At 39.7% G+C, this 83,377-nt stretch carries 73 protein-coding genes, 1 pseudogene, 1 riboswitch and 1 other annotated feature (1 of these 76 only partly in view); of the genes and pseudogenes, 69 read left to right on the forward strand and 5 right to left on the reverse strand.

What is annotated here, in order from left to right; all coding sequences use genetic code 11:
- The 17 genes from BMY14_RS06845 to BMY14_RS06925 form a co-directional block, all read left to right on the forward strand.
- Positions 1-172 carry the final stretch of a zinc-dependent alcohol dehydrogenase gene (locus BMY14_RS06845; protein ID WP_218144884.1) on the forward strand. 821 nt of this gene lie to the left of the window's left edge, so only the last 172 of its 993 coding nucleotides appear in the window; its start codon lies beyond the left edge, outside the window; it ends in the stop codon at positions 170-172.
- A 25-nt stretch (positions 173-197) separates the two neighbouring features.
- Positions 198-1,067: a transketolase gene (locus BMY14_RS06850; RefSeq protein ID WP_091830376.1), complete on the forward strand. Its 870-nt coding sequence runs from the start codon at positions 198-200 to the stop codon at positions 1,065-1,067.
- A gap of 2 nt (positions 1,068-1,069) precedes the next feature.
- Positions 1,070-2,050, forward strand: coding sequence for a transketolase family protein (locus BMY14_RS06855; RefSeq protein WP_091830378.1), 981 nt, complete (start codon positions 1,070-1,072; stop codon positions 2,048-2,050).
- A gap of 71 nt (positions 2,051-2,121) precedes the next feature.
- The gene (locus BMY14_RS06860; RefSeq protein WP_091830380.1) at positions 2,122-2,907 is read left to right on the forward strand and encodes an SDR family oxidoreductase; all 786 of its coding nucleotides are present in this window, start codon (positions 2,122-2,124) and stop codon (positions 2,905-2,907) included.
- 134 nt (positions 2,908-3,041) lie between these two features.
- A complete protein-coding gene (locus tag BMY14_RS06865; RefSeq protein WP_091830382.1) occupies positions 3,042-4,058 on the forward strand; it encodes a zinc-dependent alcohol dehydrogenase in 1,017 nt (338 codons plus the stop codon).
- A gap of 30 nt (positions 4,059-4,088) precedes the next feature.
- Positions 4,089-4,817: an MFS transporter gene (locus tag BMY14_RS21005; RefSeq protein ID WP_091830384.1), complete on the forward strand. Its 729-nt coding sequence runs from the start codon at positions 4,089-4,091 to the stop codon at positions 4,815-4,817.
- Positions 4,817-5,476 carry an MFS transporter gene (locus BMY14_RS21010; RefSeq protein WP_281246423.1) on the forward strand — a complete coding sequence of 220 codons (660 nt, stop codon included), beginning with the start codon at positions 4,817-4,819 and terminating at the stop codon, positions 5,474-5,476. Before BMY14_RS21005 ends, BMY14_RS21010 begins: the two co-directional genes overlap by 1 nt.
- 36 nt (positions 5,477-5,512) lie before the next feature.
- The gene (locus BMY14_RS06880; RefSeq protein ID WP_091830388.1) at positions 5,513-7,459 is read left to right on the forward strand and encodes an oxidoreductase; all 1,947 of its coding nucleotides are present in this window, start codon (positions 5,513-5,515) and stop codon (positions 7,457-7,459) included.
- 79 nt (positions 7,460-7,538) lie between these two features.
- On the forward strand, positions 7,539-8,633 hold the full coding sequence (locus BMY14_RS06885) for an NAD(P)-dependent alcohol dehydrogenase (RefSeq protein WP_091830390.1): 1,095 nt from the start codon (positions 7,539-7,541) through the stop codon (positions 8,631-8,633).
- 219 nt (positions 8,634-8,852) lie between these two features.
- Entirely contained in the window at positions 8,853-9,809 is a 957-nt protein-coding gene (locus tag BMY14_RS06890; RefSeq protein ID WP_091830392.1) for a phosphoglycerate dehydrogenase, read from the forward strand.
- 163 nt (positions 9,810-9,972) lie between these two features.
- Positions 9,973-10,635, forward strand: coding sequence for a bifunctional 4-hydroxy-2-oxoglutarate aldolase/2-dehydro-3-deoxy-phosphogluconate aldolase (locus BMY14_RS06895; RefSeq protein ID WP_091830394.1), 663 nt, complete (start codon positions 9,973-9,975; stop codon positions 10,633-10,635).
- A gap of 11 nt (positions 10,636-10,646) precedes the next feature.
- The gene (locus BMY14_RS06900) at positions 10,647-11,075 is read left to right on the forward strand and encodes a PTS sugar transporter subunit IIA (RefSeq protein ID WP_091830396.1); all 429 of its coding nucleotides are present in this window, start codon (positions 10,647-10,649) and stop codon (positions 11,073-11,075) included.
- A 21-nt stretch (positions 11,076-11,096) separates the two neighbouring features.
- Positions 11,097-11,585 carry a PTS sugar transporter subunit IIB gene (locus BMY14_RS06905; RefSeq protein WP_091830398.1) on the forward strand — a complete coding sequence of 163 codons (489 nt, stop codon included), beginning with the start codon at positions 11,097-11,099 and terminating at the stop codon, positions 11,583-11,585.
- 55 nt (positions 11,586-11,640) lie between these two features.
- On the forward strand, positions 11,641-12,444 hold the full coding sequence (locus tag BMY14_RS06910) for a PTS mannose/fructose/sorbose/N-acetylgalactosamine transporter subunit IIC (protein WP_091830399.1): 804 nt from the start codon (positions 11,641-11,643) through the stop codon (positions 12,442-12,444).
- Positions 12,444-13,274, forward strand: coding sequence for a PTS system mannose/fructose/sorbose family transporter subunit IID (locus BMY14_RS06915; RefSeq protein ID WP_091830401.1), 831 nt, complete (start codon positions 12,444-12,446; stop codon positions 13,272-13,274). Before BMY14_RS06910 ends, BMY14_RS06915 begins: the two co-directional genes overlap by 1 nt.
- A gap of 636 nt (positions 13,275-13,910) precedes the next feature.
- On the forward strand, positions 13,911-16,673 hold the full coding sequence (locus BMY14_RS06920; protein WP_143063147.1) for a sigma-54-dependent transcriptional regulator: 2,763 nt from the start codon (positions 13,911-13,913) through the stop codon (positions 16,671-16,673).
- 16 nt (positions 16,674-16,689) lie between these two features.
- The gene (locus tag BMY14_RS06925) at positions 16,690-17,505 is read left to right on the forward strand and encodes an HAD family hydrolase (protein WP_177177508.1); all 816 of its coding nucleotides are present in this window, start codon (positions 16,690-16,692) and stop codon (positions 17,503-17,505) included.
- Positions 17,506-17,833: 328 nt separating this feature from the next.
- On the opposite strand, the gene BMY14_RS06930 is transcribed toward BMY14_RS06925, so the two are convergent.
- Together BMY14_RS06930 and aiiA are read right to left on the reverse strand one after the other, a co-directional pair.
- Positions 17,834-19,153 (reverse strand): MFS transporter, encoded by a 1,320-nt coding sequence (locus tag BMY14_RS06930; RefSeq protein ID WP_091830405.1) that lies wholly within the window; start codon positions 19,151-19,153, stop codon positions 17,834-17,836.
- Positions 19,154-19,170: 17 nt separating this feature from the next.
- Positions 19,171-19,929, reverse strand: a complete 759-nt coding sequence (gene aiiA / locus BMY14_RS06935; protein WP_091830407.1) for a quorum-quenching N-acyl homoserine lactonase AiiA — start codon at positions 19,927-19,929, stop codon at positions 19,171-19,173.
- 153 nt (positions 19,930-20,082) lie between these two features.
- Here aiiA and BMY14_RS06940 point away from each other — a divergent pair, with 153 nt between their 5' ends.
- Positions 20,083-20,691, forward strand: coding sequence for a TetR/AcrR family transcriptional regulator (locus tag BMY14_RS06940; RefSeq protein ID WP_091830409.1), 609 nt, complete (start codon positions 20,083-20,085; stop codon positions 20,689-20,691).
- 398 nt (positions 20,692-21,089) lie between these two features.
- Here BMY14_RS06940 and BMY14_RS06945 read toward each other — a convergent pair whose 3' ends face one another.
- The gene (locus tag BMY14_RS06945) at positions 21,090-22,055 is read right to left on the reverse strand and encodes an NAD(P)-dependent oxidoreductase (RefSeq protein ID WP_245741294.1); all 966 of its coding nucleotides are present in this window, start codon (positions 22,053-22,055) and stop codon (positions 21,090-21,092) included.
- A 101-nt stretch (positions 22,056-22,156) separates the two neighbouring features.
- Positions 22,157-22,561: a FosX/FosE/FosI family fosfomycin resistance hydrolase gene (fosX, locus tag BMY14_RS06950; RefSeq protein ID WP_091830413.1), complete on the reverse strand. Its 405-nt coding sequence runs from the start codon at positions 22,559-22,561 to the stop codon at positions 22,157-22,159.
- Between the two features lie 136 nt (positions 22,562-22,697).
- Here fosX and BMY14_RS06955 point away from each other — a divergent pair, with 136 nt between their 5' ends.
- Entirely contained in the window at positions 22,698-23,579 is an 882-nt protein-coding gene (locus tag BMY14_RS06955) for a LysR family transcriptional regulator (protein WP_091830415.1), read from the forward strand.
- A gap of 103 nt (positions 23,580-23,682) precedes the next feature.
- Here BMY14_RS06955 and BMY14_RS06960 read toward each other — a convergent pair whose 3' ends face one another.
- The gene (locus tag BMY14_RS06960; protein WP_091830417.1) at positions 23,683-24,060 is read right to left on the reverse strand and encodes a pyridoxamine 5'-phosphate oxidase family protein; all 378 of its coding nucleotides are present in this window, start codon (positions 24,058-24,060) and stop codon (positions 23,683-23,685) included.
- A 268-nt stretch (positions 24,061-24,328) separates the two neighbouring features.
- Between BMY14_RS06960 and pdxR the strand changes: the two genes are divergently transcribed.
- From pdxR to BMY14_RS07210, 50 genes and pseudogenes are all read left to right on the forward strand, one after another.
- Positions 24,329-25,726: a MocR-like pyridoxine biosynthesis transcription factor PdxR gene (pdxR, locus tag BMY14_RS06965; RefSeq protein WP_091830419.1), complete on the forward strand. Its 1,398-nt coding sequence runs from the start codon at positions 24,329-24,331 to the stop codon at positions 25,724-25,726.
- A 182-nt stretch (positions 25,727-25,908) separates the two neighbouring features.
- Positions 25,909-26,637: an SDR family NAD(P)-dependent oxidoreductase gene (locus tag BMY14_RS06970; RefSeq protein WP_091830421.1), complete on the forward strand. Its 729-nt coding sequence runs from the start codon at positions 25,909-25,911 to the stop codon at positions 26,635-26,637.
- Between the two features lie 63 nt (positions 26,638-26,700).
- On the forward strand, positions 26,701-27,402 hold the full coding sequence (locus tag BMY14_RS06975; RefSeq protein WP_091830423.1) for a metallophosphoesterase family protein: 702 nt from the start codon (positions 26,701-26,703) through the stop codon (positions 27,400-27,402).
- An 89-nt stretch (positions 27,403-27,491) separates the two neighbouring features.
- Positions 27,492-27,733 (forward strand): annotated as a pseudogene (locus BMY14_RS06980) (hypothetical protein); the annotation flags it as partial.
- A gap of 132 nt (positions 27,734-27,865) precedes the next feature.
- Positions 27,866-28,975, forward strand: a complete 1,110-nt coding sequence (locus tag BMY14_RS06985) for an HNH endonuclease (RefSeq protein WP_091830429.1) — start codon at positions 27,866-27,868, stop codon at positions 28,973-28,975.
- Between the two features lie 105 nt (positions 28,976-29,080).
- The gene (locus tag BMY14_RS06990; RefSeq protein WP_091830431.1) at positions 29,081-30,562 is read left to right on the forward strand and encodes a caspase family protein; all 1,482 of its coding nucleotides are present in this window, start codon (positions 29,081-29,083) and stop codon (positions 30,560-30,562) included.
- A 204-nt stretch (positions 30,563-30,766) separates the two neighbouring features.
- Positions 30,767-31,015: a hypothetical protein gene (locus BMY14_RS06995; protein WP_091830432.1), complete on the forward strand. Its 249-nt coding sequence runs from the start codon at positions 30,767-30,769 to the stop codon at positions 31,013-31,015.
- Positions 31,016-31,607: 592 nt separating this feature from the next.
- Entirely contained in the window at positions 31,608-31,904 is a 297-nt protein-coding gene (locus tag BMY14_RS07000) for a hypothetical protein (RefSeq protein WP_177177509.1), read from the forward strand.
- Between the two features lie 213 nt (positions 31,905-32,117).
- A riboswitch (glycine riboswitch) is annotated at positions 32,118-32,205 on the forward strand.
- A gap of 157 nt (positions 32,206-32,362) precedes the next feature.
- The gene (gcvT, locus tag BMY14_RS07005) at positions 32,363-33,472 is read left to right on the forward strand and encodes a glycine cleavage system aminomethyltransferase GcvT (protein WP_091830434.1); all 1,110 of its coding nucleotides are present in this window, start codon (positions 32,363-32,365) and stop codon (positions 33,470-33,472) included.
- Positions 33,469-33,858, forward strand: a complete 390-nt coding sequence (gcvH, locus tag BMY14_RS07010) for a glycine cleavage system protein GcvH (protein ID WP_091830436.1) — start codon at positions 33,469-33,471, stop codon at positions 33,856-33,858. The genes gcvT and gcvH overlap by 4 nt, the downstream gene beginning before the upstream one ends.
- 1 nt (position 33,859) lies before the next feature.
- Positions 33,860-35,206 (forward strand): aminomethyl-transferring glycine dehydrogenase subunit GcvPA, encoded by a 1,347-nt coding sequence (gene gcvPA, locus BMY14_RS07015; RefSeq protein WP_091830438.1) that lies wholly within the window; start codon positions 33,860-33,862, stop codon positions 35,204-35,206.
- Positions 35,203-36,654: an aminomethyl-transferring glycine dehydrogenase subunit GcvPB gene (gene gcvPB / locus BMY14_RS07020; protein WP_091830440.1), complete on the forward strand. Its 1,452-nt coding sequence runs from the start codon at positions 35,203-35,205 to the stop codon at positions 36,652-36,654. Before gcvPA ends, gcvPB begins: the two co-directional genes overlap by 4 nt.
- A complete protein-coding gene (gene lipS1 / locus BMY14_RS07025; RefSeq protein ID WP_245741296.1) occupies positions 36,642-37,442 on the forward strand; it encodes a LipS1 family lipoyl synthase in 801 nt (266 codons plus the stop codon). Before gcvPB ends, lipS1 begins: the two co-directional genes overlap by 13 nt.
- Positions 37,439-38,422: a LipS2 family lipoyl synthase gene (gene lipS2, locus BMY14_RS07030; RefSeq protein WP_091830442.1), complete on the forward strand. Its 984-nt coding sequence runs from the start codon at positions 37,439-37,441 to the stop codon at positions 38,420-38,422. The genes lipS1 and lipS2 overlap by 4 nt, the downstream gene beginning before the upstream one ends.
- Complete coding sequence (locus BMY14_RS07035) at positions 38,400-39,227, forward strand: lipoate--protein ligase family protein (RefSeq protein ID WP_245741298.1); 828 nt, start codon at positions 38,400-38,402, stop codon at positions 39,225-39,227. Before lipS2 ends, BMY14_RS07035 begins: the two co-directional genes overlap by 23 nt.
- Positions 39,228-39,265: 38 nt before the next feature.
- Positions 39,266-40,666, forward strand: a complete 1,401-nt coding sequence (lpdA, locus tag BMY14_RS07040; protein ID WP_091830446.1) for a dihydrolipoyl dehydrogenase — start codon at positions 39,266-39,268, stop codon at positions 40,664-40,666.
- 520 nt (positions 40,667-41,186) lie between these two features.
- Positions 41,187-41,945, forward strand: a complete 759-nt coding sequence (locus BMY14_RS07045) for an NADPH-dependent oxidoreductase (protein ID WP_245741300.1) — start codon at positions 41,187-41,189, stop codon at positions 41,943-41,945.
- Between the two features lie 302 nt (positions 41,946-42,247).
- Positions 42,248-43,753, forward strand: a complete 1,506-nt coding sequence (locus tag BMY14_RS07050) for a hypothetical protein (RefSeq protein WP_091830451.1) — start codon at positions 42,248-42,250, stop codon at positions 43,751-43,753.
- A gap of 309 nt (positions 43,754-44,062) precedes the next feature.
- Complete coding sequence (fdnG, locus tag BMY14_RS07055) at positions 44,063-47,053, forward strand: formate dehydrogenase-N subunit alpha (RefSeq protein WP_091830453.1); 2,991 nt, start codon at positions 44,063-44,065, stop codon at positions 47,051-47,053.
- Between the two features lies 1 nt (position 47,054).
- A complete protein-coding gene (locus BMY14_RS07060) occupies positions 47,055-47,885 on the forward strand; it encodes a 4Fe-4S dicluster domain-containing protein (protein ID WP_091830455.1) in 831 nt (276 codons plus the stop codon).
- Entirely contained in the window at positions 47,885-48,556 is a 672-nt protein-coding gene (locus BMY14_RS07065) for a formate dehydrogenase subunit gamma (protein WP_245741301.1), read from the forward strand. Before BMY14_RS07060 ends, BMY14_RS07065 begins: the two co-directional genes overlap by 1 nt.
- 63 nt (positions 48,557-48,619) lie before the next feature.
- Positions 48,620-49,405 (forward strand): formate dehydrogenase accessory protein FdhE domain-containing protein, encoded by a 786-nt coding sequence (locus BMY14_RS07070; protein ID WP_091830457.1) that lies wholly within the window; start codon positions 48,620-48,622, stop codon positions 49,403-49,405.
- Positions 49,406-49,423: 18 nt separating this feature from the next.
- Entirely contained in the window at positions 49,424-50,227 is an 804-nt protein-coding gene (gene fdhD, locus BMY14_RS07075; RefSeq protein ID WP_091830459.1) for a formate dehydrogenase accessory sulfurtransferase FdhD, read from the forward strand.
- 20 nt (positions 50,228-50,247) lie between these two features.
- On the forward strand, positions 50,248-51,219 hold the full coding sequence (locus tag BMY14_RS07080) for an aldehyde ferredoxin oxidoreductase N-terminal domain-containing protein (RefSeq protein WP_091830461.1): 972 nt from the start codon (positions 50,248-50,250) through the stop codon (positions 51,217-51,219).
- 8 nt (positions 51,220-51,227) lie between these two features.
- Positions 51,228-52,475 (forward strand): molybdopterin molybdotransferase MoeA, encoded by a 1,248-nt coding sequence (locus BMY14_RS07085; protein WP_091830463.1) that lies wholly within the window; start codon positions 51,228-51,230, stop codon positions 52,473-52,475.
- A 3-nt stretch (positions 52,476-52,478) separates the two neighbouring features.
- Positions 52,479-54,410, forward strand: a complete 1,932-nt coding sequence (locus BMY14_RS07090; RefSeq protein ID WP_091830465.1) for a molybdopterin biosynthesis protein — start codon at positions 52,479-52,481, stop codon at positions 54,408-54,410.
- A 25-nt stretch (positions 54,411-54,435) separates the two neighbouring features.
- The gene (locus BMY14_RS07095) at positions 54,436-55,314 is read left to right on the forward strand and encodes an ABC transporter substrate-binding protein (RefSeq protein WP_091830467.1); all 879 of its coding nucleotides are present in this window, start codon (positions 54,436-54,438) and stop codon (positions 55,312-55,314) included.
- 9 nt (positions 55,315-55,323) lie between these two features.
- Entirely contained in the window at positions 55,324-56,022 is a 699-nt protein-coding gene (locus tag BMY14_RS07100) for an ABC transporter permease (RefSeq protein WP_245741303.1), read from the forward strand.
- Positions 56,019-57,086: an ABC transporter ATP-binding protein gene (locus tag BMY14_RS07105; RefSeq protein ID WP_091830471.1), complete on the forward strand. Its 1,068-nt coding sequence runs from the start codon at positions 56,019-56,021 to the stop codon at positions 57,084-57,086. The genes BMY14_RS07100 and BMY14_RS07105 overlap by 4 nt, the downstream gene beginning before the upstream one ends.
- Positions 57,087-57,158: 72 nt before the next feature.
- Complete coding sequence (locus tag BMY14_RS07110) at positions 57,159-58,244, forward strand: ABC transporter substrate-binding protein (protein ID WP_091830473.1); 1,086 nt, start codon at positions 57,159-57,161, stop codon at positions 58,242-58,244.
- 39 nt (positions 58,245-58,283) lie between these two features.
- Positions 58,284-59,312, forward strand: a complete 1,029-nt coding sequence (locus BMY14_RS07115; RefSeq protein ID WP_091830475.1) for a FecCD family ABC transporter permease — start codon at positions 58,284-58,286, stop codon at positions 59,310-59,312.
- Between the two features lie 12 nt (positions 59,313-59,324).
- Positions 59,325-60,140: an ABC transporter ATP-binding protein gene (locus tag BMY14_RS07120; protein ID WP_091830477.1), complete on the forward strand. Its 816-nt coding sequence runs from the start codon at positions 59,325-59,327 to the stop codon at positions 60,138-60,140.
- 17 nt (positions 60,141-60,157) lie between these two features.
- Positions 60,158-60,643, forward strand: a complete 486-nt coding sequence (moaC, locus tag BMY14_RS07125; RefSeq protein ID WP_091830479.1) for a cyclic pyranopterin monophosphate synthase MoaC — start codon at positions 60,158-60,160, stop codon at positions 60,641-60,643.
- An 18-nt stretch (positions 60,644-60,661) separates the two neighbouring features.
- Entirely contained in the window at positions 60,662-61,642 is a 981-nt protein-coding gene (moaA, locus tag BMY14_RS07130; protein ID WP_091830481.1) for a GTP 3',8-cyclase MoaA, read from the forward strand.
- A gap of 450 nt (positions 61,643-62,092) precedes the next feature.
- Entirely contained in the window at positions 62,093-63,130 is a 1,038-nt protein-coding gene (locus tag BMY14_RS07135) for a threonine aldolase family protein (RefSeq protein ID WP_091830483.1), read from the forward strand.
- 157 nt (positions 63,131-63,287) lie between these two features.
- Complete coding sequence (locus BMY14_RS07140; protein ID WP_091830485.1) at positions 63,288-64,076, forward strand: SDR family NAD(P)-dependent oxidoreductase; 789 nt, start codon at positions 63,288-63,290, stop codon at positions 64,074-64,076.
- Positions 64,077-64,148: 72 nt separating this feature from the next.
- The gene (locus BMY14_RS07145) at positions 64,149-65,588 is read left to right on the forward strand and encodes an NAD(P)/FAD-dependent oxidoreductase (RefSeq protein WP_091830487.1); all 1,440 of its coding nucleotides are present in this window, start codon (positions 64,149-64,151) and stop codon (positions 65,586-65,588) included.
- Positions 65,589-65,805: 217 nt separating this feature from the next.
- On the forward strand, positions 65,806-66,075 hold the full coding sequence (locus BMY14_RS07150; protein ID WP_091830489.1) for a LysM peptidoglycan-binding domain-containing protein: 270 nt from the start codon (positions 65,806-65,808) through the stop codon (positions 66,073-66,075).
- Between the two features lie 88 nt (positions 66,076-66,163).
- Positions 66,164-66,931, forward strand: coding sequence for a hypothetical protein (locus BMY14_RS07155; protein ID WP_091830490.1), 768 nt, complete (start codon positions 66,164-66,166; stop codon positions 66,929-66,931).
- 346 nt (positions 66,932-67,277) lie between these two features.
- Positions 67,278-69,188: a threonine--tRNA ligase gene (gene thrS / locus BMY14_RS07160; RefSeq protein WP_091830493.1), complete on the forward strand. Its 1,911-nt coding sequence runs from the start codon at positions 67,278-67,280 to the stop codon at positions 69,186-69,188.
- Positions 69,189-69,400: 212 nt separating this feature from the next.
- Positions 69,401-69,904, forward strand: a complete 504-nt coding sequence (infC, locus tag BMY14_RS07165; RefSeq protein ID WP_019555413.1) for a translation initiation factor IF-3 — start codon at positions 69,401-69,403, stop codon at positions 69,902-69,904.
- A gap of 14 nt (positions 69,905-69,918) precedes the next feature.
- Complete coding sequence (gene rpmI, locus BMY14_RS07170; RefSeq protein WP_091830495.1) at positions 69,919-70,116, forward strand: 50S ribosomal protein L35; 198 nt, start codon at positions 69,919-69,921, stop codon at positions 70,114-70,116.
- A gap of 29 nt (positions 70,117-70,145) precedes the next feature.
- Positions 70,146-70,499 carry a 50S ribosomal protein L20 gene (rplT, locus tag BMY14_RS07175; protein WP_091830496.1) on the forward strand — a complete coding sequence of 118 codons (354 nt, stop codon included), beginning with the start codon at positions 70,146-70,148 and terminating at the stop codon, positions 70,497-70,499.
- 185 nt (positions 70,500-70,684) lie between these two features.
- A complete protein-coding gene (locus BMY14_RS07180) occupies positions 70,685-71,494 on the forward strand; it encodes a TrmH family RNA methyltransferase (RefSeq protein WP_091830497.1) in 810 nt (269 codons plus the stop codon).
- A gap of 58 nt (positions 71,495-71,552) precedes the next feature.
- Positions 71,553-71,759, forward strand: a binding site (T-box leader).
- Between the two features lie 59 nt (positions 71,760-71,818).
- Positions 71,819-72,844, forward strand: coding sequence for a phenylalanine--tRNA ligase subunit alpha (gene pheS / locus BMY14_RS07185; protein WP_091830499.1), 1,026 nt, complete (start codon positions 71,819-71,821; stop codon positions 72,842-72,844).
- Between the two features lie 28 nt (positions 72,845-72,872).
- Positions 72,873-75,305 (forward strand): phenylalanine--tRNA ligase subunit beta, encoded by a 2,433-nt coding sequence (gene pheT, locus BMY14_RS07190; protein WP_091830501.1) that lies wholly within the window; start codon positions 72,873-72,875, stop codon positions 75,303-75,305.
- A 120-nt stretch (positions 75,306-75,425) separates the two neighbouring features.
- Positions 75,426-75,695 carry a cell division protein ZapA gene (locus tag BMY14_RS07195; RefSeq protein WP_091830520.1) on the forward strand — a complete coding sequence of 90 codons (270 nt, stop codon included), beginning with the start codon at positions 75,426-75,428 and terminating at the stop codon, positions 75,693-75,695.
- 237 nt (positions 75,696-75,932) lie between these two features.
- Positions 75,933-78,458 (forward strand): U32 family peptidase, encoded by a 2,526-nt coding sequence (locus BMY14_RS07200; RefSeq protein ID WP_245741305.1) that lies wholly within the window; start codon positions 75,933-75,935, stop codon positions 78,456-78,458.
- Positions 78,459-78,469: 11 nt separating this feature from the next.
- Positions 78,470-80,845, forward strand: a complete 2,376-nt coding sequence (locus BMY14_RS07205) for an endonuclease MutS2 (RefSeq protein ID WP_091830503.1) — start codon at positions 78,470-78,472, stop codon at positions 80,843-80,845.
- 64 nt (positions 80,846-80,909) lie between these two features.
- Entirely contained in the window at positions 80,910-83,033 is a 2,124-nt protein-coding gene (locus BMY14_RS07210; protein WP_091830505.1) for a transglycosylase domain-containing protein, read from the forward strand.
- Positions 83,034-83,377 lie beyond the last annotated feature (344 nt).

Raw genomic sequence — 83,377 nt, forward strand, 5'->3', positions numbered from 1 at the left:
TGTGGCGCCTTATGCGTTCCCAAGAGCATTGCAGTTACTGCCTAGAATGCAGCTTGAAGATTTTATTGCCAAAGTTTATCCGATTGATCAGGTAGAGGAAGCTTTTGCTATGCAAGTAGAAGGAAAATACCCGAAGATTCTGATCCAATGTAATTCATTTGAAAAAGAATAAATATACAGTAAAGGAGAAAAATCATATGTATCAATATAATATAGACATTGAAATGGTAAAACAACTGGAAGAAAAAGCATTTAAAATAAGAAAAGATCTGTTGAATTTCATTTACCGTATAGGCATGGGACATTTGGGAGGAGAACTTTCCATTGTGGATATGGCTGTAGCACTTTACTATAAATATATGAACTATGATCCGAAAAATCCAAAATGGGAAGACCGTGATCGATTGATACTCAGCAAAGGGCATTGCAGCGAAACCTTATATACCATTTTTTCGGATATGGGATGCTATACAATGGACTACATGGTAGAGCATTTTGAAACGCTGAGTACCGCAAAATTTGGCATGCATTCCAACAGAAAATACGTACCGCAAATTGAGGCTTCGGCAGGTTCGCTGGGGCATGGTCTCCCGATCGCGCTGGGACTGGCACTGGGAGCGAGAAAACAAAAGAAAAACTGGAGGACCTTTGTCATCGTGGGAGACGGCGAATTGGATGAGGGAAGCAATTGGGAAGCGATCATGGCCGCCGGACATTACGAACTTGGCAATTTGGTTGCAGTTGTGGACAAAAACAAACTGCAGATGACCGGGCTCACTGCACAGGTTATGAATATAAATCCGCTGGATCAAAAACTTAAGGCATTCGGTTGGGATGTCATCAGCATTGATGGGAATGATATGTATGCGGTCTGCGAAGCATTACAATCGCTTGCTCCGGCAGATCCGGTTTCGAGAAGAAAACCTATTTTTATTATCTCCAATACCATTAAAGGTAAGGGAGTTGATTTTATGGAAGGCAATGTAAAATGGCATGGCGGCGCTATTGCGAAAGAACAACTAGATGAAGCGCTGACCTCGGTGAACAAGAATAGGAAGGTGAGATAACCATGGCGGTAAAATCTACTTTTGATTTTGATCAGATGTTATCAAATGCAAGAGAAGCATATGGTGAAGAATTGATGAAAATGGCAAATGATGGGCTTGATTTTGTATTTACCTACAGTGATAATGTGGCACCATCATCCAGCGCAGGAAAGTTTATCCAAAAATACCCCGATCGCTGCTTTAATTTTGGAATTGCAGAACCCAATCAGGTTGGTGCTTCGGCCGGTCTCGCGCTGTCAGGACAGACTGTGTTCGCCCAAGTGTTTGGACCATTTCTTCCATTGAGAGCGGCTGATCAGGTTCATACGGATATCGCGTATAATGACGTCAACGTTCGTCTCATCGGCACCCATGCCGGCGTAACGGCGGGAGGTGGACCAACGCATAACTGTATTGCCGACCTTGCGCTATACCGTGCAATTCCAAACCTTACGATTGTTGTGCCTGCAGATGCAGGACAGTGCTGTAAGGTGATCCGACAATCTATGTCATTCAAAGGACCAATGGTCATTCGTATTGACCGTGGCGGCTCTCCGAATGTATATGCGGATACTAACTATGAATTTGAATTCGGCAAGGCAATTGAAACTGTACAGGGGACTGATTTAACTATTATTTCCGCGGGATCCAGTGTTTACTGGTCCATGATGGGGGCAAAATTGTTAAAAGAAAAACATGGAATTCATGCACGCGTCATTGATATGCATACAATCAAACCGCTAGATACTAATATGCTTTTAAAATGTGCAAAAGAAACTGGAAATATCGTAACAGTAGAAGAGCACTCTATTAATGGGGGACTTGGCGGTGCAGTTGCTGAATTTCTGCTGGAAGAAGGTTTCTGCGGTAAATTCAAGAGAATTGGTTTACCGGATGAATTTGCGGTACTTGGTGATCCGGATGAAGTATATAAGTACTATGGAATGAATCCAGAGGGCATTGCAAGACAAATAGTAAAATTAATGAAAAAGCAAAATAAATGATATTTGTACAGAAACCTTTCCTCTATAAATCTTCATTTATAAACCTATCATTAAAATTGGAGGTATGAATCATGAATGAACAATTAAGTCGGTTCTCTATGGATTATTTTAGTTTAAAGGGAAAAACCGCCATTGTGACAGGGGCAAACCAGGGATTAGGTATGGCCTATGCGGTTGCATTTGCTAAGGCAGGTGCTGATTTATATATTCCTCACTTTACTGATGATATTCGTGAAATTAAAGAATTGATTAACGCAGAGGGCAAAAAAGTTTCCTTTATTCAGGGCGATTTAACCGATCCAAATTACAGGAAGGAGGTAGTGGCTGGCTGTATCAGGGAATATGGAAAAATAGACGTGCTGGTAAATAACGCCGGGGTAAGTAAATTTGCGCATTTTACCGAATATCCGGATTCTGCATGGAAGCAATGCATTGATATAGATTTAAATTCTGTTTACTATCTTAGCCATGAGATTGCTAATGTAATGATAAAACAGAAAAACGGTAAAATTATCAATATCGGTTCTGCACTTTCTTTTACAGCGGACAAAAAATGCCCACCTTATACCGTAGCAAAACATGGTGTTATAGGGATGACCAGAGTTTTTGCCAACGAGCTGGGAGAGTATAATATTCAGACCAATGCAATCTGCCCCGGATTTTTGGCAACGGAAGTTAATAAAGATCTGCGTGCAGACCCCAGCTTCTATAATAAAATTACCAAACGCATACCGATGGAACGCTGGGGTGAACTCGATGATTTAATGGGTACAGCAGTATTTTTAGCGAGCAAGGCTTCTGATTATGTGAACGGATGGAATATCAGTATCGACGGCGGTTTTACCACCACTTTGTAAATGATAAACTAAAAATTCGTGTTGGTATTAATGATATGACTGATACTGGATTGAAGTTTGAAGATAATTTATAATCTAAAGAAAACGCACCCTATATTGATAATTATTCTATAATATTGAAAGGATGATATCCTATGTCAACAATGAAACAGTTATGGTTTACTGCTAAAAATAAAGTTGCATTACGCAATGTGGAAATTCCAAAAGTAGAACGTAATCAGGTCAGAGTTAAAATCGCATATACTGCTTTATGCGCAACGGATATTCATCAAGTTTCAATGGGGCTGTTAGGTGCCAAACCGCCAATGCCTTTGGGCCATGAAGCTTCCGGCGTGATTGAGGAACTTGGGGCAGGTACAGAAAAAAGTGGTTTAAAAATTGGTGATAAGGTATGTCTTTATCCGGTGACGCATTGCGGAATTTGTCCTGCATGTACAAAAGGTCAACCGCAATATTGTGAAAATTCCCAAACAACCGGTGCTTTTGCTGAATACGTGGTTACAGATATCAGCGCGATATTTAAAATTCCAGACGATGCTAATTTGATGGCATATTGTTTAGTTGAACCGGCAAACTGTACCGTCCGTGCGATGGACTTGGTAGGTATCAAACATGGCGCTTCGGTTCTCATTTCCGGCATTGGCGGAATAGGTTCAATTATGTTAAATATGATTCTATTGAGTGGCGGGGCTAAAATTACGGCTTCTGACCCGGTTGGTCCTAAACGACAATTGGCACTAGATATGGGGGCACAATATGTAATTGATCCGATGAATGAGAACCTTGTAGCGCGGGCCGCAGAAATCACAGATGGTTGTGGATTTGACTATGTATTTGAAATGTCGGGTTCCCCCCAAGCTGCTGAACCGACATTAAAAGTGTTGGCAAAATGCGGAACCATGGTTTATTTTGCAGTGTATCCGCCGCAATATACAATGCCTTTAAATTTATATGATTTATATATGAAAGAAGGCAGAATTCAAACCGTGTTTACAACGACGACGATTATGCCGCGTACAATTAATTTAATTCCAAGATTGCAGATGGATAAGATTATCGGTAAAGTTATGCCACTCAGTGAAGCCGTTGAAAGCTTTGAAGTATTTAAAAAATCAATTTATCCTAAAATTTTATTAGATTGCAGCAAATAGTATATGTACAAGGATGGAGGGGAATAATCCATGTCCTTAATTAATAATATAGGACAGTCTAAAATTAAACTATCTCCATGGAAGAAACTTTCCTATGCAACTGGTGACTTTGCCAATAATTTCAGTTGGGCACTTGTCAGTTCCTATTTAATGTTTTTTTGGACAGATGTTGTGATGATTCCTGCTGCATTATGCGGAACATTTATGCTGGTTTCTAAACTATGGGATGCAATACTTGATCTCGTGGTTGGCATTTTGGCTGATCATACAAAATCAAAATGGGGGCATTATCGGCCGTGGATTCTGTTTGCATGTATACCAATGTTGATTGTAAATGTATTGTGTTTTACGACGTTGACGGGAGAATCGCTGATCATAAAGGCGTGTTATTCTGCTGCTTGCTATTTTATTTTAGTGACGTTGTATGCCTGTGTAAACAACCCATACAGTGCACTGCCGGCAGCATTGACACTTGATGGTGATACCCGATCAAGTTTGGCTAGTTACCGCATGACAGCTGCATTCGTCGCCACATTGGTTCTTTCACAAGCAATGCTTCCTTTAGTAAATTGGATGGGACAAGGCAATCCAGCAACTGGTTTTTTTTATGCCGCGTTTATTTTTTCAGCATTGGCATTTCCCTTTTATTTGTTTTGTTTTTTTAATACTAGGGAAGTCGTTGATGTTCCGACAGAAGAGTTTGATTTTCACAAATTAATGGATGCATTAAAAAAAATAGACCGGTTTGGATACTTCTGATTACCTTTGTTTTTTGGGGCTTTTATGAAGCATCGGTTGGTGTTGTCAAATTATATTATTTTACTTATTTTGTTGGTGATCAGTCATTGTTTGTTTTTAATGCCAGTTTATTGTATTTAGGACGAATTTTTGGAGCATTTTCTCTTTCAACATTGGTTGCTAAGGTCGATAATAAACGTACTTTGCCGATGATTAGTTTTTTCGTCAGTGGCGTTTTGATGGTGATCATGACTTTTTTGCCCGTGCATACCCAAATAGGGCTTGATCTATATAATTTTATGACATTCATTACTGGTATTGGTGGAGGATTGGGCTTGGCATCAATGTTCGGTATGGTACCAGATACGACGGAATATTCGCAACATAAATCTCAGATTCGTGCAGCAGGATTTATTTCGTCATTCATCAATTTTGCCTTTAAAGTTGGAATGGCTATTTGTACGGCTGTGATTGGCTGGGTATTGGGATACTTAGGATATGCTGCGAATATCATTCAAAGTCCAACGGTACTGAATGCGATTAATATTTGCATGAACATGGTTTGTGGTATTGTTTTACTTGTTGGTGGTTTTGCCATGATATTTTATAATTTAGATAAAAAGACCTATGCACACATGGTTGATGCATTAGAAAATACAAGGATAGAAAATAAGAAATAGTTTCTTGAAAATTAGCATTTGAGGGGGTTCTTTATAATGAATAAATATCCACACGTATTCCAACCAATTAAGGTTCGCGGCTTAACCATCAAAAATCGAATTCAATTCACGCCTATGGTTTGCTGTCTATCTAACGCCGAAGGCGAGGTAACCAATGAAATTGTTCAATTTTTAAGTAGCCAGGCCGCTACTGGAGTTGGCTATGTCACCATTGGTGATACCCAAGTTGACCATGAACGCGCCATGTGTTTTTATGGAGAATTAAATGTTTTACATGACAAGTATATCACTGGACTATCTCTTTTAGCAGAAGAAGTGCATCGTTATGGTGCAAAACTTTCTATCGAACTTGCACATGCTGGTCGCGGCGGTGTTCCATCGATGAATGTCAAGCCTGGGTTTGCGCCTTCAAATGTTCCAATCCCAGGGTGTATGCAAGATTTGAAGGTAATGGATCGTGATGATATGGATTGGGTGGTCAAGCGTTTCTTCGAGTGTACAACCCGTGTAAGAAAGGCCGATTTTGATATGATCATGGTACACAGTGGTCACAATAATTTATTGGGGCAATTCCTTTCACCCGAAAGCAATTTCCGTACGGATGAATATGGGGGATCATTGGAAAACCGTATGCGGTTTCCACTAGAAATACTCAAGGCGATACGGCAAGCAGCTGGCGATAAAATGGTTTTAGAAATGCGTGTCAGCGGCGATGAAATGACTCGCAATGGTTTGCGTTTTGAAGAATGTATAGAATATGTGAAGCGCGCACAAGAATATATTGATATTGCACATTTTTCCTGTGGTAATGTTTTTATGGCTGAAAGTGTGAAATATACTGCTCCGCTGTACTTGCAAGAACATATGCAGAATGTAAGATTTGCCGCAGCGGCAAAAAAAGTATTGCATATTCCTGTTTCGGTAGTTGGTAATATTTTTTCGATGGCAGATGCGGAAGAAATCATTGCCTCGGGTAAGGCAGATATCGTTGGCATGTGCCGTTCGTTGATGGCAGATCCAGAACTGCTTCATAAATCACAAAAAGGAGAAGAAGCGGACATTCGACCTTGCTTGCGATGTATGGATGGTTGTGGTCGAATCTTTCATGGTTATCCTGTCCGCTGTGCGGTCAATCCAGTAAATGGACGTGAATATCGTTATCGTAATATTCAGAAATCTGAAAAACCAAAAAAAATAGTTATTATCGGCGGTGGTCCTGCTGGTATGCAGGCAGCCCAGACGCTAATAAAACGTGGGCACGAAGTTATCCTTTATGAACAGGAAGGGCAATTGGGTGGATTACTTCATGATGGCGGAGCGGTTACTTTCAAAAAATTGATGCGTGATTATGCGCAATGGGATATCCATACTACTATGAAATGTGGTGCAACAGTGAAGCTCAATACGAAAGTTACTCCGGAATTGATTATAGCTGAAAAAGCCGATGCGGTCATTTTCGCTACTGGTTCTACCTTTATCAAACCCAATATTCCGGGTATTGACGATAAAAATGTAAAAATGCTTCGTAATGTAGAAAGAGAAAAGGAAACGGTCGGGCAAAAAATCGTAGTTTGCGGTGGTGGCTTATCTGGGGTGGAATGTGCAGTTAACCTTGCTAAGCAGGGCAAAGATGTCAGCGTAGTTGACATGATTCCAGAATCGGATTTTTGTAAAGATATGTTCTATATCACTCGTATTGCGCTGTTTGATGAAGTGAAGAAATATGGTGTTAGCTTTTTTGGCGATTATAAAATTATACGATTTACCTCTGAGGGCGTTGTAACTGCTGCCGAAAACGGAGAAGAAAGAGTATTTGAGGCCGATACCTGTATTATTGCAATGGGATTAAAATCCGAAAACAGTCTCGCTAAGGAACTACAGACTAAATTGTCTATTCCAACCTATATTGTAGGTGACTGTAATACAATAGGAACAGTAAGAAGTGCTAATTTTGATGCATTCAATATAGCAGTTGAGTTATAAAATTTGCAAATCACCCTATAGAAGAAGCTTTTCTCTATGGGGTGATTTTTCACAAATATAGATATGAGGAGGTTTGAAAATGAAAATAAGAGCTGCTCTAATAAAAAAAGCAAGAGAACCATTTCAAATTGAAGAAGTAGACCTCGGTGTGCCATTGTCAAATGAAGTTATGGTGAAAATAGTTGCTTGCGGTGTTTGTCATACGGATGAAGTAGCGCAACAACAGTTTATTCCCGTTCCGTTACCTGCAGTCTTTGGACATGAAGGTTGTGGAATTATTCAAGAAATTGGTAGCGGGGTGTCTAATTTAAAAAAAGGAGATCATGTCTGTTTTTCTTTTGGTTTTTGCGGGGAATGCAGTAATTGTTTATCGGCAAAACCATTTATCTGTAAAGAATTTAATCATATTAATTTTGGGGGCGTGATGCCGGACGGCACTAAACGCTTATCACAAAACGGACAAAAAATATCTTCTTTTTTTGGACAGTCGGCTTTTGCAACCTACACGGTGGTCAATCAAAACAGTGTCATAAAAGTTGATCCAGATATTGATCTAGCCTTGACCGCTCCTTTGGGCTGTGGAATTCAAACTGGTGCTGGTACTATCTTAAATCGTTTGCATCCAGAATTTTCCTCTTCAATTGTTGTATTTGGTTGTGGTACTGTTGGCATGAGTGCCATTATGGCTGCCAAAATAGTTGGTTGTGCAACGATTATTGCGGTTGGAGGTAATGATAACAGCTTAATACTTGCAAAAGAATTGGGTGCCACCCATATAATTAACCGCAAAGACTGTGATGATGTTGTCCGTAAAGTCAAAGAAATTACCTCAGGTGGAGCTAATTATGCCATTGATACGAGTGGAGTTCCAGAATTTGTTCGCAAAGCACTTGCCTGTGTCGGCTATGGAGGAACAGCGGTCGTGTTAGGTGCAACTGGTGATTTGACAATTAATGTACAGAAGGAATTGATGGGAGATGGAAAGAGTTTAGTCGGTATTATAGAAGGCGATTCGATACCAAAACTTTTTATTCCAAAATTGTTGACATATTATAAGTCAGGAAAATTTCCTTTTGATAAGTTGATTGCTTATTACGATTTTAAAGATATTAATCAAGCTTTTGAAGATTCACATAATGGTAAAGTCATTAAGGCAGTCTTGAAAATGTGTTAAATTTGAAATATCGAATTGTGGAAATGTTCACACCAATGACTGTTACTAAAAACAAGAGGAAACACAGCACAAAGAGTAGCAACTACGACACTATGCATTTATGTGTCGTAGTTGCTACTTTTTTTATTGATGTTTCAGGGTTTATGTGTAGTGGCACGCAGCTTGCAATATATATGGACAGATGTTGGAGATTGACATCTTAAAGGAGGGAGCTGGAGGATGAAAATGAAAGTAGTCATCGGTTCCAGAGCACGTTCGCGAGCTCCGGAAATGATAAAACTTCTGGAAGATCAAGGTTATGAGCTGGTTATGAATCCTTTTGATCGCACGATGACAGAGAATGAGCTCATAGAAAAAATTCAGGGTGCAAGTGCCATGGTGGCTGGTAGTGATAAGGTGACCGAGAAAGTTTTAAAGGCCGGAATGCCATCACTTAAGGTCGTAGCTAAGCAAGGGGTTGGCTATAACAGCATCAATGTAGAAGCTGCAAAGAAGTTTGGCATTGCAGTTACGATCACCCCGGGAGCTAATAGTTGTGCCGTGGCAGATTTGACTATGGGTCTTATACTTTCGTCAGCACGTAACATTCCAGCGATGGATCGGGCGATTCGCCGTGGAGAATGGTATCGCCATACAGGCTGTGAACTTGGAGGTAAGATTCTTGGAATTGTCGGTATGGGACACATCGGTGGTGAGGTTGCTAAAAGAGCTTATGCTTTTGGCATGAAGATTATCGCCTATGATGTTTATCCGCAGCAGGATTTTATCGACAAATATAGTGTATGTTATGTTGGAATTGATGAGCTTTTTAAAAAGGCTGATTTTATTTCACTGCATGCACCGGCAATTGCATCGACAATTGGAATGGTAAATGCTGATCGGCTTAAGACGATGAAGCCGACTGCTTTTCTTATTAATGCAGCCCGCGGCGAGCTTGTCGTTGAACAGGATCTTTGTGACGCATTGCAAAATCATGTAATTGCTGGAGCAGCTCTCGATGTGTATACACAGGAGCCACCAGAAAAATCGGCACTTATGGATCAAGCGAACATCACATTTACAGCGCATGCTGGAGCTTATACGCATGAAGCAATTATTGGAGCCGGTATCATGGCCGGTGAAGAAATTATTCGCGTTTTATCGGGTGAAAAACCGAAATTCAATGTAGTGAAATAGAAAAACTTAGTATGTATTTTGTAAAAAAAGAGTGTTTTTATAAAATTTAACAGTAGGGTGGTTTCATCAAGTCTAGAATTAGTGTGTCGAATATCGTTGTTTCATTGGTATACAATTATCTATTCTAAACAGAATAGATAAATTAAAAAGAGGAGTTTTTAAAATGAGAAGTAAATACGAAAATTTGAAAACAATTATCGAAAGTGGTATGATTTTGATCATTCGTTCAGACAGTTCAGAAGAAGCAGAAAAGGTTGCTATTGCAGCCGTTGATGGCGGTGTCAAAGCTTTGGAAATCACGATGAGTGTACCAGATGCACTTACGATTATTTCTCATTTGGCTAAAAAATATGGGGGAACAGATGTTGTTGTTGGTGCTGGCACGGTTCTTGATGCCGAAACAGCCAGTGCAGCTATGCTTGCTGGAGCAAAACTTCTTGTGAGCCCGAATCTCAATCCGAAAATGATTGAAATTGCCAATCGCTATCAGGCAGTAACTGTTTCAGGAGCGATGACGCCGACAGAAATACTTAATACGATCAATGCCGGTTCTGATCTTGTAAAACTTTTTCCGGCTGAACTCCTTGGATCTAAATACATCAAAATTATCAAAGCTCCGCTGACTCAGGCACAGATGGTACCGACGGGTGGGGTTAATCCGGGCAATGTTAAAGAATGGTTCGACGCGGGTTGCAGCGCTGTCGGTGTAGGTAGCTATGTTTCAAAAGCACACAAAAAAGATGGTGATTTCGGTAAGGTAACGAAAGCTGCTCAGGAGTTTATGCAAGCAATTGCGGATGCACGTAATATAGAAGGTAAGAGATAGAGGTGTTCAACATGGCAAAGCAGGAAAAAGAAATCCCTGGCATATTAGTTGTGACTCATGGGGATTGTGGAAAAGAAATTATAAAAAGTGCCGAAATGATTATCGGAACGCAGAAACATGTGAAAGCTTTGTCTTTGCTGCCGGGGATCGATCCAGAGGAATTTCTGACAGAAGTACAGAAAGGGCTTGAAGGAATGGCGGACGGGTCACTTGTTATGAGTGATCTATTTGGCGGAACACCTTCCAATATATCAGCGGCACTTGTCGGATATATGAATATTGCAGCGGTCACGGGAATAAACCTTGCAATGTTCATTGAAGCAATTGTATTGCGGTGCAATATGGCAGGCGAGGAACTCGCGGAAGCGGTTCTTAAGGCCGGCAGAGAAGGTTGTAAGAATGTTGGACAGGAACTTAAAAGTTTGGATAATGCTATTTAAATATTGAAAGGAATGAGAAATATGGCAGATCTTGCATTAGTCAGAGTAGATTTTCGTTTAATACATGGTCAGGTTGTTGCACGATGGCTTAAGGAAATACAGGCAATAAAAATAATTATCGTAAATGATACGCTTGCTAAGGATCGTACGATGGGCAATATTTATCGTATGTCTACGCCAGCTGGTGTCAGATGTTCTATCGTGAGTGTAGGGCATTTTGTGTCCTCATGGAATGAAAACCACCTGGGCGAAGGCAAGGCAATGGTCCTGTTTAAAGATATTACGACAACCTATAAAACATGGCAGGAAGGTTTCAAAATTCCTAATCTGCAAATTGGCGGATTGGGAGCCGGACCGGGACGTAAGGCAGTTTATCAGAATATGACACTTGATGAAAAAGACTTTAATATGCTGCAGGAATTGACAAAAAATATGCATATTTTTTTTCAAGCGACGCCTGAAGACAGTAAAAAAGATTATGAAGCAGTAGCTTCAACCGTAAATTTTTAGGATGAGTTGATTTTTATGAAAAAATTTATATATTTATATAATGGAGGTACAAACAATGGCAGAAGCAATTATGGTTGCCATATTGGGCTGGTTCCAGTGTTCTTCGAATCCACTGGGGTGGTGGCTTGTTCGTGAACCGATTATGGCAGGTTTTTGGGTAGGCTTGATTTACGGCAAACCGGTGGAAGGTATCATTATAGGGGCAGCTATCAATGTTGCATTTTTGGGCTGGAATAGTACAGGTGGAGCAAATCCTTCTGATTTGTATTCAGCCGGACTTTTAGGAACAGCTATTGCAATACAAGGGGATATTAGTCCGGAACAAGCCGTTGTTATTGCAATTTCACTTGGAGTAATCGGCAATTATGCATGGATCTTATTTATGTCAATCAATTCAATTATTCCATCATTTCAGGACAAATGTGCGGAAAAAGGCGATATTAAAAAGCTTATGTTTTTACAGGTTGTTCCTTCTCAGTTGGTCGTTATCCTTGTAAGAGGCGTGCCTGCCTTTCTGGCAGCTTATTATGGACCACCAATTATTGTAAGCTTGCTGGCATCCATTCCAGTATGGGGTGTTGCGGGATTTAACGCCGTGGGTAAGGTACTTCCGGCTCTTGGAATTGCAATGCTTTTGAAATATATGGGACGCAAGGATCTTTTGGTATTCTTTGGTGTAGGCTTTGCAATCAGTGCTTATACGGGTATGAATAATTTGTTGTTTGCAGCAATTATTGGTGCAGCCATGGGTTATATTTACGTTACATTGCAGCCGAAAGAAGCAACCATGGCAGCGCTGCAAGTCAAATCGTCTCAAACAGGTAAAGCATCTTTATATGAAGGCGAGGATGAAATATAATGGATGATAATAAAAATAAGACGGTAGGTTTATCAAAGCTTGATTTGGAATTTGCAATTTTGCGTTGGTGGCTTATGAGCCATTTAGCATATAATTATCAAAGAATGCAGGCTGGTGGGTTTGCGTCTATGATGGGACCAATTTTAAAAAAACTGTATCCGGATAAACCTGAAGAAGTTATAGCGGGACTCAAACGGCATATGATGTTTTTTAATACTGAACCACGCTGGGGTGCGGTTATCCACGGTATCGTTATCGCTTTGGAAGAACAAAAGGCAAAGGGTAGTGACATTGATGAAATGGCTATTGTTGATTTAAAATCATCGTTGATGGGACCTTTAGCTGGTATTGGCGATACGATTTCCGGTGGTTTATATAAACCTTGTGTTCTCGGAATTTGCTTAGGATGGGCCGCAACGGGCAGTTTTATGGGGCCGGTGATGTTTGTTGCATGCATGCTTGGATATGATTTGATAATTACGCATCTGACGATAAGAAAAGGGTATAAACTTGGTACGTCAGCCATTACATCGATTTTAGAAGGCGGATTATTCAAAAAACTAACGACATTCTTTTCTATAATGGGCTTGTTCGTTTTGGGTATTATGGTATGTAAATTTATCACGATAGATTTTTCCTGGGTTCCAGTTCTTGGCGGCAAGGAAATTGTAGTTAAAGATTTGATGAATCAGATTGTTCCTAAGGCATTGCCATTGCTTATAACGCTTGCTGCCTGGAAGGCAATCATGCGTGGGGTAAAAGTAGTTTATGTATTGTTGGCATTGTTTGTTTTTGCATTAGTTGGTGGTGCATTAGGAATTATTGGCTGATCTATAGAAAATTTTGAGGGAAATCAGTTCATAGATTGATGAAAATTGCCTATTCTTTTCGAATAGGCAATCTGACGTTGTGCACCACGCATGGCACGTAATTCGGCAGTGAAAAGTCCCATGGGGGGGCTGGCGTTGCCAATTATTAGCCAAGCGCAAGGGTGTTCAGCATGAGGTGGAATTTGAAGAAAGTGTGATGAGCAAAGTTTCGACATGAGGAACACGAATCATATTAGGCATTCGAAGTGGGATGAGTCTGCGATTCAAGGCGGTAACGTTAGCCCTTTATGTAGTTCATATTGAACGAGCTTGATCATACACTGGAACACAGAGTAATTCGCTTTTAGATATGCGAACGATATGTTGCTCTTTGCTAAGACAAAACGGTCACTTGCGGAACCGTTTGAGTAGTGATATGAGAGGTCAGCTATTCAAATAGTGGATAGATTCCTACTCGGCTTTGAGATTTTATAAAAGAGAACGAGGCGTTAGCGTGGAAGAAAATCAATGATTTGCGAAACCGTATAAAACCCCACAGGGAAAAAAGGTGGGGGTAAAGAATATAATATTAAGTTTAGTATTGTTGCCGCTGCAAAAATTGGAATACAGGTAAGTTTGTTGATAGGGGGTATAGATATGGCTAGAATTGATAGAGTGATAGAATATCTTGAGCAATATGCTGCAATGGGAAGTAAAGGCGTTAGTGCACAGGATGTGGCAGCGAAACTTGATATTCATCGTAGTGATGCTTCAGCGGATTTAAATCGACTCTTCAAGCAGGGCAAAGTGAAGAAAACGGGATCTCGTCCAGTAGTTTATCAATCTCTTGCAGTAGTTGCAAATATCAAGACAAAAGCGTGGGACAAAAAATCGGCATTTTCGGAAATTGTTGGTTATGACGGCAGCATTAAGGCACAAATTGAGCTTGCTAAGGCCGCAATTGTATATCCGCCGAACGGGCTGCATACCTTGATTTTTGGAGAAAGCGGTGTTGGTAAAAATTTGTTGGCGGAGGCCATGCAGAATTATGCCAGAGAATGCTGGACAAAAACTGATGATGAAGATATTCCGTTTATACAGTTTAATTGTGCGGATTATGCTGCAAATGAGCAGCTTCTCATAGCACAACTTTTCGGTTATGTGAAAGGTGCTTTTACGGGTGCGAATGAAGATCGAGAGGGTGTTGTCGATCACGCCCAGGGTGGGATCCTTTTCCTTGATGAAATTCATCGGTTGCCGCCAGCGGGGCAAGAACTGCTGTTTATGCTCATTGATAAAGGGGTTTATCGCAGGCTGGGTGCAACTCGTGCGGAATGCAAATCCCATCTTATGATCATTGGTGCAACCTCGGAAGATATATCGAGCTCATTACTCATGACATTTCGTCGCCGCATTCCAGTGCAGATCAGTTTGCCGCGTATTAGTGAACGGCCAATACGTGAACGTATAAATCTCATCATACACTTTGTGCATCAGGAAGCAATACGTCTTGGTGTGCCTGTCTGGATTGAAGGCAAGGCACTTGAAACTTTTGCAAATTACAATTGTCCAGCGAATATTGGCGAACTGCGTAATGATGTCCTACTCTGTTGTGCAAAAAGTTATTTATCCTATATAGCAACCTTGGCCGAGCAGTTAGAATTAAAATCAGAAAATATTCCGCAGCGGGTATTTTCTCTCGTAAAGCATCAGACGGTTCTTGATGATAGGGTAAATGATCTTTTTCATTCAGGAATTCTGGTAGAACCAGATGGAGAACCGATACATTCTGAGCAGGCAAATCCGCATGATTTTCATATTGACCTTTATGGGTATGTGGATCGTAAACTCGCAAACTATCAACAACTTGGTATCCCTGCAGCGGATATTGCGGTGAAAGTCGGACATGATCTTGAAAAATACTTTGGTTCGGTGGCACAGATCCTGCGTCGTAGGGAAACTTCTGATATGCCGGCAAGTATTATTGATGAAGAAGTTTGGGAGGCGGCGAATGATCTTTTGAACGATGCGGCAGACCGCCTAAACCGTAGTTATGGTCGTAATACTTTGGTGGCACTGGCTTGGCATTTGCAGCAATTTAAAGAAAGAATCACCTCAGGCAGGATAATTTATAATCCTAATTTAAATCATGTGAAGACGACACATAAAGATGCTTTTCAAATTGTTGAAGAACACGCAAGAAATATTTCAAAACAACTAAACAGCAAAATATCAACGGATGAAATGGGATTTATGGCGATGTTTCTCGTTCATGGGGCGGAGAATCTCACGCATTTGAGGATTGGCATTATTATTGCAGCACATGGACGCGGTACGGCACAGAGCATGGCTGAAGTTGCCAATAACCTGTTGGGAACAGATCGGATAAAAGCTTATGATATTCCACTGAATAGGAATAACGCACAAACTATAGAAGATCTGCAGGATGTCGTTAAAATGACTGACGAGGGCTGTGGGGTAGTTCTTCTTGTCGATATGGGATTTCTCGTGACGATGGAAGATGCCCTAAATCGAGAAACTGGTGTGCAGGTAAGAATTATTCCAAATGTCACGACAGCACTGGTTTTGGAAACTGGGCGTCGTTTGTTTACAACCGATGACGATATTGATACAGCTGTAAAACGTATTTATGAAGCTTATGAGGACTACGTTGTGACCCTTCGTCAAAAAAGATATCAATTTTTGTCGGCAGCGAGGAAAATCACACGTAAAATTGTGTTGTTGATTTGCGCTAGTGGTAAAGGGGTGGCAGAGAAGGTCAAAGATATTCTGCTCACGAATATTCCTGAAGTGCAACAAATGAATTTTATTATGGCAAGTGCTGTTGAAAATATTCAAGAAATTATTGCGCAGGCTGAGGGTGATGTTTGTCTCATTGTCGGGAGCAGCGATCCGCAGATTCAGGATATCCCATTTGTCCATATTGGTAGTCTCTTTGTCGATGGCGGCATGACCATTATTCGTAATTTACTTCAGCAGGAAAATGCTGCAGTATTGGATACGCCTGTTTCAATAAGACGTTATGAGGATGTTTATAAATTGCTGGCGGGGCAGCTCAGTAAATTTGTGAAATCTTTGCCAGTAGCGGAAGTTAGTAGTTGTTGTGAGAGACTTGTCGAAAAAATTGATTGTGAATTTTTTATGGGAGTCATGGAGCAAGACGGCATTATTAGGACATATCTCCATGCAGCCTGTATGTTTGATCGTATCCATGCTGGTGAAGCTTTACAGGATCCCGATTGGAGCGGCAAGATACAGCGCGAAAGAGCAAAGGATTTTCAACGTCTGCGTAAGTTCGTGCAGGGCTGCGGGGCTAAAATGTCTTTGCAGATTCCTGACGGAGAACTATGTTATTTTTTGAGCAGTTTGCCAGCGAAAAATGAAAAAAAACAATCATGAAATGAGGCATGCAAATATGAAAATTGATGGAATTGTTTTTGATTTAGACGGGACACTGCTCAATTCAAAAAAAGAAGTCAGCGAAAAAAATAAAGCGGTTTTACAAATGCTCCAATTTCGGGGAATAAAAGTTATTTTAGCAACGGGGCGGAACGATATCTATGTGAAAGGACTTGCTGGACAGCTTGGCATAAGGGAACCTATTATTGCTTGTAATGGTGCTTCTATAAGAAATTGTCAGAGTGGAGAGGTTATCTATCACAAATTTTTGCAACCGAAAAATGTACAGAAAATTGCTGCATATTGTTTTATACATGGTTATGATTTTACAGTAAGTGTTTATGATGCGATGTATTGTACGGCGGAAAGCCAGCGGGCGGAAGTTTTTCATGAATACAACCGAAAAGTGGAAGAAAAGTTTAGAATTCCAATACGAACGATGGTATCGGTTGCCGATCTCGTACGGGAAAATGTCTTGAAGATGTTCATCTGGCAACTGCCAAAAAATGAAGCTACAGCACTTGAGGCTGCCTGTAATACTGATGCTGAATTGGTTTTTGTGAGTTCAGAAAAAGGTGGATTGGACATCGCTGATATAGCAACGAGCAAAGGAAATGCCGTGAAAATTCTTGCAAAGAGGTATGGTATCGAGTTGACAAGAATGGCAGCCTTTGGTGATCATTACAATGATATCAGTATGCTTGAAGCAGTAAAGTATTCATTTGCGATGGGGAACGCTTCAGAAAAAGTCAAACGGGCGGCACAATCTGTTACAAGGAGTAATGATGAAGACGGTGTGGCATGGGCCGTAGAAAAATATCTCAGCAAATAAAAAATAATACAAAATCGGAGCATTCTATAACATTGGTTCAATTGATGAAATTAAAAAAATAAAAAGTAAAAATACCGATTTAGAAATATTTTCATTAGAAGACAAAGAAATAACTTCAAAACATATTTTAAAATCGGAAGTGTTTAAGGAGTTTGTGGACCCGTTTACGGGTAGCAAGAAGCAAAAGGCATAAATAAAAAGCCCCTTTAGGGGTCGCCCGAAAAAGTAAAACGTTGGTTAGACCATTCGGACACCCCCTTGAGGGGCTTATGTTAGTAATATGCCCTTCCAGGGCTTGAGCAAGCCTCCGTTTTACCGGAGGTCATGACTATTGAGGCGGATTCTCTTGATTTTTATTTTGAGGGATTAACAAGTAAGACACGACTCCCAGCAAGGCGAGGATATAATAAATACTAGAGAACGGAATATTCAGGTCAATAAGTCGGCCAATCACCGCAGGACCGAAGGAGCCGCCCAACAGGTAAAACAATGTAAAGATACCCATGCCTGAACTGAGTTCTGACAAGTTCAGTGTTGATGGCACTAATTTCGCACTAGCGGTCAGGATTCCGTTGAATCCAATCATCAGAATAATGATCCAAAGAGCATCAACCCACGGTGGAAGGTGTATGGAAAAGCCCATTAGAATAAATCCGCTGATAATACAGCAGTGTGAAATTTTGAGTACCGGTGAACTTCCATAATGATCAGTCCACCGGCCAATGATAGATCCGAGTAGTGCAGCAGAGATAGCGCCAGGGAGTATAAGTAGACCAATCGTGCTTGTCGGTAAGTAAAAAGTATCCTTAAGCATGATTGGCAACACGAAAGTGAGTCCGGTATTGCCGATAAAAGTAAGAAAACTTATCCACAGGATTCGTTGGTAGGGAAGATTTTTAATGAAAGTTACCGGTATAAACGGTTGAACTGTTGTCTGAATATGCCGACCAAATCCAATAAGAAAGGCGATACCGATCAACATTAATAACCATTTTAAAGTAACTCCTAGTAATATGAACGTCAACCCTGCCGAAAATAAGATAGATCCGAGGATATCGAAGGCCCCCCGCTTGTGTTCGATATTCGGGACATACTTGAGGATCAGAGGAATGATGAATATGCTTAAAGCAGACACTAGGAACAAGGCATGCCAGCCGACGTATTGTTCGATAATTCCCCCCAGTACAGGACCGAAGCCGGAAGCAAATGCAATTGTGGCGGACAGAGCACCGAGTACCTGTCCTCTGACATTGGGCGGAAAATATTGGGTTGCAATTGCGTAAGATAGTGGCGAAATGGCTGATGCACCTGCTGCTTGCAACAGTCTGCCAATTATTACTTGCCAATAGGCAGTTGCAAAGAATCCAACAATGGAGCCAGCGGCAAAAAGGATTAACCCAACAATATATAACCGTTGAAAAGAAAAAGAATCAGCTAATTTACTATAGGTTCCTGCACCGATGGCCATCAGAATGCTGTAACCGACCATCACCCAACTGGCTTGTGAAGAGGTGAGCATAAAGGATGCCGAGATCGCTGGAACGGCTAGATTGAACATTGTTAGATTGATATTCCCAAATATGAAGAGTAAGCAAAGCGTTCCAATTAAATGATGATCATTTTTGGTTAAGTGGGAGTGATTGTTCATAAGGGCATTCCCCTCCGTTACAAGAAGTCGGGGAATGTGCGTCCCTTTGATGCTTGATTGTTATCGTGTCCAAAAAAAATAACTTTGGGATGGATTTCCTGAATTAGTTCCTTCAGATGCCCAATTGATTTTGCAGCCATCTCGGGATCAAATGACAGGAAGGGCAGGTTATTTTCAAAATTATGTTTGGTGTAAGCACCGTCAAGCGTCAACAATACTGGACCTGATTTTTCAGTTGTTACAATCACCGATTGATGTCCTGGTGAGTGACCAGGCGTAGACAGAATCTTCACTCCAGGCACTAAATCATAGTCCCCATCAATGATTTGATATTGTAAGTCAGGAAGCCGGCACTCTATCGGAGAATAATCCTCATTGTTCATGGCGGTGTCAAACTCTGCCCTCTGGATGATAATCGGAGTATTACGGAAATGACCATTTCCACCCGCATGATCCAAGTGTAAGTGAGAGCTGATGACCGCCTTTATGTCATCAGTACGATAACCGACACGTTTCAAAACATTTACCATAGTGTCACTTTCAAGCATATGAGGGACAAGACGTCCCTCTCTTTTTGTTCCTTTATAATAATCGGGATTGTTGACAAAGGAATCAGGCATTCCTGTATCGATTAAAATTGGTCCATCATCTGTTTCCAAAAGGAATGACCATACTGGCATATTTACCAATTTTCCAGGAGGAAGATTTCGATTTACTGCTGATTGGTCGAGTTCGCAAGAACCAACAGATAGGATGTATAATTTTTTAACTGTCATAGGGGTATCACCTATCCTTAAATAAATTTTGTTGTTACATATGAAAATATGATATAATCAATAGGACAAGTTGTCCTTGTCGTGTCTTGATTATAACGGACAACTTGTCCTGTGTCAACAAAAAATAAAATTCTATTTTAAGGAGAATGCTAAATGGCTAAAACACTTGGCTTTATTATAAATTCTACAGATGAGGTTTTTCGGCGGCGAATTTTAGAGTCGGCAAGAACGTTGTTCATTGAACAAGGCGTTGAGAATGTGAATATGCATCAGATCGCAAAAATGGCTGAAGTTGGGCAAGCGAGCTTATACCGCCGCTATACAGAAAAAGGTGATATTTGCATGGAGATCGTACGCGAAGAATGTCAGCCTTTATTTGAAGACGTGAAAGCGTATCTTGATCAATCTACGGAAGTTCCTCCTTTAAATCGACTCTATCAAGTAATCGAAAAATTTGTTGCTTTTTTGGAGGCGAAGGTTCCCTGGTTATGTGCAGTAAGTCGAGCTTCATCTGGATTTCGTCCATTGCAATCGCCACTATATCAATCGATGCGCATTACATGCCAGGATTTGTTGAATGAGGCCGTTGAACTAGAAGACGTAGAGGATGTGGATGTTTTGTATACCGTAGAGGCATTATTGGCTGCACTTCACAACATTGATTTTCATATCCAAGATCAAGGGTTTTCAACGAAACAAATTTTGCAAGGCTTACGCCGAATTTTCATTGAAGGATTAAAAAAAAATCCTGTACCCAAATAGGACATATTGGAATAGAGAGGTAAACATGCACTTGTAGGACTGCATATTTACGAAAAATCCAACAAATACCTAAAGAAGATTGGATTCATATCAGTTAATGAAAGATATTCAGTAGGACATTCATTTTTATTGAATCACTTTATACCGAACGGTACGTACAGTGGGTTGAGAAGACGGGGCTGTCGTATGAAGTGCTTTTTCACTTCTGCGGCGGCTCTTTTTTTAGGAACAAAACAGTTTGAAGTCCTTTTTTATATTGAAGGATAAAAAAAGGCGCACGAAAAGAGCCTACCTATTAATGGCTTTTTGAACTGACCCCCATAAGTTAGATCTAAATCTAATTTATGGAGGTCAGTTCAATCGTTTTATTTCGTTTCCGTTTTTTTATTTTACCAAAACTATAATAATTGATTAAGCTTGCTTTCTGGCTCGTTACCATTTTCTACACGTTTAATATTATTCACAAAGAAATCATATCTTTTTTTATGAAATTTGAGACCATCAGGCATGCCGGCGGTATGAGGAGTAAGTATTACATTAGCCAGATCCCTGAGCTCACTGTCAATTGGAAGAGGTTCAGATTCAAATACATCAAGGCAGGCGCCGGAAATATCCCCATTTTTTAATGCAAATATCAAGTCTTGTTCATTGACAATCCCACCGCGAGCTGTATTGACAAAAAGCACGGAATTATTCATTTTTTCAAATACGGATTTGTTGATCAGGTTTTTGGTTTGCTGATTCAGGGCTGCATGTACACTTATTATGTCTGATGTGCGTACAAGAGTATCGAAATCCGTCATTTTCACAAAACTGTCAGATGGTACAACCGTATTTCTTGCATAAGCTAGCACATTCATATCAAAAACCTTGCAAAAATTAGCTACTTTTCTACCGACAGCTCCCAATCCGATAATACCAATCGTTTTGTCCTTTAATTCACTCCCTGTATAGTCCAATTGACTTTCATCCATCCTGTTCTTCATGAAAGTATCAAGAAAGGGTATGTTTTTATAATAAGATAATATCAGTGCCATTACGTGCTCGGCTACTGCTTGTGCATTCACGCCTGCGGCATTGGCTGCCCAAATGCCGAGTTGCGTGCAAGACTTGATATCTACATTATCAAATCCTGCACCCGTCTGTACTAATTTTAAATTTTTTGCTATAGAGAGCAGGCTGCTGTCGACTTTAATATGTTCAGGTATAAGCACATGGCAATCTTCAATATGATGTAGCATTTCTTTTCCAGGCGGGACGATTACAATGTCCCAGTTTTTCGGGAAATTCCTTATAATATTTAATTTTGAGGTCTCGCTAAAATAGCCAACAATGAGAATTTTCATTGGTAAACCACCTTTCATGTTCTATGCTATGATTCGAAGAAAATCCGTTTCGTATTACAAATCTACCATAAAGGTATAGTGTACGAGATTTAAACTGTATATGTGGTAGGAATAGATTGTTACTTCCTTTTATATCTTTTTAGTCGCTGCGAAAGTGTTCCGGTATGTATTTCAAACAAATGATTGTCGAAGTCATAAAAATACAATGACTGGCCTTCGCCTTCTACGCGGGGGCGTGGTGGCTTAAAATCTATACCTAGTTTTCGAATGCGTAATTTATATGTTTCAAAATCTGCTTCTGGTATTTTAAAAGCGATATGGTTGTAGGTGCGAGTTGGAAGAGACGCTCCTTCCATTATTGCAATCCATTGCCCGCCAATCATGAAGAATTTCTCTCTTGATATTGAAAATGTAGTATCTCCACTAGAGTAAACTTCTTCTGCGTTAAATATTTGTTTGAAAAATTTAGTTGCAAGTTCAAGGTCTCTAACAATAAAAGTTATGTGACTGATGCCTTCTATCACATTATCGCCTCCCGTGAAAATAGTTATTTGACTAGTAGCTTTGTTAATGATAATTTTACATATATAGAATAATGCTGTAAAGATCAAATATTTTGTAATATATATTAAATTTTTCTATATATTGAGGGGCGTTTTTATGTACTTTCCCGGTATTGAGGCTTTTTTAGCTATCGTAAAAACTGGAAATTTAAGCAAGGCAGCAGAATTCCTGCATTTATCTCAAGCTACAGTAAGCTATCGATTGAAGACCTTAGAGCAGGAAATGGGTGGATTGTTGGTAGAGAGAAGAAAAGGGGAATCTCAAATCAGTCTGACTCCAAAAGGGGAAAGCTTTTTTTACATTGCAGAAAGATGGGAGGCTCTCTGGCGGGAAACTCAAGTCTTGCAAACGAATGAAGCTCAATTAAGTTTGGCAATTAGTGTCGCTGAAAGTATAAGCCATTTTGTTTTGCCACCGTTATATCAGATGTTACAGCAGCATAATCCCGCGATCCGGTTGCAAATTCGAACGCAGCATACGCAGGAAGCATTTGATAGTATTGAACGACGTGAGATGGATGTGGCGTTTGTGGTAAGAGAAATAGCTTCGCCATGTGTCATGGTTAAGCCATTTTTTGCTGAAGAAATGATGCTGTTGCGTCTTGCTTCACCGAAACGTCAGGCCGGGGACATTGTTGAAATAAAAGAATTGGAACCGCAACACGAAGTATTCATAATTTGGAATAAAGAATTTCAATTCAAACATGATCAGTGGTGGGATCCGCATTGCCCTTCGCGTATTCATTTAGATTCGGCAGGGCTTATTACTACTTTTATGAAGGACATCAGGCAATGGGCTATCGTCCCGGCTTCTGTAGGTGCACACATGATACAAACTGGACAGTTTGTTCTGCAGAAGTTATCAGAGCCAATTCCGCAAAGAATATGCTATAAGGCAACCCATAAATTTCCTTACACGGCTTTAAATAGGACACTTTGCATTCTTGACAATTATCTGCAGACTATATTTGGCGTATAGGTTGTTACCTTAATAATTCATTTGTACAAAAAATAGGTCGAGGTAAGCAATTTGTTTTTTGCTTACCTCGACATTTGTTATAGAACCCTAAGAATAAAGCTTCTTAAAGCATTTGTGTTGCAGTCGTTACAGTTATTTCTAATACGGCACGAATCCAGGAAAACTTTTCCTTCATATGATCGAAATCATCACCTGATTTTATAAAACGGGCAGTTCCTTTTACAATAAACCCGGTTCCTTTCGCTTTGTAACCTTCTATTTCCCTGCTGGCAATGGATAGAAGAACATGGTTGTGAATGCTAAGGTTTTTTTCTGTTTTGTTAAAGCCAGAAACTGGAATTAATAGTTTGTCGTCAGGTGTAACTACTATATAATTATTCCAAGTATTGACTAAATGTGGATCAGCATCACCATTTGTTACAATGCTGACGGCTCCATCGACGGGATGTGAAAGTACATCCAATAATTTTTTGTTAAGCATAAGAATCATCCTTTTCTGTTTAAGTAAATTTAGGTATCGGCCGATGCAATGTGGTTCGTACGATTATTGTACGAACCAGCTAGATTACACTGTATATAATAATGTGTTGTATATCGGATAGCCCTATTATAAAATAAAACTACCCATAATCACAGTGACAGTTTTATTTTATAATAGGGGGTCAGATTTTTCGGAATTTGACAATAGATATTACTATCTATACGGACGGTAGTTAAAATTTTTCAATTAAATGGGTTGGGTGAGCGTAATGTTTATATTGGATCATAATGGTCAGCAGCCATTACATGCTAAAATCTATGATCAGCTTAAAAATCAAATATTATCGGGGGAATTATCTCCCAAGACGAAGCTTCTATCTATTAAAAACCTAGCTGGCGAATTATCGGTAAGCCGTAATACGGTGGAATATGCCTATCAACAGTTATGTGCAGAAGGGTATATATACAGCAAGCCAAGAAGTGGATACTATGTGTCATTCATAGATCCGGAATTTCTTTCAGCAGCTTTTCATCCAATTAGCGCATATTCCCCAAAGGCCTTTGCCAACGAAAAAGTATATGCTTTTGATTTTCATCCGGCTTGTCTTTCACCAGGGAGTTTTCCTATTAACTTGTGGCGTAAACTTTATACAGAGTGTTTAAAAGCAAGTCCGAAGCAACTTGCTTTCTATAGTAATCAACAAGGCGATTTTGCATTACGCTGTCAGATTCAAAAATATTTGGCACGCTCTCGGGGTGTTTCTTGTGAGCCTGATCAAATCATCGTTTGCTCGGGGCTTCAGGATAGTCTTTCAATTATCGCACCAATATTGAGAGAAAATCATTCTAACTTTGCCATGGAAGATCCTGGACATTTCATTTCCAAAACTGTTTTCCGTAATCATTCTTTTTCTCTCATGCCCATACCAGTAAAATCAGATGGTCTAGACTTGGAATTTTTACAAAATACGAATAGTACAGTTGTATATGTCACACCTTCTCACCAATTTCCATTAGGTTGTGTTATGCCTGTGGTAAATAGACTGAAGTTGATTAATTGGGCAGAAACCGTTGGCGGTGTCATTATTGAAGATGACTATGATAGTGAATTGAGGTACTTTGGAAAACCAATTCCAGCCTTGCAAGGATTGCACCCGCAAGGCAATATAGTATATATAGGGACTTTTTCTAAAGTATTATCTCCGGCACTTCGAATAAGCTATATGGTCCTGCCTTACCAATTACTCAGCCTATATCGTAGGTTATTTGCCGATTATTCTACGAATGTTTCATTATTAGAGCAGAGAACATTAAGTATGTTTATGGAACAAGGGTACTGGGAACGACATCTGCGCAAAATGCGAACGCTCTATAAAAAGAAGCATGATGCAATAATTCAATCTATCCAGCATCATTTCGGCGATCAAGCTAACATTATTGGACAGGGAGCGGGACTCCACATTGTTTTAGAGTTAGTTGGTAATTCTCTTAATGAAACGGAACTTATAAATCGTGCGCAGGAAAAGAATGTTAAATTATTTTCACTCTCCAGTACATATCTGCATAAAAACAATAATAAGTCTCAAATAATGCTTGGTTTTGGTGGTATGAGTAATCATGAAATTGATCGGGGAATAGAGCTATTATATCAAGCTTGGTATTCTTAAATATAACAATTTTGTATATTGCTTTTGCGTCTTCCATGACTTACTATGAAGCTGGGTGTATTTGCAAACCGTCTTAGAAAATATTGTGAACAGTGGGGCTCATCATAGCGGCGTTTTCAACAGGTGGTTACATTAGCGCCACTGATAAAGTAGTCGAAATCGTGAAAAAAAGGAGCGATATTATGATAAACAAAGTATTAATTTCCGGTGCAAATAAAGGAATTGGTTTTGAAACTGCCCGCCAATTAGGTCAACAAGGTTGGTCGATCTTATTGGGAGCACGTAGTGAGGAACGTGGCTTAGCAGCCGTGGCGGAGCTTAAAGCTAGTGGTGTCAATGCGGAATGGATCAAAGTAGATTTGAATGATGTGTCCACTATTCATGCTGCTACGAAATATATTAAAGCCAATCATGCTGACTTGAATGTTTTGATTAACAATGCCGGTATCCCCGGTGACATGCATAAGGATGCTTTAGATTTCAGTACCCTTGAATTACGGGAAGTTTTTGATGTGAATTTCTTTGGAAACTTTGAAATGATTAAAGCCTTTACACCTATAGTAGCGGTTAATAATGGGCGCATCTTGAATTTGAGCATTCCAACAGTTGCCAGTGATTTCTTTGCACCTTTCGCTTATATGACCAGTAAAGCATCATTAAACTCAATGATTGCAGCTTTTGGTGCGTACTATACAAAAAATAATATCTCAGTTGAAATATTTGGTGTGATGCCGGGCGGGATTACGACTGATTTGAACGGGAATATGACAGGATCATTCATGAAGACTCTTCCGCAAGGGGGCAAGGTCATTGTTGACCTTTTAACGGATGGAAAGCATCACCAAGGCAAGGTATTGAACGAATATGGTGTGGCTATGGATTATGAAGCTAATTACTCACTAAAAGCGTAAAATCCATATTAAGACTGCAAAATAACGGACGTATTATGAATAGATAAAGACGAGGTGCTGACAATGGCAATTTACATCACAGGTGATATTCACGGTGAGCCACGAGAACGGTTTGCCGAACCTTTTGCCAACCTGACGGCTGATGATATTGTTATCGTTTGCGGAGATTTTGGCTTGCCGTGGTGGTCTGCTAAATACGGCAAGTCTTGGGGCGATAAAAAACGGTTGAATTGGCTTGCGAAACAACCCTATACAACCGTTTTTGTCGATGGTAATCACGAAAATTTTCATTTGCTAAACAATTTACCAATAAAAATATGGAATGGCGGGCATGTTCATGAAGTACGGTCAAACGTGCTGCACTTGATGCGTGGTGAGGTTTTTGATATTTGTGGGCTGAAAATCCTTGCATTTGGTGGCGCACATTCTACTGATCGGAAGTATCGGGTTTTGGATTTATCCTGGTGGAAAGAAGAAATTCACAATCAGGAGGAGACTGAAAACCTTAAAAAAAATCTACAAGCTGTAGACTATAAAGTGGATATTGTCATCACACATGCTGCACCCGTGCGATTTTTGCATCCCAAAACGAAAGATATAGGAATTGACTGGAGCTTTTTTTGTGACGAGGTGGCTGAGCTGCTAACGGAGATAGAGCCACAGCTTCAATATAAAATGTGGTATTTTGGTCACTATCATTTAGATTGGGTAGATCACGAATGCCATTGTCGTGGTATTTATACAGAGATTGATCAACTTTTATAAGTTAATAGAAAAATAATTTTTATTGTTTAAAAGTAAGGGATAGCATATGAGTTCAATCGGTCGTGCTGAAATAATTGTGTAAACCTCCAATGTTAGGTGAAATAAAACTAATATTGGAGGTATTTTATTATAGTAAAAAAGAAAATAACAAACTCAATGATATTATCGAAGAGTATGGTATTAAAGACATGAATGATGCCCATAATTTTGTTAAAATGCTTACGGTTGAAAGCAGCCAGACAGCTCTTGATGCTGAATTGGATGAAAAACATGGTTACTCTAAATATGACTACAAAATAAAAACACAAAGAATAGTCGCAATGGCTATAATGGATAAAGTGTTATAGTTGCTTATATCGAAATATATGAACTTGAAGGAATTTTTATCGTGGTATGGAATTTTATAGGTGTAAGTTAAAATTTAATAATATTATATTTTGATTATAGAAGGTGATGAAATGAGATGACAGATCATTGCTATTTGTGTGGGGCAGAAATAAATGACGAGAATATTTCAAAAGAACATATCATTCCTAATGCGATTGGTGGTAAGCTAGTATCAATTAAATTACTTTGCAATAATTGTAATATTAAAACAGGTGACGTAATAGATTTTGCACTTAGCAAGACATTAGAGCCATTGTGTAATTTGATAAATGTTAAGAGAGACAGAGGAACGCCAACTAGCCTTAAAATTACACTTCAATCTGGAAAAAAAATCATACTTAGACCAGGTTTTAAACCAGAGGCAGTTCCTAATGTTGAAAAATTAAATAATAAGTTTAATATTACCGCACGCAATGAAAATGAAGCATTAGAAACATTACGACACCTACAACTGAAATATCCCAGTATAGATGTTGATAATGCAATGGAGAATTTGCAACATCAAAAAAAATATCTTGATGAAAAAATACCTTTTAAACTTGAGCTCAATGATGAATGTTTACGATCATTAGGGAAAATAATTGCAAATTTTTATATTTATAGAGGAAATGATAAAGAAAAAATATCGGAACTAATAGATTTTATAAAAGACGATCAAAAAATAAAAACTCTTTGGCAGTATACAGAAGATAGTCCTTTTACATTTAATAAATATGGAGTGTATAATATAGTTTCGATAATTGGGGACAGAAATACCAAAAAGCTAGTAGGTTTTGTTGAAATATTTAGTACGATTAAATTTTTTATTATAATAAATAACAATTATGATGGAGAAACATTTTCACAAAATTATTACTACAATGTCGAAACCGGTGCTAGTGATAAAGATATTATTATAAAGACAGTTAAAAAAGAAAAATTTTTTACAAATATTTCAAGAGATACATATGATATTTGTCTTTCTAATTATGAAAAAAGTTTTAATGAATTAATGAATTATTGCCATAAAAAAAGCAATGATGAGGCACGTTTTAGCATTATTTCACAGTCTTTTGATGAATGCCAAAGAAGATTTCCTCCTGAAAAATATCCATATTTTACAGATGAAATGATTGAATTTTTAAGCAAGGACGTTTCAGAAAAATTTGTGTCATACTTATATGAAACGAAACAGTTAGGGCAATAAAAAAATATAAAAGATGATATATACTACAATCTAATTAAAATTAATAGAACCAATAATTTTAATGGTAAAAAAAATATTGATAAATTTCAGGAATGGAGATAATTTATGGGACAACATAAGGCATTATTTATTGGAGTAAATCGATATCTGGATAAAACTATACATAGTTTGGATAATGTTATTAATGATGTTGTAGAGATGAGTACAGTGATTACGAGTCCACCGAGTAATTTTGCCTCTATGGATAGTAAAATGATTCAACAGACATTGGCTACTCAGGCTATTATTACAGCCGCTGTTAAAGATTTTTTTCTTAATGCAAACGATCAGGACGTTTTAGTATTTTATTGGGCAGGGCATGGTGCTTTAATAGCTGATGAAGGCTTTTTTATTGCCTATGATTCTGATGTGAATCATCTTAGAGATACTGCTATTGCTATGCAGGATTTACGTTCTTATATTGAAAAATCGCCCGCTAAAACGGTGATTGCTATGTTTGATTGTTGTCATAGTGGAGCCATGATGCGTGCGGTAAATGATAATACACAAATGTTACGTGGATTAACAATACAAGGGACTGGAAAAGTGGTTTTAGCAGCATGTACATACATGCAAGGTGCTTATGAACATCAGCATCAATCGCATGGGAATTTTACGGCTTATGTTCTAGATGGATTAAAAGGGGCAGCAGCAGATGCCCAGGGAGCAATTGATGTTAATCAGTTACATTCATTTGTTTCTAGAAAATTGGAGGAAGATGGAAGGCAGATACCTGTTTATTATGGACAGATTCAGGGAAGAATTATTCTGAAAAATGTGAGTAGAGATATACAAGAAATATCAAGAGTAAAGACCATTTCGCTATTAACGACGACTATTAATGAATCGGGCAATTGGTGCTTATTAAATGAAATACCTATGCGATTTGTAAGCATTCAGGAAGATAATGAAAATATAGTGCTTACATTGGATAATCTGACATCTCAAGCTGTAACGTACTTAAAGAAACTTCAACAAAATCTTTACTTTCAAATAAAAATGAGTACGCTAACTTTTCGGAATTATTCATTTAAAATTAAAATAGTGACAGTTTCAAGTGCTGTAAAGGAGAATGTTGAAAGTTTCACAGTGCAATTGAGGCGAGATTTAAACACGAATCATATGATGGATATGTCGGTGAGTTTGAGTGGAATGGTTGCGGTTTCTCCTGATGAAATTGCAGAATTGCGTGCTCGAAGAATTTTATTAGGAGAAATTAAAAATAATGATTATAGTAAGACAGAATGGAGCCAATTAGAATGGTGTATTGCTGGACAAGGTGATATAAAAATTGATAAACCTCCTGCAGTAGATCATTTAAATAGTTATCAGGGTTTGAAAGATGATTATTGGCGATTACGCCGTTTACACTATATTTATTTATTAGTACACAGTTTCACCGTAGATGTAATTACGGATTTAACATTAATTATTGAAGGAAATCAAATAAATCATATTCAGTTAGAGGCAATACGATCTTCACCATATACTAATGAACCGACAAGAGTTATCAAGATTGCGGAAGATATGATAAAGAACCTTAGCTGAAAATAATGGCTGGAACGATAAGACGAATCCAATTATTGTAAAAAGTTATGAGTGGATATTCTTCCTCAACATTTGCTAGTAATTAAAACATAATGTTGCCTTAATCAGAGGGTGAAAGTCTGGTAGTTGGAGTTGTTTCCATAGCGTTTATATAGTAGTCAAATGGGGTTTTGATTTGATGGATAGAAAAATAGGAGTATGTTTATGGGGAAAATAATATCTTTTATAAAAAAAACATTGTTAGCCATAGTATCTTTTTTTATTGTTTATATTGTAAATATAATATGTTTTTATTCTACTAATAGAACAATTTACATCGATAATATTTATGCAATAATTATTGTATCACTCATGATATATTATTTCGGGATGGTACTAATTGAAAAAATAAAAGATAAAAGAACACCAGGTTTTAATAAGAGTTTGGAAAGTGAAAAATCTGATGCGTTTTAATATTGTATCAGATTTTTTAATTCTATAATAAATGTTGGAGTAAGCAAAAAATAGCAGCCATCGATGTATACTCAGAGTATGAATATACATCGATGGCTGCTATACTTATTTACAGATTAAAAGACAAAGTTCACGTTGGTAATATCTTCTAAAAACCATAAAAAAACATGATTTTTATAATAAAAAAAATCATGTTTCAGCCTATTTTTACTTGCAATCGTTACGAAGAGTAATATAATTAGAGATAGGTGGAAATTAAAAAAGTCGCCGTGTCCTAAGAGTGCTGGTACACTCTTAGGCACGAGCAGGTGGTATGGCACCTACACGTAACAGCTAGCTGTCTACGACGACAATTTATTATACCGTGATTTTCCTTGAGTGACAAGGGAGATGGTTTGTTCGATATGATGTGATTGTAGTTTTGACAGGAGCTTAGCGTCTGCATGCAATTAAGATATATCAAAGCGCATGTGTAGGTTGAATAAACCCGCGCATGCGCTTTTTTGATTTCCCCTGAAACAAACTGTAGGGTGGGTTCCTTTATTGGATTACAATAGAGAAACCCCTTGCAGAATGAGGATGGGGGATATAAATGATGATGAAAAATGTATTTGATTCATTGGCTGCCACGAAGGAACAGGAAATTTTGGTTGGCTTAGATTTAAGAAAATATTCTAGTGAATATTTTCATGCCAGCGAAAAAGTCCTTGCGTATCAGGACAAAATCAAAAATGTTTTGCCCTTGGAATTACAGGAAACCTTGGAACAACTTGATGATGAATATAATTGTATGATGATGAGCGGAATGGACGTATATTATCGACAAGGTTTTTCCGATGCAGTCCGGTTGATTATGGAGACAATGAGTTGGTCACCAAGACGGAGTTAGAAGGAACGAAACACCCCAGTGATTTTAAAAATCGCTGGGGTGTTTCGTTGTGCGCCAAATCTGAATAAAATCGGCAAATAGTTAGGTTGAGAAACACGAACATCGAAAGCTATTTGCTATAAAAAGAATGGTAAATATGAAAAGACTCCATTGACATAAATTAACAGAGATGTTATTGTAATCGTATATATGACAGTGAAATAATAAATTAGAATGATGGTTATAGGAGAGATCGCGAAAGCGGCGCCGAAGGAGCAAGAACTTTGTCAAACTCTCAGGTAAAAAGAACCATAACCGGACTAAACTCTGGAGAGAACGCTCAGATAATGGGCGTCACCGATGGGGAGCCTTTTAGGCAAAACTCTCAGGTACAACAGACAGAGACAAAGGTGGATTCGTCCGCCTTTGTCTCTGTCTTTATTTTTTGCCCAAATATAAGAAAGAAGAGGAGAGGGACTATGACAGAAGCAAAAAAGACACCTCTATATGAAACTCATCTGGAGCATGGTGGTAAAATCGTTGAATTTGGTGGATGGTTACTCCCTGTGCAGTATAGCGGGATTTTAGAGGAACATCGAGCCGTTAGAGAAAAGGCGGGACTCTTTGATGTTTCGCATATGGGCGAGGTGCTTGTGAAGGGCGATGATGCGTTGGCATTCTTGCAAAATTTAGTAACAAATGATGTATCTCGCCTTACCCAGAATAAAATACAATATACGCCAATGTGTTATAAAGATGGTGGTATCGTTGACGATCTATTAATTTATAAGCAGGGTGAAGAGGATTATTTATTGGTCATTAATGCGGCTAATATTGAAAAAGATTGGCAGTGGATGCAGGAGAATAAAGGAAACTTTCAGGTAGAACTAACCAATGTATCTGCTAAAACAGCACAATTGGCATTGCAAGGACCTCTGGCACAGAGTATTCTTAGCCATTTGACAGATACGAAACTAGAGGAACTCGCGTATTATTGGTTTTTACCAAACGTAATCGTAGCTGGTAAGGAAACTCTTATATCAAGAACTGGGTATACTGGTGAGGATGGTTTTGAAATTTACTGTCAGGCTGAGGATGCTGCCGAGCTGTGGGCTGCGATCATGGCTGCGGGGAAACCGTATGGATTATTGCCAGTGGGGTTAGGTTGTAGAGATACCTTGCGTTTTGAAGCTTGCTTGCCATTATATGGGCATGAGTTATCCAAGGATATTTCACCGCTCGAAGCCGGCATTGGGATGTTTGTGAAGCTTGACAAAGGTGAGTTTAATGGTCAGGCTGCTTTGGCACAGCAAAAGAAAAATGGTGTAAAACGTAAGAGTGTTGGCTTTGTCATAACTGGCCGCGGTATTGCTCGGGCGGAATATCCAGTGATGGCTGAAGGCAGGCGTATTGGTACAGTAACCACCGGAACCTATGCACCAACTTTAGAGAAGAATATTGGACTTGCTTTAGTGGAAACTGAGTTTGCGAAGGTTGGTCAAGAATTTGCGATAGAAATTCGCGGTAAAAACGTAGCAGCACAGGTGATTCCTAAACCGTTTTATAAAAGAGAGGGGCAAAAAGTATGAATATTCCAGCAGAACTAAAGTATTCGCGTGACCATGAATGGGTAAAAATTGAGGGTAATCAGGCAACAGTAGGCATTACGGATTATGCACAGTCGCAGCTTGGCGATGTGGTTTTTGTTGAAGTGCCTATCGCTGATACGAGTGTCGTTGTGGGAGCGGGATTTTGCGTGGTAGAGTCAGTGAAGGCGGTGTCTGATATTTATGCGCCAGTTGGCGGCGAAATTGTCAAAATAAATGATGCACTTACCGATACGCCAGAAATAATGAATGAAGATCCTTACGGCGAAGGGTGGATCGCAGTAATCAAAATAGCCGATCAAGCCGATTTAGATAATTTACTGAGCAGTGAGGAGTACGAAAAATTCATAACGGAGGAAGGTAATTAAAATGGCATGGAGCTATTTACCTCATACCGATGAAGATCGACGGACGATGCTGGCGGCAATTGGCGTAGAAAAAGTGGAAGAAATTTTTTGTGATATCCCTGATAAATTATTATTTAAAAGGCCACTTGATTTACCACCGGCAATGTCTGAACCTGAACTTGTCAGCGCAATGCAGAAGTTAGCGGGCAAAAATGCCAATCTGCAGGAGTATACCTGCTTTCTAGGGGCGGGAGCTTATGATCACTACATTCCGAGTGTGGTTGATCATGTGATCGGGCGGTCGGAGTTTTATACGGCGTATACGCAATATCAGCCAGAGATATCACAAGGCTATTTGCAGGCTTTGTGGGAATATCAGAGTATGATTTGCCAGTTAACCGGCATGGAGGTTTCCAATGCTTCGATGTATGACGGTGGTACGGCCTTAGCTGAGGCAGCGATGATGGCTTGCAGTGTTATGCGCCGAAGTGAAGTACTCGTCGCGAGTACCGTACATCCGAATTATCGTGATGTACTTCATACCTATGGAAGGGATCGGGACTATACAATAACAGAACTCGGCTACGCGGATGGTACTGTCAATTTGGCAGAATCTACTCAGCTCATGAGTAAAAATGTAGCAGCGATCATTCTCCAATCACCGAATTTCTTTGGCTGTGTGGAAGATGTGAAAAAATTTGCTGAGCTCGCGCATGCGCAAGGCGCACTCCTTATCGTTGCGGTTGATCCGATTTCCTTAGGTCTTTTAGAAGCACCGGGCGTACTCGGTGCTGATATCGTAGTCGGCGAAGGTCAACCGATGGGGTTAGCACCTGCTTTTGGCGGTCCTTATTTAGGCTTTTTTGCGGTGAATGAAAAACTCATGCGTAAAATGCCAGGGCGTATCGTCGGGCAGACAGTAGACCATGAGGGCAATCGTGGCTTTGTGTTAACTCTGCAGGCAAGAGAACAACATATTCGCAGGGAAAAGGCGACTTCCAATATCTGCTCGAATGAAGCACTATGTGCCTTGACCGCAGCTGTCTATTTAAGTGCTGTCGGTAAAGTCGGTTTACAGAAAGTAGCGGGATTGTCGCTGCAAAAAGCGCATTATACTTGCCGTGAGCTGACAAAATTGAGTGGGTTTAGCAGTGTTTTTGGTGCAAGTTATTTTAAAGAGTTTGTGATCCGTTGCCCAAAACCTGTAGCCAAGATCAATGCGGAATTATTACAGGAAAAAATAATTGGCGGACTCGATCTGGAGTGTTATTATCCAGAACTTAAAAACTGTATGCTCCTATGCGTAACAGAAAACAGAACACAGGGCGATATTGATAAATTAGTTGAAAAATTGGGGGCGATGGTATGAGGAAAACAAAAGCCTTGATTTTTGAAATAAGCAAAGCAGGTCGCTGTGGATTAGATCTGCCGAAATGTGATGTGCCAGAAGAAGCAATTGATTCACTGATTCCTCAAGAATTTTTGCGGAAAGAGCCTGCACCATTGCCAGAGATTAGTCAGCTCGATTTAATGCGGCATTATACGCAGTTGTCGCAGCGCAACTTTGGTGTGGATTCTGGTTTTTATCCACTGGGTTCGTGTACGATGAAGTATAATCCAAAAGTGAATGAGGATGTTTGTCGGTATCCCGGCTTTTCATTGGTGCATCCGCTGCAGCAGCCGGAAACTGTGCAGGGAGCACTAGAACTACTTTATGATATGGAGCAGTATCTTGCCGAAATTGCTGGCATGGATGCGATTACGATGCAGCCAGTTGCTGGGGCGCATGGTGAATTGACAGGGCTCAAACTGATTCGTGCGTATCATCGCCATAGAGGGGAAATGCGAACGAAGGTAATCGTTCCAGATTCCGCGCATGGTACCAATCCTGCTTCGGCTGCTGTATGTGGACTCGAAATCGTGGAAATAAAATCAAATGAAGATGGATCGATTAATCTAGGCGCACTCCGCGCAGCAGTTGGTAAAGATACGGCGGCGCTCATGTTGACGAATCCGAGTACCTTGGGCTTATTTGAGACGAATATTGAAGAGATTGCCAGTATCGTTCATGAAGCCGGAGGTTTGTTATATTATGATGGAGCGAACGCCAATGCGATTATGGGTATCGTTAGACCTGGTGATATGGGCTTTGATGTGGTTCATTTTAATCTACATAAGACCTTTGGTACACCACATGGCGGCGGTGGCCCGGGCGCTGGTGCTGTCGGAGTAAAGAGCAGTCTTGCATCATATTTACCGACGCCGATTATTACCTTTGATGGCAGTAAATATGATCTCGATTATAATCGTCCAGAGTCTATTGGCAAGGTGCATTCTTTTTATGGAAATTTTGGTGTGATTGTTCGTGGTTATGCCTATATCCGTGCTTTGGGACCAGATGGACTGCGGCAGGCCAGTGAGGATGCCGTAATGAACGCGAATTACTGCTTGAGTCAATTGAAGGAACAGTATCATGCACCTTTTGATCGTTTCTGCATGCATGAGTGTATCTTAAATTCCAAGAAACAAGCCCAATATGGGATTCATACCCTCGATCTTGCGAAACGTCTGCTCGATTATGGCTATCATCCACCAACGATTTATTTTCCAATGATTGTAGAAGAAGCAATGATGATTGAACCGACGGATACGGAAAGCAAAGAAACCTTGGATGCTTTTATTGACGTAATGATTAAAATTGCGCAAGAAGCTGAGTCGGATGCAACAGAGATCAAGAGTGCACCCCATACGACGGTCGTTGGTCGTTTGGATGAGACCTTAGCAGCTCGTAAGCCGGTACTAAGATGGAAGGCATGATCCGTTTTGCCTACCCAAATCAGACAAAATCCGTTAGCGTAACCGCTGCGCATTGCGAGCAAAACTGTGCGCATTGCGGTGGTCATTACCTAAAACATATGCTGCCGATTTCAGCAATGGCGGCGAGTCGTGCCACGAGTTTTTTAATCAGTGGCGGCTGCGGTTCCGATGGTAAGGTTCCGATTGTCGAGCATGTTGCAGAGCTAAAAGAGTTAAAGCAGGGCAGACGGTACAATCTCCATGTCGGTTTGATCGATGAAGCGGAAATCGCAAAAATCGCGGAGATTGCTGACTGTGTTTCTTTTGATTTTATTGGTGATGATGAAACGATTCGTGAAGTATTGGGTATTAAGCGGACGGTACAGGATTATATCCATTGTTATCAAACGTTACGTCAGCAGGTGAAGGTGATGCCGCATATTTGCATCGGACTACAGGGCGGTGAACTTAAGGGCGAGTATCGCGCGATCGAACTTTTGCGAGAACTCGGTGTAGACAGCTTAACTTTTATTATTTTTACGCCAACGCGCAAAACGCGGTATGCCGAGTATTCACCGCCAAAGCTGGAAGAAGTCGTAGAACTATTAAAGTGGGCGAGAAAAACTTGTCCGTCGATCCCGATTCACTTAGGTTGTATGCGACCGGGGGGACGATATCGTAGTGAGATTGATCAATGGGCGGTTAAAATCGGACTCGATACGATTGTGAATCCTACCCCTAAAGCTGTGGAACTAGCAAACGAACTAGGCAGGACGATTCAACGAAGTGAGGAGTGCTGTGTATTATGAACCTTTGGAAAATTTCAGCAGGTACAGCTTGCGTCATTGGCAAGAAGAAAATTAAGGTGAATGCTCTGCCGACGACGGCTTATATCATGCTCGGGGAGAAGTGCAAAAACAATTGCCAGTTTTGTGCCCAGTCACGGGAAAGTGCAGCGCGGACAGACTTGCTTTCCCGCGTGACTTGGCCGACGGTTGCGATTGAAGAAGCTACGGCTGGTATCAATGATGCTTATACTGCAGGAAAATTAAAACGAGCTTGCTTACAGGTGGTAGACAGTACTGATAGCTGGGAACATACGGTGCGAGCCGTTGAGTCCCTGCATAACTGTAGTGAAGTGCCAATCTGCGTAGGAAGTCATCTGGAAACAGTAGAGCAGGCGGAAGAACTGGTAGCAAGAGGCGCAGAAAGGGTTTGTATTGCACTAGATGCCGTTACACCAGCATTATATGCAAACGTGAAGAATGGTGATTGGGCTGCTACGTGGAATCTGCTGCTAGCCTGTGCAGAAGCCTTACCGGGGCATATTACTACGCATCTTATCGTGGGCTTGGGTGAAAGTGAAGAAGAGACGGTGCAGCGGATGGCAATCTGTATCGACAAAAGCATCAGCATTGGTTTATTTGCCTTTACGCCTGTACGTGGAACTGCTTTAGCAGAGAAACTACCGCCGGACATTGCTACGTATCGGCGCATTCAAATTGCACATCAATTGCTTAAATGTGGCTATTCGCCAGACGTTATTGCTTACCAAAATGGTTGTATTTCCGCGTATAAAGTACCAGAAGCAGAGCTGTTTGAGGTATTGCTGGATGGGCAGGCTTTTCAAACGAGTGGCTGTGTGGATTGTAATCGGCCTTATTATAATGAACGTCCCGGTGGCGTTATGTACAATTATCCTCAGCCACTTACTTTACTTGAAGTGATGGAGGCGATAGAGGTGTGTGGGATTGTTAGGGGAGTGCATGATGAACTGGCGAATTATTAACAGTGGAATCGCGGATGCCGCAACCAATATGGCGGTTGATGAAGCCATACTACTGGCACACAGTGCAGGTAAAGTTCCTCCGACCCTCAGATTTTATGGCTGGAAGCCAGCGGCGGTTAGTTTAGGCTATTTTCAACGGTCTAAGTCTGAAATCGATGTAGAGCAATGTAAAAAGCAGCAAATTGATGTGGTGCGCAGGTTAACTGGCGGCAGAGCGGTGCTGCATGATGCTGAATTAACCTATAGCATCGTGGTGCGGGAAGATGCTCCGCGTATTCCGCGGACGATTACGGCATCGTATTGCTATTTTAGTAAGGGACTTTTAGCAGGACTTGAACAGTTGGGGGTCAAAGCGGAAATGACAGTGCCAATCGCGGCGTATGGACAGAAAAAAAAGCAACCTGCGTCAGCGGCTTGCTTTGATGCTCCTTCGTATTATGAACTTACCGTAGCAGCGCGAAAGCTCGTCGGTAGTGCGCAAGTGCGTAAAAACGGTGTTATATTACAACATGGCTCCTTGCTTTTACGGTTTTCCGCTGAGCAGTTCGTAGGTTTATTGCGAATGCAGTCAGAAGAAAAGCGAGAACAGATGATTCAAATGTTAAAAAGCAGGGCGACTTCTCTGGAAGAAGTGCTAGGCAGACCAGTCACTTGGGAGGAAGTATATCGTCCGATGCCAGAAGGGTTTGCAACGGCACTCGGAATACAGCTGGAGCGCAGTGAACTTACTGCAGCGGAACAGGCAATAAGTAAGGAGCTTGCTGCCACAAAATATAGTCAGGATTCTTGGAATATGCTGCGTTGAGATGTATAGAAAATAGCGAAATCGATGGAGGGAAAAACATGCAATATGATGTAGCGGTAATCGGTGGCGGTCCCGGTGGCTATGTTGCTGCCATACGAGCTGCCCAGCTAGGCGGAAAGGTTTTATTAATAGAAAAAGATCAATTGGGCGGCGTCTGTTTAAACCGTGGTTGTATACCAACGAAGACTTTGTTAAAGAGTGCAGAAAAATGGCAGGAACTAAAAAAATGCGCTGACTTTGGTTTGCAAGCGGATAATATAGGGTTCAATTTTGCTGCGATTACGGAGCGAAAAAATCAAGTGGTACGTAAACTGCGGGGCGGGATTGAGCAGTTGATTAAAAGCAACGCGATCGACCTGGTACATGGGACGGCGATGCTGGAGAACGCGAATCGCTTGAATGTTAAGCAAGCTGATGGACAAATCCGTTATGAAGCAAAAAACATCATCCTTGCTACAGGATCGGTGCCAATGCGTTTACCGATACCAGGGCAGGATTTGCCTGACGTCATTGACAGCAATCAGCTGTTAGAAATGACTGAGGTACCGCACAGTATGGTCGTGATCGGCGGCGGTGCGGTAGGCATCGAATTTGCTGCTATTTTTCAAGCCTTTGGCTGTGAAGTTACCGTAGTAGAGATGCTTCCAACCATTTTACCGAATGTCGATTGTGACTTAGTAAAACGGGTAGGCATTCCGCTGCGTAAACAAGGCATTAAAATGCTGACCAAGACGAAAGTAACGAGTATCGAAGCGAGTGCTGACGGTGTAAAGGTTTTCATTGATAACGGTAAGGGGCTCCAAGTGCTTGCAGTCGAAAAAGTATTGATAGCAACTGGACGAAAAGCTGTAGTAGAGGGACTTGGTCTTGAAACGGCGGGAATTCAATATAGCAAGCACGGTATCAAGGTGAATGATAAAATGGAGACCAATATAGCAGGTATTTACGCCATTGGTGATACAACTGGACAAGAAATGTGGGCCCACGCCGCTTCGGCAGAAGGCATGGTTGCCGCCGAAAATGCAATGGGCGGCAAGGCTGTGATGGATTACAGTGCAGTGCCGGGCTGTATATTTACGACGCCAGAAGTAGGGATGGTTGGCATTACCGAGCAAGCGGCTGAGGCACAAAACATAGCGATAAAAGTCAGCAAATTTAACTTCGCCAGCAACGGCAAGGCTGTTTCCATGGGTGAAACAGATGGGCTAGTAAAAATCATCACCAATGCTGATAACGGCAAGGTTATAGGCATGCACATCCTTGGCGCCCATGCCAGCGACCTCATCATGGAAGGTGCCATCGCCATTCGTAATGGTCTAAAAGCAGAGGATATTGCGAAAACGATTCATCCCCATCCAAGTTTATCCGAGACAGTAATGGAAAGTGCCCATGGAATCAATGGGAATATAATTCATCAGATTTTGTTGAAGGGCCGGTAGTTGGAACGGATGTGATAGATTGATGGCAGGAGTTTTGTAGTTTTAAGGGAAAAGTTTAATTGAAGATACATTTGTCTATGCTCATCAATGAGATTTTTATTGTGCTGTGCGGCCATGCAAACATTGTTGATTGCCCTGGCTGCTCAAGTTAATACGGTTTGGCATGTAAAAGCTTAATGCTTGTACTAAAGTTATTAACTATAAAAAGAATAGCAAATATGATATAATTATAAGGTGAAGAAACTAAAAAGAAAAGTGGCGAAACTATACTAAAGACAAGACATCAAGCAGTTGAACATGCCACGAAAACACTGGAATTAGAAGGGATTTCCTTCTCCATCGAAGAAAAGAGAATATGTCCTCTCAAAAATAACAAAAAAATCCCAATCGCGATAGATAATCTTCTAGCGATTGGGATTTTTAAGCGAAGAATCTATCAGAAATAGAAAAAGCAAGCAGACTAGGAGGGGTAAACTATAGAAATTGAATTCCACACAGATAAAGATAAATTGGAGGGTTCATGATGAACAATACAATAAAATCAATCAAAAATCATAGATCCATCCGGAGTTATTTAGAGAAAGATATATCGGCTGAAATGCTGGAAGCAATCTTAGAAGCCGCACAGGCGATGCCTACTTCCATTAACGGACAGCAACTATCGGTGGTTATTGTAAAGGATAAAGCAAAAAAAGCTAAAATTGCAGAATTGGCAGGAAATCAGAATTGGATTGCCCAAGCTCCTGTATTCTTGGTGTTTGTGGCTGATTTTTACAAAACTAGTATCGCGGGTGAGAAAAACAAAATGCCTTCCCTGATCCATGAAAGTCTTGAAGGAACGATGGTAGGAACTTTTGACTGTGGACTCGCCATGGGAGCAGCCATTGTTGCGGCAGAGTCTATGGGGCTTGGAATCGTGCCAATCGGTGCGGTCCGGAAAAACCCCGAAGAAATGATTCATTTGTTGAATTTGCCAGAGCGTACATTCCCTGTGGCGGGACTTGTTGTTGGATATCCTGAAAATAATTCAGCGCAAAAACCTCGTTTTCCATTGCAGGTATTTGCACATAAGGAAACCTATCAGGCGAAAGACATGAAACAGGCGGTAGATGACTATGATATAGTAATGGCGGATTATTATAAGAAGCGCGCTAGTGAAACAGGGGATGCATCGCAGGAAACAAATTGGAGCAGCCAGGTTGCAGATGCTTACAAGCAAGTTTATTTTCCAGCCGTATATCCGGCTTTAATCAAACAAGGTTTTAAGAACGATAAATAAAAATAGTAAGAAAAAACGAGCATGGTAATGAGGGTACGATACCAAAGTAAAGTTTTTATAGTTTACTTGAAAAACTTAGGAGGCAGAGAATCTGCCTCCTAAGTTTTTTTACAGGATAACGATCCGTAAATTTATCCCGGAACATTGCTGTGAATTATGTATGAATTTGGCAGGAACTTTGTTTTTTGTGATGAAATGTAGATTATCAAAGCAATCGTATATATAGGTTTTTTCTGAGGGAAAATAAAGCTGAAAAATGGAAATACAACTGCTTAACGTAAGGTGAAGGACGGAGGAAGTAAATGAAGCAAACAATAGATTTTCATATGGAACTGTTTCTCGCGAAAGCATTGGGGTTGCGTACGGCTGTTTATAAGGACATTGACCATATTTATTATCAGAAAAAAGAAGAGTTTTTTGCGTCTGCAAAAGAAAATGAATTTTACCAATCTAGATTTTTTCGTGAAAATAATATAGAAGTTGAATTGTATTCAAAAAAAGTTTTAGGAATTTTGATGTATGCAGCAGAGTGTTCTAGTTTTGATAAAGAAATTTTTAGTTTGGTAAAAAAAGCTTATAAAAATGTGTATCGTTATTTGGATGCAGATCAACATAAATTCTATTTTAGTGATTTCTTGGAAAAAGTAATTTATAGCCAATCTCATCCCGCCCAAACCGATTTAGAAGCTCTGGGTTGTTTTTCAGCGTTTTTATTTTTAGCAATGGCAATGGGGAAAGAAATTTCGCGTGAAGATACTGAGTTTCGGCAAGCAATCAACTTGCTATCACACATGATGGAAGAATATCAATATCCGCCCAATGAACCGATCAAAGAAAATCTTACCCCAAAACGGCAAGTTTGTATGGCAGAATTAAAAAAGAAATTAAAAAAAGAGTATGGGATATTGCATGCCATCGGTGTTTATGAAGAGAGTGAAGACTATAAATCAGATCGGCTTTATCAATGTCTGAGCTTTGTGCCAAAGTTAGATGCAGTACCGTTTTGGGCTATGGAACACATTCAATTTAGTCAGGAAGATTTGCAGGATGTGATTGGACTCTATCTTTGTGCGTTCGATGAAAATATAACAGCTGATCAGATTGATTTCACTGAATTTAAAGAATATATTGTTTTGGCAATTGTGATTCGTGCTTATGCACGTGAGTATAACAATGCAAAAAAAATGATTGTAGAAAAAACATTGGAACGAGTGGATGATGAGGAACAAAAAAGTCTTAAACAAGAGGTAAAAGAAAAAAGTCTTCAAGAACAGCAGTTTTTAGAAAAAATTGAATTCCTTGAGAAGCAAAATAGAGAAAAACAAGAATTGTTAAATAAAAAGCAAATAGAGCTTGATCGTTTTAACGATACAAAAAATTCACAATTGGAAGATCTGCAATTGCAGATAGAGCAGCAAAGTCAACAAATTGACCAAATGGAAAGAACAATAGAACTATTTGGACAAAAAGATGAGGTTTTGGCTATAGATATGGCTCTACTTCAAACGTTGAATGTTGCGATTGTTGGCGGCCATGAAAAATGGCAAAGACGTTTAAAAGACAGCTTTCCAGAGTTTGTTTATATTGAGACAGATGCTGTCAAGTTTGATGTGAATATTCTCGCACAAAGTGATATTGTAGCAATTTATTATAAATATTTAAATCATGCGATCTATCAGAAAGTTATTTCATATGCACGAACCCAGCAAAAACAAATAGTGTATTTGCAAAATACAAACGATAACCTACTATTTTATGTTCTACAAGAAATCGTAAATAAAAACATGGTAGAAAAAAATAAAATTTAAAATAAAATTTCATCAATATGTTACAGAAATTGATAGAGAAATAGGTTTTTTTGGCTTTAAAATAAACAAATAGTTGCCTTCCTTGGACATTGAGAGTCGACAAAAAATATCAAAAACATCCATAAGAAAAAATAATGATGATAGCATGTTTATTTAAATAAAAGTTATATGTTATAATAAATTGGAAATCTTATCACATATAAATTTTACGAGATAATTTTTCTTGAAAAAGAAAAAGTTGTTTTGCTAAAAATTGAACAGTGTAAGATAAATAACAGGCGTATCCTGTATAAAAAAGGAGGTTGAGTTATGCCAATACTTACAAGAAGATCATTTCTGAAACTGATGGCAACAGGTACAGCAGCTGCTTTGTGGCAGGGAAATAAAGCAGTACCGGCTATGGCTTCGCCACAATCATATCGTTTGAAGGATACGAAAGTTGCACCTTCACTTTGTATTTATTGTGGGGTAGGCTGTGGATTACTGGCATACTCCAAAGACGGTAAAATCGTAAACGTCGAGGGAGATCCAGACAATCCAAACAACGAAGGAGGTCTTTGTCCAAAGGGCGCATCTTTAGCTGAGTTATACAGCAGTCCGCGTCGATTGAAAAAGATTCTGTATCGTGCACCTTATTCTGACACTTGGGAAGAAAAGGAATGGAGCTGGGCAATTCCTGAGATTGCGAAACGTATCAAGGCAACTCGTGACAAGAGCTTTACGAAAACGCATAATGGGGTTACGGTTAACCGTACAGAAAAATTAGCGCAATTGGGTGGGGCGTCACATGATACAGATGAAAATTACTTACTCATGAAATTTGCCAAGTCTTTAGGTATCGTGAATCTTGAACATCAAGCACGTATTTGTCATTCTTCAACAGTAGGTAGTCTTGCTCCTAGTTTTGGACGCGGCGCAATGACCAATTCTATTCCAGATGTGGCCAATGCAGATGTTATTTTGATTTGTGGTGGTAATCCAGCGGAAAATCATCCAGGGGTATCACGGTTTATTAATCGTGCCAGAGACAAGGGCGCGATTGTTATTTCGGTAGATCCACGTTATACGAAATCTTCCGTTTTGGCTGATCTTTATGCACCAATCCGACCTGGTACAGATGTAGTGTTCTTCAATGCAATTGCAAATTACATTATGAAGAATAAAAAATATTTTGAACCAGCCGTTGTAAATTACACCAATGCATCTTATATCTTAAAAGATGATTTTGCGTTTAAAGAGGGCTATTTCAGCGGTTGGGATGAAACGAAAAACCAATATGATTTCAAATCTTGGGATTATCAGATCGATGCGAGTGGCGCACCACTGCGGGATAAAACTTTGCAAAATCCTCAGTGTGTATTCCAACATATGATAAGGTTCTATTCCCGTTATACACCAGAAATGGTAGAAAAGACGACTGGGATGAAACAAGATATCTTCTTGAAGATTTCTGAGGTTATTGCGTCAACTGGTGTACCGGATAAAGCTGCGACCCTTCTTTATGCAATGGGGCTTACGCAACATACACATGGCGTACAAAATATCAGAGCGTTTGCAATTGTACAACTTTTACTGGGAAATCTGGGTATTCCTGGTGGTGGGATCAATGCAATGCGTGGTGAATCAAATGTACAGGGTTCAACAGATAATGGACTCTTGTATGATGCTTTAACTGGATATTTGCCAGCACCAACAGAACAAAAACATGCAACATTAGAAGATTATTTGAAAAATGTTAAAAAACCGAATAGTTTCATGGAAAATGCACCGAATTTTGCAGTCAGCCTGCTAAAAGCATGGTGGGGTGATAAAGCGCAACCAGAAAATAATTTCTGCTATGAGTATTTGCCTAAATATTCACGTCCACACAGCTTCATGGATATCTTTGATGATATGTATGCTGGTGGCATTGAGGGTATGATGCTTTGGGGGATGAACCCAGTCGTATCTGGCCCAAATTATAACAAACAAGGTGCTGCGCTCGAAAAGCTTGATTGGCTTATGGCAGCTGACCTCTTTGAATCAGAAACACATCGTTTTTGGAAACGTCCTGGCGTTGATCCTAAGACCATTAAGACAGAAGTCTTTTTACTCCCGGCAGCTGGCATGATGGAGAAAGATGGATCCGCGACCAATACGAGTCGTTGGCTTCAGATTCGTTATAAATCAGTAGAACCGATTGCCGATAGTAAAGAAGATTCCGTGATGATTCATTTGCTTGTAGAAGAGTTAAAACGCTTATATGCAGAAGATGCAAATGCTGTATTCCCAGATCCGATTCGTGATCTTACTTGGGGCTATGGTGGCGAGCATCATGATACAGAACGTGTCTTTAGAGAAATGAATGGCTGGACGGTTGGCGATAAAAAGCAATTGTCAGGCTTTGCGCAATTAAAGGGAGATGGCTCAACGGCTAGCGGTAACTGGATATATTGTGGTATGTATCCACCAGAAGGCAATCTTGCCAGACGTCGTATTCCAGAAAAAAGTGGTATTGGAATTCATGCACAATGGGCATGGGCCTGGCCGATGAACCGCCGTATTCTTTACAACCGTGCAGGTTGCGATCTTGCAGGTAAGCCGTTCAGTGATAAAAAAGAATTGATTCATTGGGATTCGTTGCAAAATAAATGGACAGGCATGGATGTGCCAGATTTTATTGCCAACCGTGCACCAAGTGCGCCGCTTGGCGACGCCCCATTTTTGATGATTCCTTATGGTTTAGGTCGTTTATTTGTACCAACTGGCATGGTCTGCGATGGACCTATTCCAGAACATTACGAGTCTTATGAGTCGCCAGTGCATAATACGTTCAGTAAAGTGCAAAGCAATCCAGTCGCAATCACATTCAACTCTGTTTTTGATAAAAAATCAGAAGTAGATGATGATAATTTCCCTTATGTTGGTACGACGTATCGTTTGTGCGAACATTATCAATCAGGGAATATTACCCGCAAAATTAAAGTGACAACGGAAGCTGCGCCAGAAGCTTTTGTTGAGATTGATCCAGACCTTGCAAAAGAAAAAGGAATTAAAAATGGCGAGTTTGTAGAACTTTCCTCTATTAGAGGTACTTTAAAGGTAAAGGCTTTTGTAACACCAAGATTACAGCCGTATACAATCGATGGTAAGAAAGTGCATGTTGTTGGTATGCCTTGGAATTACGGATTTATTGGGATTGATCCTTTGGCTGACGGAAATCTTGTGCAAATAGCAAATATGCTTACTCCGGCAGTCGGCGATCCGAATACACGTATTCCGGAGTATAAATCCTTTAAAGTAAATGTAAGGAGAATATGAGATGAGCAGACTGGCTTATTATTATGACAGTTCAAAATGTATGGGGTGCCGCGGTTGTCAGGCTGCCTGCAAAGAGTGGAATGAAGAAGAAGTAGAAAATACGCATTTTGAAGGCAGTTACCAAAATCCACCTCAATTAAGTCCGGATACCCGTATGATTATAAAATTCTATGAGAACTTTGAAAAAGATACGGTTCCACAGCTTAATATGCTTAAATATCAATGCTTCCATTGCGGTGATCCAGCTTGTGTAAAAGTGTGTCCAAGTGGTTGCTTGCAACGCACCGAAGATGGCGTTGTGATCATGGATAAAGATAAATGTATTGCTTGCGGCTATTGTCACAGTGCGTGTCCGTTTACGATTCCGTCGATTGGAAAAACAGTAAATAAATGCGATATGTGCTTTAGTCGAATTCGCGAAGGCAGTGAAAGTGAAAAAACTTCCACGCCAGCTTGCGTAAAGGCATGTCTAGCTGATGCACTTTCTTTTGGAAATCGTGATGAACTTGTTCAAAAAGGAAAAGAGCGTGTTACTTGGCTCAAGACACGTGGTTATGAAAATGCGAATCTCTATGGCGAGTCCATTCTCGGTGGCTTAGGCGTTTTATCCGTATTGAAAGATAAACCAACCAAATACGGCTTGCCAGAGGAACCATCTATGCCACTGGAAATTACGGCTTGGAAAGATATCTTAAATCCTATTGCACCACTTGCATTTGTTGGTGCGATTGGGCTCTCTGCAGTGCAGCATCTTTGCGCACTTAAACAGATCAAAGATGAGAAGAAAAAAGATGATACTGATAAAGATGATGCTGATAAAGGAGAGAAGTAATGATGAAAGAAAAAATGATTTTGAAACATGAGAAGTCTACGCGTATCTTTCATTGGGTTAATCTTGTGATTTTCCTAGCACTTCTCTTTAGCGGTTTGGCAATCTTTAATCCTAACTTTAGATTCTTTGCCTTTCTATTCGGCGACCTAAGAGGAGCTGCGGAGCTTCATAAATATTTTGGGATTGCTTATCTTGTAGTGCCATTTATTTATATTGTTACGCATTTTAAATTGTTTAAAAAATTCATAGCACGCATCGCTGATTTTGATGAAGACGATCATAAATGGCTTAAAATCTCTGGTGGGTATATGGCACCTTTGATTAAAGGCGAACCTCCTGAACAGGGGAAATTTAATGCTGGTCAAAAATCTTTGGGCTGGATTATTATTGTTGTCTCTTGCATCTTAGGGATCACAGGACTAATCATGATGTTTTATACCCAAGTACCGCCAGTATTGGTGCGGTATTCATATCTTATTCACGCGGCAAGTGGCTTATTTATTGGCTGTGGGATATTGGTGCATTTCTATTTAGCGGCAATTCACCCAAAATCCAGCAAAGAATGCAAAACGATGATGGGCAATGGCTATATTGAAGCGGAGTTTGCCAAACATCATAATGCAAAATGGTATAGAGAAGTAGCAAAAGAAGATAAATCTTCAGAAAAATAATAAAATATAGAAGTGGAAAGAAGTTCTTTCCACTTCTATCCTCATAAGAAAGGGGGAAAAAAGTTGATTTCATTCGAAAGCTTTGGAGAAAAATATCCGTTTTTAAAAGAAAATCTGCCTTTTTGGCAAAAATATCAACAAGCACGACAAGCTATATTTAAGTTAATGCCACAGTTCATAGATATTGAAAAGTTAAAGCAAACAGATTTTTTGGAACATATGGATCAAAAGAAACCGTTTCTGGCCTATCAGAACGTTTTTATAACAGCGCAAGACAGTGAACGGTTAATTCAAGTGTTTTGTGAGGTCATGGGTTTAAAAAATAGAAAATTAGTATTCCTTGAGCAAATACCAATGTTTGAGGATTTAAACATAGAAGCAGATGAAGCAGGATTTATCGTTGCTGAAGTACATGCGGGTATCGCTGCTTTTATTGGGCAAAAGCTTAACGAGCTGCAAACACCTGTAAATTGGTTAGAGAATCGTTGCCATATTTGCGGAGCACCTGCAGGAATGGGTATTATCGATGAGAAGGGTAAAAAAGAACTGGTTTGCAGTCATTGTCATTCGGTTTGGCGTTATATCCGTACTTGCTGCGGAATCTGCGGCAATTTAGAAGAACGCGGCAGTACTTTCGTTACAGCGGATGAAGCACCAAATTGGCTGATTGAACTTTGCGATAAATGCCATGGTTCTTTGAAGGTGTGTGACATGCGTAACAGTCAGCCAGATATTATCATGTATCCATTACATTATTTAACGACTTGGCAACTGGATCTTGCTGTACAGGATCGAGGGTATGAACCGGCGATGTTCTGGATTTTTGAACGTGCCGGCTGGTTAGAATAAAGAGCGGGAGGAACGCATATGAAATTTGGAAAAGTAGATGCGATAAAAACATATGAAGTCCTTCGATTTAAACATGGTACAATTCAGGAAGTTAAGCAAATGATATCGGAAGAAATGCCGCTTACCGTTTATTTAAATGGGAAAGAAATGACAACGATGCTTTGTTCACCCGTAGATCAGAAATATTTAGTGATCGGGTTTTTAATTTCTGAGGGGATGGTTCAAAGGATCGAGGATATTAAGGAAATGGTCATTAATGAAGATGACGGCTTGGTAAATGTTGAAGCTGATATTGTAGAAAGAGAAGCGGCACAAGGTTATCTAAGGCGATGTTTGACTGCTTGTTGTGGCCGGGGCCGGGCTGGTTTTTATTTTGCGAATGATCATAAAACAACCAGATATATTGACAGTAGCGCACAGTTTACGGCAAGTGATATTCTTAAAAGTACAGATATCTTGCTCAATGAAGCTTCGGCTACACATCATAAAACCAATGGTGTTCACAGTGGTGCAATTGTCAAGAATGGTGAATTGATACTGTACTCAGAAGATATTGGAAGACATAATATTTTTGATAAATTATATGGAAAATGCTTAGAAAAAAATATGATAATGGACGATAAAATGCTCGTGTTCAGCGGTAGAATTTCTTCGGAAATTCTTATTAAAGTAAGTAAGATGGGAATTCCTTGTGTTGTGGCAAAATCAGTACCAACTACGCTCGCTTTAGATCTGGCAAAAGATTTGGGCATTACAATTGTCGCAAGCATGCGTCGTGATTCGTTTTGCGTGTATACGCATCCAAAACGAATCATTGATTGATTTGGCGAGGAGATAATAAGATGCTATATCGGGTTGATATGAGCAAAATGGTCGTGACCCAAGAAAAAGAAACTGAATATCAAGGCCTTGGTGGTAGATTGCTTAGCAAAAATATCCTCCGCCAAGAGCTTGCCGTGACTGCTGATGTGTGGAAAGACAATAAGATTGTGCTTGCGACAGGACTATTGGCGGGGATGCAACCAATTTATGCAGGCCGACTTTCGCTTTGTATGAAAAGCCCTGTTTTGGGCGAAGTGAAAGAAAATAACACGGGAGGAATGCTTGCGGATCAACTGGGGCGAATGAATACCCGGGCTATTATCATTGAGGGGCTGCCTAGCGTAAAAAGCACATACATACTTTATATTTCTCCGAAAAAAGCAGAGATTCAGGTGATGCCTACTCTACAAAATTTAGATTTTCAAGTAACTGCAGATTTTTTATCTGCACATTTTGGCAAACAAATTGCTGTAGGTTGTATTGATGCTGCAGGAGAAAAACAGTTGACTGAAGGTATGTTTGGCATAACGAATATAAAAGGCAAAGTTGTCCATTTTGCCGGACGCAGCCAAAGTGGTGTTGCAGCTGTTTTTGCCAGTAAAGGAATTAAAGCTATTGTGGTGGATGCTGAGGGAGAAATCCCTGTGGCGGTAGATCAACTCGCATTTCAAACCGCTTCGGCATATATACTTTCGCTGTTAAATCAAGGCGAAGGCATGAGTCAGCAGCGTTTAAAAGAAGGTGCATGCCTAGCTTGTGGCAATCTTTCTTGCGCGAAATGGAGTCACGTTGAACCGGGGCATACAGAGCATCGCTATATGTTTTGGAAGTCAGCGGAGAATGGTTTTATTGATAGTATGGGTGTATGTTTGTTTGCAGTGAAAACTTTGCAGCAGGATAAGACTGGTCTGGAGAAACTTGCGATGATGTGCAACGCTCGTTATGGGTGGAATAAAACTTTGGCAGAGTATCTTTCATTAGCCGAAAACTAGGAGGTTTTATGGATTTTTTTCAATGTATTTCATTAAAAGAAGCACAGCGGCTTATTGAAAATGAGCTGCTCAATCATAAAATAGAGCAGGAAATCTTAGCATTACCCGCTTCACTTGGGCGAATTGCTGCTTGTGATATTCAATCCACGGTTGTTTTGCCTTCGTTTAGTCGGTCGACTGTCGATGGGTTTGCTGTACGCAGTAGTGATACGTTTGCAGCAAGTGAGACGAGCCCCGCGATGTTTACGATTGTTGGCGAAGTTTGCATGGGGAAAAGTACGGCGCTTAAACTCTTGCCAGGGGAAGCTGTCCATATCCCAACAGGCGGGATGCTGCCACAAAATGCCGATGCGGTTGTGATGATTGAATATACCGAGCAAATGGATGAAACGATGCTGATGGTATTGCATGCTGCCACGCCAAAAGAAAACGTAGTCTGGCGCGGTGAAGATGTACAGGCCAAGCAGTTGCTTGTGGAAAAAGGTCAGCAGATTGCGTCTAGACATATTGGCATATTAGCTGCCTGTGGCATTGGACAAGTTGCTGTGAATAAAAAGCTTCGTGTCGCAGTTTTTTCAACGGGGGATGAACTCGTTGATCTTGGGCAAAAACCAGAAGCTGGTCAGCTTTGGGATACAAATTCATATGTATTGGCCGCAATGCTCGAAGAACAAGGGTTTTGCGCTGTGCGGATGGGTATTGTTGAAGATACGCAGACTGCTTTTTTAGCAGCATTACAAAAAGGAATCGAAGGGTTTCAGGCAGTGCTGATATCTGGCGGGAGTTCGGTTGGGGTGCGGGATCATACCGTGAACGCAGTCAATGCACTCGGTAAGCCGGGGGTTTTATTTCATGGACTTATGATTAAGCCTGGCAAGCCGATGATTTTTGGCAGTGTCAATGCGGTTCCTATTTTTGGTCTGCCAGGACATCCAGTCGCCGCTTGTACCGTTTGTAAAGCTTTGGTTTTGCCGGCATTGGCAAGAATGTCTGGGGAAAATGTAAGCCATGAGATTACGATCAAAGCGAAGCTCATGCGAAATATAGCTTCTTCGGTAAGTAGAGATGATTTTATTCAGGTGAAATTGGTATACCAAGAGGGTGAATATCAAGCGATACCGATTTTAGGTAAATCCGGTCTGATTCGTCTGCTGGCGGAGGCTGATGGAATGATCCAGATTCCTGCAGGGAAAACCGGCTGCTCAGAAGGTGAAATCGTCGAGGTTTTTCACATTCATCAAATCAAGAGGGTGTAAACAATGAAAAATAAAGTATATTTAGATTGTTTGAATCGGGAAGAAGCACAAAAACTATGGATCACAAAATTGCAGGAGATTGGCTTTTTCAGCAATTTACCAACAGAAGAAGTATTGACCACCGATGCACTTGATCGTGTAACAGCGCATACCGTGTATGCTAAAGTTTCTGTGCCACATTATAATGGTTCTGCGATGGATGGGATTGCTGTTTATGCAGAGGATACGTTCGGTGCACAGGAAAATGAGCCAACCACTTTAAAACTTTTACCAGAAGGTGAGCCGTTTACCTTTGGCTGTTGTTATATGGTTGATACGGGTGATATGATGCCATTGGGAACGAATGCGGTGATTATGATCGAAGATGTGCAATGGGAAAAAGAGGCTGCTGAAATTATTGCTGCTGCAGCACCTTGGCAGCATGTACGAATTATCGGTGAAGACATAGCGGCACACGAACTGGTTTTGCCAGAGCATAGATGCATTTGTCCTACGGATATAGCAGCATTGCTTTCGGCAGGGCTCGATACTATTGAAGTCTTAAAAAAACCGACCGTAGCGATTATTCCTACGGGCGATGAAATCGTCACTCCCGGACAAAGTCTCGAACCCGGCAAGATTAAAGATGTAAACTCTTATATGTTGGCTGCGGCGATTCAAACATGGGCGGGGCATGCAGAACGTTTTCCTATATTAAAAGACAAGAAAGCTACCATTCAATCGACGGTTAAAGAAGCATTGCAACAGTTTGATATGGTGATCGTCAATGCCGGCACTTCGGCGGGAAGAGATGATTATACCGCCGAAGTATTGGCTGAACTTGGCGAGGTACTCGTGCATGGTATTGCAACAAAACCTGGTAAGCCAGTAATTCTCGCTTTATGTGAGGGCAAACCAGTGATTGGATTGCCTGGCTATCCTGTTTCGACGATGCTGACGGCAGAACTGTTTGTACGCGATCCAGTACGCCGGAGGCAGTGCCTTTTGGCTGAGAAAGCAGAAGTGGTTTTGGCGAGTATGGTGAAGCCGTTGCCATCGACCATTGGTGCAGAGGAATATGTTAGAGTTTCTTTGGGCAATGTACGAGGTAAGTTAATTGCGGCCCCGCTAAGTCGTGGGGCTGGACTATTATCATCGTTGACAAAAGCACAAGGCATTGTCAAGATAGAAATGCAGAGTGCAGGTATAGGAAAAGGTCAGCAAGTTCCGGTGCGTTTATTGCGACAGGAAAATCCACAAAATACATTGCTTGCAGTAGGAAGCCATGATCTGGCGGTAGAACTCTTAGGCGTTTTTTTACGTCGCCGTTATGCCCAAATAACACTGGCTTGCGCGAATGTTGGCAGTATGGGCGGGGTTATGGCAATTCGTAACAATGAAGCACATATTGCAGGTGTTCATATGCTCGATGAAGTTACTGGTCAATATAATATACCGATTTTACAACATTTTTTTAAGGATGAACCTTATAAACTGGTTCATATGGCAAAACGGAAGCAAGGCTTTATGGTGCCGTTTGGTAATCCTAAAAACATTCGGACACTAGAAGATTTGACTCGTAAAGATGTAAGGTTTATCAATCGGCAACGTGGTTCAGGAACGCGGATGCTGCTTGATTTTGAAATAAAAAAGCAAGGTATTTACCCAAAACAGATTTGTGGTTATGAAATGGAAGTTGCTACGCATATGGCGGTGGCGGCATCGGTTGCAGCTGGTAGTGTAGATGTCGGACTCGGAGTTCAGGCAGCAGCTAAAGCTTTGGGACTTACTTTTGTTTCAGTTGCAGCAGAAGACTATGATTTATTGCTCAATTTTGCTGACGATGATGAACGTTTTCTTATGATTCTAGATATTTTAAAGTCTAAGGAATTTCGCGAGGAAGTAGAATCTCTGGGGGGCTATGATCTTAGCTGTTCAGGGAAGTTTATTTTATAAATAGATAATATGAGGAGCGGTAATAATGAAATTTAATAAATCACTTTTTTTATCAATTTGTATGTTGGTCATCGTTTTTGCGACAACTGCTTGTGGAACACAAAAGGAAGCTGCACCAGAGAGTAGTAAAGCACCAGCCGATGCAAATCTTATTTTAGCAACGACAACAAGTACGCAAGACAGCGGCTTGCTTGATGTATTGATCCCTGCATTTGAAAAGAAAACAGGGTATAAGGTGAAGACAATCGCTGTTGGTACAGGCAAAGCACTTGCTATGGGAGAAAAAGGTGAAGCCGATGTGCTTTTGGTACATGCACCAAGTGCGGAAAAAAAAGTAATGGAAAGCGGTTCAACGATAAATCGCCAGCTCGTGATGCATAATGACTTTATTGTTGTTGGCGTTGCAAATGATCCGGCTCAAATTAAGGGAAAAACTACGGATGATGCTTTTAAAGCAATTGCAGCCAAACAAGCACTGTTTGTTTCTCGTGGTGATGATTCTGGAACGGATAAAATGGAAAAACAAATTTGGAAAGATATTAAAGTTGCAGCCGATGGCCCATGGTATTTATCTGCTGGTGCAGGTATGGGACAAACTTTAAAAATTGCCAATGAAAAAAATGGCTATACCTTAACGGATAGAGCCACCTATCTAGCACAAAAGAAAAATCTTTCGTTAGACATTCTTGTTGAAGGCGATAAAAAATTATTAAATATTTATCATGTCATGGAAGTAAATCCAGAAAAATTTAATAAAGTAAATAAAGATGGCGCGAAAGCGTTTAGTGAATTCTTATTAGCAAAAGAAACACAAGCAATGATTGCAGAGTTTGGTAAAGACGAATATGGTCAGGCTTTATTTTTTGCTGATGGTGATAAAACCGATGCGGATTTAGGTTTATAGTACGCAGTTATGGAAATGCAAGCTTTTTGGGAAGCGTTGCAATTTGTCGTTACGGGAAATGATGAAGTTTGGGCGATTGCATGGTTAACGATTCAGGTTTCAGGGATAGCAACATTAATTAGTGTTGCTATCGGCCTGCCTTTTGGCATTTGGCTGGCACTCACTGATTTTCCGGGAAAAAAATTGATTTATAGCTTTATTAATTATGGTATGGGATTTCCACCTGTTGTAGCAGGTTTGATGATTAGTCTGCTGTTATGGCGTTATGGTCCACTGGGCAATTTGAGTTTAATGTATACGCCAACGGCTATGATTTTGGCGCAAACCATGATTGCGATGCCCATTATTATTGGCTTTAGCTTTACGGCAATTATGTCCGTTAATCCATTACTGCGTTATCAGTTCTTATCTTTGGGGGCAAAAAAATGGCAGGCAGACTGGCTGCTTATTAAAGAGGCTCGGTTAGGACTTTTAGCGGCAGTCATCGCTGGATTTGGCCGTGTAAGTGCAGAGGTAGGAGCTTCAATGATGGTTGGCGGCAATATTAAAGGGCAAACGAGGGTATTGACGACAGCAACCGTTATGGAAGTAGGTAAGGGCAATTATGAGATGGCTCTTGCAATCAGTGCGGTACTATTGATGATTGCCTATAGTGTAGTCCTTTTGTTAACGTATTTACAGCATGAGAGAAAGCGTGAGATACGATGAAAGAAGCAATTTTGAAAATGGACCATCTGCAAGTACAAAGAGAAGGAAGACAGGTACTCCAAATCGATCATTTTCAGCTAAAGCGCGGTGAACTATTAGCGATTGTCGGTTCGAATGGAGCTGGAAAATCGACATTTTTGCAGACAGTGAATGGTCTGCAAAAATTTTCGGGGAAAATCTCTCTTTTTGGTGAAACGATGCAAGACGATAACCGGACAAGGCTGCGTAGGCGGATGTCAATGGTGTTTCAAGAAACCATCTTGCAATCTGGATCCGTAGCGGAGACGATTGGCATTGGCTTAACGTTTCGTGAGATGAAAAAAATAGAAATACTAGAAAAAGTGGAAAAGGTAAGTACTGTTTTAAGATGCAATCATTTACTAAAGCGCCAATCAAATACTTTATCTGGCGGCGAAAAGCAGCGTATCGGTATCGCTAGAGCCTTGATTACAAAACCTGAGTTATTATTATTAGATGAACCCTTTGCTGCCTTAGATTTACGGATCCGTCGTGAGATGATAACGAAAATTCGGGCGATTGCTCAAAAAGAAGCAATGTCAGTCATTTTGGTTACCCATGATTTTGCGGAAGCTTTAGCGTTTGCCGATCGAGCAATCGTAATCGAGCAGGGGAAAATCGTACAGGATGCTTCGCCACAATATATAATGTATCATCCAGTGAATGAAGTTTTGGCGCGGCTGGTGGGGATTGAAAATATCCTTTCATGCCAGCTGCAGATTCAAGAAAATACGTATGCCGTTCAATTACAAAACGGGGCGGTTTTACCCTATAAAAATTTATCTAAAGAAGCAGTGTCTAAGTGTTGCATTCCCGCAGACATATGTATATTTGCCAATGAAATTGAAAAGCAAAAGCACGGGGACTGGTTCCCTTTTGTCGCTACCTGCAACGAGATACGACCATCCAAAAATGGTTATGAGCTAACGATAGATTGGCAGAAACAACAGTTGAAATTGTACTTTTCACGGCAGAAAAAAGAATGTTTTGCCGTAAATCAAGAAATAGAGTTTGCTTTAAATCTTGCAGAGTTACATTTAATTTAAAAAAAAATCGTTAAGAACGATATGATATAGAGTTCATATAAACTATAATTTAAGTAGAAAGAATGTGAAGCTATGATCAATAAAAATTTTAATGTAAAATATCTCCTAATTGCTATTTCAATTGTATTGAGCTTTGTCGTAACAGCTTGTGGAGGAGAACAAGCTGTTACAAAAAACGAAAAGTTAGTGATCACTGATACCACCGGAGCAAAGTATGAGATTCCTAATAAAATAGATAGCATCGCTGATGCTTGGCCCGCGCATAATGAAGTCTTAGCGATGCTTGGTGCTGGTGATAAAATTAAGGCCACCGTACATACCAAAGAAGTGAGACCGTGGCTTTATAAAGTAAATCCGCATATGAATGATGCACAAACTGTATTTACTACGAATGATGTCAATATTGAAGAATTGATGAAAACAAAACCAGATATCATCTTTATACCGACAAATAGTGTGAATGCTGCTAAATTAAAAGATTTGGGCATTCCGGTACTACAATTAGCCTTTACTGATTTTGATGGACTAAAAGATTGTTTCCGCACAACTGGTAAGATTTTAGGCCCTGCTGCAAGTAAGAAAGCGGAAGCATATATTACGTATCTTGATGAGAAATTGACGAAAGTCAAGGCTGTCACAGATCCAATCGCGAAAGAACAACGCCCAAAAGTTTTACATATTACGGCATTAAATCCATTGATTGTTGATGGAACAAATACCATTATTGATAACTGGATTGAAGTTGCTGGTGGAATCAATGCGGCTGCCGATATCAAAGGAAATATGAAAACAGTAACGATGGAACAGATTATCGCTTGGAATCCTGATGTCATTATTGTTAGCAGCAATACGTTAAACAATGCCAAAGATGGTATTCGTAGTACGGATGTACTTTTGAATGATCCGGCATGGCAAGGAATCAAGGCAATTCAAACGAAAAAAGTTTACGTAAATCCCGATGGAGCATTTTTGTGGGATCGGTATGGTGCAGAAGAGGCACTGCAAATTCAATGGGCAGCAAAAGTGTTATATCCAGAACAGTTTAAAGATATTGATGTAGTAAAAGAAACACAGTATTTTTATAAAAATTTTATGCAGTATGATCTTTCCGAAGCGGACGCAAATCGTATTATTGCCGGACAAAATCCCGAACAATAACTTGTCTTGGCTAAGTTTATATAAGTGAGGAACAACAATATGAAGTTGACCAGAAGTTCTGGAGACTCAATAAAAATAACGGTGCTCTTACTTAGCTTATTGAGTTTATTTTTTATCTCGTTTATGGTCGGTCGCTATCCGATTGCGCCAAATATGGTGCTGGAAATTTTAACGGCTAAGGTGATGCATGTAGCACCTTATTGGCCAACAAATATAGAAATTATCATGTTTAAAATTCGATTGCCAAGGATTATTTCAGCTATTTTGGTTGGAGCAGCCCTGTCAACGGCTGGAGCTGCTTACCAAGGAATGTTTAAAAATCCAATGGTTTCTCCTAGTATTTTAGGTGTAACGGCGGGAGCAAGCTTTGGAGCGGCCTTGGCAATTTTATTAGCTTGGTCAACGCTTGGCATCCAATTTTCAGCGTATGCCTTTGGTTTGCTTGCCGTTATGCTGACGTATGGAATTGCAACGTGGGTAGGAAAACGCGGTGATGCAGTGTTGATGATGATTTTGGCCGGCATCATTATTGGTACTTTATTTAGTTCGTTCGTCTCTTTAACAAAATTTGTCGCTGACCCGGAAAATACATTGCCCGCAATTACGTATTGGCTGCTAGGAAGTCTGGCTTCAACGAATGCAGATGCCGTGTACTTTGCGGCGATTCCGATCATTGGCGGGATTGTCGTGCTCACGTTACTACGTTGGAATCTTAATGTTATTTCTTTTGGCGATGAAGAAGCACGTGCATTAGGGGTAAATACCATAAAGCTTCGTTTTTTAGTAATACTATCAGCAACGCTCATTACGTCCGCTGCTGTTTCTATTAGTGGAATTATTGGAATGGTAGGGTTGGTTGTACCCCACCTGTCGAGGATGCTGATTGGTCCAAATTATAAGGTATTATTACCAGTATCAACGATTATGGGTGCTGTTTTTTTACTCCTCGTAGATGATTTTGCTCGAATTCTTTTTTCAGTCGAAGTACCATTAGGGATATTGACATCCTTAATTGGAGCACCATTTTTTATTTATCTATTATATAAAACACGTAAAGGCTGGGCCTGATCAGGAGGAGCTATGCAACTGAAATTAGAGAATGTACAATGTGGTTATGGCAATAAAAAAATTATCGAAGCTATCTCTTTTACAGTAGAATCGGGTGAATTTCTTTGTCTGCTAGGTCCAAATGGAGTCGGGAAAACGACATTATTTAAAACGATACTAAGGCTATTAAAATTGCAGTCAGGAAGAATCCTCATTGATGGAGAAAATATCGCGAAATGGACACAGCAAGAATTTGCTAAAAAAGTTGGCTATGTGCCGCAAGCGCATGCCTCCTCATTTGCATTTCGAGTCTTAGATGTTGTAGCGATGGGGCGCGCTGCACATCTAGGGATTTGGGGTTCGCCAAGTAAGATGGATCTTGAGATTGCCGAGGAGGCCATTGATACCCTGTCAATAGGATACTTGAAAAATTCGATTTACACGGAAATCAGTGGTGGAGAACGGCAACTTGTCTTAATTGCTAGAGCCCTGGCACAAAAACCAGAGTTTTTAATTATGGATGAACCAACATCAAATCTTGATTATGGCAATCAGATTCGAGTCATGGATTATATAGCAACGATGATTAAAAAATCGGGATTGGGCGTCATCATGACGACGCATTCGCCAAATCATGCGCTACAATATGGATCGAAAGTTGCGGCGATTAGTCGTAATGGTCAATTTTATATCGGGGAGCCACGAGACGTTATCACAGCAAGTTATTTAAAAGAGACCTATCATGTGCAGATTGAAATTTTGCAATCCGTGCTACAAGATGGCACGCAAGCCACGATCTGTGTACCACTTGCCAAACAAGATTTTTGGAGTAAAATAACGAAGGAATAATAGATGAGGTGTGAAAAATGGCTGGATTAACCCATTTTGATGCAACGGGAAATGCGATTATGGTCGATGTAAGTGAAAAAAGTGGTACAAGCCGTATTGCAGTTGCCAAGGGCAAAATTGTTGTCAATCAAGAAGTGTATAAAGCAATTGCTGCTGGAAATGTAAAAAAAGGTGATGTATTGGGAGTTGCTCGGGTTGCGGGGATCATGGCTGCAAAACAAACCAGTACGTTAATCCCGATGTGTCATCCATTACTCATTACCAAATGCAGTGTCGATTTTGTCATGTTTCCGGATGAATCGGCGATCGAAGCGAATGCTACGGTAAAAGTAAATGGACAGACTGGAGTAGAGATGGAAGCGTTAACGGCTGTAAGCATAGCACTGCTGACGATTTATGATATGTGTAAGGCATTAGATAAAACAATGGAAATTCAAAATATCGCGCTGATAGAAAAATCTGGCGGGAAAAGCGGTCATTTTGTCAATCCAAAAGTTTCGTAAAGTAAGAAGGTGAGACTGATGTTAGATCAGTTCGGACGAACCATAGAATATATGAGGATTTCCGTTACGGAGCGTTGTAATTTACGTTGTACATATTGCATGCCCGCAGAGGGAATCAAGCAAATGCGTTGTAAGGATTTACTTTCTTACGAAGAAATTATCAGACTGGCAAAAATTTTTGCTGAGCTTGGTATTAAAAAAATTAAATTAACGGGCGGTGAACCGTTGGTTAGATTGAATATTTGTCAGCTTATCGCTGAGCTGAAAGCAATTCCCCAAATTGAGCAGGTTACGATTACGACCAATGGTGTTTTGTTGCCGCAGATGGCAAAAGACCTGATTGCAGCTGGTCTTGATGGTGTTAATATCAGCTTAGATTCTGTCAATCGAGAATCCTTTCATCAATTGACACTGTGTGATCAGCTGCCTAACGTATTGCAGGGAATCGATACTTTACTCGCGTTGAATTTTAAAAGTATTAAGCTCAATTGTGTACCAATTGCAGGAATAAATGAAGATCAATTGATGGATATCGCTGGCTTTGCGCAGAAGTATCCAATTTCAGTTCGCTTCATTGAATTGATGCCAATCGGTATGGCACATGATTTTACGGCGATCGAAACCACGAAAGTTCTGTCTATGCTGCAAGAGCGATATGGTGTTTTGACTCCTTATACGAGTCAGCTTGGTAATGGTCCGGCGACGTATTATTCACTCCCGAATTTTAAGGGGAAGATTGGTTTTATTGAAGCGATGCATCATAAATTTTGCACCAATTGCAATAGAGTTCGCCTGACTTCAAATGGATTTTTAAAACTTTGTCTACAGTATGATAAAGGAATCGATTTAAAAGATCTACTGCGCAGTCAAAAAGCGGATAATGTGATTCGTGAGGTGATCGAAGAAACTATTTATCAAAAGCCCAAAGAACATCTTTTTGATGATAGTTCTATCGTTGAAGGAAAAGATCAGCGCAATATGTTTCAAGTCGGCGGTTGAAACAGAGAAATACAAAGCCTTCTGGGGTTTTAACGCAGAGGGTTTTGTATATGTGGGTTTAAAATAAGGATTGACAATAAAAGTTTTTGCTGAATGACGTATTAATTTGGCAGGAACTTTATTTTTTATGGGGAAATGTGACTTTAATGGAAAGCAGCATATAATTTTAATTTGTTTTTTATTGAATCGACTCATATTGAATAGTAAAACACAGATATAAAAAGATTCTGATATCTGTGTTTATAGATATACAAATATGTTATTATTTGTATATCTAAGGACGCGCCTTCGAATTGACTCATAATGAACTAATATATTTGACTAAAGGGACATTCACTGATTATAATGAAATTATTCAGGAGTTGATTTCGATGTTTGATGAAAATACGAAAAAAAATTGGATGAAACAGAGTGTATGATAGGTCATAGAACGTAAAAAGGGGATTTGAAATGTATAGTTTTAAAAATGATTATAGTGAAAGTGCTCATCCAAATATTTTGAAAGCTATTATTGATGCAGGCTTAGAGCAAAACGATGGATATGGTATGGATTCTCATTGCGAGAATGCCAAAGTGCTAATTAAAAAGGCAATCCAATGTGAAAGTGCTGATATTCATTTTCTCCCAGGCGGGACGATTACAAATTCAACTTTTATTTCGTATGCTTTAAAACCTTATCAGGCTGTTATTTCAGCGGATACCGGTCATATTAATATTCATGAAACAGGAGCGGTGGAAGCTAGTGGGCACAAAATCCTTGATATTGCTACGCCTGATGGCAAATTGACTCCAGAATTAATTCAGCCAGTTCTTGCTCAACATCAAGATGAGCATTGGGTACAGCCTAAAATGGTCTATATTTCCAATCCGACAGAGATCGGCACTATATATTATAAAACTGAACTCGAAAATCTTTCTAAGTATTGCAAAGAGAATGATATGCTGCTTTTTTTAGACGGCGCCAGACTGGCAATGGGTCTAACTGCTAAAGGAAATGATATTGCACTTATTGATTTGCCAAAACTTGTCGATGCATTTTATATTGGCGGAACAAAAGTAGGAGCGTTGTTTGGCGAAGCTTTAGTTATTACCAATGACCTTCTAAAAAAAGATTTTCGTTTTAATATGAAGCAACGAGGCGCAATTCTGGCAAAAGGATGGCTTCTTGGTATGCAATTTGAAGAATTATTCAAAGATAATTTGTATTTTGAATTAGGATTACATGCAAATAATATGGCGTATTTATTGAAGACTATTTTTGAGAAAGCGGGCGTTTCTTTTCTTGGCGATGCTCCATCCAATCAGCTTTTTCCGATTCTACCAAATTGGCTATTGGAAAAAATATCTCAAAAATATATCATATCTGTTTGGAGTAAGCCAGACAGTCATCATACCTGTGCTCGTTTCTGTACATCATGGGCTACCCAGGAGACGGATATTATTTCTTTTGAAAAGGATTTTAGTGAAATGTTGATAAACAAAAAATAGAGGCTTTTATGATTAATCGAATTATAAAAAGATCAAGTCTACAATTTTAAGATTTGTTACGGACGGACAATATTATTGAGAGCTTTTTGAAGTGTTTATTGTCGCTGGTTTTGTTAGTCCATAGGAAACTAAAATAAAATAAAGAAGGTAATAAACAATGGAAAAATTAAAAGATAAAATTGTATTTATTAGTGGGGCAAGTAGTGGTATTGGTAAAGCTTGTGCTGAAGCATTTGCAAAAGCAGGTGCACATTTAATCTTGTGTGCGCGCAGCACTGATAAAGTGAAAGCTGTTGCCAGAGAATTGCAAGATATGTATAAAATTGAAATTGTAAGTTTTGGCTTAGATGTGCAAGATAAAAAGCTAGTAAATGCAGCGATTGATAACTTGCCAGAGAAATGGCGTAAAATTGATATTCTTGTGAATAATGCGGGACTTGCGCGTGGACTGGAAAAATTATATGAGGGCGATACCGATGATTGGGATGCTATGATTGATACCAATGTTAAAGGGTTACTATATTTGACGAGGAAAATTGTGCCTTTTATGCTGAAAAATCAGGTAAATGGTCATATTATTAATATTGGATCCATAGCAGGAATCCATGCTTATCCTGGGGGCGCAGTATATTGCGCTACGAAGACAGCCGTGAAATTTATCAGTGATGGACTAAGAATGGATCTTGTTGATAAACCAATACGAGTTACTGCGGTGCAACCTGGGATGGTGGAAACTAATTTTAGTGTGGTTCGATTCCATGGTGATAAACAAAAAGCGGGCAGCGTCTATGCGGGAATTAAACCTTTAACTGCAGAGGATATTGCTGATGTTGTTATGTATGCCGCTAGTGCGCCGCCGCATGTTCAGATTTGTGAAGTTACGGTTACGCCTACGAATCAGGCAACCGGTGGTATTGTATATAAGGAAAATGTTAATTTGCATTAAAATACACAATTGTATAATAATAATTTATTTGTATGCATTATGAAATATAAAAGCAGTAAGGAGAATGTTATCATGTATGATGTGTGTATTATTGGAGCAGGTGTGGTCGGAATGAACATTGCTCGTGAGTTGTCGAAATATAAGCTGAAAATTTGTGTTCTTGAAAAAGAAGACGATGTCAGCTGTGGCTGTTCGAAGAGCAATAGTGGGATCGTTCATGGTGGTTATTCGGATGAACCGGGAACATTGAAGGCTGAGCTTTGCGTAAAGGGCAATCAGATGTATGAACAGCTTGAAACTGAGCTGCATTTTGGTTATCGTGAAACAGGATCTTTTGTGCTTGCTTTTGACGTAGAGGAAATACCTACCCTTGAAAAGCTTTATCGCTATGGAATGGAAAATGGGGTCGGTGGCCTCAAACTGATGGACGCGGCAGAAACAAAACAACATGAACCATATCTGAGTGATACGGTTAAGGCATCGCTTTATTGCAAAAATGCCGGAGTTGTATCTCCTTATGAGTTTGTTATTGCTTTGGCAGAAAACGCTATGGTAAATGGCGTGGAATTGATGCTCCAGCATAAAGTAGAAACAATTGAAAAACAGGGTGAGGGCTTTCTCATTGGAACCAACAAAAAAAGCATCGAGTCACGTTTTGTTATTAATGCAGCAGGTGTATATAGTGACCAAATTTCTGCATTAGCAGGGGATGACCAATATAACATTACGCCACGGCGCGGTCAATATGTGATATTGGATAAAGATCAGAACTATCTTGTGAATTCCGTAATATTTCAGGTGCCGACGAAGCTTGGCAAGGGGATTCTAGTTACGACAACCTATCATGGTAATCTTATGATCGGACCGAATGCTGAAGAGCTTGGTGATAAGGACGATGTTGGAACGGATGAAAAAACATTGAAATATATAACGGAAACAGCACGTAAATCCGTACCAGGTTTTAATATGAAGAAGGCTTTAAAATCTTTTGCAGGCAATCGACCGGTATCCAATAAAAAAGACTGGGTTATTGAAGAGAGTCGGGTCAAAGGCTTGATCAACCTAGTTGGAATTGATTCTCCTGGACTCACATCATCTCCGGCTATTGCTTTGAAAACAGTTTCGATTTTAAAGGAAGCTGGGCTTGTTTTAGAATCAAAGCTTGATTTTAAGGCAGAACGTCGGCCAATTATTCAAAAAAAGACAGCTGATTTTGCGGGTGTTATTGATTCGCAAGATCCAGCACTTAATATTATTTGCCGATGCGAACAAGTTACGGAGGCAGAAATTATAGATTGTCTGCATCGCGGAATTCCAGTGCGATCCGTTGATGCTGTTGGACGGAGAACGAGAGCGGGATATGGTCGCTGTCAAAATGCTTTTTGTGGATCTCGCATACGTAAGCTAATTGCCCGTGAACTCAATATTTCGGAAGAAGAAGTTGTAGAAAAGGGGAAAGGGACATCCTCGCTGGCACAACGTGCAAAACGTATAGTGCTTACTAAAATGTAGCAGAGGTAAGCCTACACGCGTTTGTCTACTTGCGTATATATAATTTATCGAAAAAAATCTCAAGTTCGTAGTTTAACGGCTTGAGATTTTTTTAGTGCAGATGATTTAAAAAATAGAATACTTGTTCTAAAAAAACAATTTTACACTTGAAAGAACATACGTACTGTGATAGAATAAACTCAATAAAAGAACTAATGTTCTAAAGGGGTGTTCTATTATGAAACTAATTCTAGTTTTACTTATGGTGATGTCTATGTGGAGATTTGTTCCGGTTCATCTGGCAAATGAATATTTGCAGTGTACGGAGTATAGTTATGTAACGGTGAAAAATGGTGAGAGTTTATGGGTTATTGCTGAAAAATATGTTAGCAATGGTAAGGATATTCGAGAGTTAATAGCAGCGATACATCAATTGAACGAATTAGATAGTAATGGAAATCTTGTTCCGGGACAGATCTTAAAAATCCCAGTACTGGCAAGTTTATAAATTACTTTTTCATTGTAAAAAGGATTCTGCCATTTAATGTCTAATAAAAATAAATTGGAACATGTAAAAATTTTAGGACGGTGCAATTATGAGTCAGGCAGAAAATATTAGACAAAAAATAGTGGAAGCAATTAAAGGCGAAGAAGATTTAAATAATATGGTGGTAGAAATAGATGCAAACGTGGAAGGGAAAACTGCATCGTATCCAGTTGATTTATATTTGGCATGTACAGCGGATAATGGTTTAAATTATAAAATACTGATTCAAACCAAAACGGCTGGCAAGACTTTAGAAAAAAGTGACTTGTTTCATTTTTCCAATATTCTTCAAGATGTACAGGGGCAGGTTTTAGGCGTTATATTCACGCAACCTGTATATGATAAAGTTGTACAAAGTGTGGCAAAAGATGTTGGTATCATGTTATATGAAGTGCAAGCGGAAGAAAATCAAATTATATGGGAACCAGCTGTTTCAGACATTAAGATCGATGTGGACAAAGAGTGGGTTAAGGTTGAGAAGGAAAAACATCAATTAGGGGATGCACCAATTCAATCAGGCGGGGATCCAAAATATATGTTTTTATATGATGAGCAGGATTTGTGTGTGAATACGATTGAGGGTATTTTTGACCAATATATCAAAGAAGCAACTGCAAAAGGTGAATATAAAATGGTATCCATTCAACATGAATTTAAAGGTGGTGCCATTTATTTGAATACAGAACATGAATTGATTAAACGTGTTAAATTAAACAGTATCAGTTTTACGATCAATTTCCGCAAACTGTCTACTATGGATGGTCTGGATATGGTTAAAAATATATTGCGTACGGCACTTCGTGCTAAATTAAATTAAAGGGAATACCTAGTAAACAAATTGAATTTAGGTTGACAGTTATTTGTTGTGGGAATATAATAAATACAAACTTACATTATTATAAAAGTAATGCAGAAGACATGATGCTATTCAAATTGTTGCTCAGAGAGAAATGCCTTGGCTGGAAGCATTTTTAACATAGAATAGAGTTACCACTTCTAAACTGCAGGCTGAACTTAAGTAGGCTGTGCCGGAGTAGTTTCCGTTATCAAATTATGAGCTGGTCAGATTTAACAATCTGTCAATCAGGGTGGAATCGCGAAGCATAGCCTCGTCCCTATTTTGGGATGGAGGCTATTTTTTTATTTTAAAGGAGGAGTTTGTTTTGATTAAAATAACATTAAAGGATGGTGCTGTACGTGAAACGGCAGCAGATACAACTGTTCTTGATTTTGTAAAAGCTTGTAGCAATAGTTTGGCAAAAAAAGTTTTGTCAGCAAAAGTCAATGGGAAAACTGTAGACTTGATGACAAAGTTAACGGAAGATTGCAGTGTTGAATTTCTGACATTTGAAGATGCTGCTGGTAAATGGACATTACGCCATAGTGCATCGCATATTTTAGCGCAAGCGGTAAAACGTTTATATAAAGACAGCAATGTGAAACTGGCAATTGGACCGGCAATCGATAATGGATTCTATTATGATTTTGATATAGAAAAACAACTGACGGCAGATGATTTGGTAAAAATCCAAAAAGAAATGGAAAAAATCGTCAAAGAAAATCTTAAAATTGTTCGCCGCGAGTTAAGTCGTGCCGATGCATTAGCTATGTTTGAAGAACAAGGCGAAATCTATAAAGTGGAACTGATTCAGGATTTACCGGAAGATGCAATCATCTCATTATATGAACAAGGGGAGTTTGTTGATCTTTGTGCTGGTCCTCATGCTACAAGCACGGGAAAAGTGAAAGCAATCAAATTGCAAAGTGTTGCGGGTGCTTATTGGCGTGGTAGCGAAAAGAATAAAATGCTGCAACGTATCTATGGGACAGCTTTTGAGAAAAAAGCGGATTTAGATGAATACTTAGCTATGCTGGAAGAAGCGGCAAAACGTGACCATCGTAAATTGGGTCGTGAACTTGATTTGTTCAGTTTACATGAAGAAGGTCCAGGTTTCCCATTTTTTCATCCAAATGGCATGGTAATACGGAATGAACTCATTGCCTATTGGCGTGAAGTTCATCGCGAATTTGGTTATCAGGAAATTCAAACGCCAATGATTTTAAATCGTAAACTTTGGGAACAGTCTGGTCACTGGGATCATTATAAAGACAATATGTATTTTACGAAAATTGATGGTGAAGATTATGCGATCAAACCAATGAACTGTCCGGGCGGTATTATCGTCTATCGTACCCAGCAGCATAGTTATCGTGAATTGCCGTTGCGTACTGCAGAACTGGGGCTTGTGCATCGCCATGAATTGTCCGGTGCGCTTCATGGTTTAATGAGGGTTCGTAATTTTACACAAGATGATGCGCATATTTTTATGCTGCCATCGCAAATCGAAGCTGAAATACAGAAAGTCATTGATTTATTTGATCGTATCTATAATACGTTTGGTTTGGAATATCGTGCCGAACTCAGTACGCGTCCAGATGATTCGATGGGTTCAGATGAGATTTGGGAAAAAGCAACTGCTGCACTGCGGAATGCTTTGGACAAACGTGGTTTGAAATATGTGGTTAATGAAGGTGATGGGGCATTTTATGGTCCTAAAATCGATTTTCATTTAAAAGATTCGATTGGTCGGACTTGGCAGTGTGGAACAATTCAATTAGATATGCTGATGCCAGAAAAATTTGATTTGAATTATATTGGTGAAGATGGACAAAAACATCGTCCAGTTATGATCCATCGTGTAGTTTATGGCAGTATAGAACGTTTCATCGGGATTTTAATTGAAAATTATGCCGGTGCTTTCCCTGTATGGCTGGCACCAATACAAATTAAGATATTGCCAATTACAGATAAGCATGCCGATTATGCCTATGAACTTAAAAAGAAAATATTTGATTTGGGCATGCGTGTGGAAGTTGACGATCGTAATGAAAAAGTTGGCTATAAGATGCGTGAAAGCCAAATGAAAAAAATCCCATACATTTTAGTAGTGGGGGATCAGGAAGTTGAGTCAAAACAGGTTGCTGTCCGCAAATATGGTGAACAAGATAGTGCTGTAATGTCGGCAGATGCTTTTATTGCCGATGTTTTAGAAAAAATTGCCACAAAAGCTTAAGACAAAGCTTGACATAGTGATTTATAAATGGTATTATACCAAAGTAAGTTATTTAAGCAGAGGCCACCGCTTCTCACCTTATGATGTGCAATCAGTAAGGTTTTAAGAATTTCCATGTATAGTTATGGGTATTGAGGGTGGCGGAGAGCCACCCTTTTTTTATTTTGATTTTATATATTATTAGGAGGTGAATTTCAATTAGCAAAGAAAGTTTGAGAATTAATGAAGAGATTCGTGCAAGGGAAGTTCGTGTAACCAGTGCAACTGGTGAAGCATTAGGTATTATGCTCGTAAGAGATGCATTACACCTAGCTGAAGAACAACATTTGGATCTGGTAGAAGTTGCTCCAATGGGCAAACCGCCAGTTTGTCGTATCATGGATTTTGGTAAATTCAGATATGAACAACAAAAGCGCGACAAAGAGGCGAAGAAAAAACAAAAAGTTGTTAGTATTAAAGAAGTAAAATTTCGCCCCAACATTGAACAACATGATTTTGACGTCAAGTTGAAAAATGCACTTCGTTTTATCGAAGAAGGTAACAAAGTTAAAGTTACTATTATGTTCCGCGGGAGAGAATTATCTCATCCGGAACTTGGCAGAGTGGTATTACTGAAAGTAGCAGCTGAGTTGAAAGACTTAGTAACTGTTGAACGTGATCCGAAACTTGAAGGTAAAAATATGATAATGATTTTATCACCAAAGGCGCATAACTAAAGGAGGAAATAGAAATGCCAAAAATGAAAACTCGCAGAGCTGCTGCAAAAAGATTTACAGTAACTGGTTCAGGTAAATTCAGACGTAATAAAGCTTTCAAAAGCCATATTTTAGAAAAGAAAGCTCCGAAACGTAAACGTAATTTACGTAAAGCTGCACTTGCATCGAAAGCCGATACAAATCGCGTAAGCCGGATGCTCCCTTACGCTTAAAAAATAAAGATTATTAGGAGGAACGAAACATGCCAAGAGTTAAAAAAGGCGTGACAGCACATAGACGTCATAAAAAGATTTTAAAATTAGCCAAAGGTTATAGAGGCGCTAAAAGCAAACAGTTTAAAAAAGCTAACGAAACCGTAATGAAAGGTCTTTATTATGCTCGTCGTGACCGTCGTGCTAAAAAAGGCGAATTCCGTAGATTGTGGATTGCTCGTATCAACGCAGCAGCCCGTATTAATGGTATTTCTTATAGCCGTTTAATCAATGGTTTAACAAAAGCTGATGTTCAAGTAAATCGTAAGATGCTTGCTGATCTTGCAATTAACGACGCTGCTGCTTTTGCACAGTTAGTTACTGTAGCAAAAGAACAACTGTAATATAGATAAAAGGTTCTGATTTTAATAGTCAGAGCCTTTTTTGCTCATAATATCCATTTGTTTAGTTGAAAACAGAGTACTTTGTTTTTTTTAGTATTGTGTTTTTTATTAAAAATTATATTGATGTGTTATGTTCTGCTTAGGGGAAGTGGCACTCATATTAAAGGATTGGAGACTTTGGCAAAGTGATAGAAATTATTACGAGTCCAGCTAATAAAAAAGTGAAACTGGCAGCGAGTTTAAAACAGAAAAAACATCGAGATGAAACGAATCTTTTTATTGCCGAAGGCATCCGTTTAATCGAAGAAGCGGTGAAATCAAATTGGCAAATTGAGTTTTGTATTTGTACAGATGAAGTTTTACACAATAGTCGTGTTACAACGATTTTTCAGATTCTTGAACAGAAAAAATGTGATGTGTATCAGGTTTCAAAAGCGATTTATGATAAAATTAGTGATACGAAGGAGCCTCAGGGAATTTTACTGGTCTTGCAAAAACAGCAAACGCAGCTAGCAACATTGGAAGTGGCAGATAATCCTTTATTCATTGTACTAGATGAGCTGCAAGATCCAGGTAATGTGGGTACTATTATTCGTACGGCAGATGCGGTTGGTTGCCAGGGTGTTATTATAATGAAGGAATCCGTCGATTTATTCGCTGCTAAGACGGTGCGTGCGACAATGGGGTCGCTGTTTCATGTACCAATTATTACCGAAGTTTCAGCAGATACTTTATTGACGTTTACGGATCAACATAAAATTGTCCTGCAGGTTACGGCACTTGATCATGAAGCAAAAGAATATTTTGATTCGGATTTTAGGGACGCAACGGCAATCGTTTTTGGTAATGAAGGTAATGGGGTGAGCCACTCTTTGCTGGATGCAGCAAAACAGAAAATTTTCATTCCCATGCTCGGACAATCAGAATCACTGAATGTAGCTACAGCAGCAGCCGTGATTTTATATGAATCCTTTCGCCAGCGCCGCTCTAGCTGATTTTATATTTGTTTTTAATTGCAATATATGATATACTGATTTTCATAATATTATATTTATGTAAACCATGATAGAGAGAGTAAGTTGTGTGTGTCTTTTACAGGAAGATACTTGTCGTGATTGAGAACGGTATCAAGAGCAACAACTGAAGTTCACTCTGGAGTTTCTTAAGTGAAGGTCATATCCTTAGCTTGAGCGTTTGCTGCGTTAAAGCTTTTGAGTATCTATTAGGGTGGTACCGCGAAATTTGACTTTCGCCCCTTGTCCGGGGCGGGAGTTTTTTATTTTGTCTATCTTTAGTTTAAATAATATCGGGAGGTACATATGGAACAAGAGTTGAAAGAATTAAAACAAGAAGCTGTTACGGCAATGGCTGTAGCACAAAATGTTTCAGACTTAAATGATTTACGAGTGAAATATCTTGGTAAAAAAGGTACATTGACGAGTCTGTTACGTGGCATGGGGAAATTAAGTCCTGAAGAACGTCCACGCATTGGACAGTTGGTGAATGAAGTAAGATCAGAACTGGAAACAGTTCTTGAAAGCAAGAACGAAGAACTTAAAAAGTTAGAACTAGCACAGCGTTTGGCGACTGAAAAAATAGATGTGACATTACCAGGGCGTATTCAACCGCTTGGTCATTTGCATCCTTTGACTTTAACGTTAAACCGCATCAAGAATATTTTCATGACGATGGGTTTTTCAGTTGAAGAAGGTCCGGAAGTTGAAAAAGATTATTATAATTTTGAAGCTTTGAATTTGCCAAAAGATCATCCGGCACGCGATATGCAGGATTCATTTTATATAACGGAAGATATTTTACTTAGAACGCAAACTTCACCAGTACAGGCGCGTACGATGCAGGCACATGAACCAAATAGTCCGATTCGGATGATTGCACCAGGGCGTGTGTATCGTCGTGATGATTATGATGCAACGCATTCGCCGATGTTTACACAGGTGGAAGGTCTTGTAATTGATAAAAATATTAGTTTTTCAGATTTAAAAGGAACATTGGAGCTTTTTTTACATCAGATTTTCAATGAAAACGTTGGTGTTCGTTTTAGACCTAGTTTTTTCCCGTTTACAGAACCTAGTGCAGAAGTTGATATTTCTTGCGTGATGTGTCAGGGAAAAGGTTGCCGGGTATGTAAAGGCACAGGATGGCTGGAAATTTTGGGCGCAGGGATGGTTCATCCACATGTGCTGGAAATGAGTGGCTACGATCCAAAGAAAGTTAGTGGTTTCGCCTTTGGTCTTGGTGTCGAACGCGTTGCGATGCTTGCTTATGGTGTTGATGATTTGAGACTGTTCTATGATAACGATATGAGATTTTTACGTCAATTTTAAGAGAAGAATTCATAGGAGGAGCTAAAATATGCAGGTATCAATAAAATGGTTAAAAGATTATATAGATTTTACAGAAACTCCGGAAGAGTTAGCTGATAAATTAACAATGGCTGGAATTCCAGTTGAAAATGTACTAGACCCGGGTGAAGGTTTGGAGAAAGTTATCACAGGCCGCATTGAAAAACTCGAAAAACATCCGGATGCCGATAAACTTCAAATTTGTACGATTAATGTAGGGCAGACTGAACCGATTATTATTGTTACAGGAGCAGCAAATGTTGCAGAGGGTCAGATCGTGCCAGTAGCAATGATTGGAGCAAAATTGCCAACCGGGGTTAAAATATCGAAGGGCAAGCTGCGTGGTGTCATGTCATACGGGATGCTTTGTTCAGCAAGTGAATTAAAGCTGGATCTTGAAAAGCTTCCTGAAACGCAGAAAACAGGAATCTATATTTTACCAGAAGACATTGAGCCGGGAATTCATGTTAAAGATATCCTGGGTTTGAATGACAGTATTCTTGAATTTGAACTTACAGCAAATCGTGGCGACTGTTTTAGCGTTTGGGGATTGGTTCGCGAAGTGGCTGTGCTTACAGGAAATGTACCAAAATGGCCGGTCATTTCTGTTAAAGAAGATGCAGCTGAAAAATCAGCGGATCTTATCGATATTCGTATTGAGGCACAGGATTTATGTTCGCGTTTTTCTTCGCGTGTTATAAAGAATGTAAAAATCGGTCCTTCACCTGAATGGATGCAGCAACGTCTGGATGGAGCTGGAATTCGCGCCGTCAATAATGTTGTCGATGTGACAAACTTTGTTATGATTGAATTAGGACAACCGATGCATGCCTATGATTATGATCATATTACGGGCAGGACACTTGCTGCCCGCCATGCAGTTATAGGAGAAGAACTTCATACATTAGATGATTCTTCAAGGCTGGCACAAGCAGATATGCTTGTGATTGCTGATGCCAAACGAGTTGCTGGGCTTGCTGGTGTGATGGGGGGCTTGGCAACAGAAGTGACTGAGGCTACGACGACTGTTGTTTTGGAGGCTGCTTCGTTCAATGGTGCAAGTGTTCGTCGGACTTCTAGAGCTTGCGGACTTCATTCGGAAGCTTCTGGCCGTTTCGAACGTGGTGTTGATATCGTGAATACACCGCGTGCACTTGATAGAGCCGTACAGCTTTTACAAGAAATGGGTGCCTGTACAGTTTGCCAAGGGATTGTTGATGTTTATCCAAACCCAAAACAAAGTGTAAAAGTGTGCTTTAGTCCTGATCAAATCAATCGTCGCTTAGGAACGCTTATTCCTGTGGCAACGATGATTGATATTTTACAAAAACTTGAATTTGTTGTGGATAACAGCAAGGAAGTTTTTGAGGTTTTGGTTCCATCTTGGCGCAATGATGTGACTTGTATGGAAGATTTATCGGAAGAAATTGCCAGAATTTATGGTTTTGAAAATATCACATCGACAAGACCGAGTGGCAATGTAATGCAGGGCTGTCAAAGTAAAAAACAAAATTTTGTGGATCGTCTGAAATCTATATTGAGCGGACTTGGTATGAATGAAGCAATTTCCTTTAGTTTTACCAATCCGTCCATGTTTGATAAATTAAATATTGCAGCAGACAGTGAGCTTCGTCAGGCTGTGCCAATCATGAATCCGTTGACGGATGAATATACATTGCTTCGAACGACTTTACTCAGTAGTGTGTTTGAAAATGTTATGCGGAATTTATCGCGAAAAAATGATGATATTCAATTATTTGAAATCGCTCCTGTTTTTGCCGCGCAAGCTTTACCTGTTACCGAACAACTGATTGAAACATGGAAACTGGCTGGGGCAATCACGGGACGACGTCAGGTTGTTGGCTGGAATCAAGATAATTCGGCTGTTGATTTTTATGATGCCAAAGGGATTGTGGAAGAATTACTAACACAACTTAGCGTTTCACGTTATACAGTTGAAGTTGGAGAACATTATGCAATGCATCCGGGTAAAACAGCTGTATTTAAAAAAGGCAGAGAAGTTCTTGCTATGGTAGGGGAAGTACATCCGCAAGTTTTGGATGCGTTGAGTATTTCTAAAAAAACCTATATTTTTGAGCTGGATGTTGAAGTTTTGATGAAATATGCCGCAGAATCGGTTCACTATCAGGCTCTGCCGAAGTATCCTGCTATCAGTCGTGATTTGGCAATGCTGGTGGCGGATGATATTAGTGCGGGTGATATTGAAAAAATTATTATGAAAAATGCAGGAAACTTACTGGTAGATCTTCGCTTATTTGATCTTTATAATGGGGAACAAATTGAAAAAGGGCAAAAGAGTTTGGCTTTTTCACTTCAGTTCCAGTCAAATACGAAAACATTAACCGATGCAGAAGTTGATCCATATTATAATGCCGTTTTGAAAAAACTTGAAGATACGTTTTCCGCTAAATTAAGAAGTTAATGGTCGAAAATAAGCAGGTATGCTTTTAAGAGCTGCTTGCTTATTTTTATTCAATATTTCTGTGTTTTATAGTAATTTTAGCAGGACTTTGTGCTAGCTGTAGAGAAATATTCTATAAAAATGTATAATATATTGGGTGAGGTTATGGATAAAAATAAAGTAACGGTGGAAATTTTCGGTGAGACGTATGCATTGAAAGGCGATATGGATCCTGAACGTGTCAAACGCCTAGCCCGTATCGTAGATGAACAAATGAAAATAGTAGCCAATGGAAATCATCGTTTGCCGGCAGCACGGGTAGCTGTTTTGGCGGCAATGAATTTTTGTGATGATTATTTAAAATTGGAAACAGATTATCAGGATTTACTCGGAATATTAAAAGATGAATAATTTATTTGATTAAGGCATCCAAGGGGGTGCTTTTTCATTTGAATTGATTTTTATCCTTGTCAGATTGACAGGGAGGGCGAAAAATGAAGTTTGGTTGATTATCGGAAATTAGACTGTAAATTTAAAACAGATAGAAAAGAATAACAGGGATATGCTATAATAATAAATTAGAATATAAACAGATATGGTATTTGTGTTTCATAAATACCAGCTTTGTTCTATAGATAGCTTATATTGATGGATTTGGAAGGAATGAAAGTTTTGATTGAATTATTAGCTCCGGTGGGGAGTCAAGATGCCTTGGTTGCGGCTGTTGAAAGTGGTGCCAATGCGATATATTTAGCTGGACGAATGTTTGGTGCAAGAGCGTATGCGGATAATTTTGATGAAGCTGGTTTACGAGATGCTATTCGATTTGCCCATATGCGTAATGTTTTAATCAACGTAACGGTGAATACAATGGTTGATGATCAGGAATTTAAGGAACTCGCACAATATTTACGTTTTTTGTATGAGGCTGGTGCCGATGCGATTCTGGTACAAGATTTGGGTGTCGTTAAATTAGCCAGGGAAATTATACCCAATATGCCGTTACATGCAAGTACTCAAATGACGGTACATAATTTAGAAGGGGTGCGTGTTTTACAGGACCTCGGTTTTACACGTGTTGTTTTAGCGCGCGAAGTATCCATGGAAGATATTCGTTATATCTGTGCGAACAGTGAAATTGAAATTGAAGTCTTTATTCATGGAGCTTTATGCGTATGTTATTCTGGACAGTGCCTCATGAGTAGTATCATTGGCGGGCGCAGTGGCAATCGAGGTCGTTGTGCACAGCCTTGTCGGCTCCCTTATACGTTAGTCGATTCTGAGGGAAATGATGTTCTGGAAAACGCCGATGCTGGTAACTATCTGCTAAGTCCGCGCGATATGAATACACTTGATTTATTGCCTGAGCTTATTGAAGCGGGTGTGACATCTTTGAAAATTGAAGGACGAATGAAACGACCGGAATATGTTGCGACTGTTGTCGATACCTATCGTCGTGGTATTGATTCATATTTATTGAGTAAAGCCGATTTTACGATAGCAGAAAATGATCAAAAAAATTTAGCTCAGATTTTTAATCGCGATTTTACAAGTGCTTATTTAAAAGGAAAACCAGGCCGGTTTATGATGAGTGACAGACGTCCTAATAATCGGGGTGTCTTGCTCGGACGGGTTTTATCCTATAAAGCAGCTACACAGGAAGTTATCATTAAATTAAATGAAGAACTTCATATTAATGATATTGTTGATTTTTGGGTAAAAGTTGGCGGCAGAGTTAATGCAACGATTCGTTCGATGCTGGTAAATGGCGTGAGCGTTTTACAGGCAGCGCCGAATGATGAAGTTACGATTGTGATTCCATCTGCGGTACGGGATCATGATCGGGTCTTTAAAGTATTTGATGCACAAATGATGGAACGAGCTCGTGCCTTTTTTAATACTGGAGCACCCGTACGCCGTATTATGGCAGATATAAAGGTAAGCTCGGAAATAGGCAAGCCGTTTGTCGTAGAAATAAAAGATCAAGATGGTTACATCGGGGTAGGAAAAACAGATTTTATTGCTGAACAAGCAAGAAAAAGGCCACTGACTGAAGAAGGAATCCGCAAACAAATCGAACGTCTTGGCACAACGGTTTTTTCCTTGGAAAACCTTACCTGTGAAATAACGGGAGACGTTATGGTTCCAATCAGTGAAATCAATGAAGCACGTCGCCGAGCAGTCGAAATGATTGAACGGGCAAGATTAGAAAAATTCACCCGATTGCCACTGGAAATAGTCGAGGCTGCACCACTTAAAAAACAAGTTAAAATGAGTCGTCAATCGCGTATGACAAAACCAGAACTTCTTGTCAGCGTTGATACATTGGCTAAAGCAAAAAATGCCTTGGAACATGGAGCAGACTGGATACTTTTTGGCGGGGAATCTTATAATCATGAGGTTATATCGGTGAAGCAGTATCGCCAGGCTTATGATATGGTACGGTCCTATCATAAAAAAATCAGTTTCAATACACCGCGTATTTTAAAACAATGGCAAGTAAAATCATTTAACAAACTTTTGCAAGCTTTTCAGGAATTTATTCCTGATGAAATTTGTGTGCATAACCTTTCGCAGATCAGGATGGTCAAAGCAAAAGTAGATACAAAGATTCATGCAGATTTTTCCATGAATGTTTATAACAATTTGTCAATTGAGTTTTTAAAGGAACTTGGTGTAAGTGGTGTGACGTTGTCACCGGAATGTAACTTTGCCCAGGTTGAAAGCATTGTAAGACGCAGCGTACTCCCGACAGAATGTATTGTTCATGGAAATTTGGAACTGATGGTCTCTGAATACTGTGCGATGGGCAGCTTTCTTGGTGATTTAGACAAGGGGACATGTACACAACCTTGCACAAAAGCTCAATACTGGTTTAAAGATAGAAAAAATGAAAAATTCCCCCTCGTGACAGATCAATTTTGTCGCATGCATGTTTTAAATGGCAAGGAACTCAGCATGTATCCACATGTTCATAAGTTTGGCCAAATTGGCGTAAATCGAATCCGCATTGAAGCGAAATATTTTGATGTGAAACGTATTGCGGTTGTGACGAATTTATATAAAGAATTTTTAGCTTTGGGCGAAGATCACCCGCTTATTGCTGATGATAAAATTAAGACAATTGAAAATGATCAAATTACACGCGGACATTATTTCCGAGGCGTATTATAAGAAGGTGAAGTATGGAATCAAGCGTATTTAAAATACTGGAGTATCATAAAATAATTGAAATGCTCATCAGCCAGGCAAGTTCAGTGCTAGGGAAAGAGCTTGCCGCAAAACTTAAGCCGGTCAATGATTTTTCTGAGGTGCAGTCGGCAATGCAGGAGACTGCAGAAGGTTGTGCAGTTTTACAAGCATCCTATCACGTTCCGTTAGGTGGAATTCGTGACATTCGTAAGCTGCTCAAAAAGACGACGCTTGGAGCGGTACTTGAGACATATGAACTAGTGGATATGGTAAGTACACTCTATGCAATGCGGAACGTTAAAAAGTTTTTCAAAGAGATGGAGCTAGAAGTCCCGATACTACGTGGCTGGACACAAGCAATAGAAATTCTTGGACAACTCGAAAACCAGATTTCTGGCATTGTAGATGAACATGGCAATCTTCGTGATGATGCCAGTATTGAATTAAAAAGAATTCGCCGCGAAATTAAAACATCACAAAGCCGGATCAAAGAGCGTTTGGATGGTGTGCTTCGCGCGGCAGAATATCAAAAATATTTTCAAGAAACCATTATAACAATTCGAAATGAAAGATATGTTATTCCGATTAAGCAGGAATATCGACAGTTTTTTCCTGGGATTGTGCATGATCAATCAGCCAGCGGTGCCACGCTGTTTATTGAACCAATGGCTATTGTTACTTTGAACAATGATGTAAAACAACTGATTTTGGCGGAAAAACAGGAAATTGATCGTATCCTGCGAATGATTTCTTTGCAAATTGCCAAGTATGCTGATATTTTGAATGCAAATTGTGATCTTTTAGGACAAATTGATTTTACATTTGCCAAAGCAAAGGTAGCTCAGGCAATGCATGCTGTAATGCCTGAACTGAATCAAGAGGGCAGCGTTGACCTTAAACAGGCCCGACATCCATTGATTGATGCAAATCATGTGGTACCGATCGACATTCGCTTGGGAAAAGAATATAATACGCTGCTTATTACTGGACCAAATACGGGCGGGAAGACCGTTAGCATGAAAACACTTGGCCTTTTGGCTCTTATGACACAATCGGGGCTATTTATACCCGTTTTGTCTGGGTCGGAAATGGCCGTATTTCATGAAGTTTTTGCTGATATTGGGGATGAGCAAAGCATCGAACAAAGTCTAAGTACATTTTCAGCGCATATGACACATCTTGTGAATATATTGGAGAAAGTCGAATATGACGATTTGCTCTTGATCGATGAAATTGGTGCAGGTACCGACCCGGAAGAGGGGGCGGCACTCGCCATGGCGATGTTGGAGCAGCTGATGAATATTGGTACAAAAGTTTTGGCAACAACCCATTATAGTGAGTTAAAAACATTTGCCTATTCTAAAGATGGTATTGAAAATGCATGTGTTGAATTTGATATCAATACATTAAGCCCTACATATCGTTTATTGATTGGGATACCTGGGGCGAGCAATGCTTTTGCAATCAGTAAAAGATTGGGCTTGGCGGATTCTCTGATTATTCGCGCCAAACAATTGATTGATGCAGATCATGCTCAGTTTGAAAAGGTACTCAATACACTCGAAGCGGAAAAGATTATGTATGAACAGCGTAATGCTGATATTGTTGAGCGTCAGCGTAAAGTGGAACAACTTGAACGCAAGATGACCGAACTAAGGTCGGATTTGACGAAAAAGAAAGAAAAAATTATTTTAAAAGCACAAGAAGATAGTGCTGCTTTAATTCGAAGAACTCGTCGCGAAGCCTCGCAGCTGATTAAAGATCTTAAAGAGCAGTTTAACGATCAGGGCATTCAAAAACGGCAGGCTGCTATTGATGCAGCACGTAATAAAATTAAAGAAGGTCTGGACCGTACGACGACACAGGTACATAAACAACATCCTTTTACAAAGCCGATCAGCCTGCAAACGCTATCGGCAGGTGATACCGTCTATGTAACAACTCTTGATCAAAAAGGAATTGTTTTATCAATACACGGTAAAAGTATTGCTGTGCAGCTTGGTAGTTTAAAGATGAATGTTGCAGCCGCAAATTGCATGTTTGTAGAAAGTGCTCGACAGGTCGATCAAAAAAGCGGTTCATCGCAAAAAAAAGCAAAATCAATGAATTTCTTAAAAACGACTGAAGTGAACCGAGAAATTGATATTCGTGGCATGCTGGTTGATGATGCCAGAGAAATGGTTGATAAATATTTGGATGATGCCATTTTAGCTGGTTTAAGCCAAGTGATAATTATACATGGAAATGGAACGGGAGCTCTTCGTAAAGGAATGCAAGCTTATTTGAAATCCCATCGTAGTGTGGCAAGCACTTCAATGGGAGGACTGCGTGAGGGCGGCACTGGCGTTACCGTTGTAGAATTAAAATAAGAATGCTCAAACATTTAGTTTATGCTACAATGGAAAGCGGTTGATTTATTTAAGGAGGTCACTCATGGAAAAACGTAGTAGTGATAATAGAAAAAAAAGAGAACCTAAATCAAGCGGTCTTAGTGCAAAAAAAATATTGATTGGTATAGTAACAATTTTTGTAGTTATGCTTACAGGGATTGGCTGTGGTTTTCTTACCGCAAGTATAAATACAAAACCGAATCTTACAGATGATATTAGACCGCCGGCGTCTTCACAGATTTATGATATCAATGGAACGTTGATTACGACAGTTCATTCGGCAGAAAATCGTGTTCCGGTTACGATTAGTAAAATCCCCAAAAATCTGCAAAATGCCTTTGTTGCTGTGGAGGATGCTCGTTTTTACGAACACAGCGGGGTGGATCCAAAAGGAATTCTGCGGGCTGCATGGGCCAATGTTACGAACAATGGTGTGTCTGAAGGCGGCAGTACGATTACACAACAATTGGCGAAAAATGCTTATTTAACCCAGGAAAGAACATTGAAACGTAAAGTTCAGGAAGTCTTTTTGGCTTTGCAATTAGAACGCCAGTATACGAAACAGGAAATTTTAGAATTGTATCTAAATCAAATCTATTTTGGTCAGGGCGCTTATGGGGTTCAGGCAGCAGCTCAGACTTACTTTGGAAAAAATGTCGAAGATCTGACCTTGCCTGAATGTGCAATGCTAGCGGGTATTCCGAAAAGCCCGAATTATTATTCGCCGCTTAATAATTTAGCTGCTGCAACAGAACGAAAAAATCTTGTTCTGGATCAAATGGAAAAATATGCTTATTTGAATGGATCTGCCACAGCAAAAGCTAAAAAAGAAGAAATTAATATTGTAAAGAAGACTAAAAAAGATGAAGCTACTCCGGCCCCATATTTCATTGATTATGTGACGCAGCAGCTCATTGATAAATATGGTGCGGATGCAGTTTATAAAGATGGTTTGAAGATTTATACAACCATTGATCTCGATATGCAAAAAGCAGCAGAAGCTGCAATGAAAGAACTGCCGAATTATAAAGTCGATGAAAATGGTATTCAACAACCGCAGGGAGCTCTTGTTGCGATTGAGCCTCATACAGGCTATATAAAAGCAATGGTTGGCGGGAGAGGCAGTGATCAATTTAATCGTGCTACGATGGCTGAACGTCAACCTGGTTCCGCGTTTAAACCCTTTGTTTTTGTAGCAGCTTTGGAAAACAATATGGGACCAGGAACTATAATCGAAGATAGTCCTATTACGGTAGGAAGCTGGTCACCGCAAAATTATGAACGAACCTTTAGCGGGAAAGTAACGTTACGGCAAGTAGCGGAACATTCTATGAATGTTCCAACGGTAAAACTTGCCCAACAATTGGGCATTGATAAACCCATTTATTATGCGCAAGAGATGGGGATTTCTACTCTGGTTTTAGAAGGTGCGAAAAATGATCGCAACTTAGCAACTGCTTTAGGTGGTTTAACAAAAGGAATCACTCCACTTGAGCTGGCAAGTGCTTATGGCACTTTTGCAAATCATGGTGTTCATACGCCGCCTGTTTCGATTATAAAAGTTCTTGATCGAAATGGGAAAGTTTTAGAACAGGCAACGCTGAAAGAAAAAAGTGTTATCAGTGAAAAAAGTGCTTATTTATTAACTGATATGCTAAAAGGGGTCATTGCACGAGGAACTGGTGCAGGGGCTAATATTGGCAGACCAGCAGCCGGGAAAACAGGAACGACTGATGATACAAAAGATGCTTGGTTTGTTGGTTATACACCAGATTTAGTGGCTGCTGTCTGGATTGGTAATGATAGTAGTGGAACTTTAAATGGCATGACTGGTGGACGTACCCCGGCAACAATTTGGCGTTTGTTTATGCAAAAAGCTTTAGCTAATGTACCGGCAAAAGATTTTGTTAAACCAAATGGTCTCGTTGTCGATAACACTATTTTAGAAATTGATGGTGAAAAAGATAAACCAGCTAAAGAACTGACGGATAAAGAAAAGGCTGAGAAGGCTAAATTAGATAAAGAAAAAGCGGATAAAGCTAAATTAGATTCAAAAACAAAAACTAAAACGGATGCAAATCAAAATGGACCTGATCAACCGGCAGCACCGACTCCGACTGCTCCGGAACCAACCAACCCTAATGCAGTAAGTAAAGGGAAAAATTAAAGTTAAATAACGGATACTATATATAATGCAACTTATTTATAGGCTAAAAACCTGCATTGATTTTTCATTAAAATCGATGCAGGTTTTCTTATTGCTTTTTCGGCTAAACATTAATTAACAAAAAAAGTAAAAAAATATTTAAAAAGTATTGACACAGCTAAAATAGATATGGTATTATATAGCAGTTGGCTCGAGCGGTCAGCAACGTGTTCTTTGAAAACTAAACAATGTAGAAAACAAAAAGATATATGTACACCAACATGTATCAAGCCAGATGTGCGGTTTTCGAACGCTTGCGTTTGAAAACAACAACTAACAATTTCTTTTAACAAAAAAGATAATTT

The sequence above is a fragment of the Propionispira arboris genome, assembly GCF_900109225.1.
Classification (GTDB): domain Bacteria; phylum Bacillota; class Negativicutes; order Selenomonadales; family Selenomonadaceae; genus Propionispira; species Propionispira arboris.

Excerpts from the sequence above, each read along its gene's own strand:
- gcvH (WP_091830436.1), top strand. The coding sequence starts at position 33,469 with ATGAATATTCCAGCAGAACTAAAGTATTCGCGTGACCATGAATGGGTA.
- BMY14_RS07140 (WP_091830485.1), top strand. The coding sequence starts at position 63,288 with ATGGAAAAATTAAAAGATAAAATTGTATTTATTAGTGGGGCAAGTAGT.
- BMY14_RS07060 (WP_091830455.1), top strand. The coding sequence starts at position 47,055 with ATGAGCAGACTGGCTTATTATTATGACAGTTCAAAATGTATGGGGTGC.
- BMY14_RS07210 (WP_091830505.1), top strand. The coding sequence starts at position 80,910 with ATGGAAAAACGTAGTAGTGATAATAGAAAAAAAAGAGAACCTAAATCA.
- BMY14_RS07085 (WP_091830463.1), top strand. The coding sequence starts at position 51,228 with ATGGATTTTTTTCAATGTATTTCATTAAAAGAAGCACAGCGGCTTATT.
- BMY14_RS06955 (WP_091830415.1), top strand. The coding sequence starts at position 22,698 with ATGTACTTTCCCGGTATTGAGGCTTTTTTAGCTATCGTAAAAACTGGA.
- BMY14_RS06880 (WP_091830388.1), top strand. The coding sequence starts at position 5,513 with ATGAATAAATATCCACACGTATTCCAACCAATTAAGGTTCGCGGCTTA.
- BMY14_RS07110 (WP_091830473.1), top strand. The coding sequence starts at position 57,159 with ATGATCAATAAAAATTTTAATGTAAAATATCTCCTAATTGCTATTTCA.
- BMY14_RS06995 (WP_091830432.1), top strand. The coding sequence starts at position 30,767 with ATGGGGAAAATAATATCTTTTATAAAAAAAACATTGTTAGCCATAGTA.
- BMY14_RS06900 (WP_091830396.1), top strand. The coding sequence starts at position 10,647 with ATGGCAAAGCAGGAAAAAGAAATCCCTGGCATATTAGTTGTGACTCAT.
- lipS1 (WP_245741296.1), top strand. The coding sequence starts at position 36,642 with ATGGAAGGCATGATCCGTTTTGCCTACCCAAATCAGACAAAATCCGTT.
- BMY14_RS07115 (WP_091830475.1), top strand. The coding sequence starts at position 58,284 with ATGAAGTTGACCAGAAGTTCTGGAGACTCAATAAAAATAACGGTGCTC.
- BMY14_RS06865 (WP_091830382.1), top strand. The coding sequence starts at position 3,042 with ATGTCAACAATGAAACAGTTATGGTTTACTGCTAAAAATAAAGTTGCA.
- BMY14_RS07120 (WP_091830477.1), top strand. The coding sequence starts at position 59,325 with ATGCAACTGAAATTAGAGAATGTACAATGTGGTTATGGCAATAAAAAA.
- BMY14_RS07090 (WP_091830465.1), top strand. The coding sequence starts at position 52,479 with ATGAAAAATAAAGTATATTTAGATTGTTTGAATCGGGAAGAAGCACAA.
- BMY14_RS06940 (WP_091830409.1), top strand. The coding sequence starts at position 20,083 with ATGGCTAAAACACTTGGCTTTATTATAAATTCTACAGATGAGGTTTTT.
- BMY14_RS06925 (WP_177177508.1), top strand. The coding sequence starts at position 16,690 with ATGAAAATTGATGGAATTGTTTTTGATTTAGACGGGACACTGCTCAAT.
- BMY14_RS07065 (WP_245741301.1), top strand. The coding sequence starts at position 47,885 with ATGATGAAAGAAAAAATGATTTTGAAACATGAGAAGTCTACGCGTATC.
- BMY14_RS07095 (WP_091830467.1), top strand. The coding sequence starts at position 54,436 with ATGAAATTTAATAAATCACTTTTTTTATCAATTTGTATGTTGGTCATC.
- gcvPA (WP_091830438.1), top strand. The coding sequence starts at position 33,860 with ATGGCATGGAGCTATTTACCTCATACCGATGAAGATCGACGGACGATG.
- BMY14_RS06890 (WP_091830392.1), top strand. The coding sequence starts at position 8,853 with ATGAAAATGAAAGTAGTCATCGGTTCCAGAGCACGTTCGCGAGCTCCG.
- BMY14_RS07035 (WP_245741298.1), top strand. The coding sequence starts at position 38,400 with ATGATGAACTGGCGAATTATTAACAGTGGAATCGCGGATGCCGCAACC.
- BMY14_RS06860 (WP_091830380.1), top strand. The coding sequence starts at position 2,122 with ATGAATGAACAATTAAGTCGGTTCTCTATGGATTATTTTAGTTTAAAG.
- BMY14_RS07155 (WP_091830490.1), top strand. The coding sequence starts at position 66,164 with ATGAGTCAGGCAGAAAATATTAGACAAAAAATAGTGGAAGCAATTAAA.
- rplT (WP_091830496.1), top strand. The coding sequence starts at position 70,146 with ATGCCAAGAGTTAAAAAAGGCGTGACAGCACATAGACGTCATAAAAAG.
- BMY14_RS07050 (WP_091830451.1), top strand. The coding sequence starts at position 42,248 with ATGAAGCAAACAATAGATTTTCATATGGAACTGTTTCTCGCGAAAGCA.
- BMY14_RS06970 (WP_091830421.1), top strand. The coding sequence starts at position 25,909 with ATGATAAACAAAGTATTAATTTCCGGTGCAAATAAAGGAATTGGTTTT.
- BMY14_RS06930 (WP_091830405.1), bottom strand. The coding sequence starts at position 19,153 with ATGAACAATCACTCCCACTTAACCAAAAATGATCATCATTTAATTGGA.
- BMY14_RS06915 (WP_091830401.1), top strand. The coding sequence starts at position 12,444 with ATGGATGATAATAAAAATAAGACGGTAGGTTTATCAAAGCTTGATTTG.
- BMY14_RS06985 (WP_091830429.1), top strand. The coding sequence starts at position 27,866 with ATGACAGATCATTGCTATTTGTGTGGGGCAGAAATAAATGACGAGAAT.
- moaC (WP_091830479.1), top strand. The coding sequence starts at position 60,158 with ATGGCTGGATTAACCCATTTTGATGCAACGGGAAATGCGATTATGGTC.
- BMY14_RS06910 (WP_091830399.1), top strand. The coding sequence starts at position 11,641 with ATGGCAGAAGCAATTATGGTTGCCATATTGGGCTGGTTCCAGTGTTCT.
- BMY14_RS21005 (WP_091830384.1), top strand. The coding sequence starts at position 4,089 with ATGTCCTTAATTAATAATATAGGACAGTCTAAAATTAAACTATCTCCA.
- rpmI (WP_091830495.1), top strand. The coding sequence starts at position 69,919 with ATGCCAAAAATGAAAACTCGCAGAGCTGCTGCAAAAAGATTTACAGTA.
- BMY14_RS06990 (WP_091830431.1), top strand. The coding sequence starts at position 29,081 with ATGGGACAACATAAGGCATTATTTATTGGAGTAAATCGATATCTGGAT.
- BMY14_RS07100 (WP_245741303.1), top strand. The coding sequence starts at position 55,324 with ATGGAAATGCAAGCTTTTTGGGAAGCGTTGCAATTTGTCGTTACGGGA.
- BMY14_RS06975 (WP_091830423.1), top strand. The coding sequence starts at position 26,701 with ATGGCAATTTACATCACAGGTGATATTCACGGTGAGCCACGAGAACGG.
- fdhD (WP_091830459.1), top strand. The coding sequence starts at position 49,424 with ATGAAATTTGGAAAAGTAGATGCGATAAAAACATATGAAGTCCTTCGA.
- BMY14_RS07200 (WP_245741305.1), top strand. The coding sequence starts at position 75,933 with ATGGATTTGGAAGGAATGAAAGTTTTGATTGAATTATTAGCTCCGGTG.
- BMY14_RS07080 (WP_091830461.1), top strand. The coding sequence starts at position 50,248 with ATGCTATATCGGGTTGATATGAGCAAAATGGTCGTGACCCAAGAAAAA.
- gcvT (WP_091830434.1), top strand. The coding sequence starts at position 32,363 with ATGACAGAAGCAAAAAAGACACCTCTATATGAAACTCATCTGGAGCAT.
- BMY14_RS07150 (WP_091830489.1), top strand. The coding sequence starts at position 65,806 with ATGAAACTAATTCTAGTTTTACTTATGGTGATGTCTATGTGGAGATTT.
- lipS2 (WP_091830442.1), top strand. The coding sequence starts at position 37,439 with ATGAACCTTTGGAAAATTTCAGCAGGTACAGCTTGCGTCATTGGCAAG.
- lpdA (WP_091830446.1), top strand. The coding sequence starts at position 39,266 with ATGCAATATGATGTAGCGGTAATCGGTGGCGGTCCCGGTGGCTATGTT.
- BMY14_RS06920 (WP_143063147.1), top strand. The coding sequence starts at position 13,911 with ATGGCTAGAATTGATAGAGTGATAGAATATCTTGAGCAATATGCTGCA.
- pheS (WP_091830499.1), top strand. The coding sequence starts at position 71,819 with ATGGAACAAGAGTTGAAAGAATTAAAACAAGAAGCTGTTACGGCAATG.
- BMY14_RS06895 (WP_091830394.1), top strand. The coding sequence starts at position 9,973 with ATGAGAAGTAAATACGAAAATTTGAAAACAATTATCGAAAGTGGTATG.
- fdnG (WP_091830453.1), top strand. The coding sequence starts at position 44,063 with ATGCCAATACTTACAAGAAGATCATTTCTGAAACTGATGGCAACAGGT.
- pdxR (WP_091830419.1), top strand. The coding sequence starts at position 24,329 with ATGTTTATATTGGATCATAATGGTCAGCAGCCATTACATGCTAAAATC.
- BMY14_RS07195 (WP_091830520.1), top strand. The coding sequence starts at position 75,426 with ATGTATAATATATTGGGTGAGGTTATGGATAAAAATAAAGTAACGGTG.
- BMY14_RS06960 (WP_091830417.1), bottom strand. The coding sequence starts at position 24,060 with ATGCTTAACAAAAAATTATTGGATGTACTTTCACATCCCGTCGATGGA.
- BMY14_RS06855 (WP_091830378.1), top strand. The coding sequence starts at position 1,070 with ATGGCGGTAAAATCTACTTTTGATTTTGATCAGATGTTATCAAATGCA.
- BMY14_RS07105 (WP_091830471.1), top strand. The coding sequence starts at position 56,019 with ATGAAAGAAGCAATTTTGAAAATGGACCATCTGCAAGTACAAAGAGAA.
- pheT (WP_091830501.1), top strand. The coding sequence starts at position 72,873 with ATGCAGGTATCAATAAAATGGTTAAAAGATTATATAGATTTTACAGAA.
- BMY14_RS06850 (WP_091830376.1), top strand. The coding sequence starts at position 198 with ATGTATCAATATAATATAGACATTGAAATGGTAAAACAACTGGAAGAA.
- BMY14_RS07135 (WP_091830483.1), top strand. The coding sequence starts at position 62,093 with ATGTATAGTTTTAAAAATGATTATAGTGAAAGTGCTCATCCAAATATT.
- gcvPB (WP_091830440.1), top strand. The coding sequence starts at position 35,203 with ATGAGGAAAACAAAAGCCTTGATTTTTGAAATAAGCAAAGCAGGTCGC.
- BMY14_RS06905 (WP_091830398.1), top strand. The coding sequence starts at position 11,097 with ATGGCAGATCTTGCATTAGTCAGAGTAGATTTTCGTTTAATACATGGT.
- aiiA (WP_091830407.1), bottom strand. The coding sequence starts at position 19,929 with ATGACAGTTAAAAAATTATACATCCTATCTGTTGGTTCTTGCGAACTC.
- BMY14_RS06885 (WP_091830390.1), top strand. The coding sequence starts at position 7,539 with ATGAAAATAAGAGCTGCTCTAATAAAAAAAGCAAGAGAACCATTTCAA.
- moaA (WP_091830481.1), top strand. The coding sequence starts at position 60,662 with ATGTTAGATCAGTTCGGACGAACCATAGAATATATGAGGATTTCCGTT.
- BMY14_RS07045 (WP_245741300.1), top strand. The coding sequence starts at position 41,187 with ATGATGAACAATACAATAAAATCAATCAAAAATCATAGATCCATCCGG.
- BMY14_RS07000 (WP_177177509.1), top strand. The coding sequence starts at position 31,608 with ATGATGATGAAAAATGTATTTGATTCATTGGCTGCCACGAAGGAACAG.
- BMY14_RS07205 (WP_091830503.1), top strand. The coding sequence starts at position 78,470 with ATGGAATCAAGCGTATTTAAAATACTGGAGTATCATAAAATAATTGAA.
- BMY14_RS06945 (WP_245741294.1), bottom strand. The coding sequence starts at position 22,055 with ATGAAAGGTGGTTTACCAATGAAAATTCTCATTGTTGGCTATTTTAGC.
- BMY14_RS07145 (WP_091830487.1), top strand. The coding sequence starts at position 64,149 with ATGTATGATGTGTGTATTATTGGAGCAGGTGTGGTCGGAATGAACATT.